Source organism: Shewanella sp. SP2S2-6 (assembly GCF_031931965.1).
In the GTDB taxonomy this organism is placed as follows: domain Bacteria; phylum Pseudomonadota; class Gammaproteobacteria; order Enterobacterales; family Shewanellaceae; genus Shewanella; species Shewanella baltica.
This window is the reverse complement of record NZ_JAUOEQ010000004.1, coordinates 115067-230409: the sequence shown is the minus strand read 5'-3', so window position 1 is coordinate 230409 and position 115343 is coordinate 115067. Positions and strand designations below refer to the sequence as shown.

At 46.2% G+C, this 115343-nt stretch carries 83 protein-coding genes, 1 other RNA gene and 1 pseudogene (1 of these 85 cut by a window edge); 53 read left to right on the top strand and 32 right to left on the bottom strand.

Annotation, left to right across the window (positions count from 1 at the left end; all coding sequences use genetic code 11):
- Positions 1–92 precede the first annotated feature (92 nt).
- Entirely contained in the window at positions 93–602 is a 510-nt protein-coding gene (locus Q4Q57_RS05490) for a DUF2141 domain-containing protein (protein ID WP_311890093.1), read from the top strand.
- 14 nt (positions 603–616) lie between these two features.
- Positions 617–2287, top strand: coding sequence for a carotenoid oxygenase family protein (locus tag Q4Q57_RS05485; RefSeq protein WP_311890092.1), 1671 nt, complete (start codon positions 617–619; stop codon positions 2285–2287).
- A gap of 64 nt (positions 2288–2351) precedes the next feature.
- On the opposite strand, the gene Q4Q57_RS05480 is transcribed toward Q4Q57_RS05485, so the two are convergent.
- Entirely contained in the window at positions 2352–3074 is a 723-nt protein-coding gene (locus Q4Q57_RS05480) for a YebC/PmpR family DNA-binding transcriptional regulator (protein WP_006080823.1), read from the bottom strand.
- A 419-nt stretch (positions 3075–3493) separates the two neighbouring features.
- On the opposite strand from Q4Q57_RS05480, the gene Q4Q57_RS05475 reads away from it, so the two are divergent.
- Entirely contained in the window at positions 3494–5062 is a 1569-nt protein-coding gene (locus Q4Q57_RS05475; RefSeq protein WP_311890091.1) for a methyl-accepting chemotaxis protein, read from the top strand.
- A 334-nt stretch (positions 5063–5396) separates the two neighbouring features.
- Positions 5397–5621: a TIGR02922 family protein gene (locus Q4Q57_RS05470; protein ID WP_311890098.1), complete on the top strand. Its 225-nt coding sequence runs from the start codon at positions 5397–5399 to the stop codon at positions 5619–5621.
- Positions 5622–5924: 303 nt separating this feature from the next.
- Here Q4Q57_RS05470 and Q4Q57_RS05465 read toward each other — a convergent pair whose 3' ends face one another.
- Positions 5925–6506 (bottom strand): TetR/AcrR family transcriptional regulator, encoded by a 582-nt coding sequence (locus Q4Q57_RS05465; RefSeq protein ID WP_311890090.1) that lies wholly within the window; start codon positions 6504–6506, stop codon positions 5925–5927.
- Positions 6507–6639: 133 nt separating this feature from the next.
- Between Q4Q57_RS05465 and Q4Q57_RS05460 the strand changes: the two genes are divergently transcribed.
- Positions 6640–7707: an alkene reductase gene (locus Q4Q57_RS05460; protein ID WP_311890089.1), complete on the top strand. Its 1068-nt coding sequence runs from the start codon at positions 6640–6642 to the stop codon at positions 7705–7707.
- Positions 7708–7781: 74 nt separating this feature from the next.
- Here the strand turns inward: Q4Q57_RS05460 and Q4Q57_RS05455 are convergent, their stop codons facing one another.
- Complete coding sequence (locus tag Q4Q57_RS05455) at positions 7782–10199, bottom strand: ATP-binding protein (protein ID WP_311890088.1); 2418 nt, start codon at positions 10197–10199, stop codon at positions 7782–7784.
- 534 nt (positions 10200–10733) lie between these two features.
- Here Q4Q57_RS05455 and Q4Q57_RS05450 point away from each other — a divergent pair.
- The 3 genes from Q4Q57_RS05450 to Q4Q57_RS05440 all read left to right on the top strand — a co-directional run bounded on the left by Q4Q57_RS05450 (position 10734) and on the right by Q4Q57_RS05440 (position 15500).
- A complete protein-coding gene (locus Q4Q57_RS05450) occupies positions 10734–13484 on the top strand; it encodes an EAL domain-containing protein (protein ID WP_311890087.1) in 2751 nt (916 codons plus the stop codon).
- 155 nt (positions 13485–13639) lie between these two features.
- On the top strand, positions 13640–14875 hold the full coding sequence (locus tag Q4Q57_RS05445) for a DEAD/DEAH box helicase (protein ID WP_311890086.1): 1236 nt from the start codon (positions 13640–13642) through the stop codon (positions 14873–14875).
- A gap of 112 nt (positions 14876–14987) precedes the next feature.
- Positions 14988–15500, top strand: coding sequence for a hypothetical protein (locus Q4Q57_RS05440; RefSeq protein ID WP_261271868.1), 513 nt, complete (start codon positions 14988–14990; stop codon positions 15498–15500).
- 246 nt (positions 15501–15746) lie between these two features.
- On the opposite strand, the gene ssrA is transcribed toward Q4Q57_RS05440, so the two are convergent.
- Both ssrA and smpB read right to left on the bottom strand, forming a co-directional pair.
- Positions 15747–16102, bottom strand: a transfer-messenger RNA (tmRNA) gene (gene ssrA, locus Q4Q57_RS05435).
- Between the two features lie 71 nt (positions 16103–16173).
- The gene (gene smpB, locus Q4Q57_RS05430; RefSeq protein ID WP_011790147.1) at positions 16174–16665 is read right to left on the bottom strand and encodes an SsrA-binding protein SmpB; all 492 of its coding nucleotides are present in this window, start codon (positions 16663–16665) and stop codon (positions 16174–16176) included.
- Between the two features lie 278 nt (positions 16666–16943).
- On the opposite strand from smpB, the gene Q4Q57_RS05425 reads away from it, so the two are divergent.
- Together Q4Q57_RS05425 and Q4Q57_RS05420 are read left to right on the top strand one after the other, a co-directional pair.
- A complete protein-coding gene (locus Q4Q57_RS05425) occupies positions 16944–17381 on the top strand; it encodes a type II toxin-antitoxin system RatA family toxin (protein ID WP_028760728.1) in 438 nt (145 codons plus the stop codon).
- Positions 17371–17703, top strand: a complete 333-nt coding sequence (locus tag Q4Q57_RS05420; protein ID WP_259573956.1) for an RnfH family protein — start codon at positions 17371–17373, stop codon at positions 17701–17703. Before Q4Q57_RS05425 ends, Q4Q57_RS05420 begins: the two co-directional genes overlap by 11 nt.
- Before the next feature lie 114 nt (positions 17704–17817).
- On the opposite strand, the gene Q4Q57_RS05415 is transcribed toward Q4Q57_RS05420, so the two are convergent.
- On the bottom strand, positions 17818–18309 hold the full coding sequence (locus Q4Q57_RS05415; RefSeq protein ID WP_300477951.1) for an outer membrane protein assembly factor BamE: 492 nt from the start codon (positions 18307–18309) through the stop codon (positions 17818–17820).
- Between the two features lie 417 nt (positions 18310–18726).
- Here Q4Q57_RS05415 and Q4Q57_RS05410 point away from each other — a divergent pair, with 417 nt between their 5' ends.
- The 4 genes from Q4Q57_RS05410 to Q4Q57_RS05395 all read left to right on the top strand — a co-directional run bounded on the left by Q4Q57_RS05410 (position 18727) and on the right by Q4Q57_RS05395 (position 23697).
- Entirely contained in the window at positions 18727–19518 is a 792-nt protein-coding gene (locus tag Q4Q57_RS05410; protein WP_311890085.1) for an SAM-dependent methyltransferase, read from the top strand.
- A gap of 58 nt (positions 19519–19576) precedes the next feature.
- A complete protein-coding gene (locus tag Q4Q57_RS05405) occupies positions 19577–19792 on the top strand; it encodes a hypothetical protein (protein ID WP_311890084.1) in 216 nt (71 codons plus the stop codon).
- A gap of 48 nt (positions 19793–19840) precedes the next feature.
- The gene (locus tag Q4Q57_RS05400) at positions 19841–21586 is read left to right on the top strand and encodes a GGDEF domain-containing protein (protein ID WP_311890083.1); all 1746 of its coding nucleotides are present in this window, start codon (positions 19841–19843) and stop codon (positions 21584–21586) included.
- Positions 21587–21927: 341 nt separating this feature from the next.
- A complete protein-coding gene (locus tag Q4Q57_RS05395) occupies positions 21928–23697 on the top strand; it encodes a monovalent cation:proton antiporter-2 (CPA2) family protein (RefSeq protein WP_311890082.1) in 1770 nt (589 codons plus the stop codon).
- Between the two features lie 91 nt (positions 23698–23788).
- Here Q4Q57_RS05395 and Q4Q57_RS05390 read toward each other — a convergent pair whose 3' ends face one another.
- Positions 23789–26251, bottom strand: a complete 2463-nt coding sequence (locus Q4Q57_RS05390) for a TonB-dependent receptor domain-containing protein (protein ID WP_311890081.1) — start codon at positions 26249–26251, stop codon at positions 23789–23791.
- Positions 26252–27110: 859 nt separating this feature from the next.
- Here Q4Q57_RS05390 and aceB point away from each other — a divergent pair.
- From aceB to Q4Q57_RS05375, 3 genes are all read left to right on the top strand, one after another.
- Positions 27111–28760 carry a malate synthase A gene (aceB, locus tag Q4Q57_RS05385; protein ID WP_012588216.1) on the top strand — a complete coding sequence of 550 codons (1650 nt, stop codon included), beginning with the start codon at positions 27111–27113 and terminating at the stop codon, positions 28758–28760.
- 140 nt (positions 28761–28900) lie between these two features.
- Positions 28901–30226, top strand: coding sequence for an isocitrate lyase (gene aceA / locus Q4Q57_RS05380; RefSeq protein ID WP_006080842.1), 1326 nt, complete (start codon positions 28901–28903; stop codon positions 30224–30226).
- Between the two features lie 547 nt (positions 30227–30773).
- Complete coding sequence (locus Q4Q57_RS05375) at positions 30774–31142, top strand: acyl-CoA thioesterase (protein ID WP_006080843.1); 369 nt, start codon at positions 30774–30776, stop codon at positions 31140–31142.
- 80 nt (positions 31143–31222) lie between these two features.
- On the opposite strand, the gene Q4Q57_RS05370 is transcribed toward Q4Q57_RS05375, so the two are convergent.
- From Q4Q57_RS05370 to yiaY, 3 genes are all read right to left on the bottom strand, one after another.
- On the bottom strand, positions 31223–31429 hold the full coding sequence (locus tag Q4Q57_RS05370) for a hypothetical protein (protein WP_006080844.1): 207 nt from the start codon (positions 31427–31429) through the stop codon (positions 31223–31225).
- Positions 31430–31718: 289 nt separating this feature from the next.
- A complete protein-coding gene (locus tag Q4Q57_RS05365) occupies positions 31719–32084 on the bottom strand; it encodes a hypothetical protein (protein ID WP_028760718.1) in 366 nt (121 codons plus the stop codon).
- A gap of 849 nt (positions 32085–32933) precedes the next feature.
- Complete coding sequence (gene yiaY, locus Q4Q57_RS05360) at positions 32934–34082, bottom strand: L-threonine dehydrogenase (protein ID WP_063882698.1); 1149 nt, start codon at positions 34080–34082, stop codon at positions 32934–32936.
- A gap of 610 nt (positions 34083–34692) precedes the next feature.
- Here yiaY and betI point away from each other — a divergent pair.
- The 6 genes from betI to Q4Q57_RS05330 all read left to right on the top strand — a co-directional run bounded on the left by betI (position 34693) and on the right by Q4Q57_RS05330 (position 41329).
- Complete coding sequence (betI, locus tag Q4Q57_RS05355; RefSeq protein ID WP_311890080.1) at positions 34693–35298, top strand: transcriptional regulator BetI; 606 nt, start codon at positions 34693–34695, stop codon at positions 35296–35298.
- Positions 35289–36752, top strand: coding sequence for a betaine-aldehyde dehydrogenase (betB, locus tag Q4Q57_RS05350; protein WP_311890079.1), 1464 nt, complete (start codon positions 35289–35291; stop codon positions 36750–36752). Before betI ends, betB begins: the two co-directional genes overlap by 10 nt.
- A 9-nt stretch (positions 36753–36761) precedes the next feature.
- Positions 36762–38447 (top strand): choline dehydrogenase, encoded by a 1686-nt coding sequence (gene betA, locus Q4Q57_RS05345; protein WP_311890078.1) that lies wholly within the window; start codon positions 36762–36764, stop codon positions 38445–38447.
- Between the two features lie 377 nt (positions 38448–38824).
- Entirely contained in the window at positions 38825–40042 is a 1218-nt protein-coding gene (locus Q4Q57_RS05340; protein ID WP_263196264.1) for a BCCT family transporter, read from the top strand.
- 14 nt (positions 40043–40056) lie between these two features.
- Positions 40057–40761: a TorF family putative porin gene (locus Q4Q57_RS05335; RefSeq protein ID WP_107948546.1), complete on the top strand. Its 705-nt coding sequence runs from the start codon at positions 40057–40059 to the stop codon at positions 40759–40761.
- A 91-nt stretch (positions 40762–40852) separates the two neighbouring features.
- The gene (locus Q4Q57_RS05330) at positions 40853–41329 is read left to right on the top strand and encodes a MarR family winged helix-turn-helix transcriptional regulator (protein WP_006080852.1); all 477 of its coding nucleotides are present in this window, start codon (positions 40853–40855) and stop codon (positions 41327–41329) included.
- Positions 41330–41456: 127 nt separating this feature from the next.
- On the opposite strand, the gene Q4Q57_RS05325 is transcribed toward Q4Q57_RS05330, so the two are convergent.
- Positions 41457–42086, bottom strand: coding sequence for a peptidylprolyl isomerase (locus tag Q4Q57_RS05325; protein ID WP_259582520.1), 630 nt, complete (start codon positions 42084–42086; stop codon positions 41457–41459).
- A 605-nt stretch (positions 42087–42691) separates the two neighbouring features.
- On the opposite strand from Q4Q57_RS05325, the gene malQ reads away from it, so the two are divergent.
- From malQ to Q4Q57_RS05280, 9 genes are all read left to right on the top strand, one after another.
- Positions 42692–45118, top strand: coding sequence for a 4-alpha-glucanotransferase (gene malQ / locus Q4Q57_RS05320; RefSeq protein ID WP_311890077.1), 2427 nt, complete (start codon positions 42692–42694; stop codon positions 45116–45118).
- A gap of 114 nt (positions 45119–45232) precedes the next feature.
- Complete coding sequence (glgB, locus tag Q4Q57_RS05315) at positions 45233–47455, top strand: 1,4-alpha-glucan branching protein GlgB (protein WP_311890076.1); 2223 nt, start codon at positions 45233–45235, stop codon at positions 47453–47455.
- 1 nt (position 47456) lies between these two features.
- Entirely contained in the window at positions 47457–49658 is a 2202-nt protein-coding gene (gene glgX, locus Q4Q57_RS05310; protein WP_311890075.1) for a glycogen debranching protein GlgX, read from the top strand.
- 11 nt (positions 49659–49669) lie between these two features.
- On the top strand, positions 49670–52201 hold the full coding sequence (locus Q4Q57_RS05305; RefSeq protein WP_311890074.1) for a glycogen/starch/alpha-glucan phosphorylase: 2532 nt from the start codon (positions 49670–49672) through the stop codon (positions 52199–52201).
- 183 nt (positions 52202–52384) lie between these two features.
- Positions 52385–53647 (top strand): glucose-1-phosphate adenylyltransferase, encoded by a 1263-nt coding sequence (gene glgC / locus Q4Q57_RS05300; RefSeq protein ID WP_311890073.1) that lies wholly within the window; start codon positions 52385–52387, stop codon positions 53645–53647.
- A 184-nt stretch (positions 53648–53831) separates the two neighbouring features.
- Positions 53832–55451, top strand: coding sequence for a glycogen/starch synthase (locus tag Q4Q57_RS05295; RefSeq protein WP_311890072.1), 1620 nt, complete (start codon positions 53832–53834; stop codon positions 55449–55451).
- A 130-nt stretch (positions 55452–55581) separates the two neighbouring features.
- On the top strand, positions 55582–58629 hold the full coding sequence (locus Q4Q57_RS05290; protein ID WP_311890071.1) for an EAL domain-containing protein: 3048 nt from the start codon (positions 55582–55584) through the stop codon (positions 58627–58629).
- A gap of 129 nt (positions 58630–58758) precedes the next feature.
- Positions 58759–60177, top strand: coding sequence for a DEAD/DEAH box helicase (locus tag Q4Q57_RS05285; RefSeq protein WP_311890070.1), 1419 nt, complete (start codon positions 58759–58761; stop codon positions 60175–60177).
- 256 nt (positions 60178–60433) lie between these two features.
- Complete coding sequence (locus tag Q4Q57_RS05280) at positions 60434–61540, top strand: GTP-binding protein (protein ID WP_311890069.1); 1107 nt, start codon at positions 60434–60436, stop codon at positions 61538–61540.
- Between the two features lie 126 nt (positions 61541–61666).
- Here Q4Q57_RS05280 and Q4Q57_RS05275 read toward each other — a convergent pair.
- Positions 61667–62429, bottom strand: a pseudogene (locus Q4Q57_RS05275) (substrate-binding periplasmic protein).
- Positions 62430–62820: 391 nt separating this feature from the next.
- Between Q4Q57_RS05275 and Q4Q57_RS05270 the strand changes: the two are divergent.
- Positions 62821–63345 carry a DUF3087 family protein gene (locus Q4Q57_RS05270; protein ID WP_011846271.1) on the top strand — a complete coding sequence of 175 codons (525 nt, stop codon included), beginning with the start codon at positions 62821–62823 and terminating at the stop codon, positions 63343–63345.
- 100 nt (positions 63346–63445) lie between these two features.
- Here Q4Q57_RS05270 and Q4Q57_RS05265 read toward each other — a convergent pair whose 3' ends face one another.
- Positions 63446–64987 (bottom strand): MFS transporter, encoded by a 1542-nt coding sequence (locus Q4Q57_RS05265; protein WP_311890068.1) that lies wholly within the window; start codon positions 64985–64987, stop codon positions 63446–63448.
- 400 nt (positions 64988–65387) lie between these two features.
- On the opposite strand from Q4Q57_RS05265, the gene Q4Q57_RS05260 reads away from it, so the two are divergent.
- From Q4Q57_RS05260 to Q4Q57_RS05240, 5 genes are all read left to right on the top strand, one after another.
- Positions 65388–66743 carry an MATE family efflux transporter gene (locus tag Q4Q57_RS05260; RefSeq protein ID WP_311890067.1) on the top strand — a complete coding sequence of 452 codons (1356 nt, stop codon included), beginning with the start codon at positions 65388–65390 and terminating at the stop codon, positions 66741–66743.
- 482 nt (positions 66744–67225) lie between these two features.
- Entirely contained in the window at positions 67226–68737 is a 1512-nt protein-coding gene (locus Q4Q57_RS05255) for a hypothetical protein (protein ID WP_006085141.1), read from the top strand.
- Between the two features lie 210 nt (positions 68738–68947).
- Positions 68948–69313 carry a glyoxalase superfamily protein gene (locus tag Q4Q57_RS05250; RefSeq protein ID WP_006085142.1) on the top strand — a complete coding sequence of 122 codons (366 nt, stop codon included), beginning with the start codon at positions 68948–68950 and terminating at the stop codon, positions 69311–69313.
- Between the two features lie 87 nt (positions 69314–69400).
- On the top strand, positions 69401–69910 hold the full coding sequence (locus Q4Q57_RS05245) for a hypothetical protein (RefSeq protein ID WP_071939135.1): 510 nt from the start codon (positions 69401–69403) through the stop codon (positions 69908–69910).
- Between the two features lie 340 nt (positions 69911–70250).
- The gene (locus tag Q4Q57_RS05240) at positions 70251–70598 is read left to right on the top strand and encodes a hypothetical protein (RefSeq protein WP_063882654.1); all 348 of its coding nucleotides are present in this window, start codon (positions 70251–70253) and stop codon (positions 70596–70598) included.
- Between the two features lie 157 nt (positions 70599–70755).
- Here Q4Q57_RS05240 and Q4Q57_RS05235 read toward each other — a convergent pair whose 3' ends face one another.
- The 7 genes from Q4Q57_RS05235 to nadK form a co-directional block, all read right to left on the bottom strand.
- Positions 70756–71934 (bottom strand): AAA family ATPase, encoded by a 1179-nt coding sequence (locus Q4Q57_RS05235; protein ID WP_311890066.1) that lies wholly within the window; start codon positions 71932–71934, stop codon positions 70756–70758.
- Positions 71935–72283: 349 nt separating this feature from the next.
- A complete protein-coding gene (locus tag Q4Q57_RS05230) occupies positions 72284–72853 on the bottom strand; it encodes an LUD domain-containing protein (protein ID WP_311890065.1) in 570 nt (189 codons plus the stop codon).
- A gap of 1 nt (position 72854) precedes the next feature.
- A complete protein-coding gene (locus tag Q4Q57_RS05225) occupies positions 72855–74252 on the bottom strand; it encodes a lactate utilization protein B (protein ID WP_311890064.1) in 1398 nt (465 codons plus the stop codon).
- Positions 74253–74262: 10 nt separating this feature from the next.
- Positions 74263–75006, bottom strand: coding sequence for a (Fe-S)-binding protein (locus Q4Q57_RS05220; protein ID WP_006085148.1), 744 nt, complete (start codon positions 75004–75006; stop codon positions 74263–74265).
- Between the two features lie 301 nt (positions 75007–75307).
- On the bottom strand, positions 75308–78112 hold the full coding sequence (locus Q4Q57_RS05215; protein WP_220776746.1) for an FAD-binding and (Fe-S)-binding domain-containing protein: 2805 nt from the start codon (positions 78110–78112) through the stop codon (positions 75308–75310).
- Between the two features lie 76 nt (positions 78113–78188).
- On the bottom strand, positions 78189–79832 hold the full coding sequence (locus tag Q4Q57_RS05210; protein WP_311890063.1) for an L-lactate permease: 1644 nt from the start codon (positions 79830–79832) through the stop codon (positions 78189–78191).
- Between the two features lie 827 nt (positions 79833–80659).
- A complete protein-coding gene (gene nadK / locus Q4Q57_RS05205) occupies positions 80660–81538 on the bottom strand; it encodes an NAD(+) kinase (protein ID WP_106651138.1) in 879 nt (292 codons plus the stop codon).
- Between the two features lie 100 nt (positions 81539–81638).
- Here nadK and grpE point away from each other — a divergent pair, with 100 nt between their 5' ends.
- Positions 81639–82259, top strand: a complete 621-nt coding sequence (gene grpE / locus Q4Q57_RS05200) for a nucleotide exchange factor GrpE (protein ID WP_113941025.1) — start codon at positions 81639–81641, stop codon at positions 82257–82259.
- A 126-nt stretch (positions 82260–82385) separates the two neighbouring features.
- Here grpE and dxs read toward each other — a convergent pair whose 3' ends face one another.
- From dxs to xseB, 3 genes are read right to left on the bottom strand one after another with little or no spacing between them, the layout of a single operon-like run.
- Positions 82386–84254 carry a 1-deoxy-D-xylulose-5-phosphate synthase gene (gene dxs / locus Q4Q57_RS05195; protein WP_311890062.1) on the bottom strand — a complete coding sequence of 623 codons (1869 nt, stop codon included), beginning with the start codon at positions 84252–84254 and terminating at the stop codon, positions 82386–82388.
- Positions 84255–84275: 21 nt separating this feature from the next.
- Positions 84276–85157, bottom strand: a complete 882-nt coding sequence (gene ispA / locus Q4Q57_RS05190; RefSeq protein ID WP_106651136.1) for a (2E,6E)-farnesyl diphosphate synthase — start codon at positions 85155–85157, stop codon at positions 84276–84278.
- 2 nt (positions 85158–85159) lie between these two features.
- Positions 85160–85399, bottom strand: a complete 240-nt coding sequence (gene xseB / locus Q4Q57_RS05185) for an exodeoxyribonuclease VII small subunit (protein WP_311890061.1) — start codon at positions 85397–85399, stop codon at positions 85160–85162.
- 314 nt (positions 85400–85713) lie between these two features.
- On the opposite strand from xseB, the gene pomA reads away from it, so the two are divergent.
- The 3 genes from pomA to thiI all read left to right on the top strand — a co-directional run bounded on the left by pomA (position 85714) and on the right by thiI (position 89030).
- Positions 85714–86481: a flagellar motor protein PomA gene (pomA, locus tag Q4Q57_RS05180; protein WP_006085155.1), complete on the top strand. Its 768-nt coding sequence runs from the start codon at positions 85714–85716 to the stop codon at positions 86479–86481.
- Between the two features lie 3 nt (positions 86482–86484).
- A complete protein-coding gene (locus tag Q4Q57_RS05175; RefSeq protein WP_006080886.1) occupies positions 86485–87417 on the top strand; it encodes a flagellar motor protein MotB in 933 nt (310 codons plus the stop codon).
- A 158-nt stretch (positions 87418–87575) separates the two neighbouring features.
- Positions 87576–89030 (top strand): tRNA uracil 4-sulfurtransferase ThiI, encoded by a 1455-nt coding sequence (gene thiI, locus Q4Q57_RS05170; RefSeq protein WP_311890060.1) that lies wholly within the window; start codon positions 87576–87578, stop codon positions 89028–89030.
- A 128-nt stretch (positions 89031–89158) separates the two neighbouring features.
- Here the strand turns inward: thiI and Q4Q57_RS05165 are convergent, their stop codons facing one another.
- Positions 89159–89401, bottom strand: coding sequence for a hypothetical protein (locus tag Q4Q57_RS05165; RefSeq protein ID WP_106651132.1), 243 nt, complete (start codon positions 89399–89401; stop codon positions 89159–89161).
- 211 nt (positions 89402–89612) lie between these two features.
- Here Q4Q57_RS05165 and Q4Q57_RS05160 point away from each other — a divergent pair, with 211 nt between their 5' ends.
- From Q4Q57_RS05160 to rlmM, 4 genes are all read left to right on the top strand, one after another.
- Positions 89613–90524, top strand: a complete 912-nt coding sequence (locus Q4Q57_RS05160; protein WP_006080889.1) for a transcriptional regulator GcvA — start codon at positions 89613–89615, stop codon at positions 90522–90524.
- Positions 90505–91149, top strand: coding sequence for an alpha/beta family hydrolase (locus Q4Q57_RS05155; RefSeq protein ID WP_311890059.1), 645 nt, complete (start codon positions 90505–90507; stop codon positions 91147–91149). Before Q4Q57_RS05160 ends, Q4Q57_RS05155 begins: the two co-directional genes overlap by 20 nt.
- A gap of 58 nt (positions 91150–91207) precedes the next feature.
- Entirely contained in the window at positions 91208–91600 is a 393-nt protein-coding gene (locus Q4Q57_RS05150; RefSeq protein WP_006080891.1) for a DUF423 domain-containing protein, read from the top strand.
- A 177-nt stretch (positions 91601–91777) separates the two neighbouring features.
- Positions 91778–92863: a 23S rRNA (cytidine(2498)-2'-O)-methyltransferase RlmM gene (rlmM, locus tag Q4Q57_RS05145; RefSeq protein WP_011846285.1), complete on the top strand. Its 1086-nt coding sequence runs from the start codon at positions 91778–91780 to the stop codon at positions 92861–92863.
- Positions 92864–93117: 254 nt separating this feature from the next.
- On the opposite strand, the gene Q4Q57_RS05140 is transcribed toward rlmM, so the two are convergent.
- Positions 93118–94125 carry an isocitrate dehydrogenase gene (locus Q4Q57_RS05140; RefSeq protein ID WP_106651128.1) on the bottom strand — a complete coding sequence of 336 codons (1008 nt, stop codon included), beginning with the start codon at positions 94123–94125 and terminating at the stop codon, positions 93118–93120.
- A 255-nt stretch (positions 94126–94380) separates the two neighbouring features.
- On the opposite strand from Q4Q57_RS05140, the gene Q4Q57_RS05135 reads away from it, so the two are divergent.
- Positions 94381–97215 carry a prolyl oligopeptidase family serine peptidase gene (locus Q4Q57_RS05135; RefSeq protein ID WP_311890058.1) on the top strand — a complete coding sequence of 945 codons (2835 nt, stop codon included), beginning with the start codon at positions 94381–94383 and terminating at the stop codon, positions 97213–97215.
- 131 nt (positions 97216–97346) lie between these two features.
- Here the strand turns inward: Q4Q57_RS05135 and Q4Q57_RS05130 are convergent, their stop codons facing one another.
- The 5 genes from Q4Q57_RS05130 to Q4Q57_RS05110 all read right to left on the bottom strand — a co-directional run bounded on the left by Q4Q57_RS05130 (position 97347) and on the right by Q4Q57_RS05110 (position 103972).
- Positions 97347–97769, bottom strand: a complete 423-nt coding sequence (locus Q4Q57_RS05130) for a DUF3192 domain-containing protein (RefSeq protein WP_006080896.1) — start codon at positions 97767–97769, stop codon at positions 97347–97349.
- Positions 97770–97879: 110 nt separating this feature from the next.
- On the bottom strand, positions 97880–98668 hold the full coding sequence (gene xni / locus Q4Q57_RS05125; RefSeq protein ID WP_311890057.1) for a flap endonuclease Xni: 789 nt from the start codon (positions 98666–98668) through the stop codon (positions 97880–97882).
- A gap of 21 nt (positions 98669–98689) precedes the next feature.
- Positions 98690–100045, bottom strand: coding sequence for a nucleotide 5'-monophosphate nucleosidase PpnN (ppnN, locus tag Q4Q57_RS05120; RefSeq protein ID WP_006080898.1), 1356 nt, complete (start codon positions 100043–100045; stop codon positions 98690–98692).
- Positions 100046–100101: 56 nt separating this feature from the next.
- Positions 100102–101658: a GGDEF domain-containing protein gene (locus Q4Q57_RS05115; protein ID WP_259215347.1), complete on the bottom strand. Its 1557-nt coding sequence runs from the start codon at positions 101656–101658 to the stop codon at positions 100102–100104.
- Positions 101659–101809: 151 nt separating this feature from the next.
- Complete coding sequence (locus tag Q4Q57_RS05110; RefSeq protein ID WP_311890056.1) at positions 101810–103972, bottom strand: tetratricopeptide repeat protein; 2163 nt, start codon at positions 103970–103972, stop codon at positions 101810–101812.
- Positions 103973–104106: 134 nt separating this feature from the next.
- On the opposite strand from Q4Q57_RS05110, the gene Q4Q57_RS05105 reads away from it, so the two are divergent.
- Positions 104107–105924: a PDZ domain-containing protein gene (locus tag Q4Q57_RS05105; RefSeq protein ID WP_311890055.1), complete on the top strand. Its 1818-nt coding sequence runs from the start codon at positions 104107–104109 to the stop codon at positions 105922–105924.
- A gap of 189 nt (positions 105925–106113) precedes the next feature.
- Here the strand turns inward: Q4Q57_RS05105 and rdgC are convergent, their stop codons facing one another.
- Positions 106114–107028: a recombination-associated protein RdgC gene (rdgC, locus tag Q4Q57_RS05100; protein WP_311890054.1), complete on the bottom strand. Its 915-nt coding sequence runs from the start codon at positions 107026–107028 to the stop codon at positions 106114–106116.
- 291 nt (positions 107029–107319) lie between these two features.
- Between rdgC and Q4Q57_RS05095 the strand changes: the two genes are divergently transcribed.
- The 5 genes from Q4Q57_RS05095 to Q4Q57_RS05075 all read left to right on the top strand — a co-directional run bounded on the left by Q4Q57_RS05095 (position 107320) and on the right by Q4Q57_RS05075 (position 114277).
- A complete protein-coding gene (locus Q4Q57_RS05095; RefSeq protein ID WP_012088673.1) occupies positions 107320–108264 on the top strand; it encodes a porin in 945 nt (314 codons plus the stop codon).
- A gap of 186 nt (positions 108265–108450) precedes the next feature.
- Positions 108451–109140: a phosphate regulon transcriptional regulator PhoB gene (gene phoB / locus Q4Q57_RS05090; protein ID WP_006080904.1), complete on the top strand. Its 690-nt coding sequence runs from the start codon at positions 108451–108453 to the stop codon at positions 109138–109140.
- Between the two features lie 80 nt (positions 109141–109220).
- A complete protein-coding gene (phoR, locus tag Q4Q57_RS05085; RefSeq protein ID WP_006080905.1) occupies positions 109221–110519 on the top strand; it encodes a phosphate regulon sensor histidine kinase PhoR in 1299 nt (432 codons plus the stop codon).
- A 229-nt stretch (positions 110520–110748) separates the two neighbouring features.
- A complete protein-coding gene (locus tag Q4Q57_RS05080; RefSeq protein WP_220590777.1) occupies positions 110749–111720 on the top strand; it encodes a PstS family phosphate ABC transporter substrate-binding protein in 972 nt (323 codons plus the stop codon).
- A gap of 697 nt (positions 111721–112417) precedes the next feature.
- Complete coding sequence (locus Q4Q57_RS05075; protein ID WP_311890053.1) at positions 112418–114277, top strand: M1 family metallopeptidase; 1860 nt, start codon at positions 112418–112420, stop codon at positions 114275–114277.
- Between the two features lie 1061 nt (positions 114278–115338).
- Here the strand turns inward: Q4Q57_RS05075 and Q4Q57_RS05070 are convergent.
- Positions 115339–115343: the final stretch of a glutathione peroxidase gene (locus tag Q4Q57_RS05070; protein WP_006080908.1), read on the bottom strand. 481 nt of this gene lie beyond the right edge of the window; 5 of the gene's 486 nt are visible here — the last part of the coding sequence; its start codon lies off the right edge, out of view; its stop codon occupies positions 115339–115341.

Sequence of the window (115343 nt, the reverse complement as noted above, 5' to 3'; positions counted from 1 at the left end):
TTTCATGACTTTTGGCACCTGTTTTTAGTCCTGTGATTTTTTAAGCTAACTCCATCGCAATCACTTATCAGCGCAAAAAGCAGGAGTAAGACATGAAACACGTGAACTCAACTATGGCAAAAACACCCTTTTTTCAAACCAATATGAAGAAAAGGACGTTATCAGCGGTTTGGGGCGCAGGCTTAGCTTGTTTGCTCTTGTCTGCAGGAAGTATGTCGGCAGGCGCCATGTCCACAGACCGCCAGACACATACCCTGACTGTGGATATCGATAATATTCAAGTACAAACCGGAGCCTTGATGGTGGCGCTCTATGCCAATGCCGAGGATTATGCAGCAGGACACAATCCTAGCGTATCTATGATAAAGCCCGTCACTAAGACAGAGCACAGACTGGTATTTAGCGATCTCGCCGATGGTCAATATGCGGTTAAGGTCTTCCACGATGAAAACAACAACCATAGCTTAGATACCAATATGTTAGGTGTGCCGAGTGAAGGCTATGGTTTTAGCAATAACGCCGGCAGTTTTGGACCTGCGAGCTTTAAAGACGCCAGCTTTAGTTTGCAGGCCGATGCGCAAATCACTGTACACATTCGTTAAGGGAGGGCTGCACCATGGATAGACGTCAATTTCTAGCAGGCTCTGCCGCCCTCATGACGACCGCGGTTTGGGCAAGTTCAGTGGATAAATTACTGGCGCTGGATAACGCACAAGCGGTTGCCCGTGCACCATGGGCTATAGGTTTTAACGGGGCAGAAGGCGACTATCTGCCGCTCACTATGCAAGTTTCGGGCGAATGGCCAGCGCAATTGAGTGGCAATCTATATCGTAATGGGCCAGCGAAAATGTCTCGGGCGGGTAAGTCATATCAGCATTGGTTCGATGGCGATGGCATGGTGCAGCAGTTTAGTGTGGCCAATGGGCAAATTCAGCATCAGGCTAAGTTTATCCAAACAAAGAAGTTTAAAGTGGAGGAGGCCGCTGGCGCGTTTAAGTACACCACCGCAGGCACAGTGATCCCCAATGCTTTACCCATTCGAAATAACGATGACTTGAATGTGGCTAACACCAGTTTATTACCGCGCCACGGCGAGTTGCTTGCCTTGTGGGAAGCGGGTTCACCCTATCGACTCGATGCGCAGACCTTAACTACGCTCGGTGTTAAAAGCTTTGGCGACAAGTTTAAGGGCTTACCCTTTTCCGCCCATCCACTCGATGATGGACAAGGTGGACTGTGGAATTTTGGCGTCTGGTATGTCGGCGGCGAGAAGCAATTACTTGTGTATCAAGTGGCAGCCGATGACAGCATTGCCAGAATGGAAGTGATTGAATTACCGCAGGCGAGTTATTTACATGCCTTCGCGCAGAGTGAAAATAAGCTAGTGTTTTATATTTCATCCTGCGTGTATGAAGAGGGCGAAACTTATATCGATGCTTTTAAATGGCGCCCCGAATTGCCATCGCAATTACTGGTTATCGACAAAGCCGACTTTAAAGCGCGCCAGTTACACCCGCTGCCTGCTGGATTTGTGTTTCACTTTGGTCAAGCCATTGAGAAGAATGGCGAACTATCAGTGCAGCTTTGTCTCTATCCCAATTCGGCGATTTTAACTCAAGGGATGAAGGGGTTACTGACGGGCGCCCGTAAAGCAAAAACACCCCATGCCGAGTTAGTGACGATCACAGTACCGCTGACGGCACCACTTACAGCAGCTAGCAAAACGCAGTTTGCGGGGACGTTATCTCCCTCTGCACGTATTAACCGCAGCGGCGTGATGATGGAGTTTCCCCAGTTTGCGCAGCACACTATGAGTAACAAAGAGTCTGCACAGCAAACGAGCAATGCCGAAAAGCTTGCAGAGAGAACGGGTGGAGCTTCGGAGTTTGTCCCGTTATTTGGCGTTGGAGCAAGATCAGATTCTGCTGCTAATTCTGGTGCTAATTCTAATTTTAAATATGAAGCCGAATCTGAATCAGGACTGAGTAATACTCTGTATTGTATTCATAATGCAAAACACAGCAGCCAGCACGGTGCTAATACACTTGGCGACGCGAGCTATAGCGCGTTTTATCTTGGCAAAGACAAGATTGCCGAAGAGCCGCTTTATATCCCCGCCACTGAGCAGCATGAAGCCTATTTGTTGATGACTTGGCTCGATTATCACAATGCACAGTCTGGTTTGTCTTTGTTTCGAGCCAGTGACATCAGTGCGGGACCCATCGCTTCGGCTCAGATGAATAGGGTATTACCGTTAGGGTTTCACGGTTGTTTCATTAACGCTTAATATATTGACCTATAAACAAAAAACGCAGCCAAGGGCTGCGTTTTATTTCAGGCGAAAGCAGTGTTTAGTCTTCAATTTCCGCATTGTGATAGACGTTTTGTACGTCGTCACAATCTTCTAAAGCGGCGATAAACTTTTCAAACATGGCCACATCTTCACCTTCAACCTTAGTCATGTCCTGCGGTACGAAGGTAATGTTATCGAATTCGAAGTTAACGTCTGGCATTGCTTCGGTCAGTGCAGTTTTAACTTTAAAGTACTCAGTGTGCGGCGCATAAACTGTGATTAAGCCATCTTCCAGCTCAACATCGCTCACATCAACGTCAGCCATCATCAGCAGTTCTAAAATCGCATCTTCGTCATCACCGGCAAACACGAACACGGCTTGATGATCAAACATGTGGCCAACAGTACCTGGACCGCCGAGTTTGGCATCGTTTTTTACGAAGGCTTGACGCACTTCGGTGAAGGTACGTTTTACGTTATCGGTTAGGCAGTCAACAATGACCATGCAGTTGCCAGGACCAAAACCTTCGTAACGGGCGGTATCGTAATCTTCACCACCGCCGCCTTTGGCTTTTTCAATTGCGCGTTCAATAACATGCGCAGGCACTTGGTCTTTCTTAGCGCGTTCAATCAAGCGACGCAGTGATAAGTTTCCATCGGGCTCAACGCCGCCTTGTTTAGCGACAACGTAAATCTCTTTACCGTAGCGTGAATAAATGCGGGTTTTTTGACCGGCTGTTTTCGCCATGGATTCTTTCTTGTTTTGATATGCTCTGCCCATCTTGATCTCGTTAGCTCAAAAAAATTGCGCCGATATTAGCAGTTTTCTTGGCATAAGTGCAGTCGTCCATGTGGGATTTATTGTGTAGAAGGCGACGGGGCACGCATTTCAGGGCAAAGTTGGCTTTTTCAGGCGGGATTATCTTAAGAATGGACTAAGACTAAATCACGCGAGATTAATACTAATGTCTAATGCCATACACACGTGAGACTGTTGATGATAGTTGACTGCTACTTTGTTTATCTAGCTGGATAAATTATCTAGCTTATTCAGAGAAATAGACTAAAACTATAAATCTTGAGCGCTATCATAGTTAGCCCTTCTGAGTCAGCTGTAATTGATAGCTGCAGAACGAGGGCGAATGATTCGACTCTTAGCATTTCCCTTTTATTTTTACCTTGCGCAGTTACGGGAAGTATATGGAAATACAGCACAAAGTTTTAATTTTTATCAGTTTCACGCTGGTCACTCTAGGGAGTTTATTGCTTGCGGGGCTGCATCTTCCGAGCATTGTGCAGGCGTTGATCTTGGGCGCACTCGCCAGTGGTTTAGTGGTGTGGGTGTGTTTGCGCGCAACTAAGGCTAAGCTCGACACCGATGAGGCAAATGCTAAGGCATTAAAAGATCAAAGCCTTCCCGCGCATGATATCAGTGTGCAAACCAGTAAGATTGCTATTGGTTCGGCTGAAGTATCGCATTTTATTGATTTACTGAATAAATCTATTGAATCAAATGGCGAGCATGCCAGCGCTATTGCCGTTGCCGCGGGGCAATTGAGTCATACCACGGCCCAACTTGGCGATAATGCCGCCGATATTTTAGGTCAGGCACAAGAGGCCGAGCGCGTTAGCGTGCAGGGGCGCAGCCAAGCCCAAAAAGGTGTGTCGGCTATTCGCTCACTGAGTACGGATATTGATACCGCCGCCGAGCAAGTACAGGCGCTTAAGTCGCGAGCCGAAGAAATCCAAAAAATCACCGAAGTGATTAACTCCGTTGCCGAGCAAACGAATTTGTTGGCGTTAAATGCGGCCATTGAAGCGGCTCGTGCGGGAGAACAGGGTCGAGGTTTTGCGGTCGTCGCAGACGAAGTTCGCAGCCTTGCGGGTAAAACCGCAGGTGCGACCCAAGATATCGGCAAGATGCTATTAGAAATCCGCAGCGAAACCGATAAAACCTCTGGGCTGATGGAAAGGGTCGTAACGCAAACCGCCGATGTGGTCGCGGCTATGGGCGAGTTAGACGCGCATTTCACTGAGATTTCGGCCTCTGTGACTCAATCGGCCCATGCGTTAGGTGATATGGAAGATTCGCTCAAGCAATATAACAACACCACTAACGACATTAGCCGCTCTGTGACTCAAATACGTGATTCGTTAAATTCGACGGGTAAACAGAGTCATAGCGTATCTGAGCAGGCCTTTACTCTATCCTTGACCACCGAGGGCATTTTTAAAGCGCTGTCGAAGTGGGATACACAAACCTTCGATCAGCAGGTTTTGCAATTGGCCAATGCGGCCGCTAAAGCGTGCGGTGACAAGTTAGCACAAGGTTTAGCCAGTGGCAGTTTTAGCGAGGCGGATTTGTTTAATCCTAAATATCAACCGATTGCCAATACTCAGCCACAGAAATACAGCACAGCTTTCGATCGTTATACCGATCAGCATTTTCCAACGATTCAAGAACCCATCCTGGCAAAACATAGCGAAATTGTTTATGCGGGAGCCGTTGATAAAAAAGGTTATTTCCCGACCCATAATAAACGCTTTAGCCAAGCGCTGACGGGCAAGGTCGAAGTTGATATGGTGCATAATCGAACCAAACGTTTGTTTAATGATCCAACAGGGATCCGCTGCGGCGCTCATACTGAGCCTGTATTACTGCAAACCTACAAACGGGATACGGGCGAAGTGATGCACGACTTGTCTGTGCCCATATTTGTGAATGGTAAACATTGGGGCGGATTTAGAGTGGGATTTAAGGCTAAGTAAATAATAGATAATCAAATTTAGGTTATTTGCTCTAATAAATGCATAAAAACGCACCTTGTCATGTGTTGTACTTGTGATCCGTGGTGGGTAATTGATTAACATAATAGAAATAGATTGGCATCTTTTTGCTGAAGTGCTTAAATAGCTCAAGGTGTACAGTTTGATACAGTTCTGTACGCCATAATAAGAATATTAAAGATTGAATTAGACCTTAATTATTTGATTTAAAAATGGTTAAAATATCTTTGGGGATATTTTAAGATGTAGAGGACAAGGAGCTCTCTTGCGACGTAAATATAACGCAGCAGACGCTGCTTAATGTGAGTTAAATGTGATGCAAGCAAATCAAGCGACTGTTACTGTTTTATATTATGACGCGCCCGTAGGGTTAATTATGCACAATTCTGTGCTAGCTAATTTGCCTGTGAGTGAAGCTGGGCGTGTGATGATACCGGCAAGTTTTCGTAAGGGAAAATCGATCATTGCCGTACTCGAAGGTGAGTGTAAGATACTCAACTCATTGGGCGAGCGGGTGTTTGCTCAGGTTAACTTAGGCTGAAATGAGACAAGTATTCAATAACTTGCCATTCAAAAGTAGTCATATTTGGGACGCATAATAGCCTTGCAAAAAATAGTCGTCCCGATCTTCCAAGCAATACTTCTTTTACTCTTTTTATAATGTCGGAACTATTCACTGCCCTTCACTGGCTTGCATGGCGATAGCTTCTAAAACGTCAAACTCAATAACTGATCCTCAATAGCTCAACACTCAACGACATCTGAGCGATTACCCACTAAGCATTGGTATTCCCAGTGTCGATTTAGTCGCCCAGAGATGTGTCATTGAGCCGATTAACTGGTTTTAATGGCAGACTTCAGTCAGCAATCGATCGGCAAGATGCTGTAGGGTTTCGGCATCTGGATGGGTGTGGGCGAAGGTTCTTAAACCATAAATTCCCATCATAAAATATTGGGCTCTTTGCTCGTCGCTACGGTGGCCTTGTAACAATCCTTGCTGGGCTGCGCGCGTAAATTGTTGCGTTAGCGCTTGCTGCCAAGATTGCAGATACTGATTGATGATATCTCTAATCTCAACATCTTGCTCAGCCACTTCATTTAATGCCTTGGTCAGTAAACAAGCTTGGGCACTGTCGCAACTCAAACATTCAGCAACAATATGATTTAAATAATTTTTTAAGTTTGTTTGCACATTTTCGCTTTTAACGAAAAGGCTGTTGAACTGCGCATTTCTGTCGAGTTGATATTGCTCAATGGCCGCGATTAGTAATCCGCGTTTATTGGTAAAAGCGCAGTAAATCGACCCCGGATGTAATCCCGTGGCTTGAGTTAGATCTTGCATGCTCGTTTTGGTGTAACCCTTGTGCATGAAGGCGGCCATCGCGCCGCGAAGTACCTGTTCTCGGTCGAACTCTGCATTACGCATCGAATTTAATTCACTTGTATAGAAACGCTTAGGCCGAATTCTACCTAATTTTGAACGAACATTCAAAAATTAACTTGAATGATCGTTCAAATAATAATATCTTGAATGCATATTCAAGAATGGGACTGAGAAAATGACCACACAAACCACGCCAAATTCCTTGGCAAATCTGTTCGAAACCTACTCGCTTAATGACACTATTACCTTAAACAATCGTTTCTTAATGGCGCCTTTGACCCGTTGTATGGCCGATGCCGACTTAGTGCCAACCGATGATATGGTTGCCTATTATGCACGCCGTGCCGAAGCGGGTTTGATCATCACAGAGGCGACCATTATTCGTCCCGATGCCCAAGGTTATCCAAATACCCCAGGTATTTTTACTCAAGCGCAAATTGCAGGCTGGCGTAAAGTGACTGATGCGGTACATGCCAATGGCGGTAAGATTTTTGTGCAGTTATGGCATACGGGCCGTGTTGCACATCCACACTTTTTCGGTGGTGGTGATGTGCTTGCTGCATCAGCACAGAAGATTGAAGGCAGCGTGCCAAGAATGCGTGAGCTAACTTATGTTACGCCAAAACCAGCCACACTCGAGGATATTCAAGGCCTAGTGCGTGATTACGCCAAAGCGGCGGAAAATGCCATTGAAGCTGGCTTTGATGGTGTTGAAATCCACGGTGCAAATGGTTATTTAATTGATACTTTCTTACACCATGACAGCAATCGCCGCACCGATGAATACGGTGGCACTCCTGCCAATATGTCCCGTTTTGCGCTTGAAGTTGTCGACGCTGTTGTGGCTCGTATCGGCAAAGCCAGAACTGGTCTACGGATTTCTCCAGGGGCTTATTTCAATATGGCGGCAGATAGCCGTGACCGTGAAGTGTTCGATTATTTCTTACCTGAGTTAGAGTCGCGTGATATCGCCTTTGTGCATATTGGGATTTTCGATGACAGTATGGAATTCGACTATCTTGGCGGCAGAGCTTCAAGCTATGTGCGCGCACACTATGGCAAAACCTTAGTGGGAGTGGGAAGCTACAGCGCTGAAACTGCCAGTGAAGCGATTGCAGCGAATAAGTTCGACTTGATTGCTATCGGTCGTCCATTCATTGCTAACCCTGACTATGTTGCTCGCGTGCGTGATGGCGTTGAACTTGTACCTTACAGTGACGAAATGCTAGCAAGCTTAGTGTAATTTCACTTAATAGCCGAATAAAGAAAGGGTTAGCATTGGCTAACCCTTTTTGTTTGTCTCTCTCGCGTTTTTATTTAATCCGCTTTAACTAAAGATCTAAGTGCGGTGAGCTTTTGCTGGGCGATGCCGAAAATGCTCTCGGGAGAATATTGCCCTTGGCTAGGCGTGGCCGTTTGCGACAAACTGCCTGCGGTTTTACCAAGCAGCAACTCCATGGCTTGAGTCACATGGGTAATGGCCCAAATGTGGAACTCACCTTGCGCTACTGCATCGACAATGTCTTTACGTAGCATAAGGTTAGCCATGTTCGAAGCAGGAATAATCACCCCTTGATCTGACGTACGGCCTTTAATTTTGCAGACATCAAAGAAGCCTTCAATTTTCTCATTCACACCGCCAATGGGCTGAGCCTCACCAAACTGGTTCATCGAACCTGTAATGGCAATATCTTGCCTTAGTGCTTGCTCGCTAATCGCCGAGATAATGGCGCAACATTCGGCCATAGAAGCGCTGTCACCGTCCACACCGCTGTATGATTGCTCAAAGGTGAGGTAAGTGGTGAGTGGGATCTGCGCTGTTTTACCTAAAACCGAGGCTAAATAAGCGGTTAAGATCAACACGCCCTTAGAGTGAATTCGCCCCCCTAGTTTGACTCTGTGTTCGATATCCATCACTTCACCTTTACCGAAGGCAGTGGTTGCTGTGATGCGATTAGGCATACCAAACTGATGATCTGAGGTCGAGATGACGGATAAGGCATTGATTTGCCCAACCACTTTGCCTTGAGTGCTGATCAAGGTGGTGCCGTTGGTAAAGCTCTGCATTATGTTGTCGTGCAGACGTGATACCCTTTGCTCTTGATTTCGCAGTGCTTGTTCAACATGCGGTACTAAAATGTGCAGACTGCCTGCCGATTTCGCGCAGTAGTTTGATTCCCGCAGCAGGTTGGCAATATTGGCCGAGTGTAGCGACAGTTTTTGCTGATCTTCGGCCTCCCGCGAGCTGTATTCTATGATGCGTGCTATGGCGGCGCGATCGCAGTGCAGCATGTTGTTGTCGTGGACTATGCTCGAAATAAAGCGGGCATAGTGCGCCTCTGAGGTCGCGGTTCTGTCCATCACATCTTCAAAATCGGCGGTAACGCGAAATAGCTCGCTAAAGTCAGGATCATAGTGCTGAAGCAGCTGATAGGTTTCATGATCGCCAAAAAGAATAATTTTCACATCTAATGGGATAGGCTCGGGCGCCAAGGAAATCGTACCCGATAGAGACACTTCCCGTTCGAGTGAGCTTAAATCCAGTTTGCGTGAACGCAGGGCGCGCTTTAGTCCGTCCCACACATAAGGGCGCTCTAATACTTTAACGGCATCCATCAATAACACGCCGCCATTCGCCTTGTGCAGGCTGCCGGGCCGGATAAGCGAGAAGTCGGTGAACACTGTGCCTCTAAATGTGGCGTTCTCCACATAGCCAAATAGGCTGTGATAACTCGGGCTTTCTTCAACGACTATGGGGAATTTTTGAGTGCCTTGGCCGACCAAAACGTTAACTTGGTAGCGACGGGGCATTTTCTTTTCTAGGGAAGCGTAGGCTAGGCCCAATTGTTCTTCGCTTTCTTCTAAGAAAATATCCAGATTATCTAAGATATCCGCCTGCATACCGGTTAAGAAAGTGCGCGCTTCTGGCTGATGCTTAAACTTATCTTTAAGTGGCTTAATAAAATGGATTAACACTTCTTTGGCTACTTGCTCATCATGCTCTTGCTGCTTGTCGCTAAATTCTTCTTCCCATTCTGTGATTTGGCGAATAATCCCGCGCAGTTTGACTTCTAGGCCATTGATATTGCTTTCAAATTGGCTGCGTTCAGCATCGGTCAAGGCGTCGAATGAGGCTTCGTCATGGGGGTCTTCTCCATTGAGCGCGACCATTTGATAGTCGCCCTGCATAGTCAAGCTGAGGCTGATGCCTTTTTGTTTTGCTTCTTCGGTTAATTCTGTGAGTGCGACTTCTTGTTTCTGTGATAGCTGGCTTTTGAGCTTTTCTGTGCGGGCATAATACATTTCATTATCAAAGGCTAAAGGTAAAGCTTTGACAAGTTTTAGCATTAACTTTTCGACGGCTTTTTTGAATTCAAGCCCAGTCCCCGCGCTCAGTTTGAGCACTTTAGGGCATCGGGTATCATCGAAATTAACCACGTAACACCAGTCGTACAGCGTATGATCGCTTGGCTCGTGACGACTTAAATAACGCAGCATCATAGTGCGTTTGCCAAGGCCGTTCTGGCCGATGGCATAAATGTTATAACCCTTTTCTTTAATCCCCATCGCAAACTCTACCGCTTGCTGGGCACGTTCTTGGCCGACAATATCATCAAGTGGCGTGAGCTCGGCTGTGGACTGGCAATCTGTGCTTAATTGGTCGAGTTCGCAAATGCGATACAGTTGTTTACTGTCGAGTAGGGTGGCTTGGCTTGATACGACGTCAGTGGGCATAAATATCCTTGGTTTTTCAGCCTTATTATTTCCATTGTAGACAATAAGATAGCATTTTTGTCAATCAAAACTCTGTTATTGCTGATTTATGCCTTTAGGGATAGTTATCTGCTGCTCACAAAGTGCTGTGGCATTGCGAACAGGCTTAATCGGTTAAGTCTAACTAATTGTTACGCAATAAACTTATCCCAATACTGACTCGAAAATTTTGTGCTAAAGTAGCAAAGTCTATGTCAGCAGTGCTTAACTGTGTTAAGACACGTTAAGTAGGCTAGAAAGAGTCGGCTAGAAACATTCCTCTAACCTTGATGGTTTGACCTCTCCAGCCTTAAAAGGTGGTTATGATGAGGACGGTTTGCGATCTAAGACTCGCGCCAATTGAGATGTAGTGGATTGATGTTAAAAGTAAAATTTTATGAAGTTTTACCCCTTGGTTAACGCTTTCCCTCTGGGGCTAATGTGAGCATGCGTTTGGGGTCTTACGGTATTCTCGCCGTGGGTCGATTGAGTAGTAACTAAGTATTAGTTGGCAAGATGATGATAGATGTACCTATTTCGCAGCAAGAGCTGGATAACTGGTTGAGGGACGTAAACTTAGTCGCCGAGATATCAAACAGTAAAGCAATATTAATAGCATGGAATGCTGCAGGTGAACTTGGCAGCATGTTAAGTTCAGACTCAGCGGCTGAAAGCGAAATACAGGCGATAGTCTGTCATTTAAGTGGCAATCATTCGGCGAAAACCCTGCCTATCTCAACATTATCAGCTGCTACGTCATCAACCGCTACACAGTCAAAAGCTGCTCCATCAACAGCGACGACATCAGAACTCACTTCCAATCCGTCCGATACGTTTGAAACTTCCGTTGATGCCCAATTAGCCCAAGAACAGTTGGTCGGCCCAACCGAGTCGATTTCGGTATTGCCGCGATTAGGTCACCATCAAATCACCTCGTCATTATCTGTGTCAGAGTTAACTGAGCTGGTCAGTCAGTCCCAATTGATCATAGATACTCGGCAGCACTCAGATTGGCGCACTTGTAGCGCAATCGGCAGCGTGATTTGTTTATCCCTCGCTTGGCCATCTGGGGCAAATTTTGGCTTTTTATGTTTCTATCATAACGAGGCGCACGGCGTGGATTCGAAAACGCTGCAGCTTGCAAAGCTTATCAGCGATAGCATTCAACGCCAGTTAGGCGAGATATTGAGCCAGCACAGTGCGACTGAAGCATTAAGCCGAGGTGCGCCAAGCTGTGTCGATACGGTCGATTTACAAACATTTATTGATAGTTTTGAAGAACATATTTGGATGAAAAATGCCGCTGGCATTTATACACTCTGTAATCGCAGCGTCGAGAAAGCATGGGAAATGCCCCGCAGTGAGATTGTCGGTAAATCCGATGTCGAACTCTTTGGTGAAGATATTGCGGATATTTTCCTAGAGGGGGATAGGCTCGCTATCGAGTCTGGTATGCCAATTATTGTCGCTGAGTGTTTAGACGGCAATGAAGCTAAAAATCATCTTTGGTTAGAAACGCTCAAACTCCCAACCTTAAATACCCAAGGTGAGTTTGTGGGCGTTATCGGGATGACTCGCAATATTTCTAAGCATAAAGCGGTTGAAGAACAACTGACACTGGCGACCAATGTATTTAAAAACTCGGTCGAAGGCGTGGTTGTGACCGACAGACACGGCAATATCACCGACGTTAACGGCGCATTTTTTGAGATCACAGGTTATGTGAGGGAAGAGCTGCTCGGTCAGAATCCACGGATTTTTAGCTCGGGTCGCCATGATAAAGCATTCTTCGACAAACTGTGGAATGCCCTGTTAGCTAACGGTAAGTGGAATGGTGAAATCTGGAATCGGCGTAAAAACGGCACTATTTTCCCGCAAAATATCACCATAAGTACGATTTATGACGAAGTCGGTGATGTGCGTTATTTTGTCGCTGTGTTTGCCGATATTTCTGCCCAAAAAGAGAATGAAGCCCAACTCACGCACTTAGCGTATTTCGACCCGCTAACGCATTTGCCTAATCGCATGAAGTTTATGATGCAGCTCAAACAAGAAGTACGGCAAGCTAAGCGGCTGAATTTGCAGTTAGCGACAGTGATGATAGATGTCGATTTGTTTAAGCATATCAACGACAGTTTTGGCCATAGCATAGGTGATGAAATGCTGGTCGAGCTTGCCAAACGTTTACGCAGCCAAGTAGGCGATCAGGATGTGTTATCACGGATTGGTGGCGATGAGTTTGTGGCGTTAATTTCGGGGATCGACAATAACGAAGATGCCACGGTTGCCATTAATCAATTACGCCAAGTATTTGAACAACCATTTATTGTGAGCACAGGCGACCACTTGCGTTTGACCGCGAGCATGGGCGTGTCTTTGTATCCAAATGATGGAACCGATGCGGACACTTTACTGCGTAACGCCGATGCGGCCATGTATCGTGCAAAAAATGATGGCCGCAATAATTATGCTTTTTATACTGAGTCCTTAACGCAACAGTCTTTTGAACATCTTAAGCTGCAAAGTGCCCTCTATGGCGCGATTGAGCAAAATGCCTTGTACTTGATGTACCAGCCAAAACTTGACTTAGTGTCTCGAAAAACCGTGGGATTTGAAGCGCTGCTGCGTTGGCACGATCCTCAACTGGGTTTAATTTCACCCGCGGTATTTATACCCGTGGCTGAAAAAATTGGTCTTATCCATGAGATAGGTTTATGGGTGCTAGAAACCGCCTGTCGTCAGGGCATGCGTTGGCTTAGTGAAGGTAAACACTTTGGCCGCATTGCGGTGAACGTGGCCGGACAACAGTTACAGCGCAGCTCCTTTGTGGATGATGTAAAACGTGTCTTAGCTGAAACAGGCTTACCCGCCAAACACTTAGAGCTTGAAGTGACCGAAAGTGTGATGATGCAAAATCCCGATCTTGCTATCCGTGACTTAAAGTTACTTGGCGATCTGGGCATAGAATTATCGGTCGATGACTTTGGAACCGGTTATTCATCGCTGAATTATTTGAAAAAACTACCCATCCATAAGCTGAAGATTGACCAATCCTTCGTGCGGGATATTCCCTTCGACACTAACAATACTGCGATTGCTAAAGCTGTAATTGCGCTTGGACATGCGTTGAAGCTCGACATTATCGCCGAAGGAGTGGAAACCAAAGAACAAGCCGATTTTCTGCAACAAAATCAGTGTGATCAAGCCCAAGGTTATCTCTTTAGCCGTCCGCAACTACCAGAAGATCTCGACGCATTTCTATCGTGATACTGGCGTATTGCGAGGCTGACTTATGGTAAGGCTGACTATCGTGAAATTGATTTAGTTTCACCCGATAGAACCACAGGGCTAGCGCTATGGCGCTAGTCGCTTGGGTTTGTGTCTGCTAAAATTCTGGTCATTATTTTCAGTGGTTAACCGCAATGTCTTTTAGTGTCTTATCCTTAAACTCCAAGTTAGTGAATACCTTAGCGAGTCTTGGCTATGAGTCGCCAACGCCTATCCAGCTAGAAGCGATCCCTGCCATCTTGGCTAAACGGGATGTGATGGCTGGCGCCCAAACGGGCACAGGCAAAACCGCGGCGTTCGCCTTGCCAATCTTGCATCATTTGTTGGCACTCAGCCCTTTGCAAGAGTTAACGGCGGTAAAGCCAATACGTGCATTAGTCTTAGTGCCGACACGTGAGCTGGCAGTGCAGGTACAACAGAGTTTTGTTAAGTACGCTAAAGGGACAGATATCCGTGTCGGTATCGCCTACGGCGGCGTTAGTATCGATGCGCAGGTCGCTGTGTTTAATGCAGGGATTGATGTGTTAATCGCAACACCTGGCCGCTTACTCGACCACCTCAGACAAGGCGCATTAAGTCTTAAGCAATTGAGCGTGCTTGTTTTTGATGAAGCCGACCGTATGCTCGACATGGGCTTTATGGATGAAATTCAAGCCGTGCTCAAGCAAGTGCCGAGTGACAGACAAACACTGTTATTTTCTGCCACATTAGATGCCGCCATCTTTAGCTTAAGTAAAACCTTACTGCGTGATCCCAAGTTGATTGAAGTTGCCAAGCGCAATACGACCGCTGCCGAAATTGAGCAAGTGGTTTATGCCGTCGACGCCGACCGTAAAACCGAACTCGTCAGCCATCTGGTGCGCAGTAAAAACTGGCATCAAGTGCTGATTTTTAGTCGCACTAAGCAAGGCGTCGATAAACTGGTTCAGCAACTCAATAAAGCCGATATTATTACTCAGGCGTTTCACGGTGACTTGTCCCAAGGTGCACGCGAGAAAGTCTTACAGGAATTTAAACAAGGCAAGATCCAAGTGCTAGTGGCCACGGATGTCGCCGCCCGAGGCCTAGATATCGTCGAGCTCAAATACGTGATTAACTTTGAGCTGCCTTTTATCGCGCAGGATTATATTCATCGTATCGGCCGCACAGGTCGAGCGGGCAGTGCAGGGCTTGCGATCACCCTTTTTAGCCAAGAGGACGCCCTATTACTGGAAGAAGTCGAAGTTGTATTAGACAAGCGTTTACCACAACAATGGTTGCCCGGTTTTGAACCCGACTTTGATAAAATGGACACTGAACCAAGGCGTAACGGCAAAGCGGCCCAAAAACAACGTGCCAAAAAGCGCGCTCTGGGCGGTAAGAAGCGTTAATTTTTTTATAGGAGTTTGTGTAGCGGTGTAAAGTTAATCATGTTTATCGTTTCACCGTCAGTTAGCGTTTTAATAGGATTCGGCCTTTTTGAATTGTTTTTTTGGGTGTTGTATGAAGCGATTGATGCTGTTTTTGGTTTTTATCTTGTCTATTCCTTCCGTGATCATCGCTGCATTTGTCTTTGAGGATATAGGAGGACATATTTTATTCTCTTGGTTCTCATTGACCCTTGGTCTCATCGGGATTGGTGGAATATTGAGATTTAGAGAGGATCAATTTTTAACATACGATATCGTTGAAGGGACTATTATTTCACTGGATGAAAATACCAGATACAGCCCAGAACATGAGCACTTCAGGTACCAACAAATTTTCATTAATCCGGTTGTAGAATATTTTTGGCAAGGAAAGCGTTATACAAGAGGAACTCTGATTAATTATGACGAACAAGCTTACACTCGGTTTGGACCTCAAATCGGTGACAAGATCAGTTTATGTGTTCCAATCAATTGCCCTGAAGAAGCGATTGAAAACAAATTCCTATCTAGATATATACATTTAATCATTGGTTTAATTTCTATTTCGATTTCAATCGCACTTGCTGTATTACTCTTCTCGTACTGATTTTTGCCGTTTTCATAGGTTTTAGTGATGGCGGAGCCAATCGTTAGCAGCAATGCGTATGTCTTAGATGGTCAAGTCCAAGCAGGTGATCTGAGTTATATCTCATTCTCAAACTACCCAAGCTAGAAAATCTCAAACCATCCGAGCTAGCAAAGCTTAATTGTGGAAATAAAATCTCAAACTGCGTTCCATGAGCAGAGCAAACAAAAAGGGCTTAACCTTGCGGTTAAGCCCTTCTGGTAAAATTGGTGGAGGCGGCGGGACTTGAACCCGCGTCCAGAACACCTACATCCAAGGCACTACATGCTTAGTCTCTCTTTTAATTAACCCGAATAAACTCCGAAAGACAGGATTTCATCGGGCGAGTCCGGTACTATTTCGCGGTTCACCCCCGGACGGAGTTCCCTCGCTATCAAATGTAAGATGACCATCTGTATACACTGCCCATTTGAGAGACCTGTGTCAGATGGCTAGCTAGCCTAAGCTGCTAGAGCGTAGTTATCGTCGTTTGCAACTATAACTTTGCGGCTTTTTACGAGGCCAACCGCCCCTCGGCATGCTCCCAGGGTTTCGTGAATCCTGTCGAATCCAGAATCGCCCCCAAGAATTTGATTGTAACCCGTAGCATAATGATTACCTAGCATCATTTGCTTCAAGTTCAATCGTTTGTTCATTATCCGTGCGTTTTTTCTTTTTTCATCACACGGGCTTTTTCAACTTCCCATTCACGCGCTTTAGTATCTTCGCGCTTATCGTGATCTTTCTTACCTTTACCTAGGCCAATTTCCACTTTTACCCATGCACCTTTACGCCAGTACATTGAGATAGGAATGATAGAGTAGCCTTGGCGCTCAACTAAGCCCGCTAGTTTATCTAGCTCTTTACGGCTGAGTAGCAATTTTTTTAAGCGTAGTGGGTCGCAGACAACGTGTGTCGAGGCCGTATTCAAGGGAATAATGGTGCAGCCATGCATAAAGGCTTCGCCATTTTTCAGGAATACGTAACAGTCAGACAAGTTGACCTTACCCATACGAATAGATTTAACTTCCCATCCCATGAGGGATAGGCCAGCTTCCATTTTCTCTTCGAAACGGTATTCGAAGGTTGCGCGCTTATTACGTGCGATAGTCGCAGGCGCGGCTTTGCTTGATTTTTTCTTTACCATAGTGGCGCCATTATACGCACGGTTAATCAATTTGGTATTGATATAAGGTTTTATTTAGCTAATTTCAAGCCTCTATCGCGTTGTTGCTGTTTTTTTGAACGCGATTAGGCTGTTGAGTATCAACCTAAGTGCACAAGGGGTGCGTTTTTTACGTATCGTGATAAAATCCGTGCAAATTTTGATTGCTTGCCTAAGTTGTTTATCTTGCGTGCGTTCTTTTTGTGCGTACGAGCTTGTTTAGGTCGTTGTGAAGTCGTTAGTGAAGAGTGCTAAGTCCTATGCCGCAAATTTCTCGAAGTGTGTTAGTCCGTTTTAGTGCGATGCAAATGTATGACTTAGTGAATGATGTCGAGTCGTATAAAGAGTTTTTACCCGGTTGTGTGGGTGGCAAAGTCTTAGAATTTGACGGCAAAACTATGCTGGCATCTGTGGATGTGAGTAAAGCGGGGATCCGTAAGACCTTTACGACTCGCAACCAAGTGGTTCCTGGTAAGAGTATTGATTTAACATTGGAAAATGGACCCTTTAAGCATTTATTGGGGCAGTGGCGTTTTACTGAGCTGACTGAAGAGGCCTGCAAGGTAGAATTTGAGCTGAGTTTTGAGTTTTCAAGCTCGTTAGCCGATATGGCCTTTGGTAAAGTGTTTAATGATCTTATGGTATCAATGGTGACGGCATTTACGAGTCGCGCTAAGGTAATTTACAGTGATAAATGAGACAGATAAGTTTGTAGTTGATGTGGTTTACGCCTTACCTACACAGCAAAAAGTGATTTCGGTGAATGTGAATCCTGGCACGTCAGCGATAGAGGTGGTGCGTTTAAGTAACATAGTGAGCTTTTTCCCTGAGATCGATTTAGACACGGTTAAGCTGGGTGTGTTTAGTAATGTGGTCAAACATGACCAAGTGATTTTACCAGGCCAAAGGGTTGAGATTTATCGTCCTTTGATTGCTGATCCTAAGGATGTGCGTCGCCGCCGTGCGGATAAAGCTAAAGATGAAGGCCGCGCGAATAAAGTGACGGGCGGACGAGCTTAATAGGATTGCTATAAAGACTGATATCAGTTTGCCATCATTGCTCAATAAAAAAGCGCCCTTAGGCGCTTTTTGTATTTCATTTGACTGAGAAGAGCATAAGCAAAGTTTAGGATATTACTTAATTGGTTTTTGAACCTGCGCTTCTGCTTGGTTTTCTTTTACTAAGGGCTTGGCATCGGGACGCTGTGCAGGAATTTGTGGCACTAGCTCAGTTTTATTCCCCGTAGGTAAACTACTTTGCTCGAGTGGCGTATCAAATTCTTTGCTTAGCTCATAATCACCATTCACTGCGGTCAGTTTATCACCCGTAAAGTGCAAAATGAGTTCTTTATGCGTAATGCTGGCATCGCGTCCACTCTTGTAGTGATACACATAGTACCAAGTATCGTCGGCGAAACTATCGCGTAAAACCGGACGGCCGAGAATGTATTCGGCTTGTTCTTTGGTCATGTCAATGCGCAACTTTTCAACTTGTTGCGGTTCCATGTAGTTACCCTGTGGAATGTCGGGCTTATAAATCAACCAATCGAACACACTACAAGCACTGAGCGAAACAGAGAGCGCCACAGCGCTCAGCAGGGTAAGACTTTGCTTTTTATTGATCATTGTATGCGCTACTTCTGAAAATCTGGCGGCCATAATACCCAAGCATTCCCCCTCATGACAAGGGCAATCGGGCTTTGCTGCCGTCATAGATCGAATTGTGTGACTTTTCGACCCGCGATATTTGCTTTAGTTCTCAATCTTTAAGGATATTTATTACTGGAAGTCACGTGGCAACTGTGGAGGTGTTTTTAGCCTCTTAAGCGTGCTGACAGGATTGTATAAAAGGAAATGAGGGCCAGATTTTTTCTTTAAAGCCAAGCAATTAGTCAGTAAGTCGATAAACAGTTTGTGTGGCGATAAACATAGTAATCTTGCTTAAATCAGATTAAAGTTACCAATATGTTTTTATTATGTTCTTGTGCTGTGGCTTTGGTTATGAGTTCGCAGTGTTTGAAATAAAATTTTGGGATAGATGCTTTGGGGTCATTAGTTTGTGTAGGCACTGGCTTGCAGCTGGCTGGACAAATTTGTGTGATGAGTCGCAGTTATATTGAACATGCCGATGTGGTGTTTTCACTCCTGCCCGATGGTTTTTCCCAGTGTTGGATCCAGAACATTAATCCCAATGTCATCAATTTACAGTCGTTTTATGCTCAAAATGGCGAAGTGAAAAATCGCCGAGAAACCTATGAACAAATGGTTAATGCTATATTGGAGGCTGTGAGGGCTGGCAAGAAAACCGTTTGTGCGCTTTATGGTCATCCAGGAATTTTTGCCTGTGTTTCCCATATGGCGATTACGCGGGCTAGGGCAGAAGGGTTTTCAGCGAAGATGGAGCCGGGGATTTCGGCCGAGGCGTGTTTATGGGCAGATTTAGGTATCGACCCCGGCAGCTCTGGGCATCAAAGCTTTGAAGCTAGCCAGTTTATGTTTTTTAATCATGTGCCCGATGCGACAACCCATTTATTGTTATGGCAAATTGCGATTGCTGGTGAACATACCTTAACTCAGTTCCATACTACGAGTGACAGGCTGCAGATTTTGGTTGAACAACTGCATCAATGGTATCCGCGAGATCATCAAGTGGTGATCTACGAAGCTGCTAATCTGCCAGTTCAAGCCCCTAGAATTGAGTATTTGCCATTGAGTAAGCTGCCTGAGGCAAACTTGTCTCCGATCAGTACTTTACTGATCCCGCCAGCAAAAAAACTCGAATACAACTATGCTATTTTAACTAAATTAGGCATTAGACCTGAAGACTTAGGTTAATTGCGAGTGCTGTACTTCTGAGCTGAGTTCGGGAGTCATTATTTAAATAAGGAAAAGTATGTCTGCATTATCGGATTTTTTTACTCAGTTGGGTCAAGATGCACAGCTGATGGAAGCGTATCAACAGGATCCTGAGGCCGTTATGCGTGCCCAAGGGTTAACTGATGAAGAAATTGCAGCCGTCATGTCGGGAGACATGGAAAAACTGAAAAGCTTGAGTGGCGATGGTGATTATCAGTCCTACTTAGTTATTTCCCATGGTAACGGTGAGTAATTGAAACTCCTGCGCGCTTTTTTGTGGTTATGTTCGGGTATATTTTGTATGCCCTTAATGGCTGCAACTATCAATTTTGATGAGGCGTTAGCAGAGCTGGAGCAACTACAACATACCGATCTACCCAGTGCTATTACTAAGCTCCATGAACTTGAAGCTGATTTCGAGCATATGACGCGTTTTCAACAAGGGCGCTTATTAGTATTTAAAGGGACTTCATTTATTTATTCAGGTCAATATCAAGAAGCCCTAGATAATTTAATTCAATCAGAAAATTTAGTTCAAAATAGCGATTATTTATTTTCTGCCTATAGCTATGAGGCAACGGCGTACATCGCCCTTAGGAACTTTAAAGATGCTTTTGTTGTAATGAGCAAAAGTCTAGGATTAATAGATCGAATTGATAATATAGATATCAAACGTGCTGCATATCTACGTTTAGCCAGTTTGTACTCTGCAATGGGCATAAAAGAAGAGGTCGGGATCTACGCGGCTAAGGCACTATCACTTGCTGCAGCAGATAATGTAAAAGATATTTGTACTGCAAAGTTGTATTTATCAGTTTATCAATTAGAGCTTGAAATATATGACAAGGCATTTGATGAATTCCAGAACACACACGATTTTTGTGAGTCTAATGGTTTCCCATTGATTTCGTTTATTGCATTGAAAGGAATGGGGGAGTCTAAGTTAAGGTTGCAAGAATACACCTCTGCAGTTGCTTTACTTTTGAAAGCGCTAAAGGGGTACGAGTCTTTTAACTTTCAATTAGAAATTAATAGTGTCCATTCTTTGTTAGCCGAAGCATATTTTTCACTGAAGCAATTTGCTAATGCGGTCGAGCATGCCAAGTTCGTTACGTCATTACCTAATGAACCTAGTTATACCGAGTTAAAGCATAATGTCTTTAAAGTGTTAGCTGGCTTAAATGCTGAGAATAAACAGTTTGAACAAGCCTATGAGTATTCGAAAAAAGAGCAGTATTACAATCAGCTGATGTTTGATGAAGCGAAAATGAAAACGTTAGCGTATCAGGCCGCTAAATTTAATGCCGATGAACAGGCGCGTGAGATCAATCTACTCAATAAAGAGCGAGAGCTTTATATCGCCCAGCAAACGGTAAAAGAGCGCGAATACACCAATATGCTGATGTTTATCACTATTTTAGTGGGTGGACTGTTCTTCCTCGGCATTTTGTTAGCGGTAGGCCAGATGCAGAAGCGCAAGTTTATGCGTATGGCGAGAATGGATGCATTGACAGGTATTTTGAATCGCGGGGCAGGGCAAGAGTTAGGAGAAAACCTTTTTGTGCAAGCCACGGCCCGCGGCGGGGATTTTTGTGTCATTTTATTCGATTTAGATTTCTTTAAGCGCATCAACGATTCTTTTGGCCATGGTACTGGCGATTGGGCGCTTAAAAAGGTGGTTGATTCCCTTAAATCTCATATCCGAAATGGTGATGTTTTTGCTCGTATCGGCGGTGAGGAGTTTGCGCTTTTATTACCCTATGCCGATGAAGAGAAAGGTATGGAAGTGGCAGAGCAATGTCGAGCCCGTATTGAGGCCATTGATACCCAACATTCAGGGCATAAGTTCGTCATTACGGCGAGTTTTGGCGTGAGTGGTTTAATGGCTGATGATCTGAGTTTGGATCCATTATTCCACCGAGCCGACATGGCGCTCTATGCCGCTAAGGCCAATGGTCGCAACACTGTAGTACGCTATTCTGACATATTAAAATGTGACAAGCAGGCAACAGATTTACGGCGTCATATCGCATCGTCCTCAGTGTAATGCAAGTCCTGTGAGCCATGTAGTCTCATCCAGAGTTGGCAAGCCCTTAGTAGTTTTATCCTTCCTTAGTTTATTGCTCGTTTTATATTTTGCAGCCACTCACTTACATGCAGCAACAGTCTAAGGTGTTTCTAAGTACCTAAGCTTCGTTTACTCAGCACTGTTGCTGCAGTTTACTTTCACAGTGCTTAAGTGATTTCACATCAAAAATTTCTCATTTTTAATGAATTGCCTTGACCTTGTTAATAAGTAAATGGGATATCATAGCTGTTAATTTGCCGAGCTGCGGCGAGGCAAATATATATGGAACACTGCGCATTCCTTTTTCCGTTGGAGCCTTCATGGAACAGTCGAGTTTACTCACGTCGGTGCTGCTATTTTTATTGGCGGCGGTTATTTTTGTTCCTTTAGGTAAACGTTTTGGCGCTGGCCCGATCCTTTCCTATCTAGCTGCTGGCATCATTTTAGGCCCTGGCGGCATGGCCTTAGTTTCTGATCCTGCTGCTGTATTACATTTTGCCGAGTTAGGTGTAGTGCTGATGTTGTTTGTACTTGGACTCGAATTGAATCCAAGTAAATTATGGGAACTTCGCAGTGCTATCTTTGGTTTAGGCAGTGGTCAGTTGTTGTTATCATGGGCTGCGATTGGGGGCTTGGCTTGGGGCTTTGGCTTGTCTGTTGACGCAGCTTTAGTGGTTGGCGCCGCGCTATCTTTATCATCGACAGCCTTTGCCGTGCAGTTAATGAGTGAGCATAGGTTGCTCACAACCCCACTCGGGCGTGATGCCTTTGGTGTCTTGTTAATGCAAGATCTTGCCGTTATCCCCATGTTGCTGCTGACAGCATATTTGGCGCCCAATTCGGCGCAGATTGAACATCATGCCGTGCCTTGGTACTGGACGTGTCTTGCGCTCGTTGGTTTTGTGTTAGTGGGGAAATATTTACTGCCTAAATTCCTTAAACTAGTGGCAAGCAGCGGGGTGCGTGAAGTGCTCACCGCTTTTGCATTATTGCTGGTCATGGGTAGCGCTGAGTTAATGGAGTGGTTGGGACTTTCTGCGGGCATGGGGGCATTTTTGGCGGGTATTATGCTCGCAAACTCAAGTTATCGACATCAACTTGAAACCGACATCGAACCTTTTAAAGGCTTATTGCTTGGGCTGTTTTTCATGGCGGTCGGTATGAGTATGGATTTGAAGTTATTACTATCAGATCCGTTACTTATCTTAGGTATTTTAATGGCAATGTTGCTGATTAAAACCTTTGTGCTGATGGTGCTGGGCCGCATTCGGCACCACAAATGGCGACCGAGTATTGCACTAGGGTTGATCCTTGCTGAAGGCGGTGAATTTGCCTTTGTGCTGTTATCTCAGGCACAGTTATCTGGCATTGTCGGCGATAAAATTGCGCAAGTCCTTGTGCTTGCTATTGGTTTGTCTATGGCGGTGACGCCGATATTGTTTACCCTGTTTCGCGCAACTAAAGCCAAAGTGGTGGATACTCGCTTGCCAGATACGATTAATGTCACCGAATCTGAAGTGGTGATTGCTGGTTTTGGCCGAGTAGGCCAGATAACCGGGCGTATTTTGGCCTCATCAGGTATCCCTTTTGTCGCCTTGGATAAGGATGCGAGTCATGTGGATGTGATTCGCAAATATGGCGGTGAGGTCTATTTTGGTGATGCCAGACGCTTAGACATGTTGATGTCGGCGGGGATTGCTCGCTCGCGTTTATTATTGCTTGCCGTGGACAGTGTTGAAGATTCTATTGAAATCGCTCAGCAAGTGAAAACGCATTTTCCGCATATCAACATAGTCGCGCGGGCGAGGGACCGTAACCATGCATATCGTTTGATGAGCCTTGGGGTGACAGATGTATTTCGTGAGACCTTTGGCTCGGCGCTGTCGGCCAGCGAGAAGATCCTCCAAGGTTTAGGTTTATCTCAGGTACAAGCCAACGAGCGGGTAAAAATCTTTGCTGAGCATGATAAGAAACTGGTGATTGCCAGTGCGGCTCATCAGAATGATTTAGCGACGTTAATCAATCTATCGAACAAGGGTAAGGCAGAGTTAGAATCCCTTATGCGCGGCGATAGGGAGAATGTGAGCTAATGTTGTCACTCTGATTTGGATATAAAAAGAGAGCATAAATGCTCTCTTTTTATTGGTTTAAAACATCAAATTTAACGCTGATGTTTAGGTGTTAAAAGCTATAGCTGTATTGCAGTTTGACGTTGCGTTCTTCACCCGGCATACCACCGAGGAACATGGCTTTACTGTAATAGTCTTTATTGAAAAGGTTATTGATGTTCAGCTGGATTTTCCAAGAATCCGCGTTGTAGCTCACCGCCGAGTCGACAACGGTATAGCTAGGCACATAACCGTCTGGAATACCAAATGAGCTAGAGTGTGTACTACGATCATCGACAAATTTAGCACCAAGGCTTAATTCGATTGGGCTTGATAAGCTAAACCAATCGGCGCCATAGGTCACCCAAGCACTGGCAGTGACATAAGGTACGCCTTTTTGTCGGCTATTATAGGTTAAAGTATTTGGATTTTGTTTATCCCTTGCATCTTGGTACATGCCGTTGAGGTTAACGCGCCATTGATCATTAAGATGGGCATTGAGATCGAGTTCAACTCCCTGAGTATCTTCGCTACCATTGTACAAATACACTGGGATGTTAGGTGTTAATATGCCATTGGTATAGTCAGGATTGTTATAGGCGACATTAGTGCGCGAGCTCTTAAAGAGCACCAATGATGCTAGCATTTGGTCGTCGAAGGCTTTAAAGCGCATACCTAAATCATTACTAACCGATTCTGAATCATCTCGGTTGGTAGCATTATCTTTTACTGCATCGAGCACACTGTAGGCGGTGCGTCCCTTTGAGTGATTGATAAAGAATGATAAATCCTCTATCGGCATGTAGGTCAAGCCTAAGTTATAGGTCATGCCGTTATCTGTGGTATCGGCCTCTGGAGTCGCTTGGGATTGGCTAATGCTGTAGCGAGGATCAAGGCCTAAGTGTTCATAACTTTGTTTTATCTCGTTAAATGCGACACCTACACGTGTGGTGAAGCCATGTCCTAAATATCCCACGTGTTGTACACCCAAACCCCAAGCGCTGACTTTTTTGTCATAGTTCGCGGTCTTGAGTGGGTCATAGTCTTCAAACTTACCTGTACCCCAGTTAGGATTACGGATGTCGTAAATATAAGGCAGGGAACCTTGATAAGTGATTTCTCCATCCTTGTTTTTATAGATTTGATCGGCATCGAAGATAGAATATTGCTGGAAACGAATATTACGGTCTTCATAGTTGGCATTGACCAATAATTCATTGTCTATGTTACCAATTTGGAAGTCATAACGTAGATCGGCAAAGTACTGCCACGACGTTTCGTCGGCATCGACTTTACGGTATTCCTGACGTCTTGCGGCAAAAGGATAAAGTACGCCATTTTCAACTAATGGCGATCTAGGCTCTTCGTTAATCACGTCGGTAAGAACGTTTTTAATCTTGATGTTACGCTTCCAATAGACGTAGTTATAGGCACCAGTTTGGCGGGCGAAACCTGACGTGTAGTCGCGATACTGCAATTGTTGATTGAGGAACAAATTGTCAGTGAAATAGATATTATGGGTCAGTTTAAATCTTAACTCTTCACCCTCATTGTCCTTCGCCATCGGCGAAATCAGCCCTGCATCACCAAACGAATAGGGTGTTAAGCCGTCTGCGCCCGACAACGAGGCCGCTAACTGCTGACGCTGTGCATCGGTGAGTTGTAGACCATTACCATTGGGATCATTGACCAGATCTTGCCACGTAACCTCGCCCGCGCTCTTACCGCCGACAGATTCTGCATTGTAAATCCGAATCGGGTGACCAATTGAATCAACGGCAATAGCATCTTTTATGTAAGCACCTGAAAGCATTAAATCTTGGCTATCACTTAATACCCATTTTAAGGCGCCATAGATTTCGTCTCTGTCTGTACCTATATCGCGATACCCATCACTGCGGCCAGATTTAGCCACTAAACGGTAGGCGACATCATCGCTCAGGCCGCCCGTGCTATCCAGAGCAAGAGAGTAGGTGTCCCATTGGCCCATTTCGGCGCTGAACTTATGCTTTGACTCAAACTGCGGTTTCTTTTCAATAAGATTGATCACGCCGCCAGCACTTCCCATGCCATAGAGTCCAGTCGCTGGGCCTTTTAATACTTCAACGGATTCAACGTTGGTTAAAGAGCGCGTAGGGTTGAAGGTATTTCCTAGGCCTGCACCGCCATACATACCGTCATAGGTGTAATTTGCGCCTAAACCACGGATGACTATGTTGTCACCAATGCCATAGTTATTTCCCGCTTGAGTTACGCCACTGATGTTACGGATCAAGTCCTGCAGATTATCTGTACCTTGGGTTTCGATCAGCTCTTGGTCAACAATCACTACAGCTGCTGGGGTTTCCATAAGAGACATGTCGGATTTAGTCGCCAGCCCTGAATTCTTCACTACTGAGTTCTGTCTGCCATAAACCGTGATGCGCTCAACGTTGGTTTCAGCATTTGCTGATGTCGAGTTGACTTCGGCGTGTGCGGTTTGTGATAAAACAGAAAGGCAGGCGAGTGCAGTTAGCGACAAACGAAATGGTTTCATTAATGGTTCCCCCAAATAAATAGGTCGCGAATAGTAATGATTTGCATTTAAGTTGGCAACAAATGTTTCAGTTCTTATTGTCAAAATGTGCAGTGCTGCCAATAAATGCTGCAAAAAGCATCTTTGTGAGCAAACCAGTAATGGGTTCTAGCAAGAGAGAAGCGTCATAAAAGGGCGGTTTTACGCTCCATCCCGTTGTAATTTCAAATTTGTTTCATTTTTTTTATAAAAAAGTGATTTATTTTTTGAGTTAACCATCACATCCCACCTTGTTGATCGGGAAACGCAACCTAGTGCTTAGCTGGTATTACACTTGGGTGTTATTTCGTTTACGTAAACGTCAAAATAAAACGGTCGTTTAAATTTGTGGTGGTGGTGGCAGTCGTTATCATTATGATTTATATGGATTTAGCTTGCTTCCCTCTAGGTTAGTTCAAAACATTGGGTATTTTCTACTTAGGTCTAATAGGATAAAAATGCTGTCTTTATATATTTACTGTTGGTAATTTAATTACGTAAATAATTACTTTGCGTGGGGGTTGGTAAAGTTGTCTGACAAGTTTCATTTAACTCAAATTACCTAATGTGATTAAAATGTTTAATGTATTTTGTATCATGATGTTAGGTTGTTTTTTGTTGCTTGGTAAGACCAATTTTAGCATGGTTTTTACTTAGGTTAATGCCCGTTTTTGTCAATCTTGGACTGTTGCAAATACAAACGTTTGTCGGTAAGTTTTAGTTCGAAACAAACATTTGATGGTTTATTGGTGGGTTTATAAGCAGCTGTGATTGGGGATGCTACTGCTTTATATGTCAGCGTTAAGCCTGTGATAGTGGAGCCTCTTGGGAGGGCATCAAGATGACGGAACACACTTTGAGTGAACAGCAATTGAATTCGACACTGGGTAAAGCTACAGCAAACGCCACGCTTAATATTGTGGGTCGTGACATTCCAGGCCAAGAAGTCATCTTTACCGAAGGGGCTGTCGCCTTACTCGAATCCCTTTGTCGTGAGTTTGCCGACGAAGTACCCGCCTTACTCGCTAAACGTAAAGATAAGCAAGCGCGTATCGATAAAGGATCATTACCCGACTTTCTGCCTGAAACCCGCGCTATTCGTGATGGTGCATGGCAAATTCGCGGTATTCCCGATGACTTGCTTGACCGCCGCGTGGAAATCACAGGTCCCGTTGAACGTAAGATGGTGATTAACGCACTCAACGCCAATGCCAAAGTGTTTATGGCCGATTTCGAAGACTCTTTAGCACCAAGCTGGGAAAAAGTCGTCGAAGGTCAAATCAATCTACGTGATGCCGTGCGTGGTGATATTGAGTACACAGCACCGGACACAGGTAAGCACTACAAATTAGGACCAAATCCGGCAGTGCTTATTTGCCGCGTTCGTGGTCTGCATCTTAAAGAAAAACACGTGCAGTTTAACGGCAAAGCGATTCCTGGCTCACTGTTTGATTTCGCACTGTATTTCTACCACAACTATCGCCAACTTTTGGCCAAGGGCAGTGGTCCATACTTTTATATTCCTAAGTTAGAAAGTCATGTTGAAGCGCGCTGGTGGGCAAAAGTATTTGCTTTTGTTGAGGAAAGGTTTTGTCTGCAAGCGGGCACGATTAAATGTACTTGCCTGATCGAGACGTTACCGGCCGTGTTCGAAATGGACGAAATCCTCTACGAGCTGCGTTCCAATATCGTCGCGCTGAACTGTGGTCGCTGGGATTACATCTTCAGCTATATCAAAACATTAAAGCGTCATAGCGACCGAGTCTTACCGGATCGCCAAGCCGTCACTATGGATACGCCTTTCTTAAGCGCTTATTCAAGACTCTTGATTAAGACCTGCCACAAACGCGGTGCGTTAGCGATGGGCGGCATGGCGGCCTTTATTCCAGCCAAAGATCCGGTTCAGAACGAAGCCGTATTGCAGCGAGTTCGTCGAGATAAAGAACTAGAGGCGCGTAACGGCCACGATGGCACTTGGGTGGCGCACCCAGGTCTTGCCGATACCGCTATGGGGATTTTCAACGAATACATAGGCCAAGATCACTGTAATCAATTACATATCACCCGTGATGTAGACGCGCCAATTCTGGCTAGCGAACTGCTTAAAACCTGCGACGGTGAGCGCACTGAACAGGGGATGCGCCTGAACATTCGTATCGCACTGCAGTATTTAGAGGCGTGGATCAGCGGCAACGGTTGCGTACCTATTTACGGCTTAATGGAAGATGCGGCGACGGCTGAGATTTCTAGAGCCTCAATTTGGCAATGGATCCAACACGGTAAGTCGCTATCAAACGGCAAACTCGTGACCAAGCAACTCTTTAAAGACATGTTGGTTGAAGAGCTGTCGAACGTGAAAAAAGAAGTGGGTAGCGACAGATTCACCCATGGCAAATTCACCCAAGCGGCGGTGTTGCTCGAAGACATTACCACCTCCGACGAGCTGGTCGATTTCTTAACCTTACCCGGTTACGAAATGCTGACAGCCTAGGATGAACCCATTTGCTTGACCCGTTTTAGGTAAAACAGATTTAGCCGTGGCGGAGCTACCGCCAACCAAACCATTTAGCAGAGTGAAACTGGGGGGCAGTTTCACGCTAGCTACAACATCAAAGATAAAGGAGCGACATTATGACTAAGGCAACGACTCAGACTTCACGTCAAGAACAGATTGATGCAATCAAGCGGGATTGGGCAGAAAACCCACGTTGGAAAAACGTGCGTCGTCCTTACACCGCAGAAGAAGTGGTAGCACTTCGCGGTTCAATCGTGCCTGAGAATACTATCGCTAAGCGTGGTGCGGCTAAGTTATGGGAACTGGTTAACGGCGGCGCTAAAAAAGGCTACGTGAATTCGCTCGGCGCGTTAACGGGCGGTCAAGCGGTACAACAGGCGAAAGCGGGTATCGAAGCGATTTACCTTTCAGGTTGGCAAGTGGCTGCCGATGCTAACTTAGCCGGCACTATGTACCCAGATCAATCTTTATACCCAGCCAACTCTGTGCCTGCTGTGGTGTCACGCATCAATAACTCTTTCCGCCGTGCTGACCAAATTCAGTGGGGCAATGGCGTTAATCCAGAAGATGAAAAATTTGTTGATTACTTCCTGCCTATTATTGCTGATGCAGAAGCGGGTTTTGGCGGCGTATTAAATGCCTTCGAACTGATGAAGTCGATGATCGATGCGGGCGCTGCCGGTGTTCACTTTGAAGATCAGTTAGCTTCTGTGAAGAAATGTGGTCACATGGGCGGCAAAGTATTAGTGCCAACCCAAGAAGCGGTACAAAAGCTGGTTGCTGCACGTTTAGCGGCGGATGTGAGCGGTGTCGATACACTGGTTATCGCCCGTACCGATGCTAACGCGGCCGATTTGTTAACTTCAGATTGCGACCCATACGACCGTGACTTCGTGACTGGCGAGCGTACTAATGAAGGTTTCTACCGTGTTAAAGCGGGTCTTGACCAAGCGATTTCTCGCGGTCTTGCCTATGCCCCGTATGCGGATTTGATTTGGTGTGAAACCGCTAAACCGGATCTTGAAGAAGCGCGTGTTTTTGCTGAAGCGATTCATGCTCAGTACCCAGATCAATTGTTGGCGTATAACTGCTCGCCTTCGTTCAACTGGAAGAAAAATCTGGACGACGCCACCATTGCGCGCTTCCAACAAGCCTTGTCAGACATGGGCTACAAGTACCAGTTCATCACTTTAGCTGGCATTCACAACATGTGGTACAACATGTTCGACCTCGCTTACGACTATGCTCGTGGCGAAGGCATGAAGCATTATGTTGAAAAAGTTCAAGAAGTTGAGTTTGCTGCTGCGAAGAAAGGTTACACCTTCGTTGCGCATCAACAGGAAGTGGGCACAGGTTATTTCGACCAAGTGACTACGGTTATTCAAGGTGGCCATTCATCAGTGACCGCACTGACTGGTTCTACCGAAGAAGAGCAGTTTTAAGCAGTAAGCAGCGCTTAGGATGATCCATTGTGATTGTGGATCACTCCTTAGCACGCCTTATGCTGATGTATGTGGTAAGGCGTGGTTAAAAACTCGAAATAGAGGGCAAGGGCGGACTGTGATGAGTTACCTCCCTTGCAGCTTAAATCTCGAGTCGAGTATGAAAGAGTGTTACCCGTAAGCCTGTGTTTAGCTGCTCTGCAGCTGTTATCCCCCGTGCAGTTCGCCTACATGTGTTGTGCGGGTTTTTAAGTCAAATCTTGTGACTTAACTTCCTACCCAGTGAGTTTTTGCTTGCCTTAGCTTGGCGACTCTATGAGTCGCTATTTTTTTGCTTATTGGTTCACGATTGCGCTGATTAATATGGTGCAACTCTGATCCAACTCTGATACGACTTGGTGCAATAATCGGATTATTTTACAGCAGCTTATTGCTATCTTATTGTTATTTAATGGCTATCAATTGTGGCCTGAAAAATGCTCTGAATAATGTGGAAAGTTATAGCGCATTAAAGCTGATTGCTGGCATTCACATTGAGGTCACCGCCATGAAATATTACAGTCGCCGTTTAGTTAAACCTGAACATTTAAATCCAGCAAATACCCTGTTTGGCGGTCAGTTGCTCAGTTGGATAGATGAGGAGGCCGCCATTTTTGCAGCTTGCCAGATGAAGAGCACTAGCCATGTGACTAAGCTGATTTCTGAAATCAACTTTATGACGCCAGCGCATCAAGGGGATGTGATTGAGTTTGGTCTGGAGCTGGTGAGTCTCGGCCACAGCTCGATTACTGTCAGCTGCCAAGTACGTAATAAGATGACGCAGGCGCCAGTGGTGAGCATAGATAAGATGGTGTTTGTGCATGTGAATGCCCAAGGATTGCCTGTGCCCCACGGTATTCGGGCGAATGCGGCTTAGCGGCCGTGGCGCTTAAAATGCGTGACGTTTGAATAGATAAGATACTTAAAACAGACAGTGACGCCTAGGCGTCACTGTGATTAGTCTTTGGTTAAATCTTCTTTTACTGATTTGACGGCATCCCGCGAGGCATGACCTATGGCTTTGGTGGTGTCTCGAGTCGCGTGGCCTATCTCAGTGGTGACATCTTTAGTGGTTGTGCCGATAGCACGGCCTGCGTCCTTTAAATCCGCACAGGCGGATGTAGCGAGTAATAAAGGAATAATAATGAGCGTCGCTTTATTCATTGTGATGCTAATCCTCAATTTAAGTTCGTAACTCAATTTACTGGGCCCTGCCATTTCTACAGTGCCAAATAACATTCGGGACAATATAACAGATCTTGAGCTGAATCACGCTATGACACCAGTATCTGCCGAGTCGTTGTCGTAATGTCGTTAGGCAAGTTTGGGCAAGAGGTGTGGAACGTATAGGGCGAAATGACGTCGGAGTTTAAATTTTATGAATTCAGTAAATAAAAACGCCAGTGGCGTTTTGCGCACTGGCGTCTAAGGTCGCTAAATAATACTGCAAAGATTATTCGAGTTTGGCTAAGCGTTGTTGATAGTCTTCAATCAGGTGCTGCATGATTTCTTCAGGCGCCGCATCGTCACAGCAATCGTCTAAAAAGATTTTAAAGGTGACTAAGGCATGGCCGTCATTTTTGAGTCTGTCACTCTGCATTGAGAAGTAAGCATCTTCATTTTCGGCTTTACGAACCACAAACTTATTTGTTTCGAAGGTTTTTTCCCCAGAAAGCTCGTGCCATTTAGTGATGCGATTTAACGCGATCTCACAGGACTGGTTCATTTCAATATGATTTAACCAAGTAACGGGATGTTCAGGATCTTTGTAATGTGGACATCTAACTGTGTAGTTATATACATGGGTGATTGCAGTCATAGCGTACCTACCTGTTCGAGGATATTGTTGCCATCATAGGCATCGTTTTTGAATTCGGTCAATCATTAATTAAGTCTATATAGCCTTGATGTTTTTTGACGGAGAAGGATAGTTACTGCATGAAAATTAACCATTTACTTAATCTGTCATGTCTCTATTTAGCATGAGTTTTATGCCAATAACTTTGTGCTAGATCTCAGTTTTGGGTGAAGTTTCGCTTTTGCTGAATTACTGATTAATAAAGCAACAACTTGGTCGTCAGTAAGTCTTATTGAGTGTAAGTGATAAAAAGAGTGAACCGCGGAGTAAATAGGTTAATCAAGCTTTGATGGGCGTAATACGATTAAGTGGCAGTATAAGTTGTCGCAGAGGAAACGCAGAAGGCAGAATGGACAGAGGCCCATTCGTTAGAACGGGCCTCTCAGCTGGCTTCATCTTTTGCAGGGAAAAAGCGAACTGGGGCCATCTTATCGGATCTGTAACAGTCTGTAACCCACAGAGATCACGTTTTTTATATCATTTTGCTATGAATATTTGAGGTTCAGATCCTTTCTTCTTGAATATGTGGATTTGTGAGTGTTTTGTCAGTGCAAAGGTGCATAGACACTGAGTTTTATGTTGGTTTTTGTTACTCAATTTTTAAGATAGCAACCTTGTCGATACCAGTATAAAAAAGGCCCCAATAGTGCAGCGATAATCTGCGCACTATTGGAGCCTAAAACGCATTCATTGGAGGGATGAAGTCGTGTTTATGCACTAGCAGGACAATCAGTCGTTATCCTGCAAGTTAGCGCACGATTGCTGTGCGATAACTTGCGATTGATAAAGTATGGCGATTACAGCGCGCAACTACAGCGCATTAGTGAAGATCTGACAGATCTCCGCATGGGTCGCTTGTTTTGGATTGGTAAATCCACAGGCATCTTTTAACGCGTTATCCGCAAGTGTTGGAATATCTTCCGCTTTCACGCCTAACAAGGTCAGGTTTTCTGGGATCTTAACCGCAACAGACAGCTTTTTGATTGCCGCTATCGCCGCACTGGCACCTTGCTCATCGGTCATGTTGGACACATCCACACCCATAGCCTTGGCAATGTCTTTTAAGCGAGCAGGGACGACCTGGGCATTGTATTCCTGTACATGGGGCAGCAGCAGGGCGTTACACACACCGTGGGGCAGATCGTAGAAACCGCCTAATTGGTGCGCCATCGCATGCACATAACCTAAGCTGGCATTGTTAAACGCCATACCCGCTAAGAATTGGGCGTAGGCCATTTGTTCACGGGCGTTGATGTCTTGACCGTTTTCAACCGCGTTGACTAAGTTAGCCTGAATCAATTCTATGGCCTTGATCGCACAGGCGTCGGTGATCGGATTGGCTGCAATAGACACATAGGCTTCAACCGCGTGAGTGAGTGCATCCATACCGGTTGCGGCCGTGAGGCTCGCAGGCTTTTTCAGCATGAGCTCAGGGTCATTGACCGACAGCAAAGGCGTAGTGTGTTTATCGACAATCGCCATTTTAATGTGGCGGGCTTCGTCGGTAATGATACAGAAGCGCGTCATTTCACTGGCAGTACCTGCCGTCGTATTAATAGCCACTAATGGCAATTGTGGTTTTGCGGATTGATCTAACCCTTCGTAATCTTTAATGCTGCCGCCATTGGTGGCAACAAGGGCAATACCTTTGGCGCAATCATGGGGTGAGCCGCCACCGAGTGAAATAACAAAGTCACACTTGTTGGCTTTTAACAGGGCTAAACCGGCTTCGACGTTGGTCACGGTTGGGTTAGGTTGTACGCCATCATAGATGGTGGAGGTAATGCCATTTTGACCAAGTTTTTCGGCCACTTCACCGACTAAGCCAATTTTGACTAAGGGTTTGTCTGTCACTATGAGTGCGTGTTTAAAGCCTAAGGTTTTGATGTCACCGATAGCGTCATCCACTGCGCCTTGGCCTAACACGTTGACAGAAGGAATAAAAAATTTAGCAGCCATAAAATCCACCTATTTGCTTGTAAAGATTAAGTTGTGTTCTTTTCTGGTGATCAAGCTACCAATTTGGAGGTAGTGAAAGTGTGAGCTCGATCGAGTTCGGCGCTTATCTGGGGGCAATTTCCCACTAAAGTTGGAACTCGGTAACTAAACTTCGGACTTTTATGACGGGTATTAGTGTTGGCGTACGATATGGTTTTTCTGGGGGGAGCGCCCGTGGCGAGGCATCATTTCTGTGTGTTTTTTACTGGTCTTTTTATCTCACTTTTCATCCCACTTTTTAGCTAACATTTGACGGCTCAATTGTTAAATCTAACAGAGGTTAAACCTCATTAATACTCTCATTCGTAGCATTAACTTCAGTTAATTAGTTTGATATCTAATATTAATTCATGCGTGCTGCTGTGGTTGTGGTAGGGCCGCAAGTCAAAGAAATCTATACATTTATCTTGTTTTTACACATTAATTCTTTTTTACATAACTAACTTGTGAGCTTTGTCACTGTGCTATTTTAGGTTGATAGTTACATCACTAATCATTATCATGATTGTTAATTGAACGTTCAATTAACGTCGTTCAGAGTATTGAGAGAGTGGTTATTCCTTGAGTATTTATGCCTAAAGCCGCAATGAAATTGATACGCAGACAGCAGCTTATCGATGCGACATTAGCATCGGTTGCCTTGCATGGATTGCAGCACACGACTATCAACAGCATTAGTCAGTTGGCGGGGATGTCGTCGGGGATCATCAGTCATTATTTCAGTGGTAAGCAGGGCTTGATCCAAGCGACGCTGCGCCACTTACTCGAGCAGTTAAAGCAGGCGTTGCTCAATCGAATCCAAGGACAAGTGTTGGCGCCAACAGAGCGCTTAATGATGATTGTTGAAGCGAATTTTACCGAGTTACAGCGCTCAAGAAATGTCACTCACACTTGGCTGAGTTTTTGGGCACAAGCCGTCCACGATCCCCAGTTAGCCCGTTTGCAGAATATTAATAGTCGTCGTTTATACAGCAACTTACATTTTTCCTTTCGGCACGTGTTGCCCAAAGAGTTTGCCTTGATGGCTGCTGAGCAAACGGCGGCGATGATCGATGGATTTTGGTTACGTAGCGCCTTAAGTGAAACCCCTGAGCAGGATTTTGCTCAGGCCGAAAAATTATGCAAAACCTTTATCCACAATGTGATAAAGCAGCATGGAGTCAATACATGTCAGTAGAAGTACAGTACAACTTTATTGCGGGCCAGTTGCTCGCAAACGATAGCGACGAAACCTTCGACGTCGTCAATCCTGCCACAGGGCAATTGGCGTATCGAGTGCAAGTGGCCGATGAAAAAATTCAGCAAGCAGCCATCGAGAGCGCCAAAAAAGGCTTTGCGATTTGGTCTGCCATGGGTGCCACTGAGCGCAGCCGTATTCTGTTAAACGCGGTTGCGTTATTGCGTGCTCGTAATGATGAACTTGCTGCAATCGAAGTGCGCGACACAGGTAAACCTTGGCAAGAAGCCTCAGTAGTTGATGTGGTTACTGGCGCAGATGCTATCGAATTTTTCGCCCATATCGCCCCTGGGCTTGAAGGCGCGCAGCAGCAAGTCGGTGGGGATTTTTATTACACCCGCCGTGAGCCCTTAGGCATTTGTGCTGGCATTGGCGCCTGGAATTACCCATTACAAATCGCCTGTTGGAAGGCCGCTCCTGCCTTAGCCAGCGGCAATGTGATGATTTTTAAACCTTCGGAAGAAACGCCGCTTGGCGCACTGAAGTTAGCGCAACTCTTAAGTGAGGCGGGTTTGCCTGATGGCGTATTTAACGTCGTGATGGGCGATGGCAAGGTTGGCGCTTGGTTAACGGGGCATCCGGATATTGCCAAAGTGTCCTTCACTGGTGAAGTTGGTACCGGCAAGAAAGTCATGGCGGCGGCGGCAAGTTCATTAAAAGACGTCACTATGGAACTCGGCGGTAAATCACCGCTTATCGTGTTTGACGATGCCAATATCGACAATGCGGTTTCCGGTGCCATGCTCGGTAACTTCTACACCCAAGGTGAAGTCTGCACCAATGGGACACGAGTGTTTGTCCATGAGTCAGTTTATCCATGCTTTATTGAGAAGCTGCTTGCCCGTACCCAAGCCAATATTGTGGTGGGCGATCCTATGACGCCAGAGACTAATTTTGGCGCGATGATCTCCAAAGACCACCAGCAAAAAGTGCTCGATTATATTCAGCAAGGTATCGACGACGGCGCAACTTTGCTCACTGGTGGCACAGCGTTAACGCCAGATAATGCACCCAATGGTTACTTTGTCGCCCCAACCATTTTTACCGATTGCACCGACGAGATGCGTATTTGCCAAGAGGAAATCTTTGGCCCTGTGATGTCGGTACTCACCTTTAAAGATGAAGCCGAAGTGATTGCTCGGGCAAACAATACCGCCATGGGCCTAGCTGCTGGGGTGTTCACCCAAGATATCAGCCGTGCACATCGGGTTATTCATCAGTTACAAGCGGGTATTTGTTGGATCAATGCCTATGGTGCATCGCCAGCCGAAATGCCAGTAGGTGGGTATAAGTTGTCGGGTATTGGCCGTGAAAACGGTAGCGAGACACTCAAGCATTACACCCAAGTTAAAGCCGTTTACGTGGGTCTACAGCCCTTAGAAAGCCCATTTTAAGGAGGCATTTTGACCCATTCACTCCAGCAAAAATATTATAACTACATCATAGTCGGCGCCGGTTCTGCAGGGTGTGTGCTCGCTAATCGTCTGTCTAAGGATCCTAAAAACGAAGTACTGTTATTAGAAACCGGTGGCAGCGATAAGAGCATCTTTATTCAGATGCCGACGGCGTTATCGATTCCGATGAACAGCCCTAAATATGCTTGGCAGTTTGAGACGCAGCCTGAGCCGCATTTAGATAATCGCAAGATGCATTGTCCTCGGGGTAAAGTGCTTGGCGGTTCATCGTCGATCAATGGCATGGTGTATGTCCGTGGTCATGCCAGAGACTTTGATGAGTGGCAGGCGCAAGGGGCGACCAACTGGGATTACAGCCATTGCTTGCCGTATTTTAAAAAGGCAGAAACCTGGGCCTTTGGTGGCGATGAGTATCGCGGCGAGTCTGGGCCGTTAGGCGTGAATAACGGCAACCAGATGCAAAATCCCTTATACCAAGCCTTTGTGGATGCGGGCATCGCGGCGGGGTATTTATCGACCGCCGATTATAATGCAGCGCAGCAAGAAGGTTTTGGCCCTATGCACATGACGGTCAAAAAAGGCGTGCGTTGGTCTACCGCTAATGCCTATTTACGCCCGGCGATGGCCAGACGTAACCTTACCGTGTTGACCCACACTTTAGTGCATAAAGTGTTATTGGAAGGGCAAGCGGCCGTTGGCGTTCGCATTGAGCACAAAGGCAAAGTTGAAGATATTCGTTGTAATAAAGAAGTGATTTTAGCTGCTGGCTCAATAGGTTCGCCGCATTTACTGCAATTATCAGGCATTGGCGATCCCCAAGTATTGGCCGATGCAGGGGTCGAGTTACAACATGAGTTGCCCGGTGTTGGTCAGAATTTACAGGATCATTTAGAGTTTTATTTTCAATTCAAATGCCTTAAACCGATTTCACTCAATGGCAAGTTAGATCCTTTCAGCAAGTTCTTAATCGGTGCACGGTGGATCTTAGATAAGTCTGGCCTAGGGGCCACAAATCACTTTGAATCCTGTGGTTTTATTCGCTCAAAAGCGGGTCTCGAGTGGCCAGATTTGCAGTACCACTTTTTACCTGCGGCCATGCGTTACGATGGTAGAGAAGCCTTTGCGGGTCATGGTTTTCAGGTACATGTAGGCCATAACAAGCCTAAAAGCCGTGGTGCCGTGACCTTAGTGTCGGCAGATCCTAAAGCGCCGCCTAAGATCCTGTTCAATTATTTACAACATCCTGATGATATTGAAGGCTTTAGAGCCTGCGTGCGTTTAACCCGTGAGATCATCAATCAAACGCCATTCGATGAGTATCGCGGTGAGGAAATTCAACCCGGCACACAAGTGCAAACCGATGCGCAAATCGATGCCTTTGTGCGTCAATCGGTTGAGAGTGCTTATCATCCTTCTTGTTCGTGCAAGATGGGCACAGATGCGATGGCGGTGGTGGATCCTGAAACTCGCGTGCATGGATTGCAGAATTTACGGGTGGTGGATTCTTCTATTTTCCCGACTATCCCGAACGGCAATTTGAATGCGCCGACCATCATGTTGGCTGAGCGCGCTGCGGATATGATCTTAGAGGCTGAGATGTTAGCGCCAGCAGATTCCGCCGTTGTGCTTGCCGACGCTTGGCAAACCACACAAAGAAGTACTGCGACAAGTTAACGCCATAAGTTAACAACACGCCTGCTCAGTCCGTCTTATCGACGGACTGGCGGCTTCAATTTTGAAGTGACTCATTAATTGATGACTCAAAACTCATTAATTGATTACTCAAAATAAGGGTCATGATTCATTTTATCTAAAGGGGCGGTCAGCCCGCAGTGAGTGTGCAAATGATCACTTTCACGACTGAACATCTATCAGGGTTTAACTATCGCAGAGCGCTTTTTAAGTAGCGATATTTAAGGCTTGAGGGCAGAGCGCTGCCTTTAAAAATGATTCAGTTTTTTATTATTAAATAAAAACATGGAGTTACATTTTATGGATTCATATCCTCATGCCTACTTATATCCAGTATCGACTGGGACGGAGTGCATCCTATGACCTGGTTATTATCCGCAGGGATACTGTTCACTTTTGCCGCGATTGCGTTTGTGATTTATCGCTGGGGTAACATTCGCTGTATCGGTGTGACGCCTGTGCGTACGTTTACCTTTATCGCGATTCTGTTCACCTCTGGCCTTGATGTCGGCTTGATCATGTTTCCGCTGACCGAGTTTGCCGGCTATGCCAATGTGGCGGCGAGTCCCGAGTACGGCTTTACCAATCCGCTGGCGATTGAGTTTGGCTTTTGGGCCTTCTTAATTTGGGGTTTCTACTTTTTAACCTGCTTCTATTTTTGTGTGATTGAACCTAGGGTGAAGTTCTTCGACATTCCTTTGGTCAAGTTCATCAATAATATCGTGATTATTGGTACCTGTGCCTTTACCGCCTATTTGTTATTAAGCAATTTGCCCTGGTACTTACCCGAATTAGGTGATGGCGAAACCATAGTCGGTAGCTTTTATTTAATCGTATTTTTGGTGATCGCCGCGGCGGTATATTCCAGCACCAGCATACGTTATGTGCGTATTTTGAGCTTAGCCAGCACTTGGTTATTTTTAGGCTTGATTGCCATGATGTGGGCCAGTGCATTTTTATCGGCTGACTCAAGTGTGGGAGAGTTCTTTACGACCTTTGCCATGCTGGGCGACTACTTCGGCAATATTCAACATTTTGTGTTACCCATCAACGACTACCATGAGTTTTATCTGTTCTGGTGGTTTGCGTGGAGCATTATGATTGGTCAATTTACCTCGCGCTTTGTCGGCGGGATGAAAACCTATCAAGTGCTGCTGGCCATGATGGTGTTTCCGTCTATCCCCATCGCCATCTGGTTCACCGTGCTTTATTACTACAGCGCCAATGGCTTAGATACTTCGGGCTTCTATAATCTGGCGATGGTGATTGTAGGGGTGACCTTTGTGATTAATTCACTCGACTCACTGGTACGCCTGTATACCGACAATCTTAATCTGACGATTGAGCGTTTAGGCAAGCTTAAATATGTCAGCTTTAACTTAGTGTTGCTCTGCAGTCTGACATTACTCTTTCAATTAGACTTTCTTCAAATTCAATGGGTTGGTGCAATCGCACTGGGCCTGATCTTTAGCTGTTTTGGTTACATCATGATGACGCAATTGCAAACAGTTCGTGCCATTGAGCGCTCGCCAAAAGAGAACAAAATCGACTTTACTAAAATTGAGCTAGCTAACTAATGGAAAAATTAATAATGAAATCAAAATGTTTTTATCTTGTCGCCGGCGGATTGTTATTGATGTCGACTGCGGCGAATGCCGGATTATCGGCCACTGTGACGGCGACGTCGGATTACACTTTTAACGGTGTTAGCCAAACGGACAACGGCCCTGCACTGCAAGGCAGTTTGGATTACGGTTTTGATTCGGGCTGGTACGTGGGCGGCTTTACCTCGAACGTCGACTTTGGTGGCAGCGATGACACTTGGTTGGAGCTCGATGCCTATGCGGGGAAGTACTTTCAGCTTAACAAGCAACTGAGTCTCGATGTCGGACTGGCCTATTACACTTACCACGGCGATTCCTTCTCCGATGAGTACAACTATCCTGAGCTGTATAGCAAGCTGGGTTACGACACTTCCCTTGGCCACTCTGAAGCTAAGTTAACCTACACATGGGACTACTTTGGTTTAGGCGGCGGACATTACACTATGTTGCTCGGCCATACGATTAGCGTTGCCGAAGGCCATGATATTCGCTTCAGTGTTGACCGCTCGACGTCACTCGATGAAGACAAATGGTCATGGGATGGCGGTAAATCCTTTAATCACTATCGCGTTGCCTATATGACCAGCTGGAGCGGCTTTGATTTCAGCCTTGCTGCTGAAGATACCAGCATGAACTTAGATACCAGTGACGAGCGCCTAGTGTTGTCGGTATCGCGCCAATTCATGTTGTAATCTAAGGGACTTTTACCATAAAAGTGCCTCCTCTTGGTGAGTTCAGTCGCGCTTTCTGGTAAGGTGCACTGGACAACTGGGACGGGACATTATGGAAAAGTACGAACAACTGCTCATTTCGCTGCGTCGAGTGATACGCGCTATCGACATTCATTCTCGCCAGCTAAACAAACACTCAGGTTTAACTGGGCCGCAATTGATGGTGATGCAGAAAATCGCCCAATTGGATGCGCCATTGGCGAAAACTGTGGCGGAAGAGATCACGCTGAGCCCTGCGACAGTGACGACCATTATCGATCGACTCGAGGGCCGTGGTTTAGTGATCCGTCTGCGCAGTGAGACTGATAAACGTAAGGTGCATTTATACCTTAGCGATGCGGGCCGAGCACTGTTACAGGACTCACCTAAACCGTTACAGGATCATTTTATTAAGCGTTATCAGAATCTTGAAGAATGGGAGCAGAGTCAATTGCTCTCTGCCGTTGAGCGTATCGCGACTATGATGGACGCCGATAAAATTGATGCGGCGCCTATGCTCTTGGTCGGGAAGATCCAAGGCGACGAGTAATCGTTTAGATCATGTTTTAAATGATTAGACGTTAAAATCGATTCGTTTTTAAATGAAAAAGCACTGAATCTTCAGTGCTTTTTTGCTTTTAACTCGATGTCGTTTAGCTGTGCGTCTTTTTAGATGCTTAAGCTGCAGGGCAGCTTGTTGTAGCCACAGAGTTAATCAGAATTTCTTGTACTGGCGTGTTGGCGAAACCACCGCTACTTTTTGTTGGTACTATGCTGATTTGATCCGCCACATCCATACCGTCAACCACTTTGCCAAACACGGCATATCCATAACTACTTGCAGACGCATCCAAATGTGGATTATCTAACACATTGATAAAGAACTGTGATGTTGCAGAATTTGGATCATCCGTGCGAGCCATAGAGATAGTGCCACGTTTGTTGCTAATACCGACTGCGGCTTCATTTTTGATGGGGGCATCGCCTGGTTTGCTTTTGAGCCCTGTGGTAAAACCGCCGCCTTGGATCATAAAGTTATTAACGGTTCTATGGAATAAGGTGCCGTTATAGAAAGACTTATCAACATACTGCTTAAAGTTTTTACCTGTGATAGGCATGTTCGTTAAGTCAATGGCGAGTGTGATATCGCCTTTTGTGGTTTTCATTAAATAACATACATCCGCAGCTAAGGCTGGCGGAGTGGGATCGGGCGTCGGTGGCGTCGGCGTTAGATCACCATCTGTACTTCCTTCACAACCGGTTAAGGCTATGCAGCCGACAAACAGTAATCCTGATAACTTCTTCATTTCATATCCTTATTCTCAATCATCATTGGGGAGTTTCTGCTTTAGCGTTCCATCGAGCGAGCCTCTGGCGGATAAGCGAGGGCATATCAGGCTCCATGAATGTAATGTTGTTATTATGTTTCTACGCTGTAGCGAGATGAGATGTTGACAGAGGAGAGATAGGCTGTTCAAGTTATAAAGTGCAATTGATACAAAGTGTTGCACCGAACTCACTAGTCGATATGTTTTGGGTCTTATTCATTGGGTTTTAGTTCGAATGCTATGACATATAAATGTCTTACGCCTGTCATGTTATTTCTATGCCTTAGTTCCCTGCTTAGTGCTTGTCTTTTGTAACTGCCTCTCGCGACTGCTTTTCGTTAAGGCCTTGAGAAGCATGCTTGCCCTCTTGCTGAACGCATGCCCCAAGTTGGTGCGTTCCATGTTTATTATTTCGATTGTCACTGCGCGCGAACTTAACTGAGTGCTTCTAGTAAGTTACTGATTTTTTGAAAAAGTTTTTTGTTATTTCCCTGAAATATTTATGTCATCTTCTTGTTACTTTTGGTTGGCATGGTTACTGTATATCTAAAGCCATGGATGAGCGGTCGCGGGGGCGACAAAATATGGGGCTGGAAAAGTTGCTGTATTTGCGGGGGGTTGGAGCAGAATTTACTGATTGTTTTGGCCAAGAGATCCATATTTCCGAGGTAGACAGGCAAGGTATCTTGACCTGTATGTTACAGGAAAAAAACACTGTGGCAGGGACTGCCATTGATGCTTCTGCTACAGAGGCGTTATCGAGTGATGCTGGGCTGACTAATGTCGATGCGGTATTGACCGAAGCGCTGATCGCCTCACAAATTGACTTGCTGGATGCCCGTCCTTGGACTCAGGTGTTACCCGAATTCCATTGGTGTTTTGTGGATGAACCTTGGATAAGCCTTTGTTTACCCGAAACCTATACCTCAGATCTGAGTGTGGCGATTGAATGCGAACAGGGTGAGTCTATCGTATTTGATGTGCCGTTTTCAGCGCTTAAGTCGATTGGCGATTACCGTATTGAACAAACGCTTTATCTCCATTATCGCCTTGATCTTACGCAACTGGGATTAGCACGCCTAGATTTAGCTGAGGCTAAGACCCAAGCTTCCCCAGAACACTCAATGCCCGCTGAGACTGAGGCGGTGAATTTAGCGTCTTATTTCTTGAGCAGCCAAGAGTTCACTAACAATCCAGCCTTGATCAAAAACCAAGACTCATTTGCGCATGCAGCTGACAAAAATGCGAGTGATTTCTCTGTGTTAGGTTTGGGCTTTCATCGCATAGCTTTAAGCTTAAAACATGCTCTAGAGACCAGTGCATCAGCGCCAAGCTCGTCGCTACAGAGCAGTGTGACGGCAGAGGCTGATACCAGCACCTTGTTTTCTGGCACCTTAATGGTGGCACCGCGGGCCGCTTATCAAGGCGTACTCACGGCTGTCGCCCAAGGTAAACGCCATAAACCTTGGGGGATCAGCGTTCAACTCTACAGTTTACGCAGCGAGAGCCAATGGGGCATTGGTGACTTTGGCGATTTAGAACAACTGATTGCGCTGGTGGCGGCGCAGGGCGCGGATTTCATTCAACTCAATCCCTTGCATGCCCTCGACATTGCGGCGCCAGAGCATCCGAGTCCCTATAGTCCGTGCGATCGCCGCAGACTCAATCCTCTTTATATTCAATTACAAAGCGTTCCTGAATACCAAGCACTTACCACTGAATTTTCAAGCGCTTCTTGGCTAGAGGCCATCGCCTTACTGAATCGTGACAATTGGCTCGATTATCCTAAGGTGAGTGAGCTCAAATACCGTGCCTTTGAGCAGTTATATTGCGTTTTTTGTGAAACCCATTTAGCAAACGACACGCCCAGAGCGCAAAGATTCCATGAGTTTGTGCGTGAGCAGGGCACTGCGCTGCAAGAGTTTGCTCAAGCGGAATACTTACGTAGCCCAAAAGCGTTTGTACAAGAAGAAGGTTTCTATCTTTACCTGCAATTTGTGGCCGAAAACCAGTTACACCTTTGCCAGCTAAAAGCGAAAGAAGTGGGCATGGGGCTGGGATTGATCCGTGATTTGGCCGTTGGCGCAGCGCTGCAGGGCAGTGAAGTACAGGCCAATGCCGAGCAGTTTTGTTTGCATGCCAGTATCGGCGCACCGCCCGATCCCTTTGCACCCCAAGGGCAAAATTGGGGCTTAACGCCCCTCGATCCGGTGAAGTTAAAACAACATAATTTCAGTCATTTTATCGCCTTGATCCGCGCCAATATGGAAAGCTGTGGCGCCTTGCGTATCGATCACGTGATGGGCTTACTGCGCCTCTGGTGGTGGCCACTGGATAAACAACTCGGCCAGGGTGCCTATGTGTATTATCCCGTTGAAACCATGCTCGCCATCGTTTGCCTTGAGAGTCAACGCGCCCGCTGTGTGGTGATTGGTGAAGACTTAGGACTAGTGCCACCGGACATTATTCATCGTCTCTACACCTCTGGCATTTACTCCAACGAATTGTTCTATTTCTGCAAAGACCATCAAGGCTTTAAGTCACCGGATCAATACAAGTCCCAGAGCCTGATGATGCTGGCGAACCACGATGTGCCGACCTTAGTGGCTTGGTGGTGCGGCAGCGATTTGCACCTGCGTCGACAGTTATCCCTGTTTGAAACTGACGACCAATTGGGTGAGGCGCTGGCTGGGCGTGAACATGAAAAGCAACAGCTTATTTCACTGTTAGTCGCTCAAGGTCTGTTAGCCGAGGTGACGATAGCCGAGCTTGATATTCAAACCTTGCTCACGGCTTGGATGACCCTAGGGGCTCGCGGAAATAGTGCGCTGTACAGCGTGCAACTGTGTGATTTATTAGCCGATCGCCATGCGGTGAACATTCCCGGCACTTGGCTCGAATATCCTAACTGGCAGCGCCGCTTGCCGCTGAGTTTAACGCAAGTGTCGGCTTCGCCAGAGATACTGCTGCGATTACAAAATATCGCCGCGGCGAGACAGCTACCGAGTTAATGCTGCTGATCCAGTGCTACATTATGCCATCCCTAAAGGTTCGATAATTAGGTGGTGTTATGCGGATAAAGAGTGCCAATTTGCAAGTTTAATTGACTGATAAACGGAAGAAAAATGATGACTCAAGCCAATGCCTATTTCTACGATGGCGCCGACGTCGCCCTACTTAATGGTCAATACACTGATGTTTTTTCGCTTTTGGGTATGCACAGTGCCAACGAGGGTAAGGCATTAATTGTTCGTTGTTTTTTACGCAATGCCCTCAGTGTGGATGTGATCAGCATTAAAGATGGCCGCAAAGTAGCGAGTCTGGACAAAGTTAACGAGCAGGGATTGTTCGCCGGTACGCTGGGGCGACGCGTCAAACCGTTTCTCTATTTGCTGCGGGTAGAATATCCCCTGTGTCAGTTAGATATAGTCGACCCTTATCAGTTTGATTCATTGCTTAATAGTGACGATATTTACCTGTTTGGTGAAGGCAGCGCCGAGCGCGCCTATGAATTTTTAGGCGCCAACTGGCGTCAGACTCAAGGCGTTGAAGGTGTGCATTTTTGTGTGTGGGCACCCAATGCCAAACGGGTTTCTGTGGTGGGGGATTTCAACCATTGGGACGATACTCGCCATGTAATGCGCCAACATCTTGCCAATGGTTTGTGGGAGCTATTTCTGCCTAATGTGGTTGAAGGCGCCCACTATAAGTTTGATTTGGTTTATCAAAATGGTGAGCGTCATACCAAGTCTGACCCCATGGCGACTCAAATGGAATGCGCGCCCCATAATGCTTCTATCGTGCCCCCAAAAGCCCATCACAGTTGGAATGATACCGCTTGGATGAGTAAGCGAGCGGCGACTGCTTGGCATAGAGCGCCCATGTCGGCTTACGAAGTGCACTTAGGTTCGTGGCGTCGTAAGGGCGAGCAATATCTTGATTATCAAGACTTGATTGAACAGCTGATTCCCTATGTGAAGGAGCAAGGTTTTACCCACATTGAACTGATGCCGATCAGCGAGTTTCCCTTTGATGGTTCGTGGGGATATCAGCCCGTGGGTCTCTATGCACCGACCCACAGATTTGGCGATGCCAATGGGTTAAAAGCCTTTGTGGATGCCTGCCATCAGGCGGGAATTGGTATCATCCTCGATTGGGTGTCGGCGCATTTTCCTAAGGATCCCCACGGCTTAGTGCGTTTCGATGGCACTTGTTTGTATGAGCATGAAGATCCTCGCAAGGGCACACATCCCGATTGGGATACCTTGATTTATAACTATGATCGCGGTGAAGTGCGCAGTTTCTTGTTGAGTAATGCCTGTTACTGGCTGCGGGAGTTTCATTTCGATGGCCTGCGTCTCGATGCCGTGTCTTCTATGTTGTACCTCGATTACAGCCGCGAGCCGGGCCAATGGCTGCCCAATGCCTATGGTGGACGGGAGAATCTCGAGGCCATTAGTTTCTTACAAATTTTGAATCAACGCTTGTACCAAGCTTTCCCCGGCATTTGCATGATCGCCGAAGAGTCCACCGCTTTTGCGGGGGTGACTAAGCCGACGGATCAGCAAGGTCTTGGCTTTGGCTTTAAATGGAACATGGGCTGGATGAATGACAGCTTAAGCTACTTAGGCCGCGATCCGCTTTACCGCCAATTCCACCATCATCAATTGACCTTCAGTTTGATGTACGCCTATACCGAGCAATTTATGTTGTCCGTGAGTCACGATGAAGTGGTCCATGGCAAGGGCTCGTTGCTGCATAAAATTCCCGGTGATGATTGGCAGAAATTTGCCACCCTGCGTGCTTATTACGGTTTTATGTGGGGGCATCCCGGGAAGAAATTACTCTTTATGGGCTGCGAGTTTGGTCAGCGAAATGAGTGGAACCATAACCAGAGTTTAGATTGGCACTTATTGGCTTATGAACCGCACCAAGGTGTGCAACGTTGGCTTAAAGATCTCAATCACTTATATCAAAAAATGCCAGCCTTATCGGTTCAGGATTACGAGGGAGCAGGATTTAGTTGGCTAGATTGTGAGAATAGCCGCGACAGCATCTTTACCTTTGTGCGTTACGGCTTAGCGGGTGATGCGCCGTTAGTGTTTGTCATCAACATGACGCCCCAATTGCACACTGGATTCCGTATTGGTTTGCCCTTGGCGGGGGATTACCGCGAATACCTGAATAGCGATAGCCAGATTTATGGTGGCAGTAACCAAGGTAATGCGGGCACTGTGGTTGCTGAGCTGCTGCCGTGGCAGGGCATGGCGCAGAGCGCGCTGATCACTGTGCCGCCCTTGGGCTGTCTAGTCATAGGGCCTGCAACTGGATTGGCTGAGGCGAACTAGTATGCAAAAGCCCACGGCTGATGATATCAAGCTCAACCCTGACGCTAAACATAACCCTTCTCAAAATGAGAAATGGGCCTTGGGGGCAGGTGAGCCTTTTCCGCTCGGTGCTAATGTTGAAGGCGATGGCGTCAACTTTGCGTTATTTTCAGCTAACGCGACAGCGGTCGAGTTATGCCTATTTGATGACAATGGCGAGCAAGAAGTCGCGCGGATTGCGTTAACTGAACAAACCCAGCAAATCTGGCATGTGTTTGTGCAGGGGCTTAAAGCGGGGCAACTCTACGGCTATCGCGTTTATGGCTCCTATGAGCCTCAGCTTGGCCACAGATTTAACCCCAATAAGTTATTGCTCGACCCCTATGCGCGCCAGCTGGTCGGTGAATATAGCGACCATGAGTCTAACTATGGTTACGAGCTGAATCACAAGGATGAAGACTTATCTTTCAGTAAGTTAGATAACGCTGCCTATGTGCCAAAATGTAAGGTTGTGGACATTCGTCCATTAATCGACATCGCCGCTAAGCAGTCGATTCAGCCCGTAGCGACGAGGTTTCAGCCCAAACCCCTAGAGCGCAGCATTATTTATGAGATGCACGTTAAAGGCTTTACGGCGGCGCATCCTGAGATTGAACCTAATAAACGCGCCACCTTTGCGGGTTTAGCGACTCAGCTTGCTATCGATTATTTGGCCGAACTTGGGGTGACGTGCGTCGAGTTACTTCCAGTACAGGCCTTTTTTACTGAACCATTTTTGCTCGAGAAAAAGCTTACTAATTATTGGGGTTACAACAGTATTGGCTTTTTTGCCCCCGAGCCGAGTTATCTGTCATCCGACGATATTGGTGAGTTTCGCGCTATGGTGGATGCACTCCACGGTGCGGGTATCGAAGTGATCCTCGATGTGGTCTATAACCACAGCGCCGAGGGCAGTCGACTTGGGCCAACCTTTAGTTTTCGTGGCATAGATAATCTCAGTTATTACCGCCTACATCCGAATGATAAGCGTTTTTACATTAACGATACGGGTTGCGGAAACACCTTAAATATCAACCATCCACGCATGTTGCAGCTCGTGTTAGATTCGCTGCGTTACTGGGTAGAAATCATGGGCGTCGATGGATTTCGCTTCGACTTAGCGGCCTGCCTAGGTCGCGAGGCCTATGGTTTTGATCCCGGCTCAGGTTTCTTCGATGCATTGTTGCAAGACCCTGTGTTGTGCCGAGTGAAATTGATTGCTGAGCCTTGGGATATCGGCCCTGGCGGTTATCAATTAGGTAATTTCCCCGTGGCCTTTAGCGAGTGGAATGACAGATATAGAGACACTATGCGCCGCTTCTGGCGCGGCGATCACAGCATGTTGCCCGAATTTGCCAGGCGGTTTCATGGCTCGGGGGATTTCTTCGAGCATGGCGGCCGTCCGCCTGCGACCAGTCTTAACTTTTTAACCAGTCACGACGGTTTTACCCTCAAAGATTTAGTGAGTTATACCCAGCGCCACAATTTGGCGAATGGGGAAGATAATCGCGACGGTCACCAAGAAAACTTCAGTCATCATTATGGGATTGAAGGGGAAACCGAAGATAGCGCAATTCTGGCACTTCGTGGTCGTCAACAGCGTAACTTATTGACTACGCTATTTTTATCCCAAGGTGTGCCTATGTTGTTGAGCGGCGATGAAACGGGCCGCACCCAGCAAGGTAACAATAATGCCTATTGCCAAGACAATGAACTGAACTGGTTTGATTGGTCGGCAAAGGGTATGGATACTGAGCTGTTAGCCTTTACTCAGCAGCTTATCGCCCTGCGCAAACGTTTCCCCTTGTTATGCGCTAAACGCTTCATTCACGAACAGTTATTGGCCGAATCCTTAGCCGATACCGGTGCTCGCTTAGATTGGTTTAGTCGTCAAGGTGAGCAAATGACCAAGAGCCTGTGGACTGAGTCTATGTGTCGCAGTTTGTCTGTGGTGCTTTCTGGTGACTTAGAAGGCCGAGGCAAGCAGCAAGCTCTGCTGTTGATGGTCAATGCCGACGATAATCCGTTAGCTTTTACGCCGCCGACCTTTGAGCACTTGAGTCCGTGGCAATGCCTTATTCATACCCAAACTGAGCCGCTGGATGCTCAGATCTCTACGACGCGATACTTGCTGCAAGATCGCAGTCTCATGCTTTTTCATGCTGATTTGATTTTCAAGAAATGAAGGAATTAACTATGACTGACGAAAGCGAACTGAGCCCCAATACCAGCGAAAAAACCGTACCATCCGCGCCAAAAGCGGCAAGTAAGAAGGCGCCAGCTAAGCGTCAGGCCAAGCCTAAAGCCGCTGAACCCTGTGAACCCTGCGATTCCTTGCCCGCTTCCTTTGAGCGCCATTTACGTTATGGACTCAGCCGTGGCGAAGGTGTGAGCTGCGAATTATTTCAAGCGCTGGCTTACAGCGTGAAAGAGCAGATGCTAGACAATTGGCGTCAAACCCGCATGGATGACAGCCATTTTCAGCGCAAGCAAGTGGCGTATTTATCCCTTGAGTTCTTGATGGGCAGGGCGCTAGGTAATGCACTGCTGAGTCTAGATTTACAGCAAGATAGCCGTGATGCCTTGAGCAACTATGCGGTATCGCTAGAAGAGTTAGAAGAAGCTGAACATGATGCCGGTTTAGGTAACGGCGGTTTAGGCCGATTGGCGGCGTGTTTTCTCGATAGCTGCGCCAGCATGGACTTATCAGTGACAGGCTATGGCATACGTTACGAATATGGCATGTTCGCCCAGAAGATAGTCGACGGTTATCAGGTTGAACGCCCTGACCGTTGGCTGCGCGAAGGCAATCCGTGGGAAGTTCGTGTGCCCACCCACAACGTAATAGTGCCATTTTTTGGTCACACTGAATCCTATGTTGATAAACAGGGCCGCAGGCACATTATTTGGGTAGAAACCCAAGATGTGCTCGCCGTCGCCTATGACATGCCAGTTCCTGGTTATCGCAATGGACGGGTGAATACCCTGAGATTGTGGAAGGCCGAAGCGACCGATGACTTTGATTTAGCTGAGTTTAACCAAGGCGACTACACAGAAGCCGTGGCCCGTAAAAACTTGGCTGAGCAGATCACTATGGTGCTCTATCCCAATGATGCCAGCGAGAACGGCAAAGAGCTGCGATTACGTCAGCAATACTTTTTATCCTCCGCCAGTTTGCAGGATTTACTCAAACGTTGGGTGAGTCGCCATGGCCATGATTTCACCCAGTTTGCCGCTAAAAATGTGATGCAGCTGAACGACACTCACCCTAGCATTGCCGTGCCTGAGTTGATGCGGTTATTGATCGACGAATACGGTTTGGAATGGGACAGTGCGTGGGCGATTACCAGCCAGACCATGGCGTACACTAACCATACCCTATTGCCAGAAGCACTAGAGCGTTGGCCCGTGCGCATGATGGCGCAGATGCTGCCACGCATTTTAGAAATCATTTATGAAATCAACGCCCGCTACTTAGATTTAGTCGCCCACCACTGGCCGGGGGACGCTAGCAAACTGGCGAGTATGTCGATTATTCAAGATGGCCCCCATCCTCACGTGCGCATGGCCTATCTGGCGATTGTGGCGAGTTTCTCGGTCAACGGCGTCGCGGGTTTACACACGCAACTGCTTAAATCAGGGTTGTTTAAGGATTTCTATGAGTTGTGGCCGCACAAGTTTAATAACCGCACCAATGGCGTGACCCCAAGGCGTTGGCTTGCCCATTGTAATCCTGCCTTAGCTAAGTTATTGACGGCCCATTTAGGTAAAGAGTGGGTGACAGATTTAAGCCAGTTAACGGCGCTCAATGCCCTTACGCAGGACACGGCGTTTATCCAAAAATGGCGTGATGTGAAGCAAGCCAACAAGGCTTTGCTGGCTAAGATGATTGCTAAAGAATGTGGCGTCGAGTTCGATCCATCTATGTTGTTTGATGTGCAAGTGAAGCGTATTCACGAATATAAACGTCAGCTACTCAATATCTTACATGTGGTTCATCTCTATCATCAGATCCAACAAGGCCACACCGAAAACATGGTGCCACGTTGCGTGTTGATCGGCGGTAAAGCGGCGCCCGGCTACTTTATGGCTAAGTTGATCATCAAGCTCGCCAGCAATGTCGCCCACATGGTTAATTCCGATCCTTTAGTCACGCCTTATCTACGTTTTGCTTTCTTACCTAATTACAACGTCAGCGCCATGGAAAAAATCTGTCCGGGGACTGACTTATCCGAGCAGATTTCGACCGCGGGTAAAGAGGCATCGGGCACGGGCAATATGAAGTTCATGATGAACGGCGCACTGACGATTGGCACTATGGATGGCGCCAATATCGAGATGTTAGAGGAAGTGGGTTCAGAGAACTTCTTCCTGTTTGGACTCAATGCGGAGCAGGTCTCAGAGGTACGTAACCACTATCATCCACGCAGCATTATTGACGATTCACCGGCGTTATCTGAGGTGATGAAGTTACTCAAGAGTGGTCATTTCAATCTGCTGGAGCCTGGGATTTTCGATCCCATTATTGCCGCCATCGAAAGCAGCGACGATCAATGGATGACGGCCGCCGACTTTGACAGTTATCGAGTCGTACAAGAAGCCGTGGCGCGGGCCTATAAAGATCCGCAGGTTTGGACGCAAATGAGTATTCGCAATACCGCCGCCAGCGGACGTTTTTCGAGTGATGTGACGATCGCGGGTTATCGCGATGAAATTTGGAAACTGTAAGGGCTGGGCTCTGGGTTATAAGTCTTGTTATAGCGGATGAGTATAAGTGTTTGAAAGGAAAGCAACAATCAATGGAAGGAATGGGGAATGCAAGTGAGAAATACTCAGGGGAATACGGCCGTTTCTGCCGTATCGAGAAGCCATTTATGGGCAATCAGTTTGCCGATTTCGGAGTAAGAGCCTATGTCTAATGTTCGTTATATCAGTAATTTAACTCGTGAAACCTATGCGTTGATTTTAGCTGGTGGGCGCGGGTCTCGCTTGCATGAACTCACGGATTGGCGTGCTAAACCGGCGCTGTATTTCGGTGGTAAGTTTCGTATTATCGATTTTCCGCTGTCTAACTGCATCAACTCAGGTATTCGCCGTGTGGGTGTGGTCACTCAGTACAAATCGCATTCCTTGATCCGCCATGTGATGCGCGGTTGGGGCCATTTTAAAAAGGAGCTCGGCGAGTCGGTGGAGATTTTACCCGCCTCACAACGCTATTCGGAAAACTGGTATCAAGGCACCGCCGATGCGGTATTCCAAAACATCGACATCATTCGCCATGAGCTGCCTAAATACGTAATGGTGTTGTCGGGCGATCACGTGTATCGCATGGATTATGCGGGGTTATTAGCCGCCCATGCCGAGTCGGGTGCAGATATGACAGTCTCATGCCTTGAGGTGCCTATTGCCGAAGCGGCGGGTTCGTTTGGAGTGATGGAAGTCGACGACGAGATGCGCATCTTAGGCTTTGAAGAAAAGCCGCAGCAGCCTAAGCATTCTCCGGGCAATCCTGAAATGTGTTTAGCATCTATGGGCAACTATGTGTTTAACACAGAGTTTTTGTTTGACCAGCTCAAGAAAGATGCCTTAAACGAAAGCTCAGATCGGGATTTTGGTAAGGATATTATTCCTGCGATCATCGAAAAACATAATGTGTTCGCCTATCCCTTTAAGAGCGCTTTCCCAAATGAGCAAGCCTATTGGCGCGATGTGGGGACGTTAGACTCTTTCTGGCAAGCGAATATGGAGCTGTTATCGCCCACGCCAGCACTGAATTTGTACGATGCAAAATGGCCAATTTGGACCTTCCAAGAACAATTGCCACCCGCTAAATTTGTGTTTGATGACGATGATAGACGCGGTATGGCGCTGGACTCGATTGTCTCGGGCGGTTGTATTATTTCGGGTGCGACAGTGCGCCGTAGCGTATTGTTTAACGAAGTACGTGTCTGTTCTTATTCGTTGGTTGAAGATTCAGTCGTGCTGCCCGATGTGGTCGTGCTGCGCCATTGCAAAATCAAGAATGCCATACTCGACCGTGGCTGCATTATTCCCGAAGGCATGGTGATAGGTTATAACCATGATCACGACCGAGCCAAAGGTTTTAGGGTGTCGGAAAAAGGCGTCACTTTAGTGACCCGTGACATGCTAGGTTTACCAGTGGGTTATGAATAACATTGCAATTCATCCTTTGAGTCGCCAAGCATAACGAGCGCAAACGGCATAGAAACGGGCTTAAGTTTGAGCTTTAAGTACGGGCTTAAGTTAAGTGTTTAGATTAAGCCCTTAGATTTAGCGCTTAGGTACAGTCAGCTTATTAATAAGCCGCTGAAATGAAGTAGCGGGAGTATCCAATTAATTGAAACAACGCATTTTAATGGTCGCGGCTGAAAACGGTGCCCTTGCGGGCGCCAAGGTTGGCGGTATGGCGGATGTGATCCGTGACTTACCCGACGCTTTGGCGGGTGTGGATTTGTGCGCCGATGTGATTATGCCAAGCTATGGCTTTTTGACTGCGGTCGCGAATCAACCCCAAGATTTGGGTGAGTTAACTGTGGCCTTTGGCGGCCGATTGGAGCGGGTGCACGTGTTTGCCATGCCCCATCCTCAAGTGCCAGAGGCGATGATTTATCTGCTCGAACATGCATTATGGCAATCCGTACCTGGGCAAATTTATAGCCAAGGCAGCGCCGAGCGTCCTTTTGCCGACGATGCAACTAAGTTTGCTTTCCTTTGCGCGAGTGTCGCCACGGCATTAGCCACGGGTCGAGTGCCAATGCCGGCTGTGCTGCATTTACATGATTGGCATGCGGGCTGCTTAGCCATGCTAAGGGCGTTTGTGCCTGAGTTCAGCGCACTAAAACAGATTGAGTGCGTGTTCTCTATCCACAATTTGGCTCTGCAGGGGATACGTCCCCTAAGCCAAGACTCGTCCTCGTTTGCGGCTTGGTTTCCCGAGCTATTTGCGTCTTTAACGCAGGGGCAAAAACAGCTGATCACCGATCCGCGTTATCCCCACTGCGTTAACCCAATGCGCATGGGCATAGTGCTGAGCGATAAAGTGCATTTAGTCTCACCCAGTTACGCCAAAGAAGTGTTACAGCCCTCCAAACCTGAGGCGGGATTCTTTGGTGGCGAAGGGCTAGAACATGACTTACAAGTCAAGGCTAATGACGGCAAAGTGGTGGGGATTTTAAATGGCTGTGTCTATTCGTCAGTATCGGATTTAGCCGCTAAGCCACCTGCGCGTATTCAAGTACCCGAGTTCAAGCAATTGCTGAGTGCGGTTGAAACTGCGTTAGTGCAATGGCAGGGACATCAAGCGCAAGTGAGCGGCGTGGACATGATTGCCTTTGCGCGCACACAAGCCCATTGGCGCCAAGCAATGGCGGAGCAAGTACCGAGTCTGTTACTCACTTCGGTCGGCCGTTTGACCGACCAAAAAGTTTTACTGCTGCGCCATCAATTATCCACGGGCTTATCTGTGCTTGAGACCTTACTTAAAGCGTTGAAGCAGATAAAACCGACGGCGCTACTGATTTTACTCGGCAGTGGCGACGCATCGATTGCTAAATCCTTCCAAGCCTTAGGGGCTAAATACGATAACCTATTATTTTTGCAAGGATACAACGAGGCGTTATCCGAAGCGCTGTATCAGCATGGCGATCTATTTTTGATGCCAAGCTCTTTTGAGCCCTGTGGCATCAGTCAAATGCTCGCGATGCGCGCCGGACAGCCTTGCTTAGTGCATGGAGTGGGCGGATTGAAGGATACCGTTGAGGATGGCGTGACTGGCTTTGCTTTTAACGGCAATAGTTTAGACGAGCAAGCCGAAGCGTTTTTGCAAAGGTTGATGCAAGCCATTGCTTGTTTCGAGGGGAAAACATGGTCAAAGGTGCGTGCGGCGGCCATGGCGCAGCGTTTTGACTGGCATTCCATTGCTGAACAATATCGTCAACAACTCTATTGCAAAGTGTGATGCAGCAGATACAAAGTGTGATGTGGTAAAAGGAATTAACGCATGATTTCTAAGTGATTCTGCTACACTAGTGAGGGGAATGTTAAAATTGTATCAAGCCCCCTCATTTATTGGAGTCGCTCTCTGAGTCATGGATAAAGGTATTCTCTTTCCGTTAGTGCAAAATGCGGCTTTGCTGCTGGCGTTGGTCTTTTTGTACGACGTGATCCCTAAAAAGCATCAGCGGCAGTATTTCTTGCTGTGGCGTATCATTATTGGGATGCTCATCGGTGGTATTGGTATCACCATCATGAGCACGCCTTGGATATATCAACCGGGCGTTTTTTTCGATACTCGCTCGGTTATCCTCTGTATTTCAGGCCTCTTTTTCGGTGGTTTGCCGACCTTTATTGCTGTAGTGATGACGGCGCTATATCGCATCAGTATTGGTGGCGCGGGGATGTGGATTGGCGTCGGCGTGATAGTGTCATCCGGGTTAATTGGGGTGATCTGGCGTCAATATCGTAAGTCTCTGTTAGCCAATATTTCAGGTGGAGAAATTTTTCTCTTTGCCTATACCGTTCATATCGTGATGTTGTTGTGGTTCGTATTTTTACCCAATGGCATCGGAATGCCCTTACTAGAACAAGTCACCCTACCTGTGCTCACCATTTTCCCCATTGCGACTTGGCTATTGAGCCGCTTGTTATCGCGACGTTTTGAATTAGAGCGTGATGAACAAATTCGCTTGCAGGATGATTTTCTTTTTAGGAGCCAATTTAACGCCGGCAATATTGGTATTGCAATAACGGGAATAGATAAAAAGTGGATAAAGGTGAATCCACGTTTATGTCAAATGCTCAAATATTCAGAAGCTGAATTGCTACGGATGACGTGGACGCAAATTACCCATCCCGATGATTTAGAAGCGGATGCGTCGAAATTTGAGCTTATGCTGCGGGGGGATATCGATAATTACGAGATGGATAAACGTTTTATCGTTAAAGACGGTAGCGTGGTTTACACCCATATGACAGTCGCCTGTAAGCGCGGTGGTAATCATGCCGTGCAGTTGGTGATTGCCGGATTTATTGATATCACCTCACAGGCCAGAGCTGATCAAGAGGTGCTCGCTAGCCGTGAACAACTCGAACTGGTGTTAAGCAGTAGCGATCTTGGAGTGTGGGATTGGGATATTCGTCATGATCGTATCGAACGTAACGCCCGCAGCGCCGATATTCTTGGCTGCGATGTTGATATGCTCAACGCTAATAGTCGCCAATGGATGGATGCGATAGTCGCCGAAGACAGACCTAAAGTGCTGCATTCGATTGAGGCCCATATTCGTGGCGAAACGGCGCAACATAAGATGGAGTACCGCTTAAATACCGTAAACCGTAAGGTGCGGTGGATCCTTGATACAGGTAAAGTCGTGAGCAGAGATGCAAACAACAATGCCCTGCGGATGTGCGGAACCTATACCGATATTACCGACGCAAAACTTATCGAAGAATCCTTAAAATTGTCGGCACTGGTTTACGATAACAGCTCTGAAGCCATGAGTGTCCTCGATGAAAAGGGCGTGATTATTACCGTCAACGCCGCCTTTAGTGTGATGACGGGCTATCGTGAATTTGAAGTGCGGGAGCAACATGTTCGGCTGCTTTATTGTGACCTCAATGGCCGTGATTTTTACACCAAAATGAACAATGATATCCGCGAGAAAGGCCAATGGCAGGGGGAAATGTGGCAGCGGCGCAAAAATGGCGAGGAATATGTCATCTGGTTAACCATCAATACCATTAATGACAAAGAAGGCCATCCCTATCGACGTGTTGCCCTGTTCTCAGACATTACCGATAAGAAGCAAAATGAACATCTGATTTGGAAACAGGCTAACTACGATACGCTGACGGGGTTGCCTAATCGGCGCATGTTGTTGGAGTATTTAAGCAGTGAAGTGAAAAATGCCGACCGCAATCGCAACCACTTTGCCTTATTGTTCTTGGATTTAGATTTCTTTAAAGAAGTGAATGACACCTTAGGCCATGCCATGGGCGATTTACTGCTGATAGAAACCGCGAGTCGTTTGAAATCCTGTGTGCGTGATGCCGACGTCGTGGCGCGTCTTGGCGGCGATGAATTTACTGTGGTGTTAAGTTCGATGGAAGACCATAAGGGGATTGAGCGCGTCGCCGAGAATATTTTGCGACGAATTGCCGAACCCTATGTGTTAGGGGAAGAAACCGCTTATATCAGCGTCAGTATTGGGATTACTTTATATCCCGATGATTCGACCAGTATTGAAGGGCTTCTCAAGCATGCGGATCAGGCTATGTATGCGGCGAAAGATCAAGGGCGTAATCGCTTCAACTATTTCACCCCATCGATGCAGGAATACGCCAAATACCGCATGCGCTTGATCCAAGACTTACGTCAAGCGGTCGTGAATAAAGAATTTGAACTGCATTATCAGCCGATTGTTGCCTTAGCAACGGGTGAAGTGACCAAGGCTGAAGCCTTGATCCGCTGGCATCATGCAGAGCGTGGTGCTGTGTCGCCTGCTGAGTTTATTCCTGTTGCGGAAGACACTGGCTTGATTGTTGAAATCGGCAATTGGGTGTTCGAGCAAGCCGCTCGCCAGAGTGCGGCGTGGCGTCATGAATTAGGGGTTGAAATCCAAATCAGCGTCAATAAATCCCCAATCCAATTTCGTGATGAAGGCACGCTGCTCAATGATTGGTTGAAGTTATTGCAAGATCTTAATATTACAGGCGCGGGCGTGTGCGTTGAAATTACCGAAGGCTTGTTATTGGATGCCAGTATGGGGGTGACCGAAAAACTACTGGCCTACCGTGATGCGGGCGTGCAAGTGTCGCTGGACGATTTTGGTACCGGCTACTCGTCACTCGCCTATCTGAAAAAGTTTGATATCGACTATCTTAAAATTGATCAATCTTTTACCCGCCATATTGATACCGATTCAAACGATCAAATTCTCTGTGAGGCGATAATAGTAATGGCCCACAAATTGGGAATGAAGGTGATTGCCGAAGGTGTCGAAACCGAGGCGCAGCGCCAAGTGTTGTTGGCAGCAGGTTGTGACTACGGCCAAGGTTACTTGTTCTCAAGACCTGTGCCTGCCGCTGAATTCACCCAAAAATACCTGCAGGATCCGCCGTTAGTCTCCCGTGTCTGAGGGGATATTCACTGAGACATGATAATTGCCTATAAAAACGCCGCGGATTTTGCTAGACTCCGCGGCCCCGCGTTGGGGCATTGAGTATCACCTCGCATCAAAGTTTTACTACTTAGCTAAAGAGTCCCTATGAAATTTGAAACACTCGGTTTATCTTCTCCTATTTTGAATGCGATAACTGAGTGTGGCTATCAGCAACTCACTCAAGTGCAAGAGAAAGTGATCCCGCTTGCCTTTGAAGGCAAAGACATTATGGCCTGCGCCCAAACGGGTACAGGTAAGACGGCTTCCTTTGCTCTGCCTGTACTTGAAAAGCTGGCGGCTGAGTCTTTAACAAGCGACAGCAATGATAAACCGATTTTACGTGCGTTGGTGATGACTCCCACCCGCGAACTCGCGATCCAAGTCTGCGAAAACATCCAGAAATACAGCCAGTTCCTGCCACTGAAAACCTTAGCTGTTTACGGCGGCGCCAACATGAATCCCCAGCGTAAAGGGGTAGAGCAGGGCGTTGATATTTTGGTGGCAACCCCAGGTCGTTTATTCGATATTATCGGCCAATTCCAGTTAGATTTATCGAGCGTCACGACCTTAGTGATCGACGAAGCCGACCGCATGTTAGACATGGGCTTTGTGCGCGATATTGAAAAAGTGAAACGCTTAATTGCGCCGCAGCATCAAACTATGTTGTTTTCAGCGACCTATAGTGATGCGGTTAAACAACTTGCCGAGAAGATGCTAAATGAACCTCAGTGGGTGAATGTTGCCGATACGACAACGGCTTCCACAGTAGTGCAGGAAGTGTATCGCGTTGATAAACGTCGTAAAGCCGAGCTGTTGTCAGAACTCGTTGGCCGCAACAATTGGCGCCAAGTGTTGGTGTTTGCCAGCACGAAAGAAAGCGCCGAGCATTTATTGCAAGAATTAAAGCTTGATGGCATAGCCGCAGGCGTGTTCCATGGCGATAAAACTCAAGGCGCCCGTAATCGGGTGTTAGAAGAGTTTAAAGCCAGTAAATTACGGGTGCTGGTGGCAACCGATGTGGCTGCACGTGGGTTAGACATTCATGCCTTGCCTATGGTGATCAACCTTGAATTGCCTTTCCTTGCCGAAGATTATATCCATCGCATTGGCCGTACAGGCCGTGCTGGATTAACCGGTCGCGCGATTTCGTTCGTGTCACCTTCTGACGATGAAATGCTTGCTGAAATTGAAGCCTTGATTGAGCAAAAACTGCCTGTATCGGTACAACCGGGTTATGAAGAAGGCACGCCTTTACCTGCCCGCTACCGTGATGCGCCCGCCGCACCGATTAAGCCGATTGGAAAGTGGAGCCATAAGGCGCCGCAGGATCGTACTATTGGTCAGTCTCGTCAGGGTAAGTACGCTAAAGGTAAAGCGCAGGACAGCAAAGCAGGTGCCGATAAATCCTCTAGCCGTGCTAAGCCTGCTTCTGGCTCAGGTAAGCCGTTTAATGCGACTAAACCTAAGTCGAATTTGGTGAGCAATAAGTCAGGTTTTGGCTCTCGCACCAATAAGTCAAAATAAGTAAAATAAGCTAAGTAAAAATAAGCCAAGTCAAAATAAGTTAAGTCAAAATAATTTAAACCAGAATAAGCTAAGCCCAACAATCAAGGCTAATAAGCGCCAAGAGCCTGTCAGCCTTGCTGTTTAACGTTTGCTTAGTTGGTTAAATAGCCCCACCATTCTAAAAGCGCATCCTCACCGATGCGCTTTTTGTTGAGCTTCAAAGCCAATACTTCTACACTCGAGCGCCAAGCTTTCTATTCGAGCGAGTTTCCTTATGATTATCAAAGCGATTCCCACCAATATCATCACAGGTTTTTTAGGCGTAGGTAAAACCTCTCTGATTAAACAATTGCTGGCGACTAAACCCGCGGATGAGACTTGGGCTGTGCTGGTCAATGAGTTTGGTGAGGTTGGCATTGATGCGGGGTTACTGAACTCATCCGATAACGGCATACAAATTCGTGAGGTGGCGGGGGGCTGTATGTGCTGCGCAGCGGGCGTGCCGACGCAAGTGGCGATCAATCAGTTGATTGCGAAAGCAAAACCTGATCGCTTATTGATAGAACCTACTGGGCTTGGGCATCCTAATGAAATCATTAAAGTATTGAGTGCACCCCATTATCAGAATGTGATTTCACTGCGCAGTACTTTATGTTTGATGGACGCGCGTAAAATCCACGATCCTCGCTATCGCGAACATGCAAACTTCATCCAACAGCTGCAAGTGGCCGATGTGATTATCGCGACTAAGTCGGATTTATATGACGCTGAAAATACTAAGTTACTCTATGAGTTACAGACCTATTTAAGTCATATCGAGCGCACTGATATTCCTGTTGTGAGCCACACTAACCAGCAACCTTTACCTAGCGCGCTGCTGGATTATTTAAACCAACCAAGGCGCGTGTCACTCAATATAAATGGGCATGCTAGCGTGGGCTTAAAGCTGGGCAGCCTACCGACGACAGCGCCAAGCCTGTTCCGCACGGGTGGTTCGCGTTTGAGTGAGCTAAGCCTTTTTGCCGAAGGCGCAATCGAAGTCGCTCTCGAATTCGATGCACGTGGCATAGTACGCAAGCAGAATCAAGGCGAAGGCTGTTTTAGCTGCGGCTGGGTGTTTGAACCAAGACAAGAGTTTGATTTCGATAAATTAATGGCGTTAATTCAGCGTTACACTCAGTCATCAGACGTCGGGCAAGTCTTGCTGAGGTTAAAGGCTGTAATGATCACCTCTGAGGGGATCGCTGGATTTAACTGGATTGATCATGAGTTTACTGTGGTTGAACTCGATGACACCTTAGATTCCAGACTTGAGATGATTACAGTGAATGGCGTCGATTGGGACGAGATTGAGCTGCAGTTGCTCGCCTGTCTTTGTTAACGATTAACTGCTCACTGACTTTCCCATCGCCCTTTATTACACATGTGAGCATAGGTTAGGCGGGTGCTAATAAAGTTGCAGCGGTCGTACATGAAGGAACAGTCGTGCATGATCAGTCGCGCCGGCTCAGTAAGGCAAGGTTACGCGATATTCTTGGCCGAGTGTCGTAAAGGTGCCATTTTGGATCATGTCCTCGAAAAAACGGTCAAACCTTTGTCTTAAGGGATCGAATTTCGCCTGCTTCGGAAATGCCATATAACCGTCTTGGACATCGATTATCGGTGTGATTGGGGTAATCGCCTTAGGGATTTTGATTTGGGCGAGCACGGCATCGGTATTGCGGCTGTTTGTGGCGAGTAAATCTAAATCACCCCGAGAGAGGCGTTCTATTCCGCTTTTAATATCGACAAATTCATTGATATTAAAAGATTTAGTTTGTTCATTAAAACGTCGGGCCATAACTCCACCCCTGCATCTTTCCAATCCGTTGACCTTTAATGCTGGCATAGTCGCCATTCCAGACAATTTCATGGCCTACACGGGCATAGAACACCATATTATCGCGGTAAAAGGCTTTCGTCGCAAAAGCCAAGTTTGCTTCACGCTCTGGGGTATCGTAGGGACCAATCAGAATATCCGCTTGGCCACGTTCGACCATAGAAATGGCACGGCGCCAAGGTGTAATCTGATAGTGAATGTTCACACTTTGCTGCTGGGCAAAGCGATTTAAAATATCGACACCTAAGCCAGTATATTCGCCATTGGGTTGTAGTTCGAAAATTTGGCTGAAGCTTGTACCCACGGCCAGCAGGTCTTTGGCCTGCGCAGTCAAGCAAAGGCTGCTGAGCGCCAAAAGGATGACTTGTGCAAAGGCTTTGCTGGGTATCATGGCATTCCTTGTGTGTTATGAATGCGGGAGCTTAAGGCTAGGTATCTCGCAAAAGGTGGCGATACCATGATGAAATTCACTGAGATTAAGGTTAGCAAATTTTACCTTGATTGGGGCGCACGTTAACATTTTTATGTTTTGAGATAAACGTGAGATTAGTGATAATCGTAAGGGTATTAAGCCGTTGATCTTCAATTGATACATCATCCTATCCCTCAGATCGTTTAATGATACCTAAAGGTGTCAATTTGTATCGCTTGCGGGTGAGGATGAGAAATGTATTTTAGTTATGCGTTTAAATCAGTTAAGGCCGAATAAAGGGGATTGGGGTATGCTCTGCCACTAATTGATTGATACGCCAACGCTAGGCGGCCTATTTGAGCGGGATGTTATGAAGCTGCAGGAAATAGATAAAACCTTGTATCGTAAAAACATGAATTTATTCATCGTAATTTTAGTTGTTAGCTTAGTCGTGCTGTCATTGCTTTTGGGTGCAGGGCTGATTGCGCTGTTTGGGGCAACGCCTGTGCCGGGCGAGCCTACAGGTAATTTCCATTTGAATCTCTTAGGGGTGATTTTCAGTCTGGGTCTGTGTAGCGCAGTGATTTACAACTTGAAGGATAAACCTTTCTTCAGCGAAATTTATTATGTGTGGCAATTAAAGCAGCTTCATAATCGTATCTATCGCAAGTTGATTAAGATTAAAGCCGCTGCGGCGCAAAATGATGTGAATGCTTTGATTATACTGCTGTTTTATTACACGAGTTTAAGGCAAGTGTATGAACTCGATGACAATACGTTGACCTTGCCGGCGCTGACTCAAGATCTCAATCGTTTGAATGCACAAATCGAGAGCTTAGGTTTATTGCTATCGCCTGAACAATTTACGCCTGAGCTGCTGACGCGTCCTTTCTGATACTGACAAGGCAAGATGAAGATCGCTCCTCACCTTGCCCTTATTTAGCCCTTATCTTGTCTTTATCGCCCTTACCCCGAATGAGGTCAGCGAGTCCCGCTTAGGCGGCTTGCTGGGCTCTTTGCAGTGTGAGTAACCACTTACCATAGATAAAAATCCCCACCGCTGAGATAGTCCCTATGGCAGCGATGATGTACCACGCCATGCCAATGTTATGGCTGTGGTACAACATCTGGGTGAGATCCTGGGCGCTTTCACCTGTGTAGCTCACCAAGGTAGTAAAGGCCTCACCTTGGGGAATGGCGCTAACCTCAGTGCTGTTCATGCCGCGCTCTAGCAACAAATCCCGCGAAAACAGTTCCTTCGATGCATAAATCTCATAGAGTTTAGGACCAAAGTAGCCTTCTAATCCCCAGCCGATCCCTTGGGGTAACATCACAAAGCCCAAGTACATGGCTTTTTTACCTTCGGGCGCTATGTTGCCCATAAACTCATTTTTCTTCGGGCTAATCATCATTTCGCCAATAGAGAACATAGCAATTGCGAGCACGATAAACCAAGCCGCATGGAAAGCACCGATAAACACAAAGGCCAAAATACTCAGTAAACAACCCATAAACATGGCGGTAGTAATACGGTATTTAGCCGTCAGTGCGGCGACGATAAAGCAGCAGGTCATGATCAGGCCCGCATTAAGGTTGAGCATGCCTTCTGGCATCACTTTAGTGCCTTCGTTATTGAGGCCGAGCCAAAATTGCAGAATGCCGTTACTGGTGCCTTCGCTACCAAATAGGGATGTGACAATTACGCTGGTATCGACCCATTCGGAAATATGGATAGGCAGCACATCGAATAGGGCATTGAACAGGAACCAAAAGCCTGAAAATACCAGCATGTAGTAGATCACAATTGGCTTTTTCAGCTCGCGCCAAGCATCACGCCACAGGGCTTCTTGTTTGACTTCACCCGACTTGATTTGTTTATTACGCTCTAGTCGCTCGGCTTTACCTGGCTCTGTATAAGTCAGTAAAAATAAGAAGTTGAGCGAGATAATCGCGGCGCAGGCGAAAAACACATTGTCCCACGACAATTGGCGCATGTGCACGGCCACTAACGGCCCGAGGAAACCGCCAATGTTGACGACTTGGTAAAAAATGCCCCAAGCCATAGAGGTATTATTGCGATTAGTGGACAGCACTAAGGTGCCTTGAATGCCCGGTTTAAATATCCCAGTACCGATGGCGAGGAGTAATGCGCCAGCAAGAAAGCCCCAAAAACTGGGGAAGAATGCCATCACCAGATAGCCAAAGATTTTAATGATGGTGGAGCCAAAGATGGTTTCTTTGTAGCCGACGCGGTCAGAAATGCCACCGGTGAATACAGGCACAAAAGTTTGCATGATCGCCCAGAGGGAAATAATAATGCCGTAGTCGCTTAGGCTGATCCCAAGCCCGCCCGCAGACTCAGGCGCTTTAGCGTACAGTCCTGCACTGGCTTTGACGCCGTAGTAAGCGATACGCTCGACTAACTCCATCCCGCCGACCAGCCAAAACACATAACCTAAGCTAGTAATGGACGCCCATATACCGAGCTGTTTGACTTCCCGCAGGTCGTTGCCTGCATTTGGACTATTCTGACTCATGTCCTTCCCTTATTATTGTTATTGAATTTATTATTAATTAAGCCATTAATTATCAACATCTTAAATTTTTATAGTTAATAATTTTATCTTACTAAAATACGTGAATAGGCTTGCTTGAGCTAATACTTTACCTAATTCGGCCTTAAACGCCAAAAAAGTAGCAAAAAATGATGAGTTAGCCTACCTCTGTTATTGGACTGTGCTCGGTTTGTCATTTGACTGAAATTGGACTGTTTAGACTTAAGTCATTGTGATGATTAATCTTTGTGGTTACATCTTCATACTTAACTTGCTTTGAGTTACGGCTGATTTTAGGTACAATCCATTGTCGCATTTTTGTTCACCCGATCATTTTTCTAAATAGATACGACTCTTGCCCCTTTTTTTGTGAGAAACGCTAATGACAGCAATAACATCTAATCATGCTCCTGCGGATATGAGCCTGCTCGAGGAGCCGATTGCGAAGCTTTTTTGGCGCTATACCATACCCACCATCGCCTCTATGTTGGTGACGGGCGTCTATGTGACGATTGATGGCATCTTCGTTGGCCACTATTTAGGTGAAACTGGGCTGGCTGGGATGATGTTAGCCTATCCAGTCGGCGCTATTTTGTATGCGATTGGCGCCATGATCGGCATGGGTAGCGCGGCATTAGTGTCGATCAATCTTGGTCAAGGTAATGTGGCTAAGGCCCGTAAATTGCTCGGTAATGCCTTTAGTTTGTGTTTATTGGCGGGAGCCATTTTTGCCCTCATTGGTGGGATATTCTCGCGGGATATTTTGATCGCCCTCGGGGCGCAGGGGGATATTCTCGAAAACGCCAACGAATATCTGTTCTGGTATTTTGCCCTGTGTCATTTCCCCATTATTTCAATGACCTTCACCACATTGCTGCGTAATGATGGTCGGCCATCCATGGTAACTTGGGTGCTGATCTTGGGCGGTGTATTAAATACTTTCTTAGATTGGCTGTTTATTGTGGTCTTCCCCTTTGGTTTAGCGGGCGCTGCGATTGCGACCATGATGTCGCAGGCGGTGACTGGGCTTTTGTGTTTGCAGCATTTTTTCAGTCCTCGGACTCAGTTGAGGATCGACCTTGAGCAGATGAAGCTTAAGCTCGACAATTGCTTGAACATAGCCCGCGTGGGTTTACCCAGCTTTTTGATGAACCTTTATTTGTCGATAGTGTTAACCCTGCACAACACAGCTTTTTTGTGGGTGGGCGGCCCCTTACACGTGGCAGCCTATGGCGTAGTCAGTTACACAGAAGCATTCTTCTATTTGATTTTCGAAGGTATCGCCCTCGGCACGCAGCCTATATATAGCTTTAATGCGGGAGCAGGGCGTTTCGACCGTGTCAAGCAAGCACGCAATATTGCCTTTGGCATGACGCTACTCACCGCAGCCTTGGGCTTAGCATTGATTTATTCTCGCCCTGATTGGTTAGTGTATTTGTTTGCCGGTGATAATCAGAACCTAACGCCCGTGGCGATTGAAGGGATGCGCTGGTATTTCTGGGGCTTGCCGATGGAAGGCTTAATCTTAGTCGGTGCGAGTTTCTTCCAAGCGATTAATTGCTCGAAACAAGCCTCTATGCTGACCGGCGCGAAACTTATCCTGATCGCTGCGATTATCTACTGCTTCGCTTGGATGTTTGGCGTGATTGGTGTGTGGGTATCGCTCGCAACCTGTAGCACTATTCTGACGATATGGATGTTCTACGCCATGAAGCGAGTCGAGGCTCGGCTGCAATAACTCTGTTTTGTTCCAGTCTTGTCTGTGCCTGCTTTTTTGCGTGCGCTGATGATGAGGGAAGAGGGCAAAAGAAGGCAAAATAAGCGGCCAGACAAGCGGGAAGAACAGAACCAGAATAGCGGACATAAGTAGTTAGTTTTCCCTGAGTTTCATAATCAATTTTACAATTGATTTCACCATTAAGTTCACTATTGTTTTCAGTATCGGGGCGATTCATGGCACCGATTGCTATTCAACTGCTATCTTTCTGCGCCAAACATGACTTAGGGCTAGCGTGGGATGATGGCCTCTGATACATTTCGCTGGTTTAATCTGCTATCAAAAATGACGCCTTCAAGCGGGCGGTTTTTTCGAGGTCATAACCCTCAGAAAACCAGCTAGATTCGCTATGAAACTCGGGTCAGTTGATCGTCGATATAACTGGGTATTGAGCCGAATGACTCGCTCGTTGATTTTAGTAATTTATGTTTTATGAGGCCCTTATGCGCACCACTGCAGTCATTTCTATGCTGTTGCTTGGCGTGTTAACCACAGTTAATGCCAGTGCCAAAGAGAATGAGTTAGTGTTTGCCAGCGACTTTGAAGGCAATCGTTTATCTCAACCTTGGTCGTGGATCATGGGTTGTCAATTTGAAGGCGCAGAACCCCACAGTGGTGAAAGTGCGCTGTTATGTGCCGAAGGCAATAGCAGCATAGTCAGCAAGTACCCCATTTCTGAAGCGGGTCTGTTGGAGTTTTGGGTTAAAACCCAAAATACTCAAACCCAGTATCGAATCAATGTATTAACCTCACCAGTATTAAAGCTCGATGCCCAGTGGCAGCATGTTGCCTTAATCGATATCACTCCGGGTGCGAACGAGTATTTAGCACACAGAGTCTCTATCGACGATCCGAGCCGCCAGTATATTCGCCTCGACATTGAGTCCATTAATGGCCCCATCAGTCTGGACGATTTGAGCTTAGATAAAATTCGCCTCGATATGGCCCTGCAAAAAAATGAGCAGAAAATTATCGGCGGGATTTTAGATAAGCTTAAAGCTGACAAGAACTACGAAGTGCAGTCTGAGTCGTTCCGCACCTTAGGTAAAAATTACGCCGCCCAGCTTGAGAGCCAAAGACAATACCTCGAATACTCGAATGCCATCTATTCCAGTATCACCTTTGTGTTGGCAACCTCTGAGCGCAACAAGATGTCTAACCCTATGGGATATAACACCTTTAGGTCGGTGCTATCCGACACTAAACGTGTGGCATCACCTATCCAGCAGGCACGCTTAGGCTCTATGGTGAAACCCTTTGGCGACTTGGCCACAGCGACCTTAAATGTGGTCAGTGCCGGTGCTTATTCCGCCTTTGCCGAACCTTTTAAATCATTCTTGGCCGCGACCTTCGATCGCTCCAACTATGACAACAGCGACTTGAGCCGTAGCGATAAAAAGTTTGCTGAAGAAAATGGCCTGAAAATTTATCAGCAGGCCGAACGCTTTATGTCTGAAATCGAAAAAGAGCTGCAACAAGTCACGGCACTAGACAATGATTTAGTCAGCATGCAGAAGAACTTAGATACGTTTCGTAAGGATCTCGATAAGCATCTACGCGGCTATTTGCAGCATGCCGGCATTGCCCGCACGCCTGAAAACTACAGCCGAGTGATGAGTAAAGACGAGCAAACCCGAGCACTTGTGATAACTGAGGCCAGTGCCAATATCAGCGCCAAAGCCGAAGCTTTATTGGCTTCGAATAGCAATGCTGAACTGGTGCAGTACATGATTAAAACCACTGAAAAAATTGATGAATTTCAAGAATTCAAGGAGCGTTTTAACCAGATCACTTCGGCCATGCTAACCTTCTACGACAAATTTGAGCGCTCAATTGCCACTGAGCAAAACCCCTTCACCGACCCAAGCGATCGTGCCGTATGGGAGCAACACGCCCAAAGCGCCCGTAATTACATTCGCCAGTCGAAGGAAGCGTTCACTAAAGCCTTTATGTAAAGGATTGTTGTAACAACATCGACTGAGCTTTTTTCACCGAAATGGCAGCGCAAATCTTTTTCGCTGCCATTTTTTATATCCTCATTTTGCCAAAGCGCTCGTTTAATAAGCCATTTTAATCTGAGCGTGTTGTGGGTAATCCTAAAGTGCATTATGTTGTCGATCTAGAATAGTTAGTTGTTTGGTTTTATCAGTGATGGAGTTGTTGACATGGAGTTTCAGGCTATCCCAATTATGCGGATTTTTGATGAAGATAAAGCCAAAGAGTTTTATCTTGGTTTTCTTGGCATGGAGTTAGATTGGGAACATCGTTTTGAAGAGGGTTACCCTATTTATATGCAAGTGTCGCTTGGCGATTTTGTTCTACACCTAAGTGAACATTCCGGTGACTGCACGCCTGGCAGTAAGGTTTTCGTGAATGTCAGCAACCTAGATAAACTTTTTACACAAATTACTGCAATGCCATACAAATATAATAAGCCAAGCATTGAAGAGGCAACTTGGGGGGCGAGGTGTTTCACTGTGACAGATCCATTTTCAAATAAGATATTGTTTAATGAATCATCGGATACATAACAAACAAATGTTGTCGCCAGCAAAAAGTGCCGGCTGCAACGTCAACCCGCCGCGCAGCTTTTCGTGCTAAATCTGGGCGTTAAATGTATGCATATCGAACGCACATTTTTCTATTACGAAAGAAGCCGTAAACAACAAGCCAAAGTGCTCGTTTTCAATATGCTATTTTTGCCGCTTATCCTTTGGCTTATTTGGATGTTGATTTCAAAAAATGAGCCTTTTTATGACGAATTCTTGTTTTATATAAAATATATTGTTGTTGGGTCAGAGCTTGTACTATTGTTGCTAGCAGCATGGTTACTTACTCATCCGGCAAAATTTTATATCAAGCTTACAAATTCTGAGTTGAGCTCATTTCATCCTACTTTTAAAGAATGGACGTTCAGCGTCAATCCGCAAGACATTATTGAAATTGAACACAGTACAGATATAGGCGCAAACGCTAGCCTCATTTCAGTGAAAATGAATAATGGTTCATCAGTTTTATTGAGTCCCAACTATCCATATAAGCGAAGCGAACTATACGATGCATTGCGATTGGTTAATCCAAATATAAAAACGCCCAAGAACACTTGGTCGTTCCCTTATAAAAAGTAAAAAATCAATTATTGACTGGCCTAGCTTAAAAATGGGATGTCATGTCCTGCAACTCACTGTAACCTTGCTTATCCAAATCAATCACTGCCCATTTGTTTTATTGGGTGGGCATGTCTTAAATACATCAATTTTTTAATGAGTTAGCTCATTTTCATGCATCAGCTTTAGCCCTTCAACTTTTAATGACTCTAATTTAAGCAATTTTTGCTCGTACAAGTTGTAGACAAACCAAAAGTGCATTATGTTGTTGATCTAAAATGGATGGCCAGATTTTTGCGTTATCCAAGCAGCTCAAATCGCTCACTACGTTTCGCTGATCATTAGAACTTAAGGTCAAATTATGCAAACTGTACGTGGTTTAGAAATAAGCCAAAAAGTATTACTTGGTGAAGAAGCGTTTATCAAATATAAACGTGAAAATAGAAAATGGTACGCAATCTTGTGCATGGCTCTAGTTTCCATTTTTATCATGGTTGCCTTCGCCATTATCAATAAAGAGTTGGAACTTGGGATTTACATAGGAGCCTTACTGTTTGTGTATTGTATTCCTTTAGGTGTATTAGCATCCAAAAATAAAAGTAGCCCTGCCATATGGGTTTTATTTACTTTATTTTTTACACCAGTTTTGGGTTTCGTTTTTTCTCACGCTTTAATGACAAGAAAAGGTTTCAAGCATGAGTGGCTTTAAGCTCTGATGAATACAAAGACACCCAGCGCTTTATAGTGCAGTTGTTAATCTCTGACTATGCTTGGGTTAAGCATTAAACAAGGAGGTTTGTATGCCGCACCCTCGCAGAACTCAGATAAGTGTTGAAGACACTCCCGTCTATTACAGAGGAAGAGGTTTACACTGGCTTACAACACACACCATATCTTAAGTTCGCTCTGCGATGGAGTTCATAGACTTCACAACCTAACAATGGCTCAGTTCTATTAAGAACTGCGCCAAAACGTTCAAAGTAGTCTTCATTAACCTGTTTTGCACTAATAAGTGGTACTTCAATACTGACATCTACACGACCTTTACGTATCAACGCTGGGTCAAGATTATCAGGATGATTTGTGGTCATTATTACAAGGCAGTCATCAAGAGGAATGATTCCGTCTAACGCGTTTAGAACGCCACCTAAAGTGAGTGGTGGGTTATCTGCATTGCTTTCAGCAGTTCGTGACACTGTAGCCTTTACACAGTCACAGTCCTCGATTAACAACATAGCTCCGGGCGGTACTTTTCTAATAGCCTTATGAATAGTGGCATCATTTACAGTCGATAGATTCAATATGTATAGATCGCGATGATACTCAACAGCTAAGGCTCTCGCTATACCCGTCTTACCTGTACCCGTTTTTCCATGTAACAGTATGGTTAACTTACTTACAACCGATTCCCCCCTACTTGCGAAGTTATCAACTTCCCCCATCAACTCCTGCTTAAACCCTTCATCTAGCACTAATTCACTAAAACCCGATGATTTCAATATGCCATAGCGACACCATTCGGTTTCTTCGAAAATATTAACTTTTGGCTCAGTAGAGATGTCTCCACGAGTATCTTCTAAAAAACTATGTAGTTTATCTTTTGCCCACCAGGGTGCACTTACAGTAATAGTATCGTATGCCATAGTACTATCGACCTTAGTACGGGTCGCCAACATGAAACAACCAGCGTATTTAAACAGGTGCATACCGTAGCCAATAGACTTAACACTGACACGCCCGTCGTAACTCGCACTATAGTCAAAGTACACAGCCTCAGAGATAGAGCGTGAAAAAAACGGAATAGTAGTATTACTGATCAAAAAGGACAGTTTATTGAATACCTCTGTGCGCGCCTGATGGCTATCGTCGATAGTGAGCCGCAAAAACAGTAGGCTACTGAGCCCACTTAACAGCTTCGCGGGGACATCTTTTAGCATGTAGCCTACTAGCCCAATTAACGTAAATGTTAATACTCCAACAATGACAGCCGTCAACAAAAGATCGCCATTGGTGAGCGCCTTTATTTGTAGTAATACCTCGTTCATTTACCCACCTTTACTATAAATGCCTAATGGAGATAGTCGAGAATACGACCAGCCGCGTCGAGGAGACTCGCAAGGTATCCTCAGCATTGTGCTATCGCACCTGGTTAAAGCGACTTGATAAAGATCCTCTACTTATCACTAACGATTGCTTTAGGCTGCGGGGCTCATCAATGAGCTGGACAGCGCGGCCTTGCATCCACTGATTGACTTGCACAGCATCCGTGTTTAACAGCCCGTTCGCCATCTGATGCTAACGTTTAAATAAGAAAGCCGCCAAAAAAGGTCGGCTTTCGTGTTTCGATTGTCCCGTAACCTTTGTGTTTTCTTGGTTACATTAAATCTTGAGGTATCAGAGCAAATACACGTTCAAGCTGCAGGCGCCGTGAGCACCGACGACGAGGGCTTGTTCGATATCGGCGGTTTTTGAGGGACCCGCGATAAACACCCCGAACTCACCTGAGGCTAGCGTGATTTCTTTTGCCGCTTGATGCATGTTTGGCACAATTTTATCGGTTGGCAGGGCTAAGATCAGGTTTTCACAGATAAAAGGTGTCACTCTGTGGCCTAGATTCTTATTGTTCACCCAGATGGCGCCGTTTTCGGCAACGCCAATTTCACCTGGAATGACCGCATAATCTATGTCTTTTAGCTCATGGGCGGTGGGGGGAACTTCGCGGTTTGCCGTTACGCCATCAACTAAAGAGATCACCTGCAACCCTTGGGCGATGAGTTCATCGACTTTGGCTTGTAGGGCTTGGACGCCACCATCTTTATGCAGCGTACCCGCGACCGTATTGAGGTTAGTCTCAAACTGGCCTACGAGGTTTTCGAGCCTTGGCGTCACATCTATGCTTGGCATAGGATGATTTGTTAAGGCCGACAGTTTGAGCGCATTGAGAATTTCAAGTTTACTAGACATCTTATAGGCTCCTGTGTTTCTTAAACCAAGCTTCGAAGCTGGAGTTCGGGGCGACGGGCAGTTCACGGTATTTACCCCATGCACCGCTAAAGGGTTTTAACAGACTACCCGGTAGAATGCGCAGTGCAGTTCTCGCCACACTCATAGAGCAGTTCAGCATGGTTTCGCTTGCCATAAATTTACCCACTAATGGCATGTAACTGTTTTTACCATAGGGGAGTTTTCCTGCTTTGGCCTTAAGGCGTCTGTGGTGGAAAATAATCTTATCGAGCGGCACTTTAGTCGGGCAGATATAGGTACAGCTGCCACACAAGGTACAAGCCCAAGCAATCGAGTTAGTGTCATCAATCTTAGCGCCCACTGCGATGCCAATTGGGCCCGGAATGGTGTAGTTGTAGCTGTAACCGCCAGAGCGACGATACACAGGACAGGTATTGAGGCAACCACCACAACGGATACACTTCAATGATTCTGCAAGGATTTTATCCTTAAGCATCTCAGTGCGGCCGTTGTCGACGATAATAATATGCATCTCACCTTCGGGCTGTGGGCCACGGTAAAAGGCGCTGTAAGTCGTAACAGGTTGGCCAGTGGCGTTGCGCGCCAGAGTGCGTAGCAAGACGGCTGCGCTATCGATATCGGGCACCACTTTGTCGATGCCCATTGAATGCAACTGCAGCTTAGGCAGGTTAGCGCCCATGTCGGCGTTGCCTTCGTTGGTGCAAACCACCACGGCGCCTTTATCGGCAATCGCCATGTTCACGCCTGTCATCGCGGCATCGGCAGTAAGGAATTTTTCTCGTAAATGTGCGCGGGCGGCACGGGTTAAATACAAGGGATCGGCTGCCCCTGCTTTAGTGCCGAGTTTCTCATGGAAGAGGTCGCCAACTTCTTCTTTTTTCATGTGAATAGCGGGAACTACTATGTGTGATGGCGGCATTTTGGCGAGCTGAATAATCCGCTCGCCCAAGTCAGTATCTATGACTTCAATACCACGTTGTTCTAAGTACGGATTGAGGTGACATTCCTCGGTCAGCATTGACTTAGACTTCACTAATTTTTTGACATTATGGCGCGATAAAATGTCATGGACGATACGATTATGTTCGGCGCCATCTTTTGCCCAATGGACTTGTATTCCGTTGGCGATACAGTTTTGCTCAAAGGTTTCGAGGTATTGGGCAAGATTTGTGAGCGTATGAAGCTTAATTTCTGAGCCTAGCTGACGCAGCTGTTCCCACTCAGGGATACTACCCGCAGCGCGGTCGCGTTTTTCTCTGAGCATCCACAGCGCTTTTGAATGCCAGTCGACACGGGTTTCGTCGCGGCAGAAAATATCGGCTTTATGGGCATGGACCTGTGAGCCTTGACTAGCATCGTGATTATGATTGTAAGCCATGGTGAGTCTCCTAAAGCGCGGCGTTCAGCACTTGCGCTATGTGGCGAATTTCAATCGGCAATTGCTGTCTGCGGATCATGCCATCGAGGTGCAACAGGCATGAAGGATCAAAACCTACGACATACTCTGCACCCGTTGCCGCGTGGGCTTGGGCCTTGTCTTTGCCCATTTTGGCTGACACTGCGCCCTCATCGACGGCGAACGTACCGCCAAAGCCACAGCATTCGTCACGGCGGTCGGGATAGACTATGTCTATACCCGCAATATTGGCGAGCACGGCTTCGACTTTGTTAAATCTTGGCCCCATCTGCTCGCTTGGTGTCGCAAGGCTTAACATGCGAATACCATGGCAACTCAGTTGCAGGCTTACCTTGTGCGCGAAGGGCTTGGTAAAGGCGGGGATCGGCGCGATATCGTGTAAAAACTCCGTGAGTTCATAGAGCTTGTTGATCACAGCTTGGGCTTCAGGGCTGCTATCAAACTCGTGGAAGTTTTCTTTGGCGGCCACTAAGCAAGAGGCGGCTGGGCAAACAATAGCGTCGCATTCCACTCCCTTAAAGGCGTTGAGCAATTTAAGGGTGGTACTGCGCGCTGCATCGAAGCAACCTGAGTTTGTCATCGGCTGGCCACAGCATGTTTGACCCGCAGGTAGAATCACTTGGTGCCCAAGTTTCTCTAATAATTCCAAGGTGGCAATAGCAACCTCTGGCATCATTTGATTGACTAGACACGGGATGAAAAGGGCGATTTTCATTGTGTTTTCTCTTTCTTGTTAGTGAACTACATTGCCTTGCATTGTGCCCCCAAAGTCCACACAAATGCTAAGGTAGTTGATCAAATATAGGCCTATCTAAAGTAAATAAGTAGCCCTAATTTAGTAAATGAGCCTGTAGATTTTTGCAAAAATGAGAATATTTTAAGTTTATGATTTTAATTGTTTTATTGTGGTTTGATTTTGTAATTTAACTACAAGTTGAAGCGTGTCGACCGATAAATGAGAATAGTTGTCTTCTAAAGAAAAACGGGGCTACTTTGAGCCCCGTTTAGTCAGTGTTTTAGCGGCTGCACTCTTCGAGTAGATAAGCCAAATGGCGATAGGAAATGCCACTGTGTTGAGTCAAACCGACCTCACACATACGGTTGGCGTAATAGCCTTCCTTAATCTCGACAGGAATGAGCTTTTTGATATTACGCAGTGCACTGGCGTTGATTTCTGGTTTATACAAGCCTTTTTCACCCGCGTAACCACAGCAGTCAATTCCCGCAGGTTTAAGCACTTGGGCTGAGCACGCATCGGCAATCGCCTGCATCTTAGGCTCAAGTTTCATCTTACGGGCGCTACAACCTAAGTGCAGTGCTACATTGACTTTTTTGCTAATGTTGAGCTTAGTTAGCAAGTTGTCGTGCATAAACTCAACTAAGTCGATAATTTGTACTTTGGGGTTACCCGTGAGGGTGCGATAGGTACAAGACAGTGCATCGACGACCACAGGCAACTTGCCGCCGTTGGTCATTTTGCTCACCGCATCGATAAGCTCCTGGCGTTTGGCATCGGCATTTTTAAAGTCGCCCTTAGACTCCCACATTTGACCACAGCACAAATCGCGGGTCTTTTCAGGGGTAATCACGTTATAGCCCGCGCGTTCCAGTAGCGTGACGACGACTTCTGGCAGAGTGCGATTATCGGGATCTTTTGGCGTTGGGCCAAAGGTTCTGCCGCCACAAGCAGGGAAGTAGACCACAGTTTCTTGGCCCACTTTTGCAGGGGAGGGTTTTGGCAGTTTGCCGCCTTTGGGGAAATCCGGATTCCAATAGGGCACTTCTTTTGAAATCAAACGGCCGGTTTTCATCAGCGCATTGGTGATGCCATCGCCGGTGATTTTATGGATAACCCCGAGCATGTCAAAACCTGAGCTGATCACTTGGTTGACCGCGCCGAAGTGTTTGGCTTGGAAATCTAAGACTTTTTGCTCAGTGGTCGTGATGTATGGCGTGCGCAACTTACGCACCAGCTGGCCCATGCTGTTATCCACTGGACAGGCAATAGTACAAAGCTGGCAGGCGGCGCAGGTATCAACCACATCGTACTTAGCGGCGGCGCGCATTTCGGCTGCGGCGGCTTTATCACCGGATTGCTCTAAGCGCTCGATTTCACGCAAAGTGGCGATACGCTGGCGCGGCGAGAAGTTCAGTGCCGATGTTGGACAGGTTTTTTCGCAGAAACCACATTCGATACACTTATCGACAAAATCATCGACCACAGGGCAGGGCTTGATGTTTTTAACGTGGACATTGCTATCGTCGTTGAGGATAACACCTGGGTTTAAGATACCATTAGGATCAAACACTTGCTTGATACTTTTCATCAGGGTGTAGGCATCTTGCCCCCATTCTTTTTCGACAAACGGCGCCACAGCACGGCCGGTGCCATGCTCGGCTTTCATTGAACCGTCGTACTTATTAATCACCATATCGGCAATATCGTCCATAAAGGCATGGAAGCGGTCAATATCGGCTTGGGTAGAGAAAGTCGGCGTAATAATAAAATGGAAGTTACCCGCTAGGGCATGGCCATAGATACAGCCTTCAGGGTAACCATGTTTATGGAAAAGCTCAGTAATATCGTGTGCTGCTGCCGCTAGATGCTCGAGTTCGAAGGCTACGTCTTCGATAATGACCGAGGTGCCCTTTGGCCGCTCGCCACCCACAATGGGGAATAAGCCTTTACGCATTGCCCAATACTTGTCACAAACTGCTGGGTTAGTACTAAATTCCATTGGGCGAATAAAGTCAAAGCCGGCGAGTTTCGCGGTGACATCTTGGGTATAAGCCTCGAGGGTTTGCGCGTCATCGGCACGGGATTCGATAAGCAAAATAGCGGATAATGCGGGCAATTCCGATAACCAGTCCGGCATACCAGGTTTACCCGTTACCGCTTTGATGGATGGCCAGTCGAGGAGTTCCGCCGCAGCAACGCTCTCACCGTTGATCAATGGAATCGCGCGGGCGGCATCTTCCATATTGTGGAATACGGCCATGGCCGAGGCTTTAAATTTAGCCTCATTGACTGTGTTGTAGGTGACTTCGTTAATGAAGGCGAGGGTGCCTTCCATACCCACCATTAAATGATTAATGATGTCGAAGGGATCGGTAAAATCGAGTAACGAGTTGATACCATAGCCAGTGGTATTCTTGATCGAATATTTTTTACGAATACGGTCCGCCAATAGCGCATTATGGCGAGTCATGTGTGACAGCTCTTTGATCGCATCGAGTAGTTTGCCGTGGGTTTTAGCAAATTCAGCCTTTGATTTCTCACAGCCAGTATCTAGCTCTGTACCATCGACAAAAAGCAGCTTTGCAGAGGCGATCGTTTGGTAACTGTTTTGGGCAGTGCCGCAGCACATACCTGAAGCATTATTGGCAACAATACCGCCAATCTTAGCCGAGGCAATGGTCGCAGGATCGGGACCAATTTTGCGGTTAAGTGGCGCCAATACGGCATTGGCATCGGAACCAATGACAGCGGCACCTAAGGTAATTTGTTTGGCATCGCTACTGACTTCAATCTTTCTAAAACCATCATGACCAAGAATGAGCAGTATGCCCTCACCGATAGCTTGGCCCGATAAACTGGTGCCTGCTGCTCTAAAAGTCACGGGCGCATTATGCTTCCTGGCTACCGCTAAGGTCTGTTTAACTTGCTCTAGGGTCTCGGCATGGACTACGACTTCTGGGACGATTCTGAAGTAACTCGCATCGGTGGACCAAGCAAAACGACGGACGGGATCATCCGTGACAGGGTGGTCGCCTAATTGCACTCTTAGATCATCGATGACCAATTTGTAGTTAATCGACATTGCATTGCTCTCTTTGTAAACTGACAGAAGTCGAAGTCATAAGTAGTGACTTCGACTGCTCAATTAAATCAATGAATTAGAAACCACCCCATAGGGTTGCAATGGTTCCTGCCAATAGGGCATAACCGATGGCAACTGGCATAGTCTTACGGATAATTTCTGATTCTCTACCCGCCATACCCACCACAGTGGCAGCGGCTACCACGTTCATTACGCACATCATGTTACCGGCGTTCGCACCTATACCTTGTAGTGCCAAAACCAATGTGTGATTCATGCCAACATTGTCAGCCACACTGTATTGCAGACTGGAGAACATCATGTTCGAGAAAGTGGCTGAACCCGATAAGAAGGCACCAAAAATCCCTACTATAGGCGCCACCCATGCCCATACCGCCCCCATTGACTGGCCAAGCATATCGGCTAGGGCAACTGGCATAGAGGCAAGACCTGCACCATTAGCACCTGAGTTTAAGAAGATTTTCACCATAGGCACCGAAGCACCTAATGAAATAATGGTGGGTAACATGGACTTACATGACACACCGACAGTTTGCTTAATCGCAGGGCTTTTCATTTTGAACAGGAAGAAACCGAGAATACACACGGCGACGAAGAAGGCGCCTGGGGCGTATAGCGTCGCGAAGCTGGCCTTAAGTTCGGTGCCCATTAAACCTGTCCAGCTGATATTGAAGCTTGATAACCAGGCTTTAAGCGGCATAACTGTACGAGATAACACCAACAGTGCAGCCATGATTATATAGGGCGTCCAAGCGGCTATTTGTGAGAATTTGGCTGTGGCTTCAACCTTGACTCCCTCTTGAATGTCATTTTCGGCAAAATCATTCCAAGGAGTTTTAGGAAGCAAATAACCTTTGCGCGCAACAGGGATCACCAGTGCCATACCGATTAATGCACCGATAACCGCTGGGAATTCAGGGCCTGCGAGGTAGTTGATGATCCATGCGGGGACAGTAAACGCAAGGCCTGCAAAAATCGCAAATTTCCAAATCGCTAAGCCTTCCTTAAAGGATTTATTACGACCAAAGAATCCGGTCAGCATAGTCACCATGACCAGCGGGATTAATGAACCTGTGATTAAGTCGATAGTGATCATATGCATGACGATATATTGCGCGTAACCAGCATAGTTACCGCCATGTGCCGCAAATTGCTCCGCAGCCATGCTTACGCCACCTTGGATCAGACCCTGTTCCATCCCAAAGAGCACAGGTAAGCCAATCGCTCCAAATGATACGCAGGCTGAGTCGGCAATCAAAGCAACAACCGCAGCGGCAACCGGTGGTACGCCCAGCAGTACAAGCAGCGGTGCGCCAATCGCGGCGGGTGTACCAAAGCCTGCACTACCTTCGATAAAGGCGCCAAATAACCAACAAATGATAATGACCTGCACACGGGCATCGGCACTGATGTTAGTAAAGCCCGCACGGATGGTATCCATCGCACCTGAGTATTTCAGGGTATTGAGCAGGAATACCGCACCGAAGATGATGGTTAATGGAGTGATGGCTGATAGCAGTCCCTCAAGGACCGATGCCGCCAGTAATGTGGTATCCATTTGCCAAATAAACACAGCGGCGAGCGCAGTGACTACCATGGATATGGGCATAGCCTTTGATGCGGGCATTCTGAGTAACACTAAAAATAGCATTACACTGAGCACTGGCGTCAAGCTGGCGAGGAGTTGAAGTATTGTCATGCTTGCCTCTTCATAAAGTGGTCTGTCTTATTATTGATATTAGGATTTTTCATCTGCCTTCATGTCGACTTCCCAGACCAATAAATCAGCAGTTAATACTGCAAGTACTTACGGTCTCGACATTCTGTGTTGTGTACTAGACGCTATTGTGAGCTTGACTAATATGATCTAGATCATCTTGGCTGTTATATGAAATGCTAATTTACAGTGCTGCGGGGTGCTTCTCTCAGGGGATTTTCTTATATGTGACAATGATCACTTAGACTCTTGGATGTATATCTACTTTGGTTATATAAAATTGAGTTTGTTGTTTTTCTGGTTATTAAAAATAGAGCTATCACTCATATTTATCGTCATTATTGCAATTAACTGATCCATTTATTTCATTAATAGGCTCTTAATGATTTTTTAAGACATTTTTAAGGTGTGATTAAGATCACGCAAGGCGACGCCGTTGAATTAGAAAAATTGCACTGAAGTTTGTCAAGTGATTGTTTATATTGATTAAATTTATGATCGATAGGTGTTTTTTAATAGTGATGCAGATCACGCTTTTTAAAATCGAAATTTTATTGTGATGTAAGTCACTTAATTAAAATTACTTTAATTTGAAATTAAATAACCGTTATTTAAGTCACTTTCAGTTTTTTGAACAGCGGGATACTTCTCTTTCTACGAACTCAAAAAGAGCTTCTCGTCTTTAGCCGCCATTTTTATGGGAATATTTACAAAATAAAAAAGAGACGGAATACGTCTCTTTAATAGGGTAATTGGGTAAGTTATAGAAATAGGACCCATTATGGGAAATAGGACAAATATGCGCAGGCTTAAAACAACTTGCTGCCCCAGCCTAATTTTGTTCGCAGCACGTGGAAATAATTGTGACCTTTAGGATGAATTAAACGTAAACGTTCAGAGCTGCGGCGCACTATGATTTCATCGCCCGGTAACACGGCTAGATGCACGTGGCCATCACAGCTGACTTCGAGGTTCTCGCCATTTTCGGGTGACACAACCATTTTTATCGTGCTGCAGGCATCGACGACAATCGGGCGACACGACAAAGTGTGCGGGAACATAGGCACTAAAATCAGGGCCTGTAAATTAGGCGTCAGGATAGCGCCGCCAGCGGAGAGGGCATAAGCCGTCGAACCGGTTGGCGTTGACACTATCATGCCGTCGGCACGCTGACTGTACATAAATTGATCGTCAATATAGACCTCAAACTCAATCATGTGGGCAATTTTACCCGGATGGAGTACGGCTTCGTTGACGGCGGTATTGCTCGCCTTGAGCATACCGTGGCGATAGACTTCGGCTTCGAGTAAGAATCTATGCTCGGTATCGAACTCACCGTCGAGTACCTTGGCGAGCGCTTCTTCAAAGGCATCGGGCGGCAGATCGGTTAAAAAGCCTAAATTGCCGCGGTTAACGCCAATCACGCCTAAATCGAAGCGGGCTAATACCCGAGCTGCACCAAGCATGTTACCGTCACCACCGACGACTATGGCTAAGTCGCAGCGCGCGCCAATTTCTAGCAAATCGACCGCCTCGATATTGGGCCCTAGTTCGGTAGCAACACGCTCTTCCACTAAGACTTCAAAGCCTTGCATTGTCAGCCAATGATGCAGACGTTTTAAGGTTTGGTTGGTCCCTTGGTGATGAGGTTTGCCGATAAGGCCGATAGTATGAAACTTTGTGGTCATATTTATGCTAGATCTGGCCTTAGGCCTTGAAACGTCAAAATTGATCCCCATAATATGCCCAGAGTATTTCAGAAACAAAGCATTTTTAGCTGGAGTGAAAATGAGCAACGAATCGATTAAAGCAGAACAGGATCTGATCCAAGAGGGTGTAGAGTCTGAAGTATCTACCGCAGAAGCAAGTCTGATCGATGAGCTTACCCAGGCCAATTTCCGTATTGAAGAGCTGGAACAGTTACTCGCTGAAGCTTTGGCGAAAGTTGAAGAGCAGAAGGATTCAGTCATCCGCGCCGCAGCCGAGGTCGATAACATTCGTCGTCGTGCGGCAATGGATGTGGAAAAGGCGAACAAGTTTGCCTTGGAAAAGTTCGCCAATGAACTTTTGCCTGTGCTTGATAACATGGAGCGCGCGCTAATGGGTACAAACCCAGAAGATGAAGCGACTAAAGCGATTTATCAAGGTGTTGAGTTAACTCAAAAAAGCTTACTCACTGCGGTGGCTAAATTTGGTGTTAAGCAAATTGATCCACAAGGTCAGTCATTTAACCCTGATCAACATCAAGCGATTGGCATGCAGCCAAGCGCCGAGTTCCCTGCGAACACTGTGATGTTGGTGATGCAAAAGGGTTATGAGCTGAACAGTCGCTTGCTGCGCCCTGCGATGGTGATGGTGTCACAGGGTGGCCCAAACCAAGAAACTGCGACGATAGATATCGAAGCTTAAGCTTTATTGGATCAGCCGCTGTTATAAAAGACAGCAACAAAAAAGGACTGCAATTGCAGTCCTTTTTTATGGGCGGAATTTTTTATTGATAACATTTAGCGTCTTAACGAGATAAGCAAGTTCAGCCTATTGCGCTAGATAAGCATTGATTTGCGCCAGTATGCCTTCGGCATCCAGTTGCAAGTCATGGGTAACTTCCTCGGGTGAGCCATGTTTGATAAATTCATCAGGCAAACCAATTTGAAGCACGTCCTTGGGCATTCGCAGCTTTTGAAGCTGTTCAAGTACGCCAGTACCTGCGCCGCCCATGATGGCATTTTCTTCCACAGTGACGAGCACTTCGTGGTTTTGCGCCATCTCTTTGACTAAATCAACATCGAGCGGTTTTACAAAGCGCATATCGACAACCGTTGCATCTAAGCTTTCGGCAGCGGTTAACGCCGAGGCTAACAAGGTGCCAAAGTTGAGAATGGCAATGCGCTTGCCCACACGTTTGATCACGCCTTTACCAATAGGTAATGCCGTCATCGCTTCGACTTGCATCGCTCCCGTAGCACTGCCCCTTGGATAACGCACTGCACTTGGACCCGCATCATAGCAATAGCCAGTGTAGAGCATTTGACGACATTCATTTTCGTCCGACGGCGCCATGATCACCATGTTGGGGATGCAACGCATAAAGCTTAAATCGAATGCACCTTGGTGAGTTGGACCATCGGCACCGACAATACCGCCGCGGTCGATAGCGAACAATACCGGTAATTGCTGTAGCGCCACATCATGAATAAGTTGATCGTAGGCGCGTTGCAGGAAGGTCGAGTAAATCGCCACCACAGGCTTAAAGCCTTCACAGGCAAAACCTGCGGCTAAAGTCACTGCATGCTGCTCGGCAATCGCCGCATCGAAATATTGTTTCGGGAAACGCTGGGAAAACTCAACCATACCCGAGCCTTCGCGCATCGCAGGCGTAATCGCTAACACTTTCTCATCTTGCTCAGCGATGTCGCATAACCATTTACCGAAGACTTGGGAAAAGGTCGGTAAACCGGGTTTGGTGGCCGGCTTTTTAAACAGCGACGGGTCAAACTTAGGCACGGCATGCCAACCGATAGGATCTTTTTCAGCAGGTTCATAACCACGACCTTTCTTCGTCATGATGTGCAGCACCTGTGGACCTTTAAGATTGCGCATATTACGCATGGTCTCGACCAGAGCATCAACATCGTGGCCGTCGATAGGACCGATATAGTTGAAACCTAACTCTTCAAACAGGGTGCCTGGAACGACCATGCCCTTGAGGTGTTCCTCAGTGCGCTTGGCCATTTCTTTGATGACGGGCATGCCTTTCAACACTTTCTTGCCGCCTTCGCGCAGCGTAGTGTAAAAACGGCCTGACATCAGTTGTGCTAAATGGTTATTGAGGGCGCCGACATTTTCAGAGATCGACATTTCGTTGTCGTTCAATACCACGAGCATGTCATTGTGCAAGTCGCCAGCGTGGTTCATGGCTTCAAACACCATACCACCAGTCATGGCGCCATCACCGATCACGGCAACGACTTTACGACCCGCTTGTTCTTTTTCTGCGGCAATCGCCATCGCCAGTGCGGCGCTGATAGACGTGCCTGAATGCCCAACGCTGAAAGTGTCGTATTCACTTTCTTCACGCCATGGGAAAGGATGCAAGCCATCTTTTTGGCGAATGGTGTGCATCTTGTCGCGACGACCCGTGAGAATTTTGTGGGGATAAGCCTGATGGCCCACATCCCAAATCAGCCGATCAAAAGGGGTGTTGTAGACATAGTGCAACGCAACAGTGAGTTCCACTGTGCCGAGCCCAGAGGCAAAATGTCCGCTGGACATGCCAACAGACTTAAGAAGGAACTCGCGCAGTTCGTCGGCTACTTGTGGTAAAAGTGCCTGAGGAAGCTGGCGGAGTTCATTGGGGGTGTTGGCCTGCGCCAACACGGGAAACTGAGAAATGTCCAAACTCATAGCGAGATACTTCGACTCTTATTATATTCTTCGCTCAATGATATAGCGGGCGAAGTCTGCAATTAACTGGCTATTGTATGGCAATTTAGCCAGCGCTGATAGTGCCTCTTGGATCAGTTGTTTGGCGGTGTCTTGTGCACCTTGTAGTCCAAGTAGTTGTGGAAACGTACTCTTATTCGATTCAGTATCAGAGCCTTGCGGCTTACCGAGTTCTTCGGTGGTGGCTACTATGTCAAGGATATCGTCTTGTACTTGGAAGGCGAGTCCGACCGCACGGGCAAAATCCATCATAGCAGCATACTGATCTTTTGGCGCGTTCGCGGCGATTAACGCTAACTCAACGGCGCAACTGATAAGGGCGCCAGTTTTCATATTATGTAGCTGAGTTAATGCCTTAAGATCAATATGTTTATCGGTTGAGGCTAAGTCTATCGCTTGGCCGCCACACATGCCACGATAACCTGAGGCTTTTGCTAATACTCTGACCATAGCGATATGTTGCTCGCTGCTGATCCCAGCTACCGCTTCGGTGACAATTTCAAAGGCTAAGGTCTGCAGTGCATCGCCCGCTAAAATGGCGGTCGCTTCATCAAAGGCGATATGCACAGTGGGCTGACCACGGCGCAGCTCATCATCATCCATGGCGGGTAAATCATCGTGGATCAATGAATAAGCATGGATACATTCAATGGCTGCGGCGCAGGCATCTAATTTTTCGAGCTCGACCCCAAACATGCGTCCGACACTGTATACGAGGAAAGGTCGAATGCGTTTGCCACCCAATAATGCGCCGTAAGTCATGGCGGCTTTTAATTGGGGAGCGGTATCTTCAAGCGTACTAAAACGCTGTTTTAATTGATTATCAACCCGTTGTTGATATTCTTGAATGGCACTGACTAACACGCTTATTCGCCCTCAACGGCATAGGGGGATAGGGGCGCATTTTCATCTTGTTTCAGTAAAATGGCCACTTTTTGTTGGGCTTGTTCGAGTTTTGCTTGGCTATTTCGAACCAGATTGATGCCACGTTCAAATTGTTTTAACGCGTCATCGAGGGAGATATCGCCTTGTTCTAGATCGGTAACAATGCGCTCGAGTTCGCCAAGGGATTCTTCAAAACTGAGATTTTCGGGTTTCTTCGCCACGTTTATGCTTCCTTTGATTTAGCGGACACAAGGTATATCAGGGCGGCTTAAGGGTCAAATTCAGACTAAAGATATTTGCTCAATAGCACGCTTTGTTACTGAAATTTTTTCAGAAAATATAAATTGTCGCTAAACTTGCTTAGTGTGTGTCCGATAACTGACAATAGTATCATCATTTGTATGGTAATTTTTAACTTGATAGACAAGGCTCGCATGTGTGTCGTTGGAATTATCTTACTCAGTGGAACAGCTGAGTCTTATTGCTTACCTAGGGTGAGTATTATGTCGTTTATTACGAAAAGTGAGGAGCCGTTGTGGATTTAGCAACAGTAATTGGAATTGTGGGTGCCTTTGGTTTCATCTTAGGGGCAATGGCCACCAGCGGCGGTTTAATGATTTTCGTTGATGTACCTTCGATTCTTATTGTTTTCGGTGGGTCCTTCTTCGTGGTGATGATGAAGTTCAATCTTAAACAGTTTTTTAGCGCGGTAAAAATCGCCGCCAAAGCGTTTATTTTTAAGATTGATAAGCCAGAAGATTTGATTGAACAGTCCGTGACTATGGCTGATGCCGCCCGTAAAGGCGGTTTTTTAGCTTTAGAAGAAGCGCAAATTACCAACAGTTTCATGCAAAAAGCCGTCGACATGCTTGTTGATGGTCACGATGGTGAAGTGGTGCGCGCGGCCTTAGAGAAGGATATTGCGCTGACCGAAGAGCGCCATCGTACAGGGATCGGCATTTTTAGAGCGTTTGGTGACGTCGGTCCGGCAATGGGCATGATTGGTACGCTGGTGGGTCTTGTGGCCATGCTGTCAAACATGTCAGATCCTAAATCCATCGGCCCCTCGATGGCGGTGGCCTTGTTAACAACCTTATATGGCGCTATGGTCGCTAACATGGTTTGTCTTCCTATCGCGGATAAGTTAACGCTTAGGATGGGTGAAGAAATGCTGAACCGTAACTTGATTATGGATGCGGTATTGGCGATTCAAGACGGACAAAACCCTCGGGTGATTGAAGGCTTCTTGAAAAATTATCTGGCTGAGAAAAATCGCAAAATAGATACAACGGACGGAGAGTAGCCCATGGCTAAGGCTAAGTGCAACTGTCCACCGGCCGGAGCACCGATGTGGTTGGCGACCTTTGCTGACTTGATGTCGCTGTTGATGTGTTTCTTCGTGTTGTTATTGTCATTTTCCGAAATGGACGTAATGAAGTTTAAGCAGATCGCGGGCTCAATGAAGTATGCCTTTGGTGTGCAAAATAAGGTGGAAGTCAAAGATATCCCGAAGGGGACGTCAGTGATTGCCTTAGAATTTAGACCAGGACGTCCCGATCCCACGCCGATTGAAATTATCAACCAGCAAACTAATGAAATGACGGAACCTGTATTGGATTACCAAGCGGGTGAAGACGACAGTGCGGGCGGCGTACAGCAACAAAGTGGTTCCCAGCGTGGCGGCGAAGCCACTGCAACGGCGCAGGAAGTGGCTGATGCGGTTAAGGCCGAAGCGGCAGCGGCACAGGATAAGATCAATCAAGAAGTGAAGAAGATGGCGCAGGAACTCAATAAAGAAATCACCGATGGTGCGATAGAAATTGAGTCCTTAGGTCAGCAGATTATTATCCGTATCCGTGAGAAGGGTGCATTTGCCTCTGGTTCGGGCTTCCTTCAGCCTCGATTTAAACCTGTGGTGCGCTCTGTTGGCGAACTGCTAAAAGATGTGCCAGGGATTATTACGGTATCGGGTTACACGGATGATATGCAAATCAGCGATGAGCTTTATAGCTCTAACTGGGATTTATCCAGTAAACGTGCTGTGGCTGTGGCCCACGAGTTAGTACAAGTTAAAGGCTTTGATTCTAAAAGGATGAAAGTGGTTGGCATGGCGTCTAACAATCCGATAGTGCCAAATGATTCACCGGAGAATCGTGCCCGTAACCGCAGGGTGGAAATTGCCATTGAGCAAGGTAAAGCCAAGGAATCTGATGAAATTCAGGTTGGCAATTCGCCTTAGATAGGCTCAATACGCGCTGTATCTAAAGCCGCAATTCTGTTGCGGCTTTTTTTATTGGACTAATGCAGACTTTTCCCTTTTTAGGTCGCTTGGGTATATAATCCCCCGATTATTCTTTTAACCAATTTTGCTGTTTTAAAATTGCCCGCGGAAATCCCATGAAGTTTATTGTAAAGCTGTACCCAGAAATCATGATGAAGAGCAAGCCTGTACGCATGCGCTTCACCAAAATGCTTGAAACCAACATACGTAATGTGCTCAAAAAAGTCGACGAAGACGCTAAAGTTCAACGTCAGTGGGACCGCATTATGGTAATGGTGCCAAAGGATAAGCCAGAATTGGCCCAAGCCTTCGGTGAGCGTTTGGCGTGTATTCCTGGTATTGCCCACGTAGTACAAGTGGACGAGTACAGCTTTGAATCTGTAGATGATATTTATCAGCAAGTCTTGCCTGTTTACCGTGACCAACTCGCGGGTAAAACCTTTTGCGTGCGAGTTAAGCGCTCAGGCGATCACGATTTTAATTCTATCGAAGTGGAGCGTTACGTCGGCGGCGGCTTAAATCAGTTTACCGATGCTTTAGGCGTACGTTTAAAGAATCCCGATATTACTGTTAACCTTGAAATTGACCGCGATAATCTTTACATGGTCACTAAGCGTATTGAAGGCTTAGGTGGCTTCCCGATGGCGACGCAGGAAGATGTGTTGTCTTTGATTTCAGGTGGTTTTGACTCAGGTGTGTCAAGCTATCAGTTTATCAAAAAGGGCGCGCGTACCCATTATTGCTTCTTTAATCTGGGCGGCGCGCAGCATGAAATTGGCGTGAAGCAAGTGGCTTACCATTTGTGGAAAACCTACGGCGAATCCCACAAGGTGAAGTTTATCTCTGTACCTTTTGAGCCTGTGGTCGCTGAGATTTTAGAGCGTATCGATAATGGCCAAATGGGCGTTGTGCTCAAGCGTATGATGATGCGCACTGCGGCGCGTATTGCCGACCGTATGGGCATTCAAGCCTTGGTGACCGGTGAAAGTTTAGGCCAAGTCTCTAGCCAAACGCTAACCAACTTAAACGTGATTGACCGCTGTACTGAGCTGCTGATTTTACGTCCGCTGATTGCCATGGATAAACAAGACATTATCAACGAGAGCCGTAAAATCGGCACCGAAGATTTTGCCAAGTCTATGCCTGAATATTGTGGCGTGATTTCGCAAAAGCCAACGGTTAAAGCGGTATTAGCTAAAGTTGAAGCGGAAGAGAAGAAGTTCTCTGAAGATTTGATCGATCAAATCATCGCCCAGTCTGTCACTATTGATATCAGGGAGATCGCAGAACAAATGGATACTCGGATTACTGAGACTGAAACGGTCGCCAGTATTGATACCAACCAAGTGGTCATTGATATTCGCGCCCCTGAAGAAGAGGAAAGCAAACCGTTGCAAATTGAAGGCATTGAGATTAAACGTATCCCATTCTTCAAGTTAGCGACTCAATTTGCCGATCTCGATAAGCAAAAAAACTATTTGCTGTATTGTGAGCGTGGGGTGATGAGTAAATTGCAGGCATTGTATTTAATCGAGCAAGGCTACACTAATGTCAAAGTGTATCGCCCATAAATCCATGCAAACTTGCCCACTGACATGTCTTGTCAGTGGGAAGTGCCATAGGTCTAGGATACAAAAAAGCCGCATATTAATGCGGCTTTTTGTTAGGTCTTGGGTTGAAAACCCGAATTGGTGTTGTCTTATAAGCTATTAGGCTTAACGACCTGCTGATTTGATGCGACATCATCTGTGGCAATCAATAGCGTGGCTTCTTGCAGCACTTCTTGGTGCATTTTATTCATTGCAGCGGTTAAATCTGCAGTGATACTGGCTTGTAAGTCGCTAGTATCGATGACGATTTCGTCAACGAGTACATTAGCACTGGCATTTAAGCTGAGTGCTGAAATTATCGCTAACGCAAACGCTGATTTTAAATTAAACATAGTCGCCTCCGGGCTGACAAATTAACGCTGTCAGACATTCCCATCACCAACTTTGAGATTGTCCAACTAGGGTGTTTCATAGATATAAGTGTTTCGTGGATACCGCTGTTTCAATGGCGCAAAATTTAACCAAAATCACTGGCCTTTACAAACGATTAAATGTAACAATACGGATTAGAAAAACTAATTAAAAAACGAGACTGAGATCACTATGTCCAGACGATTACCACCGCTTAATGCGGTTAAAGCATTTGAGGCAGCCGCGCGGCATTTGAGCTTTACGCGCGCAGCAGAAGAATTGTTTGTTACGCAGGCTGCGGTGAGCCATCAAATAAAGGCATTAGAAGATTTCCTCGGATTAAAATTATTTCGCCGAAAGAACCGTTCTTTGCTTTTAACTGAAGAAGGGCAGAGCTACTTCCTCGACATCAAAGACATCTTTATTCAACTCGCCGATGCAACCGACCGATTACTTGCCCGCAGTGCGATTGGTTCACTGACGGTCAGTATGTCGCCCAGTTTTGCAATTCAATGGTTAGTGCCGCGTTTGGCAAAGTTCAGTGAGAAAAATCCCGATATCGACGTGCGTATTAAAGCCGTCGATACCGAAGCGAGCTCATTAACCGATGATGTGGATGTCGCCATTTATTATGGTCTAGGCAATTGGCCTGGCTTACGTGCCGATAAGCTCAGAAACGAAGTGCTCATTCCTGTGTGTTCGCCCATGTTGCTCAACGGCCCTAAGCCGTTGTCAAAACCGAGCGATTTAAAATATCACACGCTATTACATGATATGAATCGTCATGATTGGCAGGCGTGGTTTAGACAATGTGGGATTAACGATATTAATGTGAACCAAGGCCCAATTTTCAGTCATTCGTCCTTGGTATTGCAGGCGGCGGCCCATGGTCAAGGCGTGGCTTTAGGTTACAGCGTACTGGCGCGTCCCGATATAAAAGCGGGGCGTCTCGTGTGTCCATTCCAAGAAGTCTTGGTCAGTAAAGATGCTTACTACTTGGTTTGCCAGCAGAATCACGCTGAACTTGGTAAGGTCGTCGCGTTTCGCGAATGGATGTTAGACATGTTTGCTGAGGAGTCGCGTAGTGAGTTGTTGCCCGGATAAGCCAAGTTTTGTATTAGAGGGTGAGCCTGCGAGCACAATGATTTTAGTGGCCCACGGCGCGGGCGCTAACATGGACTCTGAGTTTATGCAGGCCATGTCGGCGGGGCTTGTGGCTAAGGGCTACCAAGTGATGCGCTTTAATTTTCCCTATATGCAGGCCAATGCCGTCGATGGCAAACGGCGTCCACCGGACCGCGCGCCTAAATTGCTCGCGTGTTTTACTCAGATGCTCGATATCGCTCATTCACAACCTAAGGTCGAGCGTGTCGTACTGATGGGCAAATCCATGGGCGGACGTATGGCGGCGCTATTAGCTTGCGATCCTGCATTAGCGGCGCGCATCGATAGGGTGATTTGTTTAGGTTATCCCTTTGTGCCACTTAAAGGCGGCGAGCCTAGATTGGAACCTTTGAATGAATGCCAAGTCCCAGTATTAGTCGTACAGGGCGAGCGGGATAAGTTCGGTGGCAAAGAGCAGCTCCCAAATTGGCCCTTGAAAGCTGAGATAGGATTGGCTTGGATAACCGACGGCGATCATAGTTTTGTCCCAAGAAAGTCGTCAGGCACCACTGAAGCCGCTAACCTTGCACGTGCCATTGATTTATCTAGCGATTTTATTGGTTAGCTTAATGTTGAGCTAATGAATGTTGAATGAGTTAAGCCCATTCCAGCAGGAGAGTTAAATGCGTAAAGGTCTATTGTTACTCGCCGCCGTGAGCGGATTTTTAGCCGTCGCCTTAGGGGCTTTTGGTGCCCATGGTTTAAAAGCAGTCGCGCCACCGGATTTGATTGACGTGTTTAATCTTGGAGTGCAATACCATTTCTACCATACCTTCGCCTTAATCATGGTTGCCTTTTCGGGCCAATGGTTAACCTCACGTTTATTGGATTGGTCGGCGTATTTGTTTATTGCAGGTATAGTGTTGTTTTCTGGCTCATTATACGGACTGGCATTGTTCGGCACTAAGTGGCTTGGCCCTGTCACGCCGATGGGAGGTGGGTGTTTCTTACTCGGCTGGTTATTATTTGCTGCCGCGGTATGGCGCCATAAAGTGATTGACGGTCACGAGTCTTAATCTCGAACGTCAATGTGAGTTAACAGGCTTAGGGCGCACCTAAGCCTTTTTTATTTTTCCAATCGCAATTCAAGGTTCCGCTGTAGGCAAATAGGGCATTTGTGGATTGAAATTGGTATACTGACGCCCAAATCGATAGTCAGCCAATGCTTTGGCTTGGATTTCTCAGGGATCCCCATGAAAAACCTATTTTTATTTTGCCGCGCAGGCTTTGAAAAAGAATGCGCTGCAGAAATCCAACAGCGAGCCGGTGAGCTCAATGTGGGTGGCTTTGTTAAGGCTAACAATAACGACGCCTATGTCGTGTACCAATGTTTTGAAGATGACGCCGCAGATACGTTAGTGAAACAACTGCCTTTAGATTCGCTCATTTTCGCTCGCCAGATGTTTGCTGCCAGCGACTTATTAGTCGACTTGCCTGAAAACGATAGAATTAGCCCAATCGTGGCGGCACTCAGTGACGTCAGCAAAGCGGGTGAAGTGCGGGTTGAAACGCCAGACACTAACGAAGCGAAAGAGCTATCGGCTTTTTGCCGTAAGTTCACTGTGCCTTTACGCCAGCATTTGAAAAAATCCGGCAGTTTGCTCGCGCAGGAAAATCCAAAACGTCCGATTATCCACGTGTGTTTTATCGGACCCGGCCGTGCCTATGTGGGTTATTCCTACAGCAATAATAGCTCGCCACACTTTATGGGTATTCCACGTCTGAAAATGGCGGCGGATGCTCCGAGTCGTTCTAGCCTAAAACTCGATGAGGCCTTTGGCCAGTTCGTGCCGAAGGAAGAGCAAGAAGAGCGTATTCGCAGTGGCATGAACTCAGTGGATTTGGGCGCTTGCCCAGGTGGCTGGACTTATCAACTGGTGCGTCGCGGCATGTTTGTGTCGGCTGTCGATAATGGTCCCATGGATGAGAAACTCATGGAAACGGGCCAAGTGAAGCATTACCGTGAAGACGGTTTCCGTTTCGAACCACAGCGCAAAAATATCTATTGGCTAGTGTGCGACATGGTTGAGAAACCAGCGCGCGTAGCTGAACTGATTGAAGCTTGGGCGATTAACGGTTGGTTTAAGGAAGCGATTTTCAACCTTAAATTACCGATGAAGAGCCGCTATAAAGAAGTCACTGCCATTCTTGAGACCATGCAGACCATTCTTAAAGAGAACGGCGTGACCGATTTTAAAGTGCAGTGTAAGCATCTTTATCACGATCGTGATGAAGTGACAGTGCATTTATGGCTGCGTCCTAATACCGCGTGGAATTAATTCCAGTGCTAACCTGCGTTGATCTTGCTGTCGTCTATCACGGTAATCGTTAGGCGGCTTTAAAAACTACGCAAGTTTAAAGCTACGCAGTTTTAAAGTCATGCAGGTTTAAAAGCCAAATAACAAAAAGCCCCAAAGGAAACTTCGGGGCTTTTTCGTATTTACTCATTTGAGTTTCAAACGCTTACTTCTTATGAAGCTGAAGCTTGAACAAGCGCGTTATAGACTCGCCTTAAACGCGCTCAGCATTGAGATCACAGACGCTCAAGAACCGCTTGAGTGAAGTCAGTCGTGCCGTGAGTGCCGCCTAAATCGCGAGTGGTACGGTCGCCTTCTTCGATCACTGCTGATACTGCTTTACGGATTTGTTCAGCTTTGTCAGCCATACCTAAATATTCCAGCATCTGGATAGAGGCTAAAATTACTGAGGTTGGGTTCGCGAGGTTTTTGCCCGCGATATCCGGTGCACTACCGTGAACGGCTTCGAAAATCGCGGCATCACGGCCAATGTTTGCACCTGGTGCCATACCTAAACCGCCGACTAAACCGGCACACAGATCCGATAAAATGTCACCGAACAGGTTGGTCGTTACGATCACATCGAAGTTTTCTGGGTTCATTACTAGCTTCATGCACGTTGCATCGACGATCATTTCTTCAGTCTTGATGTCTGGGTAACGAAGGCTCACTTCACGGGCCACTTTCAAGAACAGGCCTGATGTTGACTTCATGATGTTGGCTTTGTGCACGATAGTGACTTTCTTGCGGTTTTCTTTGCGAGCCAGTTCGTAGGCGAAAGTGGCGATTTGCTCGGCACCTTGGCGAGTCACGATACTGGTCGCTTCTGCCGTTAAACCATCGTCAGATACTTTTTGGCCGTGGCCAGAATACATGCCTTCGGTGTTTTCACGTACTGTGATGATGTCGATGTTCTCGTAACGCGCTTGGGTACCTTTGAAAGACAGTACTGGGCGCACGTTAGCGTACAGACCGAATTTTTTACGTAAAGTTACGTTGATAGAGGTAAAGCCTTCACCTACTGGCGTCGTCAATGGACCTTTTAGCGTGATACGATTTTTTTCGATTAATTCTAAGGTGCGTTGTGGCAGTAATTCGCCTTGCTTTTCGAGTGCAGTCAGGCCAGCATCGGCAAATTCATATTCAAAATCACAGCCCGCTTTATCGAGAATTTTTAAGGCTGAATCAATAATACTTGGGCCAATTCCATCACCTGGAATTACGGTTATCGTTCTTTTTGACATGGAGAAGTCCTTCCACGGTTCGTCGTTACTGCAATTGTCTGCCCCCAGCGTTAACTGGGTAGCAGGACTATGAATTTGGTATTTTTTCTGTCTATTATTTTAACCATCTTTGGTCAAACTTCACAGGAAATAGTGAGCAATATCACGATTTTTTATGTGGTATAACTTGTAAAAATACTGGGTTCTCACCATGATGGAGAGCCAATGGTTAAAAAAGTCTACTTTAGTCTAACAAATATATAAAAGAGGAAGACATTGAAGTTAATCCCTATCACATCTCTGGTGCTGTTATCCCTTGGACTATTGCCTGCAGTGCAGGCTGAAACCAGCACTAAACCGCTCACCCTCACAGACATCATGCACTTTGAGTCCCTTGATAAACCGGTTATCGCAGATAAGGGCCAAGTCATCGCGGTCGAGTCTGCGCCCGATCGCGGGGATAGTCACGTCATTGTGAAAAATGTGCTGTCGCAGCAAAGTTATCAAATTGCGGGTGGGTCAGATCCTTTAGTGAGTCACGATGGACGCTTTGTGGCTGTGGTGGTCAAACCGAGTTTGCTCACGCGTGAAACGAGTGATGCCAAGGCGAAGAAAAAACTCAAATCTGACATGGTATTACTCGATACCCAAACGGGCACTCAAACCCGCTTTGAGCGCGTGAAGGAATTCGTGTTCAGTGATGACGGTAAGCATTTGGCAATGTGGTTTGAGGCCGATGAAGAGTCTAAAAAAGACGCTGAGCCTAAAGCCAGCGAAAAACTCGCTGAAGCAGGCACACAAACCCCAGCGAAAGTGGATAAGCCAAAGGTTGATAAGTTTGACCAAGGCCGCCGTTTTACTTTGATCAGTTTAGACGATCAAACTAAGCGCATCGATGTTGAGCAAGTGACGGGTTATGTGTTTGATAAGGCGAGCCGCCGACTTGCGCTAGCGGTGAATGATATCGCCAATAAACAGCATCAATTGCAGTTAGTGGATTTACTTACCCACCAAAAAACCGTCGCTTTTGATTCGCCTAGCCAACAGGTTGGTGCGTTAGCGCTGGCTAAAAATGGTCGTTGGCTGGCGTTTACGCAGGGCAAAGATAGCGAGTTACCCTATGGTCGCAGCTATCAGTTATCGTTGGTCGATTTGCAATCGGGTAAAATCAGCAAAACTCCTGAGTCACCTGAGTGGAAACTCAATCGCTACACAAGTTTAAGCTTCTCATTGGACAGCGAACGACTGTTCTTCGGCCGCGTGCCAGAGGTGAGCCAGCAGCTTAGTTTGCAGAAAATCACCGAAGAAAAAGACCTGTTTAGTGCCGATATTGTTACCGGACAGCGCGGGCTTAAGGTGTGGCATGGTGACGACCCACGGATTAAACCCCACGAAATCAAGCAATATGAGGATGAGCAAAAACGCACTTACCTTGCGGTATTGCATTTAGGATCGAATAACGTGGTGCAGCTTGGCGATAAAACCGTGCCAGATGTGACGATTTCACAGCATAAGCGCTTTATGTTGGCGAGTTCAGATTTGCCCTATCGCAAGATGGCGACGTGGGCGGGTTTCTATCAAGACTATTATCTGGTCGACATTAACACTGGTAGTAAGGTGCCTTTTTTGACTCAGCAGCCGAGCGATGCCGAGCCAAGTTTGTCAGGTAACGGCAAGTATGTGGCTTATTATCAGCAAGGTAATGTGTATCTTTATGATATTGCTGAGGCTCATCGCACTAACCTGACAAGATCATTAAAGGTCAGCTTTGCCGATGAAGACCATGACTATCCATCGAGCGCGCCGGGATACGGTTTTGGCCCTTGGCTGAAAGATGACGCTGGGTTCTTGGTTTACGATAAATACGATGTCTGGCAGTTTAATACTGAATCTAAGGCGGGTTTTGCCTTAACCGCAGGTAAAGGGCGCACCCAGAAAATTCAATATCGTCTTGAGGGCTTAGTCGATAATCCCGATGAACCGACTGAGCTTGCCTATAACGCCACTGTGTTACTCCACGGTTATAGCGATAAAACTAAGGCCGATGGCTTCTACCAAGCGACGCTCGGCGCAGCGGGCGTGAAAACGCTGATGCAAGGCGAGTATAAGTTGACTGTGTTAGTACGCAGTAAAGACGCAGACACTATCGTGTTTTCTAAGGAGCGTTTCGACTTATTCCCTGACTTGTATACAGCTAACTATAGCGCCCCGCAAAATGCGCTTAAGCAAACGGATTTAGATAAGCAACGCCAAGCGTTTAACTGGAGCAAAGCCGAGTTAGTTCACTGGACGAATGGCGATGGTAAGCCGTTAGATGGCGTGCTGATCAAGCCGACCAATTATCAAGTGGGTCAGCGCGTTCCTGTGTTGGTTTATTACTATCGTTTTATGACGGATAGACTGCATGCCTTCCCGCAGATGAACATTAACCACAGACCTAATTTTGCTTGGTATATCAATAATGGTTATGCGGTGTTCCTACCTGATATTCGTTTTGAAATTGGTTACCCCGGCGCGAGTTCGGTGCAAGCGCTCACCTCAGGCGTGCAAAAGCTGATTGAGATGGGCATTGCCGATCCCGATGCTATTGGTCTGCAAGGTCATTCTTGGAGTGGTTATCAAACGGCGTTTGCCATCACTCAAACTAAGATGTTTAAGGCGGCGGTCGCGGGTGCGCCGGTATCGAACATGACCAGCGCCTACAGTGGTATTCGCCATGGTACGGGTATTGCGCGTCAGTTCCAGTATGAAACTGGACAGAGCCGTATTGGCGCGAGTTTGTTTGCCGCGCCGCAAAAGTATATTGAAAACTCTCCAGTATTTTACGCTGACCGAATTCAAACGCCTTTGATGATCATGTTTGGTGATAAGGACGATGCGGTGCCTTGGGAACAAGGTGTTGAAATGTACTTGGCCATGCGCCGTGCGGGTAAAGATGTGGTGTTCTTACAATATGAGGATGAGCCGCATCACTTGAAAAAGTACCCGAATAAGCTCGATTACAGCATTCGCATGATGCAGTATTTCGATCATTATCTGAAGGGTAAACCCGCGCCAGAATGGCTCAGCAAAGGCGAAGCCTATGTCGAGTACAAGGCTGATGATGAATAAGTGACTGATTTAGCTTATTGCTATCGCACTGAGTGACCTAGGTATTCTGTCACTAAGACGTTCAGTTGGTTAATTATGAAAATAAAAACGCCACCGATTAGGTGGCGTTTTTATTTAGCAGTCAGTCGTATTTATTTACTGCTCAATGTCTCGTGGGCGGAAGTGAGCACAGTGTCTGTGCCCGCATCGAGGTATTGCTTATAGGTATCTTGGCCCCAAGCAATCAACTTATCATTTTCAAAAATAAGCGGGGTACATTCCTCTTTGGTCGTCACACCGTCTGATTTCTCATGGTGAGTGCGATAAAAAAGCACCTGTAACTTGGCTTCCTTGACGGCTTTTGCCTCTGAAAAGTCGGCCTTACCGAGCAATTCTTTTACTGAACCGATATTTTGCCCTAAGGTTAAATCGTTCATTTTCTGGCTGTTATAGGCCTGTCGGTCCTCCCAATTCATGTCTTCTGGCGTTGGTTCATAAACCAGTACAACCACAGCGACAAAGGCGACGTAGGCGGCAAAAATACTACCGATAATTACTGAAACTTTTGATTTCATTTATAGTTATTCCTTTACCTCATTAAATGAGTCACTTGAGCACGTCCATAAAATACGCTTTTGTTGCGCTAAGGTAAATGCGTTAATTGCAACTTTGTATTAACAGAAGTTTAGTCTTGATTGATGGTTTTTTCAGGTGGGGAGTCAATCACGCGAAAGTCTTTCAAGTTGATATTGAGTGGTTGGTCCGTTTGTAACTGCGCCAGCTTATAACTCAGCCTCGCCATCTCTTTGCCCTCGGCGAGCTTCTTCGCTTGCTTAGCGCCTAGGTTGGATAAGGATGAAAACAAGGTCGGTAAGCTTCTAAAGGTTTTCAATAACTCGGCGGCCGACTTAGGGCCTATGCCCGCAATACCAGGAATTTTATTACCGCTGTCGCCCGCTAATGCCATCAAGTCGAGAAATTGGCTGCGCTCAACACCAAGCTTTTGTTCCAATGCCGCAATATCGAGGTACTGCTGATTAAAGTGATCCCATTGACTGATTTGGCGATGATTAAGCTGACTAAAACCTTTGTCGGTGGACACAATAATGGCTTCACCTTGCGCTTTGGCGGTTTTTATCGCCAGTGTCGCAATCACATCATCGGCCTCCGCGGCGGCATAAATAGAGCCAATGTGCATTGCGGTTAAATGGTCTTGCAGCGCAACTAAACCCTGCGCCAGTGGTTCTGGCATAGGTTTACGACCTTTTTTGTAATCGGGATAAAGCTGTTTACGCCATGAGATCTCATCACCGTCCCACACGATAGCCACATGGGTAGGGCGATGCACCCGCAGCAGTTTAGTGCACGCCGAACTGACGCGCTCTGTGAGGCTTTGCATATCTGTTTCATCGGGGATCGCCGCATAGATGCGGCGAACCAAGTTGAGACCATCGATGATTAAAAACTTGTTCATGGGGTGTCGTTGTTTCGCTCTCTATTTCACTATTTGGTAGCAAGGAATATAAGCGCTTCCGGGAAGCTTCATTCTCTGTTGTTGCACAAATGCACTCAAGAGCTTATCCATCATGTCCATGAGTTTAGGATCGCCTTTCAATTGGAAGGGACCATCGCGCTCTATGTGCTTGATTGTTTCCGACTTGACGTTACCCGCCACTATACCCGAAAACGCTTTGCGCAGGTTGGCGGCAAGCTCGGCTTTATTGGTTTGGAAGTGCAAGTCCAAGTTTGCCATCACCTCGTGGCTCGGGACAAAAGGTAACTGGAATTCAGATTCAATCTTCAGTGCCCACTGATATTGGTAAGCATCACCCGTTGAGCGGCGATAGGCTTTCACTTGCTCCATGCTTTTCTTCATGATACGCGCTACTTCAGTGGGATTATCTATGATGATTTGATACTTCTTCTGAGCTTCAGGGCCTAAGGTTGAGGCAATGAACTCATCAATCTTAATGAAGTAATCGGCGCTTTCCGTGGGGCCTGTAAGGATCAGCGGGAAAGGGGTTTCTTGGTTTTCTTCGTTGAGTAAGATACCTAAGATATAGAGCAACTCTTCCGCCGTGCCAGCACCACCTGGGAAGATAATAATGCCGTGACCTAAACGCACGAAGGCTTCGAGGCGTTTTTCAATATCGGGTAAGATCACCAGTTCATTGACGATTTGATTCGGTGGCTCGGCGGCAATAATACTCGGCTCAGTCAAACCAATATAACGGGCATTTTTAATCCTTTGTTTGGCATGACCTATGGCTGCGCCTTTCATCGGGCCTTCCATCGCGCCAGGACCACAGCCAGTGCAAATGTCCAATTCCCTCAGGCCAAGTTGATAGCCTACCTCGCGGGTATACTGGTATTCGATAGCATTAATACTGTGCCCGCCCCAACAGACGACGACGTTAGGGTCTTTCATGGGGGCAATCGCCCGCGCGTTACGCAAAATATCAAACACCACATTGGTGATATGGTGGGCGTTGGTCAGATTAATGTGTTTGAGCGAGTCGTATCTGTCGCTGATATAAAGGATGTCGCGTAAGACTGAGAACAGATGTTCTTGAATGCCGGTGATTATTTGGCCATCGACAAAGGCTTGTTCAGGGGGATTGACCAGTTCTAATTTAACACCGCGTTCCCGTTGTAGGACGTGGATGTCGAAATCATGGTATTGCTCGAATAGGGCTTTAGAGTTGTCGGTTTTTAAACCTGCGGCAAGTACTGCTAAGGAGCAGTTGCGGTACAGTTGATATAGCGTGCTTTTGGCACTTTTCTTGAGACGATCAACTTCAAGTTGCGAAAGCTGATCCATGCTGCCTTTAGGGCTGACTTTTACTATCATTTATCACTCCTTCGTCATGACAGGAGTGATTAGAGGAGGCGTATAGTGGGGCTCAATTATACGTCAATCACAACCCTGTCTCTGCTTTCGTGTTTCGCTTTGTAGAGTGCTGCATCGGCGCGTTCGAAGGTCTCATGTATGAGCTCACTTCCCATAACTTGCGCAGCCCCTATAGATACTGTAACTGTAATTCTCTGATTTTTAAATTTAAATGGAATATTTTTTACTTTCTCGCGCACTCTGTTTAAAAGTTGAGCGATATCAGCAGGTGCTACATCGGGTAATAGCAGGACAAATTCTTCGCCACCATAACGGGCTACAAATTCGGTATCGCGTAGCGAGTTTTTCAATGCCATCGCAATCACCTGCAGGGTTTTGTCGCCCGTGCTGTGACCAAAGCTGTCGTTGATCGTTTTGAAATGGTCAATATCGGCAACCGCCACCCACAGGGGAGATTTATGCCGTTGATAGTTGCGGTATTCCAAATCCATGCGCTCTTCTAACGCGGCACGGTTAGGCAATTGAGTTAAGCTATCGAGCAAGTTGAGTTTTTGTTGTTCAAACAATCGCTCTTTGTAAGTATTGGCCTCGTTACTTAATTCATTAAGCTCTTTGCGCATTGTTTCCATTGATTTACGCAGTAAGGCCTGTTCTCTTTGCTCTAAGGCTTCTTTACGGGCCAATGCTGAACGAATGGAGTTAAGTTGCTCAGTCAATTGGGCTTTAAGATCGACAATATCTTCTACATCGATAATGATTTCACCGGCGTTATCGACGCGGGTGTTGATCTCACGATTCAACTGGGTCTTGAGTTGGAAGCTGCGTTGATTGTGGTTGTAAGACTCACTGACTACTTCGCGCACTGCGGCTAAGGCATCGTTGAGGGCAAATAAAAACTCTTGCGATGCCGATTTCTCGCGGGCGATGTTATCAAGCAATAACGCTAAAATGGTTTGGTAGGCTTCGAGCAAGCTGTCTACTTCAATCTCAGAAGAGAGCACTTCTTTGATCACTAAGACTTGGTCACGCTGATCTTTACGAAACTCGATTTCCGAAATCATCTGCGCCAGCTCATGGGCTAGCTGCCTGTGTTTTGGCAAGACATCGAGTTTTTCTGATTCGTTAAATTGTAGCTGTAATATGGTTTCGTAGAAGCCGATGATTTGCTTAACTTTAGGAATATATTCCCAAACCGTGTGGAAAGGTTTAGCCAGATCTTGTTTGAAGTAATTGACTTCTTTTTTGAGTTTTTCAGGTGCAGAGTTCACGCGTTGGATCTGACGGATCACCTGTGACAAACCCGTACGACTCTCTTCGAGTTGTACCATCACATGGTGATATTGGCCTTTTAGTAGGCGCTCGACATCGACTAATTCTGGCAACGCCTCATCGACTCGCTCAAACGTATTTAAGTTATGGCGAAGTTTGGCGAGTTTATTATCCAGCTCAAGATTTTGCCCTTTGCAGGCGAGGCTTAAGTGACCAATAAATTGCAGTAATGTCTGTAACTTTGCATTTCTATCTTCATTGACTTCATCGAGGGCAAGTTTGGCCGAATGAAGTTTCTGTTGCAGCAAGGCAAGTTGTGAAACTGTAGCGCTCGAATCCTTCATCCTGAGTATTGTCCTAACTCTGCAAGGCTAAAAAACATGACGATCCTATGTCCAGATTAGCTGTTAACTCATATGATACTAATGTTATAACACTGGGCGTAGAGTGCAAATGCGATTTACCTATGACTCTGTGATTAATTGCTGATATTGATCAAATATTTTCCAGTAATTGCCTATCTTGGTTGTTTTCCCAGCAAGGCCAGCGAATATCTTCTTTATTACCGTTGGTTTCTAATCTGATTAATCCACGCTCAATGCCTTTTTCAAGGTGTAAAAATAGTGGATTGGCAAACAAGCTCAGAGGGACAAAATCGAGCGCTCTAAGGGCAACATAATAATCGTTACTTCCCTCTAAACTGCGGGCACAGGCGAGCGCCATCTGCACGGTTTCGAACTTTAATTTTGCGGCCATTTTAATTTCAGATTTCGCCAGCAGTGGCAAGTTGGCAAAACCAAGGCGGAAATGATGGACTATGTGCTGTTGGTCGAGTTTCTGGCGTATTTGGCTGATCACGCTTGTTGGCTCAACGGCTTGGGTGAAGCGCACTGCAAATACCCCTTGGCGTATCACATAGACAGGGGATGCGAGCGCATCGGTTAGATGCGTGGCCAGTTGCGCGGTTACTGCATCACTAAAATATTGGCCATAATCTAGATCGGTCGATAGCTGGGCGGGGAAGGCGATAATCCCTAAAGCTGTTGTAGACGCTTGATGTTGATTATGGCCCAAGTGGGCTAATAGTGCCGCATAGCCTAAGTTATGGGTGAAGGGCTCCTGTAGGCTCAATTGGGTTAATGCGGCGTTTTTTGCCATGATTTTACGGCGATGATGCAGCATATATGCAATCACTAGCAGCAAGAGTCCGGCAATAAGGCAGCAAATGAGCAGTAGCGTGTGAGTGTTGTTGCTTTCTTTCACTGTCTCAACGAGTTTTCCCTGTAGCATGTTGAGCTCAAGTTTAAGCTGTTGCTCTGCAAGGGCAGAGGCCGACACAGGGGAGTCTTTATCAGTCTCGGCAGGCTTTTTACTTAGCTCAATGATACGGGCTTGGGCATCGATGGTTTTTGCTAATTCACCTAATTTTTGCGCCGCCGAGGCGATAAGGGTGAGTGCGGATTTTTGTTCATCGACCAGTTTTAAATCGACCGCGAGTGCTAATGCGATATCGGCATGGGCCATCATCAGCGGCCAATCTTGGTTGGTTTGGGCGATTTCACCAATTAAGAGTTCGTTATAAACTTGATAGTGATGGCTTTGTTTTTCTTTGAATATTTGATTGGCCATCAGTAAATATTTTAGGGCGTTAACATTGTCTTTAATATTTGAGTAGGCTTGTCCTAAATTATGGAAATTAAGCCCTTGTGCGATGTAGTTACCGCGTTTTGCATCTAATTGCTGGGCATTTAGGTAGTAATCAATCGCTTTATGCCAATCCCCTTGTTCGCCATAGACCATAGCGATCACTGTCATACAACTTGAAAGATAAGTGTCATTGCCCATTTTTTTAAATCCAGCCGCGGCTTCATGAGCGTTTTTAAGCGCTTCATCCCACTGCTTTAAATCACGATATACCTTAGAAAGTTGTAATTGCAGATTGGTTTTCATTGATGGGTAATTAGAACGATTGGAGATCCGAATCGCTTCACTATAATGCTGTAATGATTTTGTAAGCTGCTGATTAAAATTGTAATAAAAGCCAAGCCTCGCTTCAGCCGCCGCGATTAAGTAATCGTTTCTGAGTTTATAGGCAATGTCGCGGTATGTGTGGAAGTGCATCAGGGCTGGCACTTCTTGGCGGATTAATAAATGTAAGCCGCCTAAGTGCTCATGAATATTGTGTTTAAGAATCAATGCTTCGATGTCATAGCTGTCGTTGATGCGGGTGATCGCTTCATTATACAGGCCAATCGCTTCTTGATATTTTTGCTCGGTACGGCCAAGGTAACGCCCATTCAACATGGCGACCATTGCAAGTTCATAGGGCGATTGCGCCGCAGTGGATAAAACTGCAATCAAGCTTTTTGCGTCTTGAAAACCGACCTTGGTTTTCACGTTCGGCTCCATATTCAGCCGAGTCAGCAGATACAAAATCTGTTCAAATTCGGTTGGACTGTAGCCTTGCTCTTGGGCTGCACGTTCAAATTGGTCACGGTTTTGAAACGAAAGGGGGAAGGAAATGGATTGGTTGAGCGCATCATACATTTGTTGTGGCGATTCTCTTAACTCAACTTCATCAGCTTCGATATCTCGGCTTTGAACGCTAAAAGGCAGTGACAGCAACAAAGTAAATAAAATAACCGTGAGTTTTTGCATTTGAACTGTGATTCCTCATTCCTTAAGTCAAGGAACTTATTTTGTTAGCTTTTGTTAGCGCCTAATGAGGATGCTACATCGACTTGTTATACTTGGAAAAATCATAAGAAGCATAATAACAGAAGGAAGCAAGAGTGAAACCCAACAGATTATCAATCTTGATATTAAGTGCGTTATTTTCTGGCCAAGTATTAGCCGATGTGAAATATCAAATTGACCTCGTTAAACCCGAGCATCATATTGCCCAAGTGAGTGTCACTTTTCCTGAAGTGAAGACCACGGATTTTACGGTCAATCTGCCTGTATGGCGCACGGGTAAATATCAAGTATTGCCTTTGGCCGATGGTGTGCGCTTATTTAGTGCTAAAGATAGTCAAGGTCATGAACTGCAATGGAAACGTACCGCGAGCGGTGAATGGCAAGTCGCGCTCACGCAGCCAACCATCGTAACGGTTAGTTATCAGTTGTATGCCAATGAATTAGGCCAAAGGGTGCGCCATATTGATGCGAGCCATGCCTACTTAGATGCCAGCGGCGTGTTCATGTATAGCCCGCAATTTCGCTCTGAGCCGATATCGGTTCAATTGAACGTTCCTGAAGCGTGGCAAAGTTACTCGGGCATGGCTTCAGGCGCACCTGCGCATTCTTTCATCGCACCGAATTACGATGTGTTAATTGATTCCCCTATCGAAACCGGTGTGAGCACCCATAAGCAATTCAGCGCTAATGGCAAAAGTTATGAGTTGGTATTTTGGGGTGAAGGTAACTATGACGCCGATAAAGTGGTAAAGGATTTAACGGCATTAAGTGGTCAAGCAAAGGCGATTTGGGATGATTATCCCTTTGATCGTTATGTGTATATGGTGCACGCCACTAGCGGCGCCAGTGGCGCGACAGAACATTTAAATTCTACGGTTATCCAATTGCCGCGTTTTAGTTTTCGTGAACGCAAGGATTACCTGCGCTTTATTAGCACTGCATCCCATGAGTTTATCCATACTTGGAACGTAAAGGCTTATCGTCCTGCGGGACTCGTGCCCTACGATTATCAACATGAAAACATGACGGAATTACTGTGGATGGCCGAAGGCTCTACCAGTTATTTCCAAGGTCAGTTACTGCTGCGTGCTGGGGTGATGACGCCTAAAGAGTTCCTCGAAGACTTAGCTAAACGCGTGGAGAAAAACCAGCTTACTCCAGGGCGTGAAACCCAATCAGTCGCCGAGGCGAGTGCTGGAGAGTGGAGCAGTACGGGCGGCGATTATGCGATTAATCACAGTGTGAATATTTATTCTGAGGGTTATTTAACCTCTTTGGCGTTAGATTTCTCGCTGCTGCAGGATACGAAACTTAAGCATTCATATCGCGATGTGCATCGCCGTTTATATCAAGATCACCGTGTGCCAAAGGGCTATGGTGTTAGCGATGTGCAGCATATCCTCAAAGACTTATCCGGCAAAGATTATGCGCCTTGGTGGCATGCAAACGTGAATAGCCCGATGAGTTTAGATTTCCCTGAGTTGTTATCGCAGGCTGGGTTAGTTTTGTCCTATGGTAAAGATTCAAAAGCCCAGGCATTTGCCGGCATGACGTTAAGCAGCTTCCATGGCTCTTTAGTGTTAGACCAAGTGCTGCGTAATGGCCCTGCATGGCAAGCGGGGATTGTTGCGGGGGATGAAGTATTAGCGATTAATGGTCTTAAGGTGACGGCTGCAGGTTTTGATAAGCGCATAAACGACTTTAAGGCTGGCGATAGCATTGAAGTAACATTATTCAGCAACGATAAAATCAAGCAAGTTAAGCTCACCCTTAGTGAACAGCAAAGCGGTAAGCTAGTGCTTAAGGGCGATACGAAAGCGACTAAACAGCAAAAAGCCTTCTTCAAGGCTTGGTTAGGCATTGATTGGCCGTTTGATAATAAAGGTGGGTTAGTGTCTAAAACCAATGACTAAATCAAATGGCATTCAGCTTGCGATTAGGCCGAATGCCTTAAATTTAGGCGTTTAACTGTCATAAAAAAGGCGCACCCTCATTTAGACGGTGCGCTTTTTGTTATTTTGTATTTCAAGTTATTCATATAAGAAGAATACGAGTGAGTCGCTAACTTAAGTTTACCTAACTCACGTTAAATTTAATTCAGCTTAAACTTGTGCTTCTTCGAGTCCACCTAGTGCTGCCACGAGTGCATGCATCAAGGCGACCAATTCGCTGCCCATTAAGGCAAAGTCTGCATCTAAACGTGCCATAGGGTCATCAGTGCCCACTTCATCGTTACCCGCTCTAAATTCTTCTGAGAATTTAAGGCGTTTAACGCTGGCATCCGATTGCAATAATAGTGCAATCGATTGGCCGAAATGCAGTGCTAACTTGTGGACTTGCTTGCCTGTTGCGAGGTGAGCTAATACTTCGTCTTCTTTTAAATCCTGCTGCTTGAAACGCACAATACCACCTTCATCCGCTTCGGATTTAAGTTCAGCTTCATCTTGCATTTCAAAAGGTAATGGCGCGCTGCCAAGTTTTAACCATTCGGTTAAATTGGATTCGACTGGCGCTTTAAAGCTCAATGGGATCACTGGCAGACTACCGAGTGCTTTGCGTAGGAGTGCTAACAACTCTTCGGCCTTAATGGCGCTTGAACTGTCGACAAGGATCATTTCCAGTTCTGGCAAAATCAAGGCATGGGTTTGGCTGCGGCGCGAGAAAGCGCGTGGCAGTAAACTTGTGATGATTTCATCTTTTAGCGCATCTTTTTCTTTTTTCGCCATCTTACGATTTTCTTCATCTTCAATGAGGGCGACTTTTTCTTCTAGGGCTTCTTTGACGACTTGGCCTGGGAGGATTTTCTCTTCTTTAGTCACACAGATCAGATGGCGATTGTCGGCGCTGTGTACCAAAGAACTGCCTTTTTTGCCTAACGCATTTGAGAAACCAAATTTACTGACATCTTGGCTTGAGCACGGGGAGAAAGTGAAATCGGCCAACGCAGTTTCTAGCGCTTCGGTTTCGACGGCAAAAGGTTTATTGAAACGATAAAGAGTAAGATTTTTAAACCACATAAGAGGCGCTCATTGAAAATTAAAGTGGCAGTTTACGGCATAGTTTGGGCGGGGTAAACCTGTGTTCGACAGCTAATTTCTAGTGGCTAATCAGAATTCATTAAACTGTAACATAAGAATTAACTCGGCTGTAGGCCCCATCTTTACTGGGTTTAGCACCAAGCTTAGCGTCAGCTTTTTTACCTTGCGCACTAAACAGTCACAATTGAAATAAAACTGAAACACATTCATTGCACACTTTCGGTCGTTCCAAACCAATAACCAAGACGAACATAACGTCGAAAGGATTAAATGATGAACGTTTTTTGTAAAACTCTACTTGCTTCTGCGCTAGCTTCTGCAACTCTGGCTTCAGCTTATGCCGCTGAGCCACTGACTGTTTATGGTAAGTTGAATGTCACCGCTCAATCAAATGATGAGAAAGGTGATGCTACAACAACTATTCAAAGTAATGCTTCTCGTTTTGGTGTGAAGGGTAATTTCGAACTGTCTAGCTCGCTGGAAGCGTTCTACACAGTTGAATACGAAGTTGATACAGGTGCTGCGACTAGCGACAACTTTAAAGCTCGTAACCAATTTGTTGGCCTAAAAGGCGCATTCGGTTCGTTCTCAGTTGGTCGTAACGACACGCTGTTAAAAATCTCTCAAGGTAACGTTGACCAATTCAACGATTTATCTGGCGACTTAAAAAGCCTGTTCAAAGGCGACAACCGTTTAGGTCAAACTGCGACTTACTTATCTCCATCAATCAGCGGTTTTGTATTCGGTGCGACTTATGCTGCTGAAGGTGATGCTGACCAACAGGGTCAAGATGGTTTCAGCTTAGCCGCTATGTACGGTGACGCTAAACTGAAAAAATCACCTATCTATGCTGCTATTGCATATGACTCAGATGTGAAAGGTTATGAAATCCTGCGTGCATCGGTTCAAGGCAAAATCGCTAATTTAACTTTAGGCGGTATGTACCAACAACAGGAAGAAACTTATAAAAACGCGCTGCCTGTAACGACCGATAGCGTTAATGGTTACCTGTTCAGTGCCGCTTACGATATCGATGCTGTTACTTTGAAAGCACAATATCAAGACATGGAAGACAAAGGTGATTCATGGTCAGTAGGTGCTGATTATGCACTGGCTAAACCTACTAAAGTCTTCGCTTTCTACACCAATCGTTCGTTAGAAGCGTCTACTGATGATGACAAATATATCGGTGTTGGCTTAGAACACAAATTCTAAATCCAGTATTAAGATTCAATTAAGGAGGCATATTGCCTCCTTTTTTATTGCTATAAACAAACAGTTATATAAACTTATTATGACAAATATTACTACTATATGGCTCAAACGGCGTGCTAATTCATAAATCTGTAATAAAAATGACTAATAATAGCCGTGTTGACATTCACTGACAGAAAATCACTTATGACTGCAAGGATATTGATAGTAGAAGACGAGTTAGCCATCCGCGAGATGCTGACTTTTGTAATGGAACAGCATGGGTTTACGACCTCTGCGGCGGAAGATTTTGATTCGGCCATTGCGCTGCTAAAGGAGCCTTACCCCGATCTGATTTTATTGGATTGGATGTTTCCTGGCGGAAGTGGTATTCAATTGGCGAAACGCTTGAAGCAAGATGAGTTCACGCGCCAAATTCCGATCATCATGTTAACTGCCCGCGGTGAAGAGGAAGATAAAGTCAAAGGTCTCGAAGTCGGCGCCGATGATTACATCACTAAACCTTTCTCCCCTAAAGAACTTGTCGCACGTATTAAGGCCGTATTGCGTCGCAGTGCACCGACTCGTTTAGAAGAAACCATTGATGTGCAGGGCTTAATGCTCGATCCTGTGAGCCACAGGGTGAGCGTAGGCGATACTGTATTAGATATGGGCCCAACCGAATTTCGTTTATTACACTTTTTCATGACCCACCCAGAACGTGTCTACAGCCGCGAACAGCTGCTCGACAATGTGTGGGGAACCAATGTGTATGTTGAAGACAGAACCGTTGACGTGCATATCAGACGCCTTCGTAAAGCCGTTGAAGAGTCTGGTCACGACCGCTTGATCCAAACGGTTCGTGGCGCAGGTTATCGTTTCTCTACACGCATTTAGTGCCGAATAAGTGTTAGGCACAAGTTAGCTTTTAGGCTATCTTGTGCTCCTCTTATTTAGCCTGATGTTTGGGTTTATCTATGTCTGACTCTTATTCAGGGTACCGGTTGTTTACGCGCTTAGCCTTATATCTACTGCTTTGCGCGCTAATAGGTTTATTGGTAGGGAAACTTCTCTGGATACTCTTTTTCGGCATGCTAGGCCTGGTTTGCTGGCATTACCGACAATTATCACGGCTTAACTTTTGGTTATGGCGCGATAGAAAACTCACGCCGCCGCAGGGCAGTGGGAGTTGGGAAGGGGTGTTTAACGGTATTTATCGCCTCCAAGGTAAGAATCGTCGACGTGTCGGTCAATTGGCCGCATTGCTGGCGCGATTTCGCCAAGGTGCAGAAGCGTTACCCGATGCCGCTGTGGTGCTCGATTCAGAGCATAATATTTTATGGTGCAACAAGTTAGCGCAGCTTATTCTCGGTTTTGTTTGGCCGCAGGATAATGGCCAGCGTATTGATAACTTGATCCGCCATCCTGATTTTTCCGCTTATATTAAATCCGCACAATACAAAGAGCCGCTGGAGTTACCATCGCCGGTATCGGATAGGCGTTTGCTTGAGATCCGTATCATGGCCTACGGTGATAGGCAGCTACTGTTAATTGCGCGGGATATCACCCGTATACGTCAGCTCGAGGGTATGCGTAAAGAGTTTGTCGCGAATGTGTCACATGAGCTCAAAACGCCGCTCACTGTGTTGCAGGGTTATCTCGAAATGATGCAAAGCATGGCTGAGCCCGATTCGATGAACGTCAAGCCGCTGGCCTTAATGCAGCAGCAGACGCGGCGAATGCAATCTATGGTGGAACAGCTATTAATGTTATCGCGGATTGAAGATGCGGCCGATATCAACCTCGAACATACAGTGAACATGACGCAGCTGATGGAAGTGCTCAAGGAGGAAGCTAAAGCGCTGGCACAAGACAGATACGAGCTGAGCTTCTATTGCGAACCTGGGCTTGATTCCCACGGTAATGAATTACAGCTAAGAAGTGCTTGTTCTAACTTGATTTCTAACGCGATTCGTTACACTGAACCCGGTGGTAAAATCACAGTGCAGTGGCGCAGTATGGCAACGGGAGCTATCTTTAGCGTAACGGATACGGGCGAAGGCATTGCACCTCAGCACATAGGTCGATTAACCGAACGTTTTTATCGGGTAGACAGTGCGCGATCAAGGCAAACCGGTGGCAGTGGTCTAGGTCTTGCGATAGTAAAGCATGCGCTTAACCATCATCACAGTGAGCTTAAAATCAGCAGTGAAGTGGGTAAAGGCAGTACGTTTAGCTTTGTTATTCCTTTACATCTTATCGAGCGTAAGAAGTAAATTGCTTAAGTGAAATATTCGCAATTAATAATAAAAACAGGTCATTATGGCCTGTTTTTTATTTCTAGGGCTACTGAGTTCATTATTAATGACAGAAAAAATCGATATATAACGCATTGTCATCTAAGTGTCACATCACGGACATAGAATTGTCATTGTAGCGATTGATACTGGCTGCGTCTGAAGAAACTTAAGTTACAAATTAGTTAGCTTACTACTGGAGCACATAATGAAACTGAAAAAGCTTGTCGGCGCGATTACCCTAACAGCCGCTGGTGTATTCTCTGCAACTGCGATGGCATCGATTGATCAATCTCTGCCAACCTATGAAAAAGCAAGTGGCGTGTCAGGCAACTTATCATCTGTAGGTTCAGATACGTTAGCCAACATGATGACACTTTGGGCTGAAGAATTTAAACAAATGTACCCTAACGTCAACATCCAGATCCAAGCGGCAGGTTCTTCTACTGCGCCACCAGCGTTGACTGAAGGCACTTCACAATTCGGCCCAATGAGCCGCAAGATGAAGCCTAACGAAATCGAAGCGTTTGAAAAACATTATGGTTATAAGCCAACTGAAATTCGTGTAGCTATCGATGCTTTAGCTGTATTCGTACACAAAGATAACCCAATCAAAGGTTTAAGCGTTGAACAGGTTGATGGTATTTTCTCTTCTACTCACAAATGTGGTAGCAGCGATATCCAACGTTGGGGTGAGTTGGGTTTAGACGGTAACTGGTCTGCTAAAGACGTACAACTTTACGGTCGTAACTCTGTATCAGGTACTTATGGTTACTTTAAAGAGCACGCACTGTGTAAAGGTGACTTTAAAGCTAACGTGAACGAGCAACCTGGTTCTGCATCTGTTGTGCAATCAGTTTCTCAATCTCTAAACGCGATTGGTTACTCAGGTATTGGCTACAAAACCGCTGGTGTTAAAGCAGTGGCAATTGCTAAAAAAGGTAATGAGTTTATCGAAGCAACGGCAGAAAACGCAGCTAACGGTACTTATCCATTATCACGTTACCTATATGTTTACGTGAACAAGCAACCAAATAAAGACTTAGCACCAATGGAAAAAGAATTTATCCGTTACGTGTTGTCTAAGCAAGGCCAGCAAGTCGTTGAAAAAGATGGTTATGTTACTATTCCGAAAAGTGTTGTAGCCAAAGATTTAGAAAAAGTGGGTATCCGCTTGTAAGCCAAACGGCTTGTTAATCAAGGACCTCCTCGGAGGTCCTTTTTTGTTTCTGGGGTTTTATCTGGGCGATGATGTTTGGTCATTCTGTCTGGTAGATGCCAAATAAAAGGCATAAAAAAAGCAACCTAAATAGGTTGCTGTAAATTCCAATTCGGAATCTTGGGACGGTCGCGCTAGAAACCATCTAAAGGAGAATGATGATGAACGAAGAAACTCATTGCAAAGATTCGGTTCATAATATCTGACTCAACATCTTTAAATTAGTTCAGAGAAAGTGCGAAATATTTTAAATAATTTTGCATTTGTTTTTTTAAAGAGGTGTGAGCCTCTATTTTTTGCTCGGTTTGTACCTCGGAATTGGCGTCGTAGACTATTGCCCCGCAATTCTTGCATGACGCAAGAGAATCGATTGCAGCTCTGTGATCGCCGCCAAAGATGAATTGTTACAAAAACTCGCCGATAAGCTGATCTAAAACTCTGCTACGATTTGCCTCTGAGCAAATGTGCAGTCGATAATAATGGCTAATAATCTGTGATGAGTTATGGCTGTGAGTCGTTATAACAACGACAAGTTATGCAGTATTGCTCTACAGCTGCGTTCACTATTATGCATTCAAACTTACCCTTTACAATTGAGCCAGAGATAGGGGGCTAGCGCCCATCGCCCTGTGCCCATAACTTGAATATTGAGGCGACAGTGTTACAACCAACTAAGACTAAGAATACCTTAGCGGATGCCACGACTTGGGATTTCACCCGAGATTACCATTCTTTTGCTAATACCGAACAAGTGCAAGTGACCCATGTCTCTTTGGATTTGCTGGTGGATTTTGACGCGCAGCGTCTTTTTGGCAAAGCGACGCTGTCCTTGGATTACCTTGAGCTTGATGTCACTGAACTTTGGCTCGATAGCCGCGATCTCACCATACTCGCGGTTACTGCCGTGCATGCTACTGATACAACGAGTGTTTCGATACCAGAAAATGAAGCACCGCTCGATTTTATACTAAGTGAAGCCAATTCTATTCTCGGGCAAAAAATATGCATCAGTTTGCCAACGTCACCTTGCAAGCAGGTTTGCATTCACTATCACACCTCTCCAGCCGCCCAAGGATTACAGTGGTTAGCGCCTGAGCAAACTGCGGGTAAACAGTTACCTTATCTCTTCAGTCAATCGCAACCGATCAATGCTCGTAGCTGGATCCCACTGCAGGATACGCCTAAGGCGCGGATAACCTTTGATGCTAAAGTGCAAGTGCCCAAAGGTATGCGAGCTGTTATGAGTGCGATGAATCATCCCGACACGCCGCTTAATGGTGTGTTTCACTTTGAGATGGAGCGACCTATTCCGACCCATTTGATGGCGCTGGCAGTCGGTGATATTGCCTTTCAAGTGATAGGCCCAAGATGCGGGGTGTATACTGAGCCAAGTATGTTGGCGGCCGCCGCAAAAGAGTTTGAAGATACCGAACATATGCTCGAGGTTGCCGAGTCATTGTTAGGTCCTTATGTGTGGGGGCGTTATGACATGATTATCTTGCCGCCGAGTTTCCCCTTTGGCGGGATGGAAAATCCGCGTTTAGCCTTTTTAACGCCCACACTCATCGCCGGCGATAAAAGCTTGGTTTCCACCGTTGCCCATGAGTTAGCGCATTCGTGGACGGGCAATTTAGTCAGTAATGCAACCTGGCGAGATCTCTGGTTAAACGAAGGTTTCACGACTTACTTTACTAACCGTATTGTGGAAGCGGTTTACTGCAAAGAACAAGCAGAGTTGGAGTGGGTGATAGAGTTTGGTCGCTTAACAGAAGAAATGGCGTCTTTGCCTAAGGATAAACAAACCTTGCCCGCCAATGTGCAGCAGGGCGATCCCAACCTTGCCTTTAATCGTTTTACCTATGATAAAGCCTCGATGTTTGTCCATGATCTCGAGCGCAGGTTAGGACGAGTGGCGTTCGATAAATTTTTGCGCAACTATGTGGATCATTTTGCCTTCAAGGCGATTACCACCGAAGTGTTTGTTGAATACGCGCAGCAAACCTTACTGCCATTTCACTCAGATAAGATCTCTGAAGCCGAGCTGTTAACGTGGATTTATGGCAAAGGTTTGCCCGAGGGATATTGCGGACCAACATCCATGAGTTTAGATAAAGTCGATGATGCGCTGGCGAGTTTTTTACAGGGAACGGCCGCGAGCCAATTAAGCGTGAAAGATTGGCGAGTACATCATTGGCAGTATTTTCTGACCCAATTACCTGAAGTCGTCAGCCAAGTGCAACTGATGGATCTGGACGAAACGTTCCGATTCACTCAATCGACTAATGCGGAAATTGCCTGTGATTGGTTTAGAGTGGCGATTCGCAATCATTACGACCCTGTGTTGCCGGCTTTAAGTGCTTATTTAGTGCGTATTGGACGCGGTAAATTTGTGCGGCCACTTTATGCTGAGCTGCAAATCGCGGGGTATCATACTGAATTAAAAGATATCTATACAAAGGCTCGCGCAGGTTATCACCCTTCAATTCAAGTTCAATTAGACAAGTCGTTAATATTATAGATATTTAGGCGATTATAGAGATTTAGGTGCGTATAGAAATTTAGGCAAAAAAAATGGCAACCTAAGGTTGCCACAAGGAAATCAGTGCGGGATACAAATAGAATTCAGTGCGCTAGCGTGTTTTCTATTGTGTCCCAAAAGGGAGATGATGATGAACGACCAACTAATTAGACTCAATGCGATAAAACAGAAACTGTGTCATTTGAGTGAATGAAACTGTGACTCCACATATTTCATTCTCAAGGTGCATTTAATCTTATCCGTTAATCCTTACCTATACTCAGAGTCGCCATTTTTAATTAAGTTCACCGATATCAGAAAAAAATCTCAAAAAGTTTAAAAAGATTTTCTGAGGTATTTTTCTGGTAAATATTGAGTGCTCACACTTAAGTGCTACATTTGTTTTACATTAAAATCATAGCGATAAAAATTAAACGCGTGTCAGCTTATTAATCTATGAGCTAGCGTTAGTGCTTGTTGAAATTTAAGCAAAAAAATGGCAACCTAAGGTTGCCACAAGGAAATCAGTGCGGGATACAAGTAGAATTCAGTGCGCTAGCGTGTTTTCTATTGTGTCCCAAAAGGGAGATGATGATGAACGACCAACTAATTCGACTCAATGCGATAAAACAGAAACTGTGTCATTTGAGTAGATGAAACTGCGACTTCACATATTTCATTCTCAAGGTGCATTTAATCTTATCCGTTAATCCTTACCTATACTCAGAGTCGCCATTTTTAATTAAGTTCATCGATATCGCAAAAAAACACCAAAAAGTTTAAAAAAGAATTTCTGAGAGATAAAAAGCAGTTGAAATGAGACATTACATTTATTTTACATGTAAATCATTGGGATAAAAAAAGGCAACCCAATGGTTGCCTAGTGACCTATTCCTAGGTCAAGGGGGCCGCGCTAGAAGCCCCAGGGAGATGATGAACATGAAAAAGACATTCACTGTTCAATACATTTGAGGGGGCTTGTACGGTTAAAGTTCCATAAAAAAGTTAAAATAAATCTAAATTTTTATAAAACGCAAAATTTCAAATAGATAGCGAGTAAATTATT

What these genes read in the sequence shown, in the direction of transcription:
- Q4Q57_RS05490 (WP_311890093.1), top strand. Translation starts at nt 93, where the DNA reads ATGAAACACGTGAACTCAACTATGGCAAAAACACCCTTTTTTCAAACC.
- Q4Q57_RS05485 (WP_311890092.1), top strand. Translation starts at nt 617, where the DNA reads ATGGATAGACGTCAATTTCTAGCAGGCTCTGCCGCCCTCATGACGACC.
- Q4Q57_RS05480 (WP_006080823.1), bottom strand. Translation starts at nt 3,074, where the DNA reads ATGGGCAGAGCATATCAAAACAAGAAAGAATCCATGGCGAAAACAGCC.
- Q4Q57_RS05475 (WP_311890091.1), top strand. Translation starts at nt 3,494, where the DNA reads ATGGAAATACAGCACAAAGTTTTAATTTTTATCAGTTTCACGCTGGTC.
- Q4Q57_RS05470 (WP_311890098.1), top strand. Translation starts at nt 5,397, where the DNA reads ATGCAAGCAAATCAAGCGACTGTTACTGTTTTATATTATGACGCGCCC.
- Q4Q57_RS05465 (WP_311890090.1), bottom strand. Translation starts at nt 6,506, where the DNA reads ATGCGTAATGCAGAGTTCGACCGAGAACAGGTACTTCGCGGCGCGATG.
- Q4Q57_RS05460 (WP_311890089.1), top strand. Translation starts at nt 6,640, where the DNA reads ATGACCACACAAACCACGCCAAATTCCTTGGCAAATCTGTTCGAAACC.
- Q4Q57_RS05455 (WP_311890088.1), bottom strand. Translation starts at nt 10,199, where the DNA reads ATGCCCACTGACGTCGTATCAAGCCAAGCCACCCTACTCGACAGTAAA.
- Q4Q57_RS05450 (WP_311890087.1), top strand. Translation starts at nt 10,734, where the DNA reads ATGATGATAGATGTACCTATTTCGCAGCAAGAGCTGGATAACTGGTTG.
- Q4Q57_RS05445 (WP_311890086.1), top strand. Translation starts at nt 13,640, where the DNA reads ATGTCTTTTAGTGTCTTATCCTTAAACTCCAAGTTAGTGAATACCTTA.
- Q4Q57_RS05440 (WP_261271868.1), top strand. Translation starts at nt 14,988, where the DNA reads ATGAAGCGATTGATGCTGTTTTTGGTTTTTATCTTGTCTATTCCTTCC.
- smpB (WP_011790147.1), bottom strand. Translation starts at nt 16,665, where the DNA reads ATGGTAAAGAAAAAATCAAGCAAAGCCGCGCCTGCGACTATCGCACGT.
- Q4Q57_RS05425 (WP_028760728.1), top strand. Translation starts at nt 16,944, where the DNA reads ATGCCGCAAATTTCTCGAAGTGTGTTAGTCCGTTTTAGTGCGATGCAA.
- Q4Q57_RS05415 (WP_300477951.1), bottom strand. Translation starts at nt 18,309, where the DNA reads ATGATCAATAAAAAGCAAAGTCTTACCCTGCTGAGCGCTGTGGCGCTC.
- Q4Q57_RS05405 (WP_311890084.1), top strand. Translation starts at nt 19,577, where the DNA reads ATGTCTGCATTATCGGATTTTTTTACTCAGTTGGGTCAAGATGCACAG.
- Q4Q57_RS05400 (WP_311890083.1), top strand. Translation starts at nt 19,841, where the DNA reads ATGCCCTTAATGGCTGCAACTATCAATTTTGATGAGGCGTTAGCAGAG.
- Q4Q57_RS05395 (WP_311890082.1), top strand. Translation starts at nt 21,928, where the DNA reads ATGGAACAGTCGAGTTTACTCACGTCGGTGCTGCTATTTTTATTGGCG.
- Q4Q57_RS05390 (WP_311890081.1), bottom strand. Translation starts at nt 26,251, where the DNA reads ATGAAACCATTTCGTTTGTCGCTAACTGCACTCGCCTGCCTTTCTGTT.
- aceB (WP_012588216.1), top strand. Translation starts at nt 27,111, where the DNA reads ATGACGGAACACACTTTGAGTGAACAGCAATTGAATTCGACACTGGGT.
- aceA (WP_006080842.1), top strand. Translation starts at nt 28,901, where the DNA reads ATGACTAAGGCAACGACTCAGACTTCACGTCAAGAACAGATTGATGCA.
- Q4Q57_RS05375 (WP_006080843.1), top strand. Translation starts at nt 30,774, where the DNA reads ATGAAATATTACAGTCGCCGTTTAGTTAAACCTGAACATTTAAATCCA.
- Q4Q57_RS05370 (WP_006080844.1), bottom strand. Translation starts at nt 31,429, where the DNA reads ATGAATAAAGCGACGCTCATTATTATTCCTTTATTACTCGCTACATCC.
- Q4Q57_RS05365 (WP_028760718.1), bottom strand. Translation starts at nt 32,084, where the DNA reads ATGACTGCAATCACCCATGTATATAACTACACAGTTAGATGTCCACAT.
- yiaY (WP_063882698.1), bottom strand. Translation starts at nt 34,082, where the DNA reads ATGGCTGCTAAATTTTTTATTCCTTCTGTCAACGTGTTAGGCCAAGGC.
- betI (WP_311890080.1), top strand. Translation starts at nt 34,693, where the DNA reads ATGCCTAAAGCCGCAATGAAATTGATACGCAGACAGCAGCTTATCGAT.
- betB (WP_311890079.1), top strand. Translation starts at nt 35,289, where the DNA reads ATGTCAGTAGAAGTACAGTACAACTTTATTGCGGGCCAGTTGCTCGCA.
- Q4Q57_RS05340 (WP_263196264.1), top strand. Translation starts at nt 38,825, where the DNA reads ATGACCTGGTTATTATCCGCAGGGATACTGTTCACTTTTGCCGCGATT.
- Q4Q57_RS05335 (WP_107948546.1), top strand. Translation starts at nt 40,057, where the DNA reads ATGAAATCAAAATGTTTTTATCTTGTCGCCGGCGGATTGTTATTGATG.
- Q4Q57_RS05330 (WP_006080852.1), top strand. Translation starts at nt 40,853, where the DNA reads ATGGAAAAGTACGAACAACTGCTCATTTCGCTGCGTCGAGTGATACGC.
- Q4Q57_RS05325 (WP_259582520.1), bottom strand. Translation starts at nt 42,086, where the DNA reads ATGAAGAAGTTATCAGGATTACTGTTTGTCGGCTGCATAGCCTTAACC.
- malQ (WP_311890077.1), top strand. Translation starts at nt 42,692, where the DNA reads ATGGGGCTGGAAAAGTTGCTGTATTTGCGGGGGGTTGGAGCAGAATTT.
- glgB (WP_311890076.1), top strand. Translation starts at nt 45,233, where the DNA reads ATGATGACTCAAGCCAATGCCTATTTCTACGATGGCGCCGACGTCGCC.
- glgX (WP_311890075.1), top strand. Translation starts at nt 47,457, where the DNA reads ATGCAAAAGCCCACGGCTGATGATATCAAGCTCAACCCTGACGCTAAA.
- Q4Q57_RS05305 (WP_311890074.1), top strand. Translation starts at nt 49,670, where the DNA reads ATGACTGACGAAAGCGAACTGAGCCCCAATACCAGCGAAAAAACCGTA.
- glgC (WP_311890073.1), top strand. Translation starts at nt 52,385, where the DNA reads ATGTCTAATGTTCGTTATATCAGTAATTTAACTCGTGAAACCTATGCG.
- Q4Q57_RS05290 (WP_311890071.1), top strand. Translation starts at nt 55,582, where the DNA reads ATGGATAAAGGTATTCTCTTTCCGTTAGTGCAAAATGCGGCTTTGCTG.
- Q4Q57_RS05285 (WP_311890070.1), top strand. Translation starts at nt 58,759, where the DNA reads ATGAAATTTGAAACACTCGGTTTATCTTCTCCTATTTTGAATGCGATA.
- Q4Q57_RS05280 (WP_311890069.1), top strand. Translation starts at nt 60,434, where the DNA reads ATGATTATCAAAGCGATTCCCACCAATATCATCACAGGTTTTTTAGGC.
- Q4Q57_RS05270 (WP_011846271.1), top strand. Translation starts at nt 62,821, where the DNA reads ATGAAGCTGCAGGAAATAGATAAAACCTTGTATCGTAAAAACATGAAT.
- Q4Q57_RS05265 (WP_311890068.1), bottom strand. Translation starts at nt 64,987, where the DNA reads ATGAGTCAGAATAGTCCAAATGCAGGCAACGACCTGCGGGAAGTCAAA.
- Q4Q57_RS05260 (WP_311890067.1), top strand. Translation starts at nt 65,388, where the DNA reads ATGACAGCAATAACATCTAATCATGCTCCTGCGGATATGAGCCTGCTC.
- Q4Q57_RS05255 (WP_006085141.1), top strand. Translation starts at nt 67,226, where the DNA reads ATGCGCACCACTGCAGTCATTTCTATGCTGTTGCTTGGCGTGTTAACC.
- Q4Q57_RS05250 (WP_006085142.1), top strand. Translation starts at nt 68,948, where the DNA reads ATGGAGTTTCAGGCTATCCCAATTATGCGGATTTTTGATGAAGATAAA.
- Q4Q57_RS05245 (WP_071939135.1), top strand. Translation starts at nt 69,401, where the DNA reads ATGCATATCGAACGCACATTTTTCTATTACGAAAGAAGCCGTAAACAA.
- Q4Q57_RS05240 (WP_063882654.1), top strand. Translation starts at nt 70,251, where the DNA reads ATGCAAACTGTACGTGGTTTAGAAATAAGCCAAAAAGTATTACTTGGT.
- Q4Q57_RS05235 (WP_311890066.1), bottom strand. Translation starts at nt 71,934, where the DNA reads ATGAACGAGGTATTACTACAAATAAAGGCGCTCACCAATGGCGATCTT.
- Q4Q57_RS05230 (WP_311890065.1), bottom strand. Translation starts at nt 72,853, where the DNA reads ATGTCTAGTAAACTTGAAATTCTCAATGCGCTCAAACTGTCGGCCTTA.
- Q4Q57_RS05225 (WP_311890064.1), bottom strand. Translation starts at nt 74,252, where the DNA reads ATGGCTTACAATCATAATCACGATGCTAGTCAAGGCTCACAGGTCCAT.
- Q4Q57_RS05220 (WP_006085148.1), bottom strand. Translation starts at nt 75,006, where the DNA reads ATGAAAATCGCCCTTTTCATCCCGTGTCTAGTCAATCAAATGATGCCA.
- Q4Q57_RS05215 (WP_220776746.1), bottom strand. Translation starts at nt 78,112, where the DNA reads ATGTCGATTAACTACAAATTGGTCATCGATGATCTAAGAGTGCAATTA.
- Q4Q57_RS05210 (WP_311890063.1), bottom strand. Translation starts at nt 79,832, where the DNA reads ATGACAATACTTCAACTCCTCGCCAGCTTGACGCCAGTGCTCAGTGTA.
- nadK (WP_106651138.1), bottom strand. Translation starts at nt 81,538, where the DNA reads ATGACCACAAAGTTTCATACTATCGGCCTTATCGGCAAACCTCATCAC.
- grpE (WP_113941025.1), top strand. Translation starts at nt 81,639, where the DNA reads ATGAGCAACGAATCGATTAAAGCAGAACAGGATCTGATCCAAGAGGGT.
- dxs (WP_311890062.1), bottom strand. Translation starts at nt 84,254, where the DNA reads ATGAGTTTGGACATTTCTCAGTTTCCCGTGTTGGCGCAGGCCAACACC.
- Q4Q57_RS05175 (WP_006080886.1), top strand. Translation starts at nt 86,485, where the DNA reads ATGGCTAAGGCTAAGTGCAACTGTCCACCGGCCGGAGCACCGATGTGG.
- thiI (WP_311890060.1), top strand. Translation starts at nt 87,576, where the DNA reads ATGAAGTTTATTGTAAAGCTGTACCCAGAAATCATGATGAAGAGCAAG.
- Q4Q57_RS05165 (WP_106651132.1), bottom strand. Translation starts at nt 89,401, where the DNA reads ATGTTTAATTTAAAATCAGCGTTTGCGTTAGCGATAATTTCAGCACTC.
- Q4Q57_RS05160 (WP_006080889.1), top strand. Translation starts at nt 89,613, where the DNA reads ATGTCCAGACGATTACCACCGCTTAATGCGGTTAAAGCATTTGAGGCA.
- Q4Q57_RS05150 (WP_006080891.1), top strand. Translation starts at nt 91,208, where the DNA reads ATGCGTAAAGGTCTATTGTTACTCGCCGCCGTGAGCGGATTTTTAGCC.
- rlmM (WP_011846285.1), top strand. Translation starts at nt 91,778, where the DNA reads ATGAAAAACCTATTTTTATTTTGCCGCGCAGGCTTTGAAAAAGAATGC.
- Q4Q57_RS05140 (WP_106651128.1), bottom strand. Translation starts at nt 94,125, where the DNA reads ATGTCAAAAAGAACGATAACCGTAATTCCAGGTGATGGAATTGGCCCA.
- Q4Q57_RS05130 (WP_006080896.1), bottom strand. Translation starts at nt 97,769, where the DNA reads ATGAAATCAAAAGTTTCAGTAATTATCGGTAGTATTTTTGCCGCCTAC.
- xni (WP_311890057.1), bottom strand. Translation starts at nt 98,668, where the DNA reads ATGAACAAGTTTTTAATCATCGATGGTCTCAACTTGGTTCGCCGCATC.
- ppnN (WP_006080898.1), bottom strand. Translation starts at nt 100,045, where the DNA reads ATGATAGTAAAAGTCAGCCCTAAAGGCAGCATGGATCAGCTTTCGCAA.
- Q4Q57_RS05115 (WP_259215347.1), bottom strand. Translation starts at nt 101,658, where the DNA reads ATGAAGGATTCGAGCGCTACAGTTTCACAACTTGCCTTGCTGCAACAG.
- Q4Q57_RS05110 (WP_311890056.1), bottom strand. Translation starts at nt 103,972, where the DNA reads ATGCAAAAACTCACGGTTATTTTATTTACTTTGTTGCTGTCACTGCCT.
- rdgC (WP_311890054.1), bottom strand. Translation starts at nt 107,028, where the DNA reads ATGTGGTTTAAAAATCTTACTCTTTATCGTTTCAATAAACCTTTTGCC.
- Q4Q57_RS05095 (WP_012088673.1), top strand. Translation starts at nt 107,320, where the DNA reads ATGATGAACGTTTTTTGTAAAACTCTACTTGCTTCTGCGCTAGCTTCT.
- phoB (WP_006080904.1), top strand. Translation starts at nt 108,451, where the DNA reads ATGACTGCAAGGATATTGATAGTAGAAGACGAGTTAGCCATCCGCGAG.
- phoR (WP_006080905.1), top strand. Translation starts at nt 109,221, where the DNA reads ATGTCTGACTCTTATTCAGGGTACCGGTTGTTTACGCGCTTAGCCTTA.
- Q4Q57_RS05080 (WP_220590777.1), top strand. Translation starts at nt 110,749, where the DNA reads ATGAAACTGAAAAAGCTTGTCGGCGCGATTACCCTAACAGCCGCTGGT.